This window comes from Frankia sp. EI5c (genome assembly GCF_001636565.1).
Classification (GTDB): Bacteria; Actinomycetota; Actinomycetes; order Frankiales; family Frankiaceae; genus Parafrankia.
This window is the reverse complement of record NZ_LRTK01000005.1, coordinates 57672-171740: the sequence shown is the minus strand read 5'-3', so window position 1 is coordinate 171740 and position 114069 is coordinate 57672. Positions and strand designations below refer to the sequence as shown.

At 73.3% G+C, this 114069-nt stretch carries 88 protein-coding genes, 1 tRNA gene, 1 other RNA gene and 31 pseudogenes (2 of these 121 running past the window's edge); 72 read left to right on the top strand and 49 right to left on the bottom strand.

What is annotated here, in order from left to right:
- Together UG55_RS02410 and UG55_RS02405 are read right to left on the bottom strand one after the other, a co-directional pair.
- A protein-coding gene (locus UG55_RS02410; RefSeq protein ID WP_066062104.1) for a hypothetical protein crosses the window boundary here: on the bottom strand, positions 1 to 1996 show its 5' portion. 254 nt of this gene lie to the left of the window's left edge; only the first 1996 of its 2250 coding nucleotides appear in the window; it begins with the start codon at positions 1994 to 1996; its stop codon lies beyond the left edge, outside the window.
- Positions 1997 to 2614: 618 nt separating this feature from the next.
- A complete protein-coding gene (locus tag UG55_RS02405) occupies positions 2615 to 2836 on the bottom strand; it encodes a hypothetical protein (RefSeq protein WP_066062101.1) in 222 nt (73 codons plus the stop codon).
- A gap of 163 nt (positions 2837 to 2999) precedes the next feature.
- Between UG55_RS02405 and UG55_RS02400 the strand changes: the two genes are divergently transcribed.
- The 3 genes from UG55_RS02400 (at position 3000) to UG55_RS02390 (ending at position 6063) form a co-directional block, all read left to right on the top strand.
- Positions 3000 to 3992 carry a Nif3-like dinuclear metal center hexameric protein gene (locus UG55_RS02400; protein WP_066062098.1) on the top strand — a complete coding sequence of 331 codons (993 nt, stop codon included), beginning with the start codon at positions 3000 to 3002 and terminating at the stop codon, positions 3990 to 3992.
- Between the two features lie 11 nt (positions 3993 to 4003).
- Positions 4004 to 4747 (top strand): zinc ribbon domain-containing protein, encoded by a 744-nt coding sequence (locus UG55_RS02395; RefSeq protein ID WP_066062095.1) that lies wholly within the window; start codon positions 4004 to 4006, stop codon positions 4745 to 4747.
- A 179-nt stretch (positions 4748 to 4926) separates the two neighbouring features.
- Complete coding sequence (locus UG55_RS02390) at positions 4927 to 6063, top strand: bifunctional RNase H/acid phosphatase (RefSeq protein WP_066062092.1); 1137 nt, start codon at positions 4927 to 4929, stop codon at positions 6061 to 6063.
- A gap of 1367 nt (positions 6064 to 7430) precedes the next feature.
- Here UG55_RS02390 and rnpB read toward each other — a convergent pair.
- Positions 7431 to 7844, bottom strand: an RNA gene (gene rnpB, locus UG55_RS02380) — RNase P RNA component class A.
- 214 nt (positions 7845 to 8058) lie between these two features.
- On the opposite strand from rnpB, the gene UG55_RS02375 reads away from it, so the two are divergent.
- Positions 8059 to 8559: a lipopolysaccharide assembly protein LapA domain-containing protein gene (locus UG55_RS02375; RefSeq protein ID WP_066062085.1), complete on the top strand. Its 501-nt coding sequence runs from the start codon at positions 8059 to 8061 to the stop codon at positions 8557 to 8559.
- A gap of 141 nt (positions 8560 to 8700) precedes the next feature.
- On the opposite strand, the gene UG55_RS02370 is transcribed toward UG55_RS02375, so the two are convergent.
- Positions 8701 to 9348: an MBL fold metallo-hydrolase gene (locus UG55_RS02370; protein ID WP_066062082.1), complete on the bottom strand. Its 648-nt coding sequence runs from the start codon at positions 9346 to 9348 to the stop codon at positions 8701 to 8703.
- A gap of 219 nt (positions 9349 to 9567) precedes the next feature.
- A complete protein-coding gene (locus UG55_RS02365) occupies positions 9568 to 10668 on the bottom strand; it encodes an S-(hydroxymethyl)mycothiol dehydrogenase (RefSeq protein ID WP_066062079.1) in 1101 nt (366 codons plus the stop codon).
- Positions 10669 to 11304: 636 nt separating this feature from the next.
- On the opposite strand from UG55_RS02365, the pseudogene UG55_RS31430 reads away from it, so the two are divergent.
- The 10 genes and pseudogenes from UG55_RS31430 to der form a co-directional block, all read left to right on the top strand.
- A pseudogene (locus tag UG55_RS31430) lies at positions 11305 to 11974 on the top strand (ParA family protein); the annotation flags it as partial.
- Positions 11975 to 12013: 39 nt separating this feature from the next.
- The coding region (locus UG55_RS31420; protein WP_396230777.1) for a ParA family protein at positions 12014 to 12285 on the top strand (272 nt) is incomplete at its 5' end.
- Between the two features lie 177 nt (positions 12286 to 12462).
- Complete coding sequence (locus UG55_RS02355; RefSeq protein WP_066062073.1) at positions 12463 to 13152, top strand: Zn-dependent membrane protease; 690 nt, start codon at positions 12463 to 12465, stop codon at positions 13150 to 13152.
- Positions 13153 to 13181: 29 nt separating this feature from the next.
- Positions 13182 to 14243 carry a ScpA family protein gene (locus tag UG55_RS02350; RefSeq protein ID WP_128422820.1) on the top strand — a complete coding sequence of 354 codons (1062 nt, stop codon included), beginning with the start codon at positions 13182 to 13184 and terminating at the stop codon, positions 14241 to 14243.
- Positions 14244 to 14260: 17 nt separating this feature from the next.
- A complete protein-coding gene (scpB, locus tag UG55_RS02345) occupies positions 14261 to 14869 on the top strand; it encodes an SMC-Scp complex subunit ScpB (protein WP_066062620.1) in 609 nt (202 codons plus the stop codon).
- Positions 14866 to 15702 carry a pseudouridine synthase gene (locus UG55_RS02340; RefSeq protein ID WP_083986316.1) on the top strand — a complete coding sequence of 279 codons (837 nt, stop codon included), beginning with the start codon at positions 14866 to 14868 and terminating at the stop codon, positions 15700 to 15702. Before scpB ends, UG55_RS02340 begins: the two co-directional genes overlap by 4 nt.
- Positions 15699 to 16871: a prephenate dehydrogenase gene (locus UG55_RS02335; protein ID WP_066062070.1), complete on the top strand. Its 1173-nt coding sequence runs from the start codon at positions 15699 to 15701 to the stop codon at positions 16869 to 16871. The genes UG55_RS02340 and UG55_RS02335 overlap by 4 nt, the downstream gene beginning before the upstream one ends.
- A gap of 286 nt (positions 16872 to 17157) precedes the next feature.
- A partial coding sequence (cmk, locus tag UG55_RS02330) for a (d)CMP kinase (RefSeq protein ID WP_313954574.1) occupies positions 17158 to 17865 on the top strand: 708 nt, incomplete at its 5' end.
- Complete coding sequence (locus UG55_RS02325; protein ID WP_066062064.1) at positions 17862 to 18836, top strand: 1-acyl-sn-glycerol-3-phosphate acyltransferase; 975 nt, start codon at positions 17862 to 17864, stop codon at positions 18834 to 18836. The genes cmk and UG55_RS02325, both read left to right, overlap by 4 nt.
- A 113-nt stretch (positions 18837 to 18949) precedes the next feature.
- Positions 18950 to 20344 (top strand): ribosome biogenesis GTPase Der, encoded by a 1395-nt coding sequence (gene der, locus UG55_RS02320; RefSeq protein WP_066062062.1) that lies wholly within the window; start codon positions 18950 to 18952, stop codon positions 20342 to 20344.
- Positions 20345 to 21145: 801 nt separating this feature from the next.
- Here the strand turns inward: der and UG55_RS02310 are convergent.
- Together UG55_RS02310 and UG55_RS02305 are read right to left on the bottom strand one after the other, a co-directional pair.
- Positions 21146 to 21219, bottom strand: a tRNA-Pro gene (locus UG55_RS02310).
- Between the two features lie 347 nt (positions 21220 to 21566).
- Complete coding sequence (locus UG55_RS02305) at positions 21567 to 22079, bottom strand: hypothetical protein (RefSeq protein WP_066062056.1); 513 nt, start codon at positions 22077 to 22079, stop codon at positions 21567 to 21569.
- Between the two features lie 365 nt (positions 22080 to 22444).
- On the opposite strand from UG55_RS02305, the gene UG55_RS26815 reads away from it, so the two are divergent.
- The 20 genes and pseudogenes from UG55_RS26815 (at position 22445) to UG55_RS02235 (ending at position 37137) form a co-directional block, all read left to right on the top strand.
- Positions 22445 to 23611 carry a class F sortase gene (locus UG55_RS26815; RefSeq protein ID WP_242423619.1) on the top strand — a complete coding sequence of 389 codons (1167 nt, stop codon included), beginning with the start codon at positions 22445 to 22447 and terminating at the stop codon, positions 23609 to 23611.
- A gap of 906 nt (positions 23612 to 24517) precedes the next feature.
- Complete coding sequence (locus UG55_RS02295; RefSeq protein WP_066062053.1) at positions 24518 to 25567, top strand: C40 family peptidase; 1050 nt, start codon at positions 24518 to 24520, stop codon at positions 25565 to 25567.
- 142 nt (positions 25568 to 25709) lie between these two features.
- A pseudogene (locus tag UG55_RS31415) lies at positions 25710 to 25920 on the top strand (CDP-alcohol phosphatidyltransferase family protein); the annotation flags it as partial.
- Position 25921: 1 nt separating this feature from the next.
- On the top strand, positions 25922 to 26333 hold a 412-nt coding region (locus UG55_RS02290; RefSeq protein WP_313954572.1), incomplete at its 5' end, for a CDP-alcohol phosphatidyltransferase family protein.
- A gap of 17 nt (positions 26334 to 26350) precedes the next feature.
- A pseudogene (locus UG55_RS31410) lies at positions 26351 to 27908 on the top strand (sugar phosphate nucleotidyltransferase); the annotation flags it as partial.
- A 1-nt stretch (position 27909) separates the two neighbouring features.
- Positions 27910 to 28861, top strand: a pseudogene (locus tag UG55_RS31405) (mannose-1-phosphate guanyltransferase); the annotation flags it as partial.
- Between the two features lie 111 nt (positions 28862 to 28972).
- Complete coding sequence (locus UG55_RS02280) at positions 28973 to 29863, top strand: DUF881 domain-containing protein (RefSeq protein ID WP_242423618.1); 891 nt, start codon at positions 28973 to 28975, stop codon at positions 29861 to 29863.
- Complete coding sequence (locus tag UG55_RS02275; RefSeq protein WP_066062044.1) at positions 29860 to 30210, top strand: small basic family protein; 351 nt, start codon at positions 29860 to 29862, stop codon at positions 30208 to 30210. The genes UG55_RS02280 and UG55_RS02275 overlap by 4 nt, the downstream gene beginning before the upstream one ends.
- A gap of 248 nt (positions 30211 to 30458) precedes the next feature.
- Positions 30459 to 30964 (top strand): annotated as a pseudogene (locus UG55_RS02270) (DUF881 domain-containing protein); the annotation flags it as partial.
- A gap of 1 nt (position 30965) precedes the next feature.
- Positions 30966 to 31133, top strand: a pseudogene (locus UG55_RS31400) (DUF881 domain-containing protein); the annotation flags it as partial.
- Positions 31134 to 31254: 121 nt separating this feature from the next.
- Positions 31255 to 31635: a glycine cleavage system protein GcvH gene (gene gcvH, locus UG55_RS02265; protein WP_066062041.1), complete on the top strand. Its 381-nt coding sequence runs from the start codon at positions 31255 to 31257 to the stop codon at positions 31633 to 31635.
- A gap of 598 nt (positions 31636 to 32233) precedes the next feature.
- Complete coding sequence (locus UG55_RS02260; protein WP_020572244.1) at positions 32234 to 32779, top strand: FHA domain-containing protein; 546 nt, start codon at positions 32234 to 32236, stop codon at positions 32777 to 32779.
- A 16-nt stretch (positions 32780 to 32795) separates the two neighbouring features.
- Positions 32796 to 33159: pseudogene (locus tag UG55_RS31395) on the top strand (MerR family transcriptional regulator); the annotation flags it as partial.
- A 1-nt stretch (position 33160) separates the two neighbouring features.
- Positions 33161 to 33608: pseudogene (locus UG55_RS31390) on the top strand (MerR family transcriptional regulator); the annotation flags it as partial.
- A gap of 159 nt (positions 33609 to 33767) precedes the next feature.
- Positions 33768 to 33986, top strand: a pseudogene (locus UG55_RS31385) (bifunctional nuclease family protein); the annotation flags it as partial.
- Position 33987: 1 nt separating this feature from the next.
- A partial coding sequence (locus UG55_RS31380; RefSeq protein WP_242423617.1) for a bifunctional nuclease domain-containing protein occupies positions 33988 to 34253 on the top strand: 266 nt, incomplete at its 5' end.
- A gap of 359 nt (positions 34254 to 34612) precedes the next feature.
- Positions 34613 to 34943: pseudogene (locus UG55_RS31375) on the top strand (MerR family transcriptional regulator); the annotation flags it as partial.
- Position 34944: 1 nt separating this feature from the next.
- Positions 34945 to 35239 (top strand): annotated as a pseudogene (locus tag UG55_RS31370) (MerR family transcriptional regulator); the annotation flags it as partial.
- Between the two features lie 57 nt (positions 35240 to 35296).
- Positions 35297 to 36328 (top strand): ATP-binding cassette domain-containing protein, encoded by a 1032-nt coding sequence (locus UG55_RS02240; protein ID WP_066062032.1) that lies wholly within the window; start codon positions 35297 to 35299, stop codon positions 36326 to 36328.
- Entirely contained in the window at positions 36325 to 37137 is an 813-nt protein-coding gene (locus tag UG55_RS02235) for an ABC transporter permease (protein ID WP_066062029.1), read from the top strand. Before UG55_RS02240 ends, UG55_RS02235 begins: the two co-directional genes overlap by 4 nt.
- Positions 37138 to 37208: 71 nt before the next feature.
- On the opposite strand, the gene UG55_RS02230 is transcribed toward UG55_RS02235, so the two are convergent.
- On the bottom strand, positions 37209 to 37847 hold the full coding sequence (locus UG55_RS02230) for a hypothetical protein (RefSeq protein WP_396230776.1): 639 nt from the start codon (positions 37845 to 37847) through the stop codon (positions 37209 to 37211).
- A gap of 300 nt (positions 37848 to 38147) precedes the next feature.
- Between UG55_RS02230 and UG55_RS31365 the strand changes: the two are divergent.
- From UG55_RS31365 to UG55_RS02205, 6 genes and pseudogenes are all read left to right on the top strand, one after another.
- Positions 38148 to 39537, top strand: a pseudogene (locus UG55_RS31365) (FtsK/SpoIIIE domain-containing protein); the annotation flags it as partial.
- Position 39538: 1 nt separating this feature from the next.
- Positions 39539 to 41090: pseudogene (locus UG55_RS31360) on the top strand (cell division protein FtsK); the annotation flags it as partial.
- Complete coding sequence (locus UG55_RS02220) at positions 41091 to 42404, top strand: hypothetical protein (RefSeq protein WP_242423616.1); 1314 nt, start codon at positions 41091 to 41093, stop codon at positions 42402 to 42404.
- Between the two features lie 163 nt (positions 42405 to 42567).
- A complete protein-coding gene (locus UG55_RS02215) occupies positions 42568 to 42831 on the top strand; it encodes a hypothetical protein (RefSeq protein WP_066062024.1) in 264 nt (87 codons plus the stop codon).
- A 499-nt stretch (positions 42832 to 43330) separates the two neighbouring features.
- Complete coding sequence (locus tag UG55_RS02210; RefSeq protein WP_066062021.1) at positions 43331 to 44851, top strand: trehalose-6-phosphate synthase; 1521 nt, start codon at positions 43331 to 43333, stop codon at positions 44849 to 44851.
- Between the two features lie 47 nt (positions 44852 to 44898).
- Positions 44899 to 45111: a hypothetical protein gene (locus UG55_RS02205; protein WP_066062598.1), complete on the top strand. Its 213-nt coding sequence runs from the start codon at positions 44899 to 44901 to the stop codon at positions 45109 to 45111.
- Between the two features lie 123 nt (positions 45112 to 45234).
- Here the strand turns inward: UG55_RS02205 and UG55_RS02200 are convergent.
- The 5 genes and pseudogenes from UG55_RS02200 to UG55_RS02185 form a co-directional block, all read right to left on the bottom strand.
- Positions 45235 to 45673, bottom strand: a pseudogene (locus tag UG55_RS02200) (SixA phosphatase family protein); the annotation flags it as partial.
- Position 45674: 1 nt separating this feature from the next.
- Positions 45675 to 45738 (bottom strand): hypothetical protein (locus tag UG55_RS46590; RefSeq protein WP_396230789.1); only part of this gene is annotated, 64 nt, incomplete at its 3' end.
- A 473-nt stretch (positions 45739 to 46211) separates the two neighbouring features.
- Positions 46212 to 46580: a WhiB family transcriptional regulator gene (locus UG55_RS02195; RefSeq protein WP_066062018.1), complete on the bottom strand. Its 369-nt coding sequence runs from the start codon at positions 46578 to 46580 to the stop codon at positions 46212 to 46214.
- An 802-nt stretch (positions 46581 to 47382) separates the two neighbouring features.
- Positions 47383 to 47769 (bottom strand): rhodanese-like domain-containing protein, encoded by a 387-nt coding sequence (locus UG55_RS02190; RefSeq protein ID WP_199865005.1) that lies wholly within the window; start codon positions 47767 to 47769, stop codon positions 47383 to 47385.
- On the bottom strand, positions 47766 to 48416 hold the full coding sequence (locus UG55_RS02185; RefSeq protein ID WP_066062015.1) for a cysteine dioxygenase family protein: 651 nt from the start codon (positions 48414 to 48416) through the stop codon (positions 47766 to 47768). Before UG55_RS02185 ends, UG55_RS02190 begins: the two co-directional genes overlap by 4 nt.
- Before the next feature lie 738 nt (positions 48417 to 49154).
- On the opposite strand from UG55_RS02185, the gene UG55_RS02180 reads away from it, so the two are divergent.
- The gene (locus UG55_RS02180) at positions 49155 to 51026 is read left to right on the top strand and encodes a GAF domain-containing protein (protein WP_066062014.1); all 1872 of its coding nucleotides are present in this window, start codon (positions 49155 to 49157) and stop codon (positions 51024 to 51026) included.
- Between the two features lie 132 nt (positions 51027 to 51158).
- Here UG55_RS02180 and UG55_RS02175 read toward each other — a convergent pair whose 3' ends face one another.
- The 7 genes and pseudogenes from UG55_RS02175 to UG55_RS02150 form a co-directional block, all read right to left on the bottom strand.
- Positions 51159 to 51854, bottom strand: a complete 696-nt coding sequence (locus UG55_RS02175; RefSeq protein ID WP_066062011.1) for a response regulator transcription factor — start codon at positions 51852 to 51854, stop codon at positions 51159 to 51161.
- A 177-nt stretch (positions 51855 to 52031) separates the two neighbouring features.
- Positions 52032 to 53252, bottom strand: coding sequence for an MFS transporter (locus UG55_RS02170; RefSeq protein ID WP_066062008.1), 1221 nt, complete (start codon positions 53250 to 53252; stop codon positions 52032 to 52034).
- 110 nt (positions 53253 to 53362) lie between these two features.
- A pseudogene (locus UG55_RS02165) lies at positions 53363 to 54033 on the bottom strand (rhomboid family intramembrane serine protease); the annotation flags it as partial.
- Between the two features lies 1 nt (position 54034).
- A pseudogene (locus UG55_RS31350) lies at positions 54035 to 54232 on the bottom strand (rhomboid family intramembrane serine protease); the annotation flags it as partial.
- Positions 54233 to 54404: 172 nt separating this feature from the next.
- Positions 54405 to 55685: a bifunctional cobalt-precorrin-7 (C(5))-methyltransferase/cobalt-precorrin-6B (C(15))-methyltransferase gene (locus UG55_RS02160; protein WP_066062002.1), complete on the bottom strand. Its 1281-nt coding sequence runs from the start codon at positions 55683 to 55685 to the stop codon at positions 54405 to 54407.
- 116 nt (positions 55686 to 55801) lie between these two features.
- The gene (locus UG55_RS02155; RefSeq protein WP_199865004.1) at positions 55802 to 56116 is read right to left on the bottom strand and encodes a zf-TFIIB domain-containing protein; all 315 of its coding nucleotides are present in this window, start codon (positions 56114 to 56116) and stop codon (positions 55802 to 55804) included.
- 111 nt (positions 56117 to 56227) lie between these two features.
- On the bottom strand, positions 56228 to 56698 hold the full coding sequence (locus UG55_RS02150) for an SDR family NAD(P)-dependent oxidoreductase (RefSeq protein WP_066061996.1): 471 nt from the start codon (positions 56696 to 56698) through the stop codon (positions 56228 to 56230).
- A gap of 418 nt (positions 56699 to 57116) precedes the next feature.
- Here UG55_RS02150 and UG55_RS31340 point away from each other — a divergent pair.
- The 4 pseudogenes from UG55_RS31340 to UG55_RS31330 form a co-directional block, all read left to right on the top strand.
- A pseudogene (locus tag UG55_RS31340) lies at positions 57117 to 57351 on the top strand (TetR/AcrR family transcriptional regulator); the annotation flags it as partial.
- Position 57352: 1 nt separating this feature from the next.
- A pseudogene (locus UG55_RS31335) lies at positions 57353 to 57968 on the top strand (helix-turn-helix domain-containing protein); the annotation flags it as partial.
- A gap of 1 nt (position 57969) precedes the next feature.
- A pseudogene (locus UG55_RS46585) lies at positions 57970 to 58195 on the top strand (TetR family transcriptional regulator); the annotation flags it as partial.
- Position 58196: 1 nt separating this feature from the next.
- A pseudogene (locus UG55_RS31330) lies at positions 58197 to 58406 on the top strand (hypothetical protein); the annotation flags it as partial.
- Between the two features lie 50 nt (positions 58407 to 58456).
- Here UG55_RS31330 and UG55_RS31325 read toward each other — a convergent pair.
- Both UG55_RS31325 and UG55_RS31315 read right to left on the bottom strand, forming a co-directional pair.
- Positions 58457 to 59135 (bottom strand): annotated as a pseudogene (locus UG55_RS31325) (ABC transporter substrate-binding protein); the annotation flags it as partial.
- A gap of 39 nt (positions 59136 to 59174) precedes the next feature.
- Positions 59175 to 59542: pseudogene (locus tag UG55_RS31315) on the bottom strand (ABC transporter substrate-binding protein); the annotation flags it as partial.
- 429 nt (positions 59543 to 59971) lie between these two features.
- Here UG55_RS31315 and UG55_RS02130 point away from each other — a divergent pair.
- Positions 59972 to 60499: pseudogene (locus tag UG55_RS02130) on the top strand (spirocyclase AveC family protein); the annotation flags it as partial.
- Positions 60500 to 60539: 40 nt separating this feature from the next.
- On the opposite strand, the gene UG55_RS02125 reads toward UG55_RS02130, so the two are convergent.
- A complete protein-coding gene (locus tag UG55_RS02125) occupies positions 60540 to 61610 on the bottom strand; it encodes a phosphotransferase family protein (protein WP_242423614.1) in 1071 nt (356 codons plus the stop codon).
- A 182-nt stretch (positions 61611 to 61792) separates the two neighbouring features.
- On the opposite strand from UG55_RS02125, the pseudogene UG55_RS31310 reads away from it, so the two are divergent.
- Both UG55_RS31310 and pepN read left to right on the top strand, forming a co-directional pair.
- Positions 61793 to 62013: pseudogene (locus UG55_RS31310) on the top strand (hypothetical protein); the annotation flags it as partial.
- Position 62014: 1 nt separating this feature from the next.
- On the top strand, positions 62015 to 64462 hold a 2448-nt coding region (gene pepN / locus UG55_RS02120), incomplete at its 5' end, for an aminopeptidase N (RefSeq protein WP_242423613.1).
- Here pepN and UG55_RS02115 read toward each other — a convergent pair.
- From UG55_RS02115 to UG55_RS02105, 3 genes are all read right to left on the bottom strand, one after another.
- Positions 64452 to 65273 carry an enoyl-CoA hydratase/isomerase family protein gene (locus tag UG55_RS02115; RefSeq protein ID WP_066061984.1) on the bottom strand — a complete coding sequence of 274 codons (822 nt, stop codon included), beginning with the start codon at positions 65271 to 65273 and terminating at the stop codon, positions 64452 to 64454. The two genes, pepN and UG55_RS02115, sit on opposite strands and share 11 nt — an antisense overlap.
- 166 nt (positions 65274 to 65439) lie before the next feature.
- Positions 65440 to 66474 carry a DUF308 domain-containing protein gene (locus UG55_RS02110; RefSeq protein WP_242423612.1) on the bottom strand — a complete coding sequence of 345 codons (1035 nt, stop codon included), beginning with the start codon at positions 66472 to 66474 and terminating at the stop codon, positions 65440 to 65442.
- A gap of 31 nt (positions 66475 to 66505) precedes the next feature.
- A complete protein-coding gene (locus UG55_RS02105; RefSeq protein ID WP_083986313.1) occupies positions 66506 to 66784 on the bottom strand; it encodes a hypothetical protein in 279 nt (92 codons plus the stop codon).
- Between the two features lie 236 nt (positions 66785 to 67020).
- Between UG55_RS02105 and UG55_RS02100 the strand changes: the two genes are divergently transcribed.
- From UG55_RS02100 to UG55_RS02080, 6 genes and pseudogenes are all read left to right on the top strand, one after another.
- Positions 67021 to 69180 carry a hypothetical protein gene (locus UG55_RS02100; protein WP_066062580.1) on the top strand — a complete coding sequence of 720 codons (2160 nt, stop codon included), beginning with the start codon at positions 67021 to 67023 and terminating at the stop codon, positions 69178 to 69180.
- A gap of 141 nt (positions 69181 to 69321) precedes the next feature.
- Positions 69322 to 69931: pseudogene (locus UG55_RS31305) on the top strand (BTAD domain-containing putative transcriptional regulator); the annotation flags it as partial.
- A gap of 1 nt (position 69932) precedes the next feature.
- The coding region (locus tag UG55_RS31300; RefSeq protein WP_304440376.1) for a BTAD domain-containing putative transcriptional regulator at positions 69933 to 70200 on the top strand (268 nt) is incomplete at its 5' end.
- A gap of 1 nt (position 70201) precedes the next feature.
- On the top strand, positions 70202 to 70456 hold the full coding sequence (locus UG55_RS02090) for a lasso peptide biosynthesis PqqD family chaperone (RefSeq protein WP_066061978.1): 255 nt from the start codon (positions 70202 to 70204) through the stop codon (positions 70454 to 70456).
- On the top strand, positions 70453 to 70953 hold the full coding sequence (locus tag UG55_RS02085) for a lasso peptide biosynthesis B2 protein (RefSeq protein ID WP_242423611.1): 501 nt from the start codon (positions 70453 to 70455) through the stop codon (positions 70951 to 70953). Before UG55_RS02090 ends, UG55_RS02085 begins: the two co-directional genes overlap by 4 nt.
- 230 nt (positions 70954 to 71183) lie before the next feature.
- Positions 71184 to 72986: an ABC transporter ATP-binding protein gene (locus UG55_RS02080; RefSeq protein WP_242423610.1), complete on the top strand. Its 1803-nt coding sequence runs from the start codon at positions 71184 to 71186 to the stop codon at positions 72984 to 72986.
- A gap of 89 nt (positions 72987 to 73075) precedes the next feature.
- Here UG55_RS02080 and UG55_RS26810 read toward each other — a convergent pair whose 3' ends face one another.
- Positions 73076 to 74797 (bottom strand): ABC transporter ATP-binding protein/permease, encoded by a 1722-nt coding sequence (locus tag UG55_RS26810; RefSeq protein WP_083986312.1) that lies wholly within the window; start codon positions 74795 to 74797, stop codon positions 73076 to 73078.
- Positions 74798 to 74857: 60 nt separating this feature from the next.
- On the opposite strand from UG55_RS26810, the gene UG55_RS02070 reads away from it, so the two are divergent.
- Positions 74858 to 75796: a DsbA family protein gene (locus UG55_RS02070; protein ID WP_313954571.1), complete on the top strand. Its 939-nt coding sequence runs from the start codon at positions 74858 to 74860 to the stop codon at positions 75794 to 75796.
- On the opposite strand, the gene nhaA is transcribed toward UG55_RS02070, so the two are convergent.
- Complete coding sequence (gene nhaA, locus UG55_RS02065; protein ID WP_066061971.1) at positions 75740 to 77137, bottom strand: Na+/H+ antiporter NhaA; 1398 nt, start codon at positions 77135 to 77137, stop codon at positions 75740 to 75742. The genes UG55_RS02070 and nhaA overlap by 57 nt on opposite strands.
- Positions 77138 to 77204: 67 nt before the next feature.
- A complete protein-coding gene (locus UG55_RS02060; RefSeq protein ID WP_066061968.1) occupies positions 77205 to 77975 on the bottom strand; it encodes a class I SAM-dependent methyltransferase in 771 nt (256 codons plus the stop codon).
- Positions 77976 to 78316: 341 nt separating this feature from the next.
- On the opposite strand from UG55_RS02060, the gene UG55_RS02055 reads away from it, so the two are divergent.
- Positions 78317 to 79360 carry a sigma-70 family RNA polymerase sigma factor gene (locus tag UG55_RS02055; RefSeq protein WP_066061966.1) on the top strand — a complete coding sequence of 348 codons (1044 nt, stop codon included), beginning with the start codon at positions 78317 to 78319 and terminating at the stop codon, positions 79358 to 79360.
- On the opposite strand, the gene UG55_RS02050 is transcribed toward UG55_RS02055, so the two are convergent.
- Positions 79343 to 79642: an STAS domain-containing protein gene (locus UG55_RS02050; protein WP_066061963.1), complete on the bottom strand. Its 300-nt coding sequence runs from the start codon at positions 79640 to 79642 to the stop codon at positions 79343 to 79345. The genes UG55_RS02055 and UG55_RS02050 overlap by 18 nt on opposite strands.
- A 191-nt stretch (positions 79643 to 79833) precedes the next feature.
- Positions 79834 to 80769 carry a sulfotransferase gene (locus UG55_RS02045; RefSeq protein ID WP_066061960.1) on the bottom strand — a complete coding sequence of 312 codons (936 nt, stop codon included), beginning with the start codon at positions 80767 to 80769 and terminating at the stop codon, positions 79834 to 79836.
- 198 nt (positions 80770 to 80967) lie between these two features.
- On the opposite strand from UG55_RS02045, the pseudogene UG55_RS46580 reads away from it, so the two are divergent.
- The 5 genes and pseudogenes from UG55_RS46580 to UG55_RS31275 form a co-directional block, all read left to right on the top strand.
- Positions 80968 to 81306 (top strand): annotated as a pseudogene (locus tag UG55_RS46580) (hypothetical protein); the annotation flags it as partial.
- Between the two features lie 65 nt (positions 81307 to 81371).
- A pseudogene (locus tag UG55_RS46575) lies at positions 81372 to 81975 on the top strand (hypothetical protein); the annotation flags it as partial.
- Positions 81976 to 82047: 72 nt separating this feature from the next.
- Positions 82048 to 83982, top strand: coding sequence for an amino acid transporter (locus UG55_RS31285; RefSeq protein ID WP_066061957.1), 1935 nt, complete (start codon positions 82048 to 82050; stop codon positions 83980 to 83982).
- A 42-nt stretch (positions 83983 to 84024) separates the two neighbouring features.
- A pseudogene (locus UG55_RS31280) lies at positions 84025 to 84362 on the top strand (VIT1/CCC1 transporter family protein); the annotation flags it as partial.
- A 1-nt stretch (position 84363) separates the two neighbouring features.
- Positions 84364 to 84741 (top strand): VIT1/CCC1 transporter family protein (locus UG55_RS31275; protein WP_242423609.1); only part of this gene is annotated, 378 nt, incomplete at its 5' end.
- A gap of 93 nt (positions 84742 to 84834) precedes the next feature.
- Here UG55_RS31275 and UG55_RS02025 read toward each other — a convergent pair.
- The 4 genes from UG55_RS02025 to UG55_RS02010 form a co-directional block, all read right to left on the bottom strand.
- Positions 84835 to 86331, bottom strand: coding sequence for a class I adenylate-forming enzyme family protein (locus tag UG55_RS02025; protein WP_066061951.1), 1497 nt, complete (start codon positions 86329 to 86331; stop codon positions 84835 to 84837).
- A gap of 14 nt (positions 86332 to 86345) precedes the next feature.
- Complete coding sequence (locus UG55_RS02020) at positions 86346 to 86660, bottom strand: hypothetical protein (protein ID WP_083986310.1); 315 nt, start codon at positions 86658 to 86660, stop codon at positions 86346 to 86348.
- A gap of 377 nt (positions 86661 to 87037) precedes the next feature.
- Positions 87038 to 88570: a TetR/AcrR family transcriptional regulator gene (locus tag UG55_RS02015; RefSeq protein ID WP_083986309.1), complete on the bottom strand. Its 1533-nt coding sequence runs from the start codon at positions 88568 to 88570 to the stop codon at positions 87038 to 87040.
- Positions 88571 to 88683: 113 nt separating this feature from the next.
- The gene (locus UG55_RS02010; RefSeq protein ID WP_066061949.1) at positions 88684 to 89607 is read right to left on the bottom strand and encodes an SAM-dependent methyltransferase; all 924 of its coding nucleotides are present in this window, start codon (positions 89605 to 89607) and stop codon (positions 88684 to 88686) included.
- Between the two features lie 315 nt (positions 89608 to 89922).
- Between UG55_RS02010 and UG55_RS02005 the strand changes: the two genes are divergently transcribed.
- Positions 89923 to 90447, top strand: a complete 525-nt coding sequence (locus UG55_RS02005) for a pyridoxamine 5'-phosphate oxidase family protein (protein WP_066061947.1) — start codon at positions 89923 to 89925, stop codon at positions 90445 to 90447.
- Positions 90448 to 90496: 49 nt separating this feature from the next.
- Here UG55_RS02005 and UG55_RS02000 read toward each other — a convergent pair.
- On the bottom strand, positions 90497 to 91097 hold a 601-nt coding region (locus UG55_RS02000), incomplete at its 3' end, for a neutral zinc metallopeptidase (protein WP_396230788.1).
- A gap of 560 nt (positions 91098 to 91657) precedes the next feature.
- Between UG55_RS02000 and UG55_RS01995 the strand changes: the two genes are divergently transcribed.
- On the top strand, positions 91658 to 93988 hold the full coding sequence (locus UG55_RS01995) for an ATP-dependent RecD-like DNA helicase (RefSeq protein ID WP_242423608.1): 2331 nt from the start codon (positions 91658 to 91660) through the stop codon (positions 93986 to 93988).
- Positions 93989 to 94046: 58 nt separating this feature from the next.
- Positions 94047 to 94832, top strand: a complete 786-nt coding sequence (locus UG55_RS46570; protein WP_242423607.1) for a helix-turn-helix transcriptional regulator — start codon at positions 94047 to 94049, stop codon at positions 94830 to 94832.
- Here UG55_RS46570 and UG55_RS01985 read toward each other — a convergent pair.
- The 3 genes from UG55_RS01985 to UG55_RS01975 all read right to left on the bottom strand — a co-directional run bounded on the left by UG55_RS01985 (position 94785) and on the right by UG55_RS01975 (position 96920).
- A complete protein-coding gene (locus UG55_RS01985; RefSeq protein ID WP_304440375.1) occupies positions 94785 to 95600 on the bottom strand; it encodes a ClpP family protease in 816 nt (271 codons plus the stop codon). The genes UG55_RS46570 and UG55_RS01985 overlap by 48 nt on opposite strands.
- Positions 95601 to 95786: 186 nt before the next feature.
- A complete protein-coding gene (locus tag UG55_RS01980) occupies positions 95787 to 96245 on the bottom strand; it encodes a MerR family transcriptional regulator (protein ID WP_066061945.1) in 459 nt (152 codons plus the stop codon).
- A 210-nt stretch (positions 96246 to 96455) separates the two neighbouring features.
- The gene (locus UG55_RS01975) at positions 96456 to 96920 is read right to left on the bottom strand and encodes a MerR family transcriptional regulator (protein WP_396230775.1); all 465 of its coding nucleotides are present in this window, start codon (positions 96918 to 96920) and stop codon (positions 96456 to 96458) included.
- Positions 96921 to 97289: 369 nt separating this feature from the next.
- Here UG55_RS01975 and UG55_RS01970 point away from each other — a divergent pair, with 369 nt between their 5' ends.
- A complete protein-coding gene (locus tag UG55_RS01970; RefSeq protein ID WP_066061940.1) occupies positions 97290 to 98225 on the top strand; it encodes an NUDIX domain-containing protein in 936 nt (311 codons plus the stop codon).
- Between the two features lie 198 nt (positions 98226 to 98423).
- Positions 98424 to 100214: a serine/threonine-protein kinase gene (locus UG55_RS01965; protein ID WP_242423606.1), complete on the top strand. Its 1791-nt coding sequence runs from the start codon at positions 98424 to 98426 to the stop codon at positions 100212 to 100214.
- Positions 100215 to 100301: 87 nt separating this feature from the next.
- On the opposite strand, the gene UG55_RS01960 is transcribed toward UG55_RS01965, so the two are convergent.
- Positions 100302 to 100847: a helix-turn-helix transcriptional regulator gene (locus UG55_RS01960; protein ID WP_066061934.1), complete on the bottom strand. Its 546-nt coding sequence runs from the start codon at positions 100845 to 100847 to the stop codon at positions 100302 to 100304.
- Between the two features lie 508 nt (positions 100848 to 101355).
- Between UG55_RS01960 and UG55_RS01955 the strand changes: the two genes are divergently transcribed.
- Positions 101356 to 102270 (top strand): DEDDh family exonuclease (locus UG55_RS01955; protein ID WP_242423605.1); only part of this gene is annotated, 915 nt, incomplete at its 5' end.
- A 63-nt stretch (positions 102271 to 102333) separates the two neighbouring features.
- Here the strand turns inward: UG55_RS01955 and UG55_RS01950 are convergent.
- On the bottom strand, positions 102334 to 102816 hold the full coding sequence (locus UG55_RS01950; protein ID WP_066061931.1) for a DUF309 domain-containing protein: 483 nt from the start codon (positions 102814 to 102816) through the stop codon (positions 102334 to 102336).
- A gap of 31 nt (positions 102817 to 102847) precedes the next feature.
- Positions 102848 to 104068 carry a serine/threonine-protein kinase gene (locus tag UG55_RS01945; protein WP_066061928.1) on the bottom strand — a complete coding sequence of 407 codons (1221 nt, stop codon included), beginning with the start codon at positions 104066 to 104068 and terminating at the stop codon, positions 102848 to 102850.
- 233 nt (positions 104069 to 104301) lie between these two features.
- Here UG55_RS01945 and UG55_RS01940 point away from each other — a divergent pair.
- From UG55_RS01940 to UG55_RS01935, 3 genes and pseudogenes are all read left to right on the top strand, one after another.
- Positions 104302 to 105791 (top strand): annotated as a pseudogene (locus tag UG55_RS01940) (ABC-F family ATP-binding cassette domain-containing protein); the annotation flags it as partial.
- Position 105792: 1 nt separating this feature from the next.
- A pseudogene (locus UG55_RS31270) lies at positions 105793 to 105957 on the top strand (ABC transporter ATP-binding protein); the annotation flags it as partial.
- Complete coding sequence (locus UG55_RS01935; protein ID WP_066061922.1) at positions 105957 to 106442, top strand: DUF456 domain-containing protein; 486 nt, start codon at positions 105957 to 105959, stop codon at positions 106440 to 106442. The pseudogene UG55_RS31270 and the gene UG55_RS01935, both read left to right, overlap by 1 nt.
- A gap of 123 nt (positions 106443 to 106565) precedes the next feature.
- On the opposite strand, the gene UG55_RS01930 is transcribed toward UG55_RS01935, so the two are convergent.
- The 4 genes from UG55_RS01930 to UG55_RS01915 all read right to left on the bottom strand — a co-directional run bounded on the left by UG55_RS01930 (position 106566) and on the right by UG55_RS01915 (position 109041).
- Complete coding sequence (locus UG55_RS01930) at positions 106566 to 106964, bottom strand: hypothetical protein (RefSeq protein ID WP_066061920.1); 399 nt, start codon at positions 106962 to 106964, stop codon at positions 106566 to 106568.
- Between the two features lie 287 nt (positions 106965 to 107251).
- Positions 107252 to 107725, bottom strand: coding sequence for a DUF2752 domain-containing protein (locus UG55_RS01925; RefSeq protein ID WP_066061917.1), 474 nt, complete (start codon positions 107723 to 107725; stop codon positions 107252 to 107254).
- Entirely contained in the window at positions 107703 to 108281 is a 579-nt protein-coding gene (locus UG55_RS01920; RefSeq protein ID WP_066061915.1) for a TM2 domain-containing protein, read from the bottom strand. Before UG55_RS01920 ends, UG55_RS01925 begins: the two co-directional genes overlap by 23 nt.
- 403 nt (positions 108282 to 108684) lie before the next feature.
- Positions 108685 to 109041: a hypothetical protein gene (locus tag UG55_RS01915; protein ID WP_066061912.1), complete on the bottom strand. Its 357-nt coding sequence runs from the start codon at positions 109039 to 109041 to the stop codon at positions 108685 to 108687.
- A gap of 134 nt (positions 109042 to 109175) precedes the next feature.
- Between UG55_RS01915 and UG55_RS01910 the strand changes: the two are divergent.
- A pseudogene (locus UG55_RS01910) lies at positions 109176 to 110466 on the top strand (M20/M25/M40 family metallo-hydrolase); the annotation flags it as partial.
- Position 110467: 1 nt separating this feature from the next.
- A partial coding sequence (locus UG55_RS31265) for a hypothetical protein (protein WP_242423662.1) occupies positions 110468 to 110570 on the top strand: 103 nt, incomplete at its 5' end.
- Between the two features lie 215 nt (positions 110571 to 110785).
- Here UG55_RS31265 and UG55_RS01905 read toward each other — a convergent pair.
- The 3 genes from UG55_RS01905 to UG55_RS01895 all read right to left on the bottom strand — a co-directional run.
- The coding region (locus UG55_RS01905) for an NAD(P)/FAD-dependent oxidoreductase (protein ID WP_242423604.1) at positions 110786 to 112160 on the bottom strand (1375 nt) is incomplete at its 3' end.
- A 209-nt stretch (positions 112161 to 112369) separates the two neighbouring features.
- Positions 112370 to 112573: a DUF5703 family protein gene (locus UG55_RS01900; RefSeq protein ID WP_066061905.1), complete on the bottom strand. Its 204-nt coding sequence runs from the start codon at positions 112571 to 112573 to the stop codon at positions 112370 to 112372.
- A gap of 199 nt (positions 112574 to 112772) precedes the next feature.
- Positions 112773 to 114069: the 3' portion of a mannosyltransferase family protein gene (locus tag UG55_RS01895; RefSeq protein WP_242423603.1), read on the bottom strand. 32 nt of this gene lie beyond the right edge of the window; 1297 of the gene's 1329 nt are visible here — the last part of the coding sequence; the start codon falls outside the window, past its right edge; the stop codon is at positions 112773 to 112775.

The following is a 114069-nucleotide window of genomic DNA, read 5'->3' as shown; positions in this document are numbered from 1 at the left end:
GGGCTCCCGGGTAGAGACTCTGGATCAGTACCGGGTTGCCCGAGACGCCTTCGGCGAAGACCCCGTTGGTGCGCCAGACAGCCGTGTGGTCACGGGTCAGGTGCACCAGCCGCGTGCCCACCAGCGCGACGGCCTCCAGCAGGCCCGCACCGCCGCCGAGGGTCCCGTGGACCAGGCTGACCGCATCCACCCGCCCGAGGTTCGCCGCGAACAGCTTCGGCGCGCTCCAGGGGTATCCGGGGACGTCGTGGTTGCGCCACATGTGCAGGATGCCGACATCCGCCGCGGGCGCCAGCAGCTCGAAGTTGCCCTTGCCGCCGAGGCGGCTCTGGACTATCGACGGAACGCCGCCGACGCCCTGCGTGAGCTGCACGGGGGGTCGCCACTGGAACGCGCCGGTGCTGTCCCGCCACATGAAGAACAGCCGCGGGCCGACGCGGACGACCACCTCCAGCGGTCCCGGGGTGGCGAGCGTGCTCTGCACCATCGTCACGGCGTCGATCCGGCCGAGTGCCTGCGCGGTCTGCCACGGGTCCCGCCAGGGCGCCCCGGTGGCGTCGTTGTCCCGCCAGACGTGGTTCAGCCCGGAGAAGGCGGAGGGCACGACGACGTCGAAGTTGCCGCGCACGCCGAGCCCGCGCGACTGGACGAGCACCGGGTTGCCGCCCACGCCGTGACCCCAGCCGAGATGGGAGGGGGTGTAGCGGCACAGGGCGAAGGTGTTGGCCCGCATCAGGCAGTCGGCCGGCGCCGGCGCGCAGGCGTCGCAGTTGCCGTTGGGCGTGCCGTACCGGCCCCAGCGCCCGCCGCAGTCACAGCCGGCACCCGCGTACTCGTCGGGTGCGCCGAAGATGTGGCCCGTCTCGTGGGCGAAGACCCGGTCGATGTTGTCGGGACCCCAGCCGTCGGCGTCGGCGGCGAGCACCAGCCGCGGACCGCCGACCGACGCGTAGGCGAAGTGGCGCAGCGGGTACTTGGTGACGAACGCGCAGTACGCCCACCGGGTTCCCAGGCGTTTGCGCAGCGCCTCCACATAGTCGTAGACCCCGTCGAAGTTCGGGGCGTAGCCGAGCCGGCGCATCGCCGGGTCGCGCCAGACGGACTCCAGATCGGCGGCCGTCGGGTTGGCGGGGGTCGGCAGCTGCACGATCTGGATGTCGTAGCTGAAGGTCAGCTCGGCGGCTGGGTTCTGGGTCGCGTACCAGGACAGGCCGTTCTGCACCTCGGCGACGATCTTCGTGCGCTCCGCGGCCGACATCCGCAGGGCGGGGGTCGGGCCCTCGACGAGGATCAGGCCGACCGCGACCGAGCCCTCCAGGTATCCGCTGAGTGCGCTGCTGGACGGCGAGCCGGCCTGCTGGGCGGGCACCGTACCGGTGCCGTCAGCCGTCGGCGCGCCCAGCAGCGAGCGAATCGGGATGGTGGCGGAGGCGCCCGCCCCGCGCGGCGGGGCGATGTCGGTGCACCGGTGGGCCATGTCCCACGGCGCGGCGTCCCGGGGGCGAGCCCGTTTGCGGCGGCGGTAGCCCTCGGTGGCGCGCAGCCGGAAGGCCTCCACCCCGAGTGACTCCGTCCGGCTCAGACCACCGGGGATGGCGAGGGTCGAGACGATCGTCCCGTCGGCCGGGGCGGGCAGTGCGCTGACGCCCCGCACTGTGGGCTCAACCGTGGTCTCCTGTGGCCGGCCGAGCACCCGTACCCGGCCATAGCGGTGCACGGTCCGCTCACCGTGCGGAGTGCCTGCCGCGGCCGCCGCGGCCGGCGCGGCCAGCCGGCGCACCCGGGCGCCCCACACCGGCATGTCGTCGGGGGACGGGTCGACGCCCTGGAGGTCGAGGGCGCCGCGGTCCGCTGCCGCCGTGGCGTCCGCGGAGCCGTCCGGGCCGCGGTCGGTCGCCAGTACCTGGTCCGGCAGGACGCGTTGGTTCCCCGCCTCGAGCCCGAGATCATCCAGGGTGATGAGGATCCGTTCGTCGGCCGGTACGTCCCCCGCCATGGGAAATCAGGTGTCCTTTCGTAGGGGATGCTTTGCGGAGTTGTATCGCGTTGCGCCGACGTTGTTGCCGGATTCCGCCTTATGGCCGGAATGGGGCGCGGCCCGCCGTCGGTCGGCGGCCAGCGCAGGCCACTGCCCGGAAGCGGCCGGGCCTCGCCGGTACCGCCACACCACGGGGGGCGGCTCCTGTGCGCGCGTCCGCCGCCCGCGTCCCGGCATCCGCGCGCCACGCGGGACGCCGGCCGTGCGCGCCGGCGCACGCCGCTCCAGGCAAGGTCCGGTGCGGCCGGCCACAGGCGTCCACCGACCACAGGCGTCCACCGAGCCGCCGGCCGGAGGAGGCCAGGTCAGGCCAGGCCGGTGGGCCGACCCGTGGCAGCCGGCTGAACAGACGGGGCGCGCCGATTGCCGGCAGCGCGGACGGGCCCGCGCGCCGCGGGTCGGTGCTGAGCCGGCGGTACCGGAGCCAGCGGTACCGGATCCGTCGGTGCTGAAGCCCGGCGGCGCGGCGGTCGGCGGTGCAGCGGGCTGGTGGCACAGGTGGCACAGGTGGCACAGCAGCTCGGCGGTACAGCGGGCCGGCAGCTCGCGCCGGGGCGCGGTGCGGGCCCGGTCGCCCTACTGCTGGAGGCGCTGGCCGGGGTTGAAGGCCGGCGGGGCCGGCGGGGGCGGGGTCCCCTGCTGCCACGAGTTGCCGACCGCGAGCCGGTCCGGTGCCGCCATGGCGTCGGCGACCTTGCCCATCAGCGCCTCCACCAGCCGCACGGCCTGCGGAGTCGCCAGGTTCAGGACGATCTCCGAATCCCCGGCGATCTGGAAACGCACCGATACGTCAGCCATGTTCCGAACCCCTTCTCGTCGGCGTGGTAACCCCGTTCGGACGTCCTACGCCAGAGGTGACGTTACGGGTCAGTCTGGTGCGAAGTGACGGCGCCTGGTCAGTTGGCGACCGGGTGGTCACCGATCAGACCCGTCCGGCCTGCATCCGGGTAAGGTCGCTGGGATGACCTCCGTTGGTGCGACGGTCCGTGACTGTGTCTCGGCGCTCGAATCCTGTTACCCGCCGGCGTGGGCGGAGCCGTGGGACGCGGTGGGGCTGTCGGTGGGGGATCCGGAGGCTCCGGTGCGCGAGGTTCTGTTCGCGGTGGATCCCACCCCCGCCGTCGCGGCCGAGGCCGCCGGCCGGGCCCAGCTCCTGGTGACACACCACCCGCTGTTCCTGCGCGGAGTGCACACCGTGGCCGAGACGACGACCGCGGGGCGAGTCGCCGCGACCCTGATCCGGGCCGGCGTGACGCTGTTCACAGTGCACACGAACGCCGACGTGGCCGAGCCGGGCGTCAGTGATGCCCTGGCCGCCTCGATCGGCCTGCGCGACGTCCAGCCGCTGGATCGGGCGGCCACCAGGGCCGAAGGCCGGGTGCGCACGCGCACCGGCGCCGGCACCGAGTGCCGCGGGCTCGGCCGGATCGGGCTGCTGCCCGCCCCCGAGCCGCTGGCGGTGTTCTGCCAGCGGGTCGCGCGGGCGCTGCCGGTGACCGCCGGCGGGGTGCGGGCGACCGGAACGCCGGGCATGCTGGTCCGCCGGGTCGCCGTGTGCGGCGGCGCCGGCGGGGAGCTCGCCGGCGCCGCCGCGGCGGCCGGCGCCGACGTTCTGGTGACCGCGGACGGCCGGCATCACCACACTCTCGACGCCGTCGCCGACCACGGGCTGGTCATCGTCGACGTGGCGCACTGGGCGAGCGAGTGGCCCTGGCTCGCCGGTGCCGCGGACCGGTTGCGCGCCGGGCTGGCGGCGCGGGGACGTACGGTGAACACCCTGGTTTCCACACTCGTGACGGATCCGTGGCGGCTGCACATGAGCGCCACGGGCACCGGGCCGGCCGTCGGGTCGGACAACGAGTCGGACAACGAGTTGAACATCGAGCCGGCGCAGGCCGACCAGTCGTCCATACCGCTCCACGCGCCCGCGGCGCGTTCCGAAGAAGGGTTCTAGGCGAGGAGTCCATGAAGGCCGACCCAGCAACGCAGCTCCGCCTCCTCGACCTCCAGGCGCTGGACACGGCGCTTGACCGGCTCACCGCGCGGCGCCGCGCCCTCCCGGAGCTCGCGGTCATCGCCGAGACGTCGGCGGCGCTGGAAAGCCTCGACGCGGACATGGTCCGGGTACGGACCGAGATCGCGGACATCGGGCGGGCCCAGCAGAAGCTGGAGAACGAGATCGAGCTGGTTCGCGGTCGTGCCGACCGCAACCGCGTCCGCGTCGAGTCCGGCCAGGTGACCAACTCCCGCGAGCTGGAGAACCTGCAGGCCGAGCTGGCGTCGCTGGCCCGCCGGCAGGGTGTGCTGGAGGACGAGGCGCTCGAGCGGATGGAAGCCGTCGAGGCGCTGCAGGAGAAGCTGACCGGCCTGGCCGCCGAGCACGAGCGGCTCGCGGCCGAGCTGGCGGACGCCGAGCGGCGCCGGGACGAGCAGTTCGGCGACATCGACACCGAAGCGACGAAGAAGCGCTCCGAGCGGGAGACGCTCGCGCCGGTCCTGCCCGCGCCGCTGGTCACCCTCTACGAGCGGATCCGCGGCTCCTCCGGCGGTGTCGGGGCGGCGGCCCTGGTGCGGCGGCGCTGCGAAGGGTGCCATCTGGAACTGTCCGGGGGTGACCTGCGCGCGGTCGCCGCCGCGCCCGCCGACGAGGTGGTCCGCTGCGAGGAGTGCCGCCGCATCCTGGTCAGGACGGCCGAATCCGGCCTCTAGGGGCGGCTTCCGTGACGCCTGCGCCCGTGACCGCCCGACCAGGCTCGACGGGTGGCAGACCGCGGCGGATCGTTTCCACTCGCCCACTGTCCACACCGCCGTACGGCCGGTAAAGTCTCCCCTCCCCCCGGTGGGGGCGGGAACCCCGCGGGAGCCGGACGAGCGAGGGGAGTGGCGGCATGAGCGCTCTGCGCAGGCTGGTCGTCGAGGCCGACGGAGGTTCCCGGGGCAACCCGGGCCCCGCCGGCTACGGAGCCCTGGTTCGGGACGCCGGCACCGGTGAGGTACTCGCGGAGCGGGCCGCCTCGATCGGGTCGGCCACCAACAACGTCGCCGAGTACGAGGGACTGCTCGCGGGCCTGCGCGCCGCCGCGGACGTCGACCCCGGTGCCGACGTCGAGGTCCGGATGGACTCGAAGCTCGTCGTCGAGCAGATGAGCGGGCGTTGGAAGATCAAGCACCCGTCGATGCGCCCGCTGGCCTCCGAGGCCTCCGGGCTGGCCGCGCGTTTCCCGAGCGTCCGGTTCGTCTGGGTACCGCGGGACCGCAACGGCGAGGCGGACCGGCTGGCGAACGAGGCGATGGACGCCGCCGCCGCCGGCCGGGTCTGGGCGCCCGCGGTTCCGCAGTCGCCGGATCCGGTGCCGCACCAGGCGCCGACGACCCACCGGCTGTCCGGCTGGATGGCCCCGCCCGCCCCGCCCACCGTCACGGTCCTCCTCCGGCACGGGCAGACGCCGATGTCGGTGGAGAAGCGGTTCAGCGGAAGCGTGGAGGCATCGCTCACCGACGTCGGGCTCCTGCAGGTCGCCGCCGCCGCGGACCGGCTGCGGGACGAGCCGTTCGACGCGGTCATCAGCTCGCCGCTCAAGCGGGCCCGGCAGACCGCGGACGCGCTCGGGCGCGACTACCTGATCGACGAGGACCTGCGGGAGACCGACTTCGGCGGCTGGGAGGGGCTCACCTTCGCCGAGGTGCGGGAGCGCTACCCGGACGAGCTGAACGCCTGGCTGGCGGATCCGGGGGTGCCGCCGCCCGGGGGTGAGAGCCTGCGCAGCACCGTCGCGCGGGTCGCCGCCGCGCGCGACCGGATCATGGCCCAGTACGCCGGCGGCCGGGTCCTCGTGGTCTCTCACGTGACCCCGATCAAGGGGCTCACCCAACTCGCGCTCGCGGCCGAGCCCACCGTCCTCTACCGGCTGCACCTCGACCTGGTGTCGATCACGACCGTCGACTGGTACTCGGACGGGCCCGCGGTGCTGCGCGGGTTCAACGACACCCACCACGTCGCGCACCTGGTCGTCGCGGGCGAGTAACCGCGACCGCGGGGCCGGCCGCCGGCTGCCGGAGCGGACACGTCCGCTCCGCGCCGGCCCGGGCAACCCGTGTCTGCCAGTGGCCCTGGAGGGTGACGGGCCGTCCCGGTGGCAGCAGGATCCGGGACATGCGCGGAGGCGGAGTGCGAGGACGGTCGACGTCGTCAGTCCCGAAGCGGTTGCCTTCCTCCGCTGTGCCACGCGGAGGACATGANGGATGGACGGAAGTACCCGGCGTCGGCTGCTGGCCGTCGGCACCCTGCTCCCGCTCGACCTGCTCGCCCTGGGCGGGCCGGGCGGCGGGGGTGGCGCGGGTGGCGGCGGCGTGAGCCCGTCCCCCGACCTGCTGGGGCATCTCGACGACCGGGTCACCCTGATCACCGCGGGCTACGAGCGGGCCCCGATCAGCGCGACCGCCGCGCAGGTGCGTCGCCACCTGCCCGTCGTGCGCTCGCTGCTGATGCGCGACTCCCTCCCGCAGGCCACCCGGACCCGGCTGCACCACGTGGTCGGGCGGCTGGGCGCGCTCAGGGCCACCACCCGCCACGACCTCGGGGACACGCCGGGCGCCACCGCCGCGTTCGGCGAGGCGTACGAGCACGCCGCGCTGGCCGACGACACGACGCTGCAGTGCTGGATCCGGCTGTGGCAGTCGTCCCTGGCACGCAAGGCCGGCCGGCCGGCCGACGCGGCCGCCCTCGCCGCCGCGGGCGCGGCGCTGGTCGAGCGCGGCTCACCGGCCGCGGCGCGCGCGGCCGCGATCGAAGCCCGGGCGCACGGCGCGCTCGGCGACCGGGCGGCGGTGCACGGGGCCGTCGGGCGGGCCTGGAACATCGCGGGCTCGCTGAGCGCCGACCAGCACGGCCGGCCCGGCTTCTCGATCGACACGCTGCACGTGCTGACCCTCTCCGAGCTGTCGGCAGCCGCCTACGTCGAACTCGGGATGCCGGGTGCGGCGAGCGTCTACACCGACGCCGCCATCCACCATCTGGACACGGCCGGCGCGACCGGCCTGCGTTCGATGGCCAGGATCGCCGCGGCCACCGCCGCCGCCAAGCGACGCGACCTCGACCAGGCGGTCGAACTCGTCGGCGAGGCCCTCACGATCTCCCACGACCGGCCCAGCTCCGTCATCGCCCGGCGGTCGCGGCGTTTCGTCAGCGAGGCCCGCGGCTACGTCGGCTGGCACGCGTCGCTGGACAACCTCGACGAGCGCGTTCGAGCCTGGCCCGCACACACGTCCTGAGCGGCCGGCTCCCGTCCTGACCGGTTCCGGTGGCGGCCTCGCGGGCGGCGCGGAACCGGGTGCCCGGGTCTCGCCGAAGCCGGGCCTTGACGGTCCGATCTCGGTGGAAGTCCTGGTGGGGCGGACGAGTTGGCCTGTACGCCGGGTTCTGTACCGGGTCGCCTCGCGGCTTGCCGGTGACGGTCATCCATCTAGGACCGCCGTTGCCGGCGGCCTCCAGCGGCCTACCCGCAGGCTCGGGCGGGCAGCCCTCGAACGCCTGCGCAGCCCGCGACCGTTTCCGGCCGGGCCTTTTGGCCTTGCTCCAGGTGGGGTTTACCGAGCCGCCCGGGTCACCCCGGGCGCTGGTGCGCTCTTACCGCACCGTTTCACCCTTACCGGCGCTGTGCGGTGCCGGCGGTCTGTTTTCTGTGGCACTGTCCCGCGGGTCACCCCGGGTGGGCGTTACCCACCACCCCGCCCTGTGGAGCCCGGACGTTCCTCGGCGGCCCCGGGGCCTGCGCCCCGATGCCGACGCGACCGTCCGGCCAACTCGTCCGCGCGGCTCAGCATATGGCACCAGCCGTCCTAGACTGCGTACACGGGTGTCCGTACCCGGCACATACCAGTGCCTGGCACCTCACGACCTGGTGACATCACCACCTGGCACATCACCACCTGGCACATCACCATCTGGAACATCAGTACCTGGCACATCAGACTCCGGCCGGCGGTGGCCGACCGGGGCGGACTACCGCAGGGGGCGTGCGATGACGGCACCACAGCAGCCGGGCGGCGGCCTGGAGAAGCCTGGCCCGGTGGCGGGTGGGGGAGCCCCGCCGGCCGTCACCGCGCCGTATCCGCCCACGGGGGCGGTTCCCGCCGCCCCGGCCCAACCGCGGCCCGGCACGCCCGGCCCCGCGGCGCCGGCACCCGGCCCGGCTGGATCGCCCGGTGCCGGCCCCGCGGGGGCGGCGGGTGCGAAGCCCGCGCGGCGGGGGGTCGCCTACTCGACCTACGCGATCACGGTGCTGGTCCTGCTCATCGCCATCGCGGTCATCGTGTTCGTGGTCAAGAACGATCAGCGGGTGAGCATCTGGGCGTTCGGTTCGACGCAGGTGATGTCCGTCGCCGGCGCGCTGGCCGCGGCCGCCGCGGCGGGTCTGGTCGTCGGGCTGCTCATCGGACTCCTCCCGCAGATCAGGCTGCGCCGCCAGCTGCGTCAGCTGCGCCGGGACAGCCGTGCGGGCCGGGACGACCGCGTGAGCTGACCGCGGTTCCGCGGAATCCGCACGGAAAGCGCATTGTGCGATCGGTATCCGGTCGGTCATCCTCGGCGAGGCGAGTGGGCGCGGTGCGCCCGCCGAGGCGTGGCCGTGATCTGTTGCCGTGGTCTGTCGCTCCGGCGTGTTTCAGTGCCCGCGGCGCACCCAGTCCTCGTAGTCGACGGCTTCCTCGCCGATCGTTGTGTCATCACCGTGGCCGGTGTGCACGGCGGTCTCCGCCGGCAGGGTGAGCAGTTTTCCGCGGATCGAGGCGAGAATTGTCGGGAAGTCGGAAAATGACCGGCCGGTGGCTCCCGGGCCGCCCCGGAACAACGTGTCGCCGCTGAAGAGCACCGGGTCGCCGTTGATGGCTCCGAAGAGGCAGACACCGCCGGGGGAGTGACCGGGGGTGTGGAGCACGCGCAGCGCGCCGCCGGCGATCGGGATGCTCTGGCCGTCACGCAGCGCCGAGTCCGGTGAGCGCTCCGGGTAAACCTGTCGCCACAGGGCGAGGTCGTCGGGGTGCAGCGCGATGGGCGCGCGGACCCGGTCCGCCAGCTCCGCCGCGGCGTTGATGTGGTCGTTGTGGCCGTGGGTGGCGACGATCAGTGAGACCTTCCGCCCGTCGACGGCGGCTTCGATCACGGAGGGATCGTGCGCGGCGTCGATGACGAGGACCGTGCGCTCGTCGCCGACGAGCCACACGTTGTTGTCCACCGTGAACGACTGCCCGTCGAGGGTGAAATCGCCACGGGTGATGACCCGGTCGATCCGTTGGCGACCGCTGACCGTCACGCGGAACTCCTCTCCGTGTCGGCCCCAGTCCCGGAACCAGCCGACCCCGACAGACCGTACCCGTCCGATCCGGCGGCGCGTCGCCGTGCCGGCCGGTCTCACCCGTCCGGCTTCACCGGAACGGCGGGGCGGGGCGCCGTGGCGGCGCCGGATCGGACGTGCCGCGGGCCGCGGGCCTGGCGGCTGGTCGCGGGCCCGCGGCTGCCCGGCTGCGATCGCTCAGATCAGGACGACGCTACGCAGCACCTCACCGCGGTGCATCCGCTCGAACGCGGCCTCGACGTCGCCGATGCCGACCGTCTCGGTGATGAAGGCGGAGAGGTCGAGCCGGCCCTGTCGGTGCAGGTCGACGATGATCGGGAAGTCCCGGGTCGGCAGGGCGTCGCCGTACCACGACGAGGCGAGTGAACCGCCGCGGCTGAAGATCTCGACCAGCGGCAGCTCGATGGTCATCGAGGGGTCGGGCACGCCGACGAGCACGAGCCGGCCGGCGAGGTCGCGGGAGAAGAACGCCTGCCGGTAGGTCTCGGGCCGGCCGACGGCCTCGATCACGACGTCCGCGCCGTTCCCGTCGGTCAGCGCCCGCACCGCCTCGACGGGATCCTGGGTGGTGGAGTTCACCACGTCGGTGGCGCCGAACTTCCTGGCCCACTCCAGCTTGCGGTCGCTCACGTCGACGGCGATGATCCGGCGGGCGCCCGCCACGGACGCGCCGGCGATGGCGGCGTCGCCGACGCCACCGCAGCCGAACACCGCCACGGTCTCGCCGCGGCCGACCCGCCCGGTGTTCACCGCGGCACCGAAGCCGGCCATCACACCACAGCCGATCAGGCCCGCGGCCTGCGGCGGCACCGCCGGGTCGACTTTCACGCACTGCCCGGCCGCGACCAGCGTCAGGGGCGCGAAGGCGCCGATGCCCAGGGCGGGGGAGAGCGGGGTGCCGTCCTGCAGGGTCATCGGGTTGACGGCGTTGCGGGAGTCGAAGCAGTACCAGGGCGCTCCGCGCAGGCAGGAGCGGCATGTCCCGCACGGCGCCCGCCAGGCGAGGACGACGTAGTCACCGGGAGCGACCGAGGTCACGCCCTCGCCCACCGCCTCCACGGTTCCCGCGGCCTCGTGCCCGAGCAGGAACGGGTAGTCGTCGTTGATGGCCCCTTCGCGGTAGTGGAGGTCGGTGTGGCACACGCCGCAGGCCTGGACCCGCACCCGGGCCTCGCCCGGGCCCGGAGCCGGCACGACGATCCTCGTCAGGGCAACCGGCGCGCCCTTCTCCACGGCGACGACCGCCTCGACGGTCACTGCCTGTGGGCCTTCGGTCATGGCACTCCCTTTCGCGTTCGCCGGTCCTGCCGGTGATTTCCGCCACCCGCCGAACGGTGTCCGGTGCGGCGGCGGTTCGGCGGCCGCTGTTCGGGGGCGGAACAGTCGTGGGAACGGCCGGTGTGCCGGCCGTCGGGATCCAGCCAACACCTGACTGTCACCCGGCCGCAATGTCGTCCGGGTAGGGGCCGCTCGGCCGGCCGGAGGTCTTCGAGTCACCTTGTTCCGCTCCGGCCGAAGCCTGCTCACCCGCCGGGTAACCAACGGTGTGAAGAGCTGCCGATATCCGTGAAACGCGCCGGGTGGGCACCGAAGTTCGAGTCGCACATGGGGCCTGGAACGCGACACGCCGTCTGGCGGGCCCCGAGGCGGCCGATACCGGGTCAGGGTCGGTACGCTCCTACCGGTCCGTTTCTGCTCGTCACAGGAGGAGATCTCCGCCGAAGGCGCAGTAACAGCCGACACACAGCGACCCCTGAAGCAGTAACCCGAGCAGTAACCCCGAACCCGTAACGTCAGGACGAGTAACAGCCGACGCGGACGTATCCGAAGCCCTGTGGCGGCGCCCGGCAGTGGCGCCGAGACGGGGGTATTGGCGCAGGGACTGTCCGAGCAGTCGTGAGGAGCAGGTACTTCGTGGTCCGTTCCGACTCCGCGGTCACCGGTCCGCCGGGCCGCCGCTACTACGGCGAGGTGACGGTCGGCGAGCCTCGCCTGTCCGAGGACGGCCGGCTGGAAGTCGGCGACACCGACGAGGGCGTCGGAAAACCGGGTCCCACCGGGCGTCCCATGCCCGCGTTCCCGGTTCCGGCTGCCCTGACCTCGCATGGGCCCGCCTGGGTCGTCGCCATGTGCAACCAGAAGGGCGGCGTGGGCAAGACCACCAGCACGATCAATCTCGGTGCCGCGCTCGCGGAGTACGGCCGGCGGGTTCTGCTAGTGGATTTCGACCCGCAGGGCGCGCTCTCCGTGGGCCTGGGGATCAACCCCATGCAGTTCGAGATGACCGTGCACGACCTCCTGCTCGGTGGCGATGCCGACATCGTGGACGTCATCGTGGAGACGCAGGTCGAGAACCTCGACCTGCTGCCCAGCAACATCGACCTCTCGGCCGCCGAGGTGCTGCTGGTCACCGAGGTGGGCCGTGAGCACAGCCTGGCGCGCACCCTCGCCCCCGTCATGGACGTCTACGACGTCATCCTGATCGACTGTCAGCCGTCGCTCGGCCTGCTCACGGTGAACGCGCTCACCGCGGCCGACGCCGTCATCGTCCCGCTGGAGTGCGAGTACTTCGCCCTGCGCGGGGNGGCNCTGCTGCTGCAGACCATCGACAAGGTGCGGGAGNGGCTCAACTCGCGCCTCGAGCTGGCCGGAATCCTGGCGACGATGTACGACGCGAGGACGCTGCACGCCCGTGAGGTACTCGCCCGTGTCGTGGAGCGTTTTCCCGACGAGGTCTTCCACACGGTGATCAACCGTACGGTCCGGTTCCCGGAGACCACCGTCGCCGGTGAGCCGATCACCACTTATGCCCCCACATCGGTCGGCGCGGCCGGATACCGTCGACTTGCCCGTGAGCTGATGGCCCGCTACGCGACGCCGCCGGTGGTCGGGTGACCCGGCCGCCCCGCGGGGCCGGCCGCGGCGCTCGGCGAGCCGGCCGCCCGCAACCGGGGCGGTCGGCGCGTGCGGTGCCGCGGGCGGCCCGGCTGGTGAACGGCGCGAGCGAAGGGGGACGGGGCCCGATCGGGGCTCTGGTCTAGGGACGACCGATCGGGGACGGAAGAAAACGCCGTGCTGTTCTACCTTGCCGAGCCAGCCGCGCTGCTCGGGATTCTGCTCGCCTTCGTCAGCGGCGTCGTCGTGCATGACGCCGCGCAGATCCTCGCCGCCCGCCTCGCCCGGGACCCGATGCCCCGGCGGTCCGGTCGGTTGACGGCAAGCCTGGGCGCCCAGCGGATCAGCCCGTTCAGCTGGGTCGGTGTCCTGCTGGGCGGAGCCGGCTGGGCCGAGCCGATCGCCATGAACGACGTGTGGCGCCGCCGCCGCTTCCACGTCACGGCCGCGCTGCTCGCCGGCCCGCTGGCCTACGCGCTGCTGGCGCTCGCCTCGCTGGGGGGTCTGCGGGCGCTCACCGGCCGGGTGCTGGTCGACGGCAGCGGCCGGGTGCCCGAGGTCATCGGCGGCACCTTCGCCATCGAGCTGCTGATGTCGATGGCCATCACCTTCTCCGCGCTCTGCGTGCTCAGCCTGGTTCCGGTCCCGCCGTCGGACGGCGGGCGCATCCTGTTCCTGCTCGGCCCGCAGTCCGAGGGCTGGCGGCGAACGCACCACCGGCTCACCGACGGCAACATCGGTGTCGCGATCCTCCTCGGTGTGATCATTCTACCGGTGCTGTTCTCGGGGTTCCCGTCCGTGCTGGGCCAGCTCAGCGTGCCCCTGGCCCGCGGCCTGGGCTCCCTGATCGGAATCGATCTGCCCTGAGCGCGGAGCTTGGGTCCCCGCCCGGGCCCGTGGCGCGGGCCGCCGGCGGGGCCGGGCCGGCCGGGCGGGGGCGGGCCACCCGAGCGGCGCAGGACGGGGGCGGGGCCGAGGACGCCGGTGCGGCGATCACCGCGCGCGGAGGGCGTACCGAGCCGTTCGTGGTCGAGCTGGACAACTTCTCGGGTCCGTTCGATCTGCTGCTCTCGCTCATCGCCAAGCACCGGATGGACGTCACCGAGGTGGCGCTGTCGAAGGTGACCGACGAGTTCGTCGCGCACATCCGGCGGCTCGGGGATCGGTTCGACCTGGGGCAGGCCACCGAGTTCCTGGTGATCGCGGCGACGCTGCTCGATCTGAAGGCCGCCCGGCTGCTGCCCGGCGCGATCTCCGACGACGAGGCCGAGGATCTTGCCCTGCTGGAGGCACGTGACCTGCTCTTCGCCCGCCTGCTGCAGTACAAGGCGTACAAGGAGGCATCGGCGATCTTCAGTGCGATGATGGCGCTGGAGTCCCGGTTCGTCGCCCGGGCGGTGCCGCTGGAGCCCCGGTACGCGGCCACGCTGCCCGAGGTGCAGATCAGCATCGGGCCGTCCGAGCTGGCCGAGCTCGCCGCCCGGCTGCGGGAGCCGCCGCTGCCACCCCAGGTCGCCACCGATCACGTGCACCTGCCCCGGGTCAGCGTCCGCGAGCACATGATCGCGGTGATCGGGATCCTGCGTGAGCTGGGTGCCGCGTCCTTCGGGGTGCTCTGTGTCGGCCTGCTGGAGACGATCGAGGTCGTGGCGCGCTTCCTGGCGCTGCTCGAGCTGTTCCGCGAGGGCCGGATCACCTTCGAGCAGGAACAGCCGCTGGGTGAGCTCATCGTCCGCTGGGTCGCGCGCGCCGAGGATGAGGACCGACCTGTCGGTGCCTCCCTCTACGCTGGCGATGACGCCGGCGGCGAGGCCGTGGTGGATACGGGCCTGCCCGAGATCACGTCCGCGGCGGCCGGTGAGTGGGAGCAGGACGAGCTGGCGGACCGGCGGAGAAGGCCGAGACGCCCGCGCCGAACGACCGTGGAGAACGGGGAGAACGGGGGAGCGACCGAGTGACCGGTGAGGCGACTTCGGTGGGGGGGACAACGGCCGGCCCGGCGACGGCCCGGCCTTCGGACACCCGGGCTTCGGACACCGCCCGGCCTTCGGACACCGCGCTCGTCGAGGCGGTGCTGATGGTCGCGGAACGACCGGTGGGCATCGCCGAGTTCGCCACCGCCCTGGACATCCCCGCCCGCCGGATCGAACGGCTGCTGCCCGAGCTCGCCGAGCGGTACGAGCGCGAGGGGCACGGCTTCCGGCTGCGCCACGTGGGCCGCGGCTGGCGGCTTTACACCGCGGACGAATGCGCCCCCTGGGTGGAGCGGTTCGTGCTCGCCGGGCAGTCCGCGCGGCTTTCGCAGGCCGCGCTGGAGACGCTCGCGATCGTGGCCTACCAGCAGCCGGTCAGCCGCGGGCGGATATCGGCGGTGCGCGGCGTCTCGGCCGACGGCGTCATCCGGACCCTCACCGCGCGCAACCTCGTCGAGGAGTGCGGGCACGACCACGAGTCGGGGGCCATCCTGTACCGGACCACCGACTACTTCCTGGAGCGGATGGGGCTGCGTGGGCTTGACGAGCTGCCCCCGCTGGCACCCCTGCTGCCCGGGGTGGCCGATGTCGATGACATCGTGGCGTCATGAACGGCACCGCATCCGACTCCTTCGACACCTCCGACTCCTTCGACAGCTCCGACGCCGCCGGTCCGACCGGGATCCCTACGCCCGCGCCTGCCCGGGAGGGCAGGTCATCCGAGGGCATCCGCCTGCAGAAGGTGCTGGCCGCGGCCGGTATCGGCTCGCGCCGGCACAACGAGGAGCTGATCGACTCCGGGCGGGTGCGGGTCGACGGCAAGGTCGTGCGGGAGCAGGGCCGCCGGGTGAATCCCGAGACAGCGCTGATCGAGGTCGACGGTGAGCGCGTCGTCACCCGCACCGGCCTGGTGCACCTGGCGCTGAACAAACCCCGTGGCGTGCTCTCGGCGATGTCCGACGACCGCGGCCGGCCGACCATCGCCGACCTGCTCACCGAGTTCGGGCCCGGGCTGTTCCACGTCGGGCGCCTGGACGGCGACAGCGAGGGCCTGCTGCTGGTGACCAACGACGGCGACCTCGCCCACCGGCTGACGCATCCCTCCTTCGGCGTGCCCAAGACCTATTTCGTCGAGATCAGCGGCCCCGTGCGCAAGGACCTGCCCCGGCGCCTGCGGGGAGGCGTGGAGCTCGGTGACGGCCCGGTGGCGGTCGACTCCGCCCGCATCGTCGACGTCGCCTCGTCCCGGGTGATGATGGAGATCGTCCTGCATGAGGGCCGCAAGCACGTGGTGCGTCGGCTGATGGAGAGCGTGGGGCACCCGGTGCACCGGCTCGTCCGCGTCTCGTTCGGCCCGGTGACGCTCGGCACCCTGCGCGCCGGTCGGGCCCGGCACCTCACCCGACACGAGGTCGGAGCGCTCTACAAGGCGGCAGGCCTGTGACGACCGGCAGGTCCTCCCCGCCGCCCGCGCGATCCGCCGCCGGCGGCGCCGGCGCCGCCGCCCCGCCCACCTGGGACGGCCGGCAGCTCCCCGAGCTGCGGCGGGTCGCCGTCGTCGGCTCCGGGCTGATCGGTACCAGCATCGGGCTCGCGCTGTCCGCGCGCGGCGTCGAGGTGTTCCTGCGGGACTCCGACTCCGAGCAGGTCAAGCTGGCCGAGGCGATGGGCGCCGGTCGGCCTTGGCAGGGGGAGCGGGTCGACCACGCGGTGATCGCCACCCCGCTGCCGACGGTTGCCTCCGAGCTGCGGGAACTACAGCGGGACGGCCTCGCCGCCACCGTCAGCGACGCCGGCAGTGTGAAGGCACGCCCGCTGGTGGAAGCCGTCCAGCTCGGCTGTGACCTCGGCACCTGGTGCCCGGCCCATCCCATCGCCGGCCGGGAGCGGCACGGCGCCGTGTCCGCCCGCGCCGACCTGTTCGCCGAGCGGGTGTGGGCCATCTGCCCGGTGCCGCACACCGGGTCGGCGGCGGTCACGGCCACCGCGGCGCTCGCCCTGACCTGTGGCGCGATACCGGTGCGCACGACGCCGGAGCGGCACGACGCGACGATGGCGGTGCTCTCCCACGTGCCGCAGCTCGTGGCCAGCGTCCTCGCCGGGACCCTGCTCGGTCTTGACTCCCACGACCTGCCGTTCGTCGGGCAGGGGTTCCGTGACACCACCCGGCTCGCCGACAGCGACGCGGTGCTGTGGGCGTCGATCATCGAGGGGAACCGCGGCCCCATCGCCGAGCGGGTGCGCCGCCTCGGGCGGGAGTTCACCCTGCTGGCCGACGTGCTCGCGGAGGGGACGCGGGACGAGGTCGTGGCCGCGGTCACGGGGGCGATGGGCCGCGGGCGCCAGGGCCGGGCACTGCTGCCCCGCAAGGCCGGTGCCCAGGCACTTCCGTGGGGCTGGGTCGGTGTGGTGCTCGACGACCGGCCGGGCCAGCTCGCCGCGCTGTTCGCGGTGATCGGCGAGTGGGAGGTGAACATCGAGGACGTCGGGCCGTTCGAGCACAGCCTGGACGCGCCGGCCGGCATCGTCGAGATCGCCGTCGACCCGGCGGGCGCAGACGGCCTGGTGGAGCGGTTGACAAGGGCCGGATGGACGGCATACCGGCGTTCGTGACAGACCAGCGAGTAGCCTGATCCGGGTCGGCCGCCTGGCAGGTGCTCTCGGGACCATCGGCGGAGCGGTCCGGGTCGTCGGCGCGCAGGTCCTGGCCCCGCCGGCCCGGTGTGAACACTGATACGTGCGAGTCGACAGACGCGCGTCCGGACGGAGGAGACGGGTGAGCCCCGACGACGGGTCCGCTACGCCGGGGGCTTCGGCCACCGGCAGCCACGACGATGCTTTCAGGACGGTGGAGCGGGAGACCAGTGGGTCTCCGGTGCCCGCGGCGCCGGCGGGGGGNGACCCCGTGAGGTTCGGGCCAGCCGGCCTCGTGGTCGCGGTGGACGGTCCCGGCGGTTCCGGGAAGAGCACCGTGTCCCGCGAGATCGCCCGCCAGCTGGGCCTGCGGTACCTGGACACCGGTGCCATGTACCGGGCGGTCACCCAGGTCGCGCTGGAGCGCCGGATCGACATCGAGGACCCGGCCGCGGTCGCCGAGATCTCCGAGCGCACGGTACTCACGGTCGGTACCGACCCTGACGCGCCGACCATCGCCGCTGACGGGGTCAACGTCGAGGAGCAGATCCGGACCCGGGCGGTCACCAACGCGGTGAGCGCGGTCGCCGCGGTTCCCGCGGTGCGTGAGCGGCTGGTCGCGCAGCAGCGGGAGATCATCGCGGAGTCCCTCGCCGCCGGCGGCATCGTGGTCGAGGGGCGCGACATCGGCTCGGTGGTCGCCCCGGACGCCCCGGTCAAGGTCTTCCTCACCGCGTCGACCGAGGTCCGCGCCCTGCGGCGGTCCAGGCAGCTCGGGGAGAAGGGCGTCGACGACGTCGCCCGCACCCTCGCCGAGCTGGGCCGGCGCGACGCGCTCGACAGCTCCCGGACGGTCGACCCGCTGTCGGTTCCGGAAGGCGCCATCGTGCTCGACTCCAGCGCGCTCTCGGTCACCGAGGTGGTGGAAGAGGTGATGCGCCGCAGCGAGCACCTGCTGGCGGCAACCTCATGACCACCTCCGAACACTCGCTTCGCCCGGCCGACCCGGGCTCGCCTGCGGCCGGACCCACTGCGGAAGGGGTCGCGGTGGAGCCAGCGGCGGCGGAAGTGATCGCGGTGGAAGTGGTCACCGCGGAAACAGCTGCGGCGGGAGTGCCCGTGGTGGAAGCGGCCGCGGCGGACGGGACGGCGACGGACGCGGCCACGGCGGTGCGCGTCGGTCCCGCCGACCTGCCCTCGCAGCCAGCCGCCACCGACCGGGCTACCGACCGGGCCGCCGCGCGGCCGGCGCCCGCGGCGCCCGCGCACCGCGGGGCCGCGTCCAAACCGTTCAACGACATCACCCACCGGGTACTCAAGCCGCCGGTGCGGCAGGTGCTGAACCACCTGATCATGAACGTCACCCACGAGGGCTGGGAGAACGTCCCGAAGGGCGAGCCCCTGATCTTCGCGGGCAACCACAGCAGCTGGATGGACGGCCCGCTGGTCGTCATCGAGGCACCCCGGACTGTGCGGTGCCTGGTGAAGTCCGAGATGTACAAGGGCTTCCTGGGGTGGCTGCTGCGGTTCGTCGGCCAGATCCCGGTGGACCGCGGCCGCCCGGACCGCGCTGCCCTGCACACCGCGTTGGACGAGCTCAGCCGGGGCGGTGCCATCGGCGTGTTCCCCGAGGGCACCCGGGGCAGCGGCGAGATGGCCGCCGTCCAGCACGGCATCGCGTACCTCGCCGTGCACGGCCGTTGCCGTGTGCTCCCGGTGGCCTGCATCAACACCGGCGACGCGCTCCCGCGGGGTGCGCGCTGGCCACGCCGCTCGGTGAAGGTGCGGGTGGTGTTCGGGGAGCCGTTCGAGGTGGAGGTGCCGGCGAACCCGCGTTCCCGGCGGGCGCTGGCGGCGGTCGCGGAGGACATCCGGGTGCGGCTTGCGGACCATCTGGCAACCGTCCGTGCCGGCGCCGCCGGGGATTCCGCAACGGCGGAGTAACGTTTTACCGGATCGCTGTTTGTTCCGGGTGCGCCGGGCGGGCTCTCCGTCCGCGGAAGGACAGCTCGTCGTCCACCCACCGAGATGTCCAGCCCAAGCGGAGTACAGCAGCAATGAACATCGAAGACCTCGCCGTGTCCGCCGCCCGCGATGACGCGGTGGGCGATGCCGTGTCGTCGGCGACCGGCGGGCAGCCGGTGCTCGCTGTCGTCGGGCGGCCCAACGTCGGCAAGTCGACCCTGGTCAACCGCATTCTCGGCCGCCGCGCGGCGGTGGTCGAGGACACTCCCGGCGTCACCCGTGACCGGGTCGCCTACGACGCGGTCTGGAACGGCCGCCGGTTCACCGTCGTCGACACCGGCGGCTGGGAGCCGGACGCCCGCGGCCTCGCCGGGCGGGTCGCCGAGCAGGCCAGGGCGGCCCTCGACACCGCCGACGGGGTGCTGTTCGTCATCGACACCACCGTGGGCGCGACCGACGCGGACGAGGCCGTCGCCCGGGTGCTGCACCGATCGGGCCGGCCGGTGATCCTCGCCGCGAACAAGGTGGACGACGCCCGGACCGAGGCCGACGCGGCCGCGCTGTGGAGCCTGGGCCTGGGCGAGCCGTACCCGGTCTCCGCGCTGCACGGCCGGGGCAGCGGTGACCTGCTCGACGCGGTGCTGGCCGTTCTGCCCGAGGCCCCCCGGGAGCGCTTCACCGAGGAGGACGGGCCGCGGCGGGTGGCCCTGATCGGCCGGCCCAACGTCGGCAAGTCGAGCCTGCTGAACAAGCTGGTCGGTTCCGAGCGCTCGCTGGTACACGACGTCGCGGGCACCACCCGCGACCCGGTGGACGAGCTGGTCACCGTCGGCGGTGAGACCTGGATGTTCATCGACACGGCCGGCCTGCGGCGGCGGGTGAAGGAGGCCTCCGGCGCCGAGTACTACTCGTCGCTGCGCACGGCGTCCGCGCTGGAGGCGGCCGAGGTCGCGATCGTGCTGCTCGCGGCCGACGAGCCGGTCACCGAGCAGGACCAGCGGATCATCAGCATGGTCACCGACGCCGGTCGGGCCTTGGTCCTCGCCTTCAACAAGTGGGACCTGCTCGACACCGAGCGCCGCCTCGACCTGGAGAAGGAGATCGTCCGGGATCTCGGCCGGGTCGCCTGGGCACCGCGGGTGAACGTCTCCGCCCGCACCGGCCGGGCCACCGACCGGCTCGCCCCGGCCCTGCGCACCTCCCTGGAGTCGTGGGGGACGCGCATCCCGACCGGGCGGCTCAACTCCTGGCTCGGCGAGGTCGTCGCGGCGACGCCGCCGCCGTCCCGCAGCGGCAAGGTTCCGCGGGTGCTGTTCGCGACCCAGGCCGGGGTGCGCCCGCCGCGTTTCGTCGTGTTCACCACCGGCTTCCTGGAGTCCGGCTACCGCCGCTTCCTGGAGCGCAGGCTGCGGGAGGACTTCGGCTTCGCCGGCACGCCGATCGAGATCTCGATCCGGGTGCGCGAGCGCCCCGACCGCAATCGCTGACCGCAATCGCTGACCGTGCGCGGTCCGACGCTCCGAAAAATCCGACGAATCCCCCGCATCCGCGTGAGCGGCCGCGAGCCTGAGTGGCCAGTCCCAGAGTTGCCGCGGCTGTTCCCACGGATGGTGTCACCATGACCGCATGCGTCTGGGCATCGCCGATCATCTCGGCTGGGCTGTGGTTGTCACGGCCCGGGCGGATCACCAGGTTGTGGACCGTCGGCGGATCGAGCTGATCGAATCAGGCCTGCCGGCGGCGCCGATCCACCATGCCGGTGGTCCTCACCAGCTCCACCGGCCGGGGGAGCCGCTCAGCGACACCGAACTCGCGGCCCTGGTGACCGAGGTCCGCGCCGCCGTGGTCCGGGCCGCTTCGGCGGCCGTGGCGGACCTGGCGGCAGCGTTGCCCGCAGCCATCAGCTCGCTCTCGCTGCGGACCTGGCCGGCTGGCTTCCNGGCCGAGATCGCCGTGCAACGACGCGTCCCGTACGAGAGCCGTGCCGACGCCATCATGTATCGGCAGGTGCTGGCCGACGAGGCGCGGAACCGCGGCTGGGCGATCCATCTCTACGACCCGAGAACCGTCGAGGCTGAAGCGGCCCGCCGGCTGGGTGAGCGCACGGATGAGGTGCTGCGCGGACCACGGGCGACGCTGGGGCCGCCCTGGGCGAAGGATCATCGGGTCGCCCTCGCGGCAACGATTGTGGCCGCGTGATCTCACCCCTGGCACCGGTGTGCGGCCCGGTCAGCTTCGCCATGCAAAAGCCCCCCTCGCCGATCCTGGCGAGAGGGGCTTTTCTCTTGTCGGGACGACAGGATTTGAACCTGCGACCCCCAGACCCCCAGTCTGGTGCGCTACCAAGCTGCGCCACGTCCCGTACTGACCAACGTCACCCTACCGGAAAACCGAGACCCCCTGGGCGCCCGGCCCGCCTTCCGGTGGAGTGCCGGGTGGCGGGGGTGCTGCCCGTGGAGCGGGGATAACGCCCGGATTGCTGTTGGGCGGGTCCGACCTTATCGCACCGGTGGGCGGGGGCTGTGGGCGGGGCGTGCGATGGCCGCGCCGCGTCGGTCCCCGGTGCGGCGCGGGTCCTCGATCACCCGGTTCGATCGCCGGCGCGGGGTGCGCCGGGTACGCGGGCTGCGCGGGGATGCGGGCGCGGGGTCGGTTGGCGCAGACCCGCACACCAACCGACCCCGGCCCTCATTGCTGGGGAGATCCGGCTCAGATGGAACCGTGCCCGCGCCGACGCATGCCCGCGCCGATCAGAAGGGCACCCAGACCGGCACCGGCGATCGGCAACAGCGGCGAGCTGTCTCCGCCGGACGCGCCACCGCCACCGGCACCGACACCGCCGGCAGGAGCGCCGCCGACCCCGACTCCGACCGCGCCGCCGGCGATGATGCCGCCGCCGACCGGGCAGTCCTTGCCCCGGTCCTTGTCCTTGTCGGCGAACCAGTCGTCGTCCTTGCGGTCCTTGTCGCCCCTGCCGTCCTTGTCGTCCTTGAAGCCGTCCTTGTCGCCGACGGCGGCCCGGGCCTCCTTGTGGTCCTTGTCCCGGTCCTTGTCGCCGAAGATGCCCCAGTCGTCCTTATCGTCCTTGTGCTCGGCGCACCTGCCCTTGTCGTCGAAGATGTCGGCGTGGGCGGCCGTCAGGCCCGGTCCGAAGGTGAGGATGACGGACGCCGCGCTCGACATGGCGAGAAGCGCGGCGCTCCGTCCCATTCCCTTCTTCATCTGGTCCCCTCTCTCACACATGGTGACAGCTCGATCACTGCGAGTGACACCATAACGAGTAGTGGTCCGGAAGGGGCGCAGCGAGACGGCGTGGTGCGACAGGTTCGAAGGGCAGCTGCCTCGGCCGCGGACGGTGTGGCATTCCATTGCGGGACTTCGGTTGAGCCGCGCCAGCTGTGCCCATCGCCCCCGCCTGGCCGATCTGGCTGGTGGGCCGGCCGCGCGCCGGCGCGACGCGGTGCGTGACTACGTATCGCAGCCATCAAGTGTCGATAGCATCACGTTGCGTGAGCATCGCTCCGGGAGATCGTCCCGGGAGCGGCCCGGAGGACGGAGAAGGCCCTGAGACGAGAGGGGACGGACCGATGCCGGCTCGTATGACGTTCTCCCGCCTCCTGCTGGTCGCGGGCGCGGTGCTGGTGGTCGGCAGCGGGTTCCGTCTCGCGGACGGCGGCTCGGAGCCGGTCTCGGACACCGAGCGGGTCGCGGTCGGCGACCTGGGCACCGAGGTCGGTCAGGTCGGCGCGCCGGCCGGCGCGGGCGGCGCGGCCGTGCCGATGCTGCCGCCGGTCGTCGTGACCGACCCGACCCGGGTGCGGATCCCGGCGATCGGGGTCGACGCGCCGATCATCCGGCTCGGCCTGAATGCCGACCGCTCGTTGGCGGTGCCGAAGAAGTGGGGAGAGGTCGGCTGGTACGACAAGGGTCCCGCGCCCGGCGCGGTCGGCCCGTCGGTGCTGGTCGGCCACTATGACTCGACCAGTGGTCCGGCGGTCTTCTACCGGCTGCGGGCGCTGCGGGCGGGCGACCAGATCGAGATCCTGTCGCCGACCGGCCTGCGGACGACCTTCACGGTCGACCGGACGGAGGACGTGACCAAGAAGGAGTTCCCGACCGAACGTGCCTACGGCCCGGTGAGCCGGCCGGAACTTCGCCTGATCACGTGCGCCGGCGCCTTCGACGAGAAAACCAAGCACTACCTCAGCAACCTGATCGTCTACGCGCACGCCAACAGCGTCCCCGCCGCGGCCGCCGGCGCCGCCGACGGGCCGGCTGCGGGTGGAGCCGCACCGCCAGGCGGCACGCCGAGTGCCGGTGCCCCGAGTGCCGGTGCCCCGAGTGCCGGGACGCCGGGTGCCGGGACGCCGGGTGCCGGGACGCCGAACGTCGGCGCGCCGGCCGCTGCTGCGCCGCCGGCCGGTGCTCCAGGGGTGGGCGGGCCGGGAGCAGGTGCACAGAAGGCGGATGCACAGAAGACGGATGCGTCGAACGCAGGGGTGCCGGCCGCTGGCGCCCCGGCCGCCGGTGCCCCGAGCGCGGGTGTGCCGCCCGCGGGAGCGGCGGCTGCCGGCGCGCCGCCGGCCGGTACCGGGCCGGCTGGCGGCGGGCCTTCTGACGCCGGCCCGGCGAACGCGGGAGCGCCGAGCGCGGGTGTGCCGAACACGGGTGCGCCGAACACGGGTGCGCCGGCCCAGGGGGGCCTCGCATCCACGGTGCTCGCCGTCGTCGGGGCGGCCCACCGGCTTCGATAACGGTCCGGCCGGGCGGTCGCCGACGGTGTGGATGAACCGTCGCTGAGGGCCGTCCGGCCGGGGCTTTGCTATCAGTGGTCCCGGTCTGGTCTTCCCGCGACTGGTGACGCTTCGCACCAGCCCGCTCCGTGGATGCGCCCGGCCGCGGGCGATTCGTGAGTACCCCGCAATGCGCCCGTCGGATGCCGCGCCGCCGCGACCCGTCGGCGGTCGCCCGGGTAGCTCACCCGGGTGCGTCCACGCGACGTCCCACCAAGGTTGGATTCGGGTCTTCGCCGGTCCTTTCCATTGAGTTTCCGGCGTATTGCCTGGTGGAAGTGCGGTGACGTTCCGGCGCCGGTCGCCCCCGGTGCGTCTGGCCGGCTCCGGGCGCTGGCCCGACGCCGTCCAGTGAGCCCGGAAACTCCGGGGGGTCCACCCCGGCCGCTGCCCGGCCCGCCCGAATCCCCATACCAGGCGGGAATCCCGGGCATTGCCCCGGGTCGGACGGGCACCGTTCGGGGCCGGCGCCGGCCGAGCTCGTCCCGACGGAAAGTAAGCATCTATTTCCGCATTGTGATCGAGTCCCGGGGTGGGCGATTGTTGTGCGGGGGGTGATTGTCGGACAAGCGCTGAAGTCCACTATCTTCAAGCACCGGCACATCTGTGCAGAGCTATTCGAGAGTGCCGTGCACCGCCCGATGTATGTAAAGCGTCAGGTCGACGCGCCGTGTCCCGCCCCGACCTGGCGACCCCTCCGAGACAGGTGGGGCGGGACGAAGTAGGCCGGCAGTCCGGCGTGCGGGCGCATCGCGCTCCGTCGCCAGGCAGCCGGGACTGGTCGCACCGGCTGCCCCGGCCGGTCCGACGGCGCGCTGCCGAGCGTGGCAGTGCGTCTCGCAGGCGCCGGAGAGAGAAGGACTCGCGTTGCCCCGTCGCGGAATTGCCTGGCTGCCCGAGGACTGGGACCAGTTCGTCAAGGGGCGGCAGCGCTCCTCGAACGTCCGATCCGGCACCAGCTCCCGGCGGGGCTCGTCCCATCCGCCGCGGCGGGCGGCCACGATCGCGGCCTTCACCACCGGCACGCTGGCAGCCTCCACCGCCGCGTTCGCCGCGACGGTGCCCTCGACGCCGGACACCTCCGCCTCGCTGGAACCGGGTTCGACCCAGGCGGCCTCGGTGCTCCCGGGGCAGGGCGGCTCCGACTCGCCGGAGGCCGTGGCCGCGGCGGTGGCCGCGCCGCTGGCCGGAGCGATCGCCTCGTCCGAACCGATGTTCACCAACATCGCGCTCACCGCGGACAACGGCACGGTCGCGCCGAACGCGCCGGTGGTCCTCACGGTGCGGGCCAGGGAGGCCAGCGGTACGCCGCTCGGCAACCAGCAGGTCCGCATCGTCGTGGTGAACGGGCCGAAGTGGCAGACCACGCGGGCGCTGACCACCGACGCCAACGGCCAGGCGCAGATCACCGCGCGGCTGCTGAGCACCACCACGATCACCGCGGTGTTCGACGGCACCAGCGCGCTGCGGCCCTCGGTCGCCACCGCCGCCACCATCACGATCAAGGCGCCGGAGGCACCCCGGTCGGCCGTCGGCCAGGTGATCCCGTCGGTGATCCCGGGCAGCTCCATCGGCGAGAAGGCCGTCTACCTGGCTTCGCTGCAGAAGGGCAAGCCGTACGTGTGGGGGGCGGCGGGGCCCTACTCGTTCGACTGTTCCGGGCTGGTCCAGTACGTCTTCAAGCAGCTCGGCCGCTCCCTGCCGCGGACGGCGCAGGGCCAGTACAACGTCTCGACGCGCGTCCCGCAGTCCGGGAAGAAGCCCGGTGACCTGATCTTCTACGGCACCGAGGGCAACATCTACCACGTGGGCATCTACGCGGGGAACGGCTACATGTGGGCCGCCCCGCAGACCGGCGGCGTCGTGTCGCTGCGGCCGATCTACAGCACCACCTACAAGGTCGGCCGGATTATGTGACGACGAGCCGTCCCGACCGGCACCCGATGACCCCGCCGGCGCTCATCCGCTAGCGTCAGGGCTGACGACCCGTGTCCGCCAGGTCGGCGCGCGCCGTCGGCGACGCCCCGTGCGTGGCCGGGTCGGGGAGGAGGGACTCGGCGTGACGGCGGCTACGCAGGCCTCCGACCGGATCTGGACCATTCCCAACCTGTTGTCCGGTCTGCGCCTGCTGGGCGTCCCGCTGTTCCTGTGGCTCGCGCTCGGGCCGGAGGCGGACGGCGCCGCGCTCGGGGTGCTGGCCTTCGCCGGAGTGAGTGACTATCTCGACGGCAAGCTCGCGCGGGTCCTGAACCAGACCAGCCGCCTCGGGGNGACCCTGGACCCGCTCGCGGACCGTCTCTACATCCTCGCCACGATCGTCGCGCTCACCCTGCGGGACATCGTCCCGCTGTGGTTCGCGGTGCTGCTCCTCGCCCGGGACGCCGTGCTGCTGCTGGTGCTGGTGCCGATCCTGCGCCGCCTCGGCGTCGGCACCGCGCTCCCGGTGCACTACCTGGGCAAGGCGGCCACCTTCAACCTCCTCTACGCCTTCCCCCTCCTGCTGCTGTCGGCCGGCGACTCCTGGCTGGCGACGGCGGCCCGCCCGGTCGGGTGGGCGTTCGCCATCTGGGGTATCGCCCTGTACTGGTGGTCCGGTCTCCTCTACTTCGAACAGGCCCGTCAGCTGGCTGTCGAGCGGGCGCGGTCGGTCGGTGTCCGGGAAGGTCGGGAGGTAAACCCTTGAGAGCCGTCGTCATGGCNGGCGGCGAGGGCACCAGGCTGCGGCCGCTGACCGCGAACCTGCCGAAACCGCTGCTGCCGGTGGTCAACCGCCCGATCATGGAACATGTCCTGCGGCTGCTCAAGCGGCACGGGTTCGACGAGACCGTCGTGACGGTGCAGTTCCTCGCGGCGATGATCCGCAACTACTTCGGTTCCGGCGACGAACTGGGCATGCATCTGTCCTACGCCACCGAGACCACGCCGCTGGGCACCGCGGGCAGTGTGAAGAACGCCGAGGACGCCCTGCGGCACGAGCAGTTCCTCGTCATCAGCGGGGACGCGCTGACCGACATCGACCTGAGCGACCTCGTCGCCTACCACCGGGCCCAGGGGGCGTTGGTCACCGTCGCGCTCAAGTCGGTGCCCGACCCGCTGGAGTTCGGCATCGTCATCACCGGGGAGGACGGGCGGATCTCCCGTTTCCTGGAGAAGCCGACCTGGGGGCAGGTGTTCTCGGACACGGTGAACACCGGCATCTACGTCATGGAGCCGGAGGTTCTCGAACACGTCCCGCCGGGCGAGGCGGTCGACTGGTCGGGTGATGTGTTCCCGCGGCTGGTGGCCGCCGGCGCGCCGGTCTTCGGCTACGTCGCCGCCGGCTACTGGGAGGACGTCGGCACCATCGCCAGCTTCCAGCGCGCCCAGGCCGACGTCCTGAACCGGCAGGTGGACGTCGAGATCGGCGGGTTCGAGGTCTCCCCGGGCGTGTGGATCGGCGAGGACGCGGACGTCCATCCCGACGCCATCCTCAAGGGGCCGCTGGTCGTCGGCGACTACAGCAAGGTCGAGGCCGGTGCGGAGCTGCGCGAGTTCACCGTGCTCGGCAGCAACGTGGTGGTGAAGCGGGGAGCCTTCCTGCACCGGGCGGTCGTCCAGGACAACGCGCTGATCGGCCCGCGGGCGAACCTGCGCGGGTGCGTGATCGGGAAGAGCACCGACGTGCTGCGCGCCGCCCGGGTCGAGGAGGGCGCGGTCATCGGGGACGAGTGCGTCATCCAGGAGGAGGCGTTCGTCTCCCACGGGGTCAAGGTCTACCCGTTCAAGACGATCGAGGCCGGCGCGGTGGTCAACACCAGCGTCATCTGGGAGTCGCGCGGGCAGCGTTCGCTGTTCGGGCCGCGCGGGGTCTCCGGGCTGGTCAACGCCGAGATCACACCCGAGCTGGTGGTCCGCCTGGCCAGCGCCTACGCGACGACGCTGAAGAAGGGCTCCACGGTCACGACCGCGCGGGACGGCTCGCGGGCCGCCCGGGCGCTCAAACGGGCCGTGATCAGCGCACTCACCGCGGGGGCGATCAACGTCCGGGACCTGGAGGTCGCCCCGCTGCCCGTCGCGCGGTTCGACGTGCGAACCTCGGACGCGGCCGGCGGCATCATGCTGCGTTCCAAGCCCGGTGACGCGGAGCGCATCGACATCGTCTTCCTCGACGCGGACGGGCACGACCTCTCGCCGGCCGCGCAGCGCAAGCTCGACCGGGTCTTCACCCGCCAGGAGTTCCGCCGGGCCTTCCCCGGGGAGATCGGCGACCTGCGCTTCCNCGCCCGCACCGCCGACGTCTACACCCAGGACCTGCTTGACCGGGTGGACACCAGCGGTCTCGCCGAGGCGGACCTGAAGGTGGTCGTCGACCCGTCCGGGGGAGCGGCGTCCCTGCTGCTGCCCACCCTGCTCGGCCGGCTCGGGGTCGACGTGCTGACTGTCAACGGCCGGCTGGACGAGACCTACCCCGAGCCCGGGGCCGCCGCGGACCGCCGGGCCCTCGACCGGCTCGGCGCGCTGGTGGCGAGCTCGCGCGCCGCCTTCGGGGTCCGCTTCGACCACATCGGCGAGCGGATCACCATCGTCGACGAGCGCGGAGACCTGATCAGCGACGAGCGGGCGCTGCTGGTCATGCTCGACCTCGTGGCGGCGGAGAACCGCGGGGCCACGGCTGTGGTGCCGGTCGCCACCACCCGGGTGGCCGACCAGGTCAGCCGGTTCCACGGGCTCACCGTGCGGCGGATGCCGATGTCCGGCGCGGAGCTGCCGAAGGTGGTCGCCGGCGAGCAGGTCGTGTTCGCCGCGGACGGGCGCGGTGGGTTCGTCGTGCCGGAGTTCGCGCCCGTGATCGACGGTCTCGCCGCGTTCGTGCGGCTGGTCGCGCTGGTGGCGCGCACCCGGCTGACGCTCAGCGCGATCGACGCGCGGATCCCTCCGGTCGCGATGGTGCGTGCCTCGGTGCCCACGCCGTGGGCGGAGAAGGGCATGGTCATGCGGCGGGTCGTCGAATCCGTCGACGTCGGCACGGGTGCGCGGGTGGACACCACGGACGGCGTCCGGATCGTGGACGCGGACGGATCCTGGGTGCTGGTGCTGCCCGACCCCTCCGAGGCCGTGACCCACCTGTGGGCCGAGGCGGCGGATCTGGGTGACGCGCAGCGGCTCATCCGCCGCTGGAGCGCGGTGGTCGAGACCGCCCCGCCGGTGGAGGCGCCCTCCGGTCAGCCGTGACCGCCCGTGAGCGGAGCCCGTCACCGAGGGTGGCTGGGGGGTTCGGTCGCCGAGCGCGGCGGGCGGGCTACGGCGCCGGTCCGGGCGTCGGCAAGAATGCCCGGTGTGCATGTGCCGACCCCGACAACGCTCGAGCAGGTGGTCGCGACGGCGCTGGACCCGGCCTACACCCGGCGGGCGGCCCGTTGCCGGGACCGCCCCGGCGCGGATGACCCCGGCGCGGATGACCCCGGTGGGGAACACCCTGGCCGGGAGCGGCGCCGGCACGGCCGGCTGCGCGGGGCGCGCATGCCGCTGGCGTTGCTGCTCATCGGGCTGCTGGTGGCCCTGACGGCCCGCCAGGCCGCCGAGTCCGCCCCGGCGCGAGAACGGTTGCGGGTGGCTCTCGGCGATGCCTACGAGACGCGTACGGCCGACCGGACGACCTTGGCCGGTGACGTGCGCGAGCTGGCGGCGGCCGTCGGGGGCCTGCGGGAGCGCCAGCGGGCCGCCGACGATCTCTGGGACACCGCGACCGCGCGGATCGCGGCCCTCGCCGTGCCGGCCGGCCTCGCCGCGGCCCGCGGGCCGGGTGTGCGGGTGACCCTCACCGACCCGCCGGGCGGCCCGTCCGCCGACGCGGGTAACCCGCGGCCGGCCGAGCGGGCCGCGGACAGCCGACTGGCCGACCACGACCTGGCCGACATGGTGAACCTGCTGTGGAGCGCCGGCGCCGAGGCGGTCGCCGTCAACGGAGTCCGACTCACCGGGCTCAGCGCCGTGCGCGCGGCGGGTGAGGTGATCCTGGTCGGCCTGAGCCCGGTGGAGGCCCCCTACGTCGTCGAGGCGATCGGCGACCCCGCCGGCCTCGTCGCCCGGGTGGCCTCCGCCGCGGCCACCATCCGGCTGCGTACCCGGGTCGGCGCGCCGCCGGACGCGGTGGTGATCGCCCGGGTTGACGAGGTCAGCCTGCCGGCGGGGCCGGACCCGAACCTCCGATACGCCCGAGGGAGTGGATCATGACCCGTCAAGGTGCGATCACCGGTCTGGTCGCGCTCGCGGTCGGGGTCGCCGCCGGGCTCCTGGCCGCGCCGCGGCCGCCGACCTGGCTCGATCCCTACCTCCCGGTGGCCGTGGTCGCCGCGGTCGACGCGGCCGTGGGTGGTGTGCGCGCCGCGCTGGAGCGGGTCTTCTCCGACCGGGTCTTCGTCGTGTCCTTCCTGGCGGATGTCGGGCTGGCGGTGGCGCTGGTCGCGCTGGGCGACGCGCTCGGCGTGGGCGGGGCGCTGTCGACGGCCGTGATCGTCGTGCTGGGAATCAGGATCTTCACCAACGCGAGTGCGGTCCGGCGATCGCTGTTGAAGCTGTGACGGCGGGAGGCGGCCCTGCGGCCGGCCGTCCCGGCTGCGGCGAGCCGGCCGCGGAGGGTTCGGGCCGAGAGACGCCCGCGCCGCCGGCGGCCGAAGTGACGGCGCCCGTCGAGCCGACCTTCCCGCCGGCCGAGCCGGGATCACCCGAGTTGGCCGAGCCGCGCCCGGCGGCGGCACCGGACGAGCAGCCGCCCGGCAGGCCTGTCGCGTCCCCGACTGTCGGCAAGGCGACCGAGGCCGGTGCGGGCATGCGGCTACTGCGAATGGTGACGATGCTGTTGCTTTGTGTGCTCGGGTTTGGAGTGGCGGTCGCGATCAGGGCGGCCGACCCCGCGGAGCGTCTCGGCCGGGCTCGTCCGGACGAACTCGCCACCGAGCTGGAGAACCTCGCCGCCGACGCCCGGCGCCTGCGCGCAGAGGCGACCGGACTGACCAGGACCCGCGAGGCGATCGCCGGCGATCTGCGGGGGCAGGCCGACCTCGACCGGGCGAGCGAGGAAGCCGACGCCCTGGCGGTGCTCGCCGGGACCGGGCCGGCCGTCGGCCCCGGTATCGCCCTCACGATCAGCGACCCCCGCGGGACCGTCGACGCCTGGATCCTCGTGGACGCACTCCAGGAACTGCGGGACGCCGGCGCCGAGGCCATCGAGCTGTCGGGTGTCCGTGTCGTGGCCTCGACCTACATCGTGGACGCGGCCGGCGGCGGGATGACCGTGGATGGCGAGCGGGTTTCGCCGCCCTACCAGCTCCGGGTNGTCGGAGACGCGCACACGCTTGCCCAGGCGATGCGGATCCCGGGCGGCGTGCTCGATACGGTAGCTACCCGGGACGGCGCGCAGACCGAGGTCACGAACTCGGACCGGATCGAGATCAGGGTGCTGCGCTCCGCTCCGAGCCCTCGTTTCGCTCGTCCGGCGGACTGATCGACGAACACGCCGGCGGGCACCCGCGCGGACGGGGCGGGGGTGTCGGCCGGCCGTCGGCCGACCACGTCCGCGCTCCCGGCGCCGGAGTCCGGCACCACGACCGCAGGAGGCGATTGCGCTGTATCCCGAGGACCTGAAATACACCCGGGAGCACGAGTGGGCCCGGGCCGACGGGAACACCGTACGTGTCGGTATCACCGCGTACGCCCAGGAAGCCCTCGGTGACATCGTCTTCGTCACGCTGCCCGAGGTGGGCGAGTCGGTCTCGGCGGGCGAGCCGTGCGGTGAGGTCGAGTCGACCAAGAGCGTCTCGGATATCTACGCGCCGGTCTCGGGCACGGTCGCCGCTCGCAACGAGGCGCTCGTGGCGGCCCCGGAGCTGGTGAACTCCGATCCGTACGGCGACGGCTGGCTGGTGGAGGTCACCGTGGCGGAGCCCGGTGTGCTCGACGATCTCCTCGACGCCGCCCAGTACACGGAGCATGTCAAGGAGCAGTAGGGGTCGGCGCGCCGCCGGGTGGAGGTGGCCGGCCGGCGTGGACGGTCGCGGGCCACGGCGCCGGCCCGCGCCGCCCGGGCCCAGGTGGTGCTGGGACCACCAAAGGACCACATCCGGGCTGATCGTGGGCCGGCCGGGTGGACAGGTGCCCGGTTCCGCCGGGCCGCGAGGGTCGGGCCGAAGGTCGTCCGAATGTCCGGGCGTTCGTACCGTCCGTACACGAACTGTGGCCGGATGGTCATTGCCCGGTCGAGCGGGACACGGGCGCGGCGCAAGGTTCGTCGGTGCTGTGCCCATTCGTCCGATATGCCAGGCCGCCTGACTGTCAAGTGAACGAGGCCCGGCGGCTGTGCCTGGTGACGCCACGCCGAACAATCACCCCACGCACCCTTTTCACGACGGTGCTCCTGATGCACTAGCCTCGGAGTGCGCCGTGACGGCATCGGCCGCGGCTACTGTCGCGTTCGGCCGTTTGCGTGGGGTGATCACCCAGGTACATCGGGCAACCCCTGTCGGCACCACTCCAGCCGCCGTGAGGGCGGCGGACCGAGCGGCCGGCCACCCGCGTGCGGGCGACCGGCAGGAAGCGGACGAGACTGTGTTCTGCACGAGGTGCGGCCAGCAGAACCCGTCCGACGCGCTGTACTGCGCGCGGTGCGGGTCGCCTCTGGTGCGTCCGGGCGAGCCCGTGGCGCCGGAGCGACCCGCGGAGCAGACATCGACGCTCAACCTCGCAGCGGCGCTCTCGGGAATCGAGGGCGACCACGTCGACGAGTCGACCGAGCGGGACGCGGTGGCCGCGGTCGACGCCCTTCCGCCCGGCTCCGCCCTGCTGGTGGTGAAGCGTGGCCCGAACGCCGGCAGCCGGTTCCTGCTCGACGCGGATCTCACCACCGTCGGGCGGCACCCGGAGAGCGACATCTTCCTCGACGACGTGACCGTCTCGCGCCGGCACGCCGAGTTCCACCGCTCGCCCTACACGAAGGGCTTCTCCGTCCGCGATGTGGGCAGCCTCAACGGCACCTACCTGAACCGGGAACGCATCGACTCGGCCGAGCTCACCGGTGGTGACGAGGTCCAGATCGGCAAGTTCCGGCTCGTCTTCCTGACGGGCGCGACCTATGGGGGGGTCGGCGTACGGTGAACGAGGGCACGGCGCGGTGAGCGGCGGCAGCAGCGCCGCGGCGGAGTTCGGGCACCCCTCCGGCCACCCGGAGGAGCCCAGGCCGGGAGTGGCCCGCCGGGGCACTCCCGCGCGGGCCGGGGACGCCGCGAAGACGCTGAACATCGGCGAGGTTCTGGACCGGCTGCGCGCCGAGTACCCCGACATCACCCTCTCGAAGATCCGCTACCTGGAGTCGGAGGGTCTGGTCGAACCGGCGCGTACCAGCTCGAACTACCGCAAGTACTCGGTCGACGACGTCCTGCGGCTTCGTCACGTCCTGCATGCTCAGCGTGAGCGGTACCTCCCGCTGCGGGTGATCAAGGAGGAGCTGGCCGCGCTGGACCGCGGCGACACTCCGCNGCCCCGCCCCGGGCCCCGGGCGGTCCCGGACCGCCCGACCGGCCGTGGGCTGGACGCCCTGCTCGGGGCGGAGCGGGTGCGGATGTCGCGCCGGGAGCTCGTGGCCGCCAGCGGCCTGGACGACGAGGCCCTCGCCGAGCTGGAGAGCAACGGGCTGGTCGGCCCGATCGCCGGTGGCGGGTACTACGACTCGGACGCGCTGCTGGTGGCCCGTACCGTCGCGCTGCTCGCCGCCCACGGCGTCCAGGCCCGGCACCTGCGGGCGGCCCGGGCCGCGGCGGACCGTGAGGCGGGTCTCATCGAGGCGGCGGTGGCTCCGCTGCGCTCGGGGCGCCTGGGTGAGTCCGACGGTCGGGCCGCGCAGACCGCCGACGAGCTTGCGACGCTGCTGGTACGCATGCATGCTGCGCTGCTGCGTACCCGACTTGCCGCGAGCCGTTCGGGGTAGCGGCGCGCGACTACCCAAATGGGTTCGATCTTCCACGGAAAGTGAGAACCGGCGGGCGCGCTGACGTGGGGCGGTAGCGGGGATACTGTCTCCTCGTGGGGTTTTCCGGCTCCGGTCACAGCGTCTCACCCTGCCCCACCTGCGCTAGGAGGTAGATCGGTGCATCGGCTGGACATCGTCGGCGTGCGTGTCGAGCTTCCGTCGAAGCAGCCGATCGTCCTGCTCAAGGAAGTGGGCGGCGAGCGGTACCTGCCGATCTGGATCGGGGCGGTCGAGGCGACGGCCATCGCCTTCGCCCAGGAGGGCATCACGACCGCGCGGCCGATGACCCATGACCTGATGCGGGACGTCCTGCGTGCCCTGCAGACGGAGCTGACCNAGGTCACCATCACCGACCTGCAGGACGGGGTGTTCTTCGCCACACTGGTCTTCGGTAACGGTGTCGAGGTCTCCGCCCGCCCGTCGGACGCGATCGCCCTGGCCATGCGGATGGGAGCGCCCGTCTACGGCGTGGAGGCGGTGCTGGCGGAGGCCGGCATCACCGTTCCCGAGGAGCAGGAGCAGGAGCAGGAGAGCGAGCTGGAGAAGTTCCGGGAGTTCCTGGACACCATCTCGCCGGAGGACTTCAACACGCCGGGCTCGTGACCCCGGGCCGGTCCGCCGCCGATTGCCGCCGCCACGGGCGGGAACGGCACCGGGCGGCGCCCGATCCGGGGTGTTTCGCCCGGGTGAACCGGGGCTTGTCCCGCTGACACCAGCATGTCCACTGGACGTCAGACACGTCGCCTTGGATCATTGTGGAGATGATGCCCCGCCCCCTACGGTCGGGCGAACCGGTCGCCAGCCCAGACCGGCGGGGGCGGTGGTCACCGCTTCGGGGGGAGCCAGCGGTCGTTCCGCCGTACGCCGGCGGTTGTCTCCGTGCTGGCGCGGCGGCGGTCAGGTGTGCGGCGTCGTCGGCGGGCGGGCCGAGAGGCTCCCGGACTGTCCGGAGGATGGGACTGGTGAAGAGTGGCACCTCGATCGGGTCGGTCGCGCAGGTGTCGCCGGATGACGCGGATCCCTTCTGGGGGGACGACGAGCGGGCGACGATGATCGAGCAGGGTCAGCTGTTCGGCGACGAGATCCCGCAGCCGCCGGGTGACGACGTCGGCTACCGGGGCCCCACCGCCTGCGCCGCCGCGGGCATCACCTACCGCCAGCTGGACTACTGGGCCCGGACCGGCCTGGTGGTGCCCAGCGTGCGGGGTGCCAGCGGGTCCGGCAGCCAGCGGCTCTACTCGTTCCGCGACGTGCTGGTCCTGCGGGTCGTGCGCAAGCTGCTGGAGGCGGGGGNGTCGCTCCAGAACATCCGGGCCGCCGTGGAGCACCTGCGTACCCGCGGTGTCGCCGATCTGGCTCACCTGACCCTGATCAGCGACGGCTCGACGGTCTACGAGTGCACCTCGGACGACGAGGTCATCGATCTGGTCCGGGGCGGCCAGGGCGTCTTCGCGATAGCGGTGGGCCGGGCCCTGGAGGACATGCGCGGCCAGCTCGCGGAACTGCCCTGCGAGCGGCCCGGTCAGCCGGCCGCCGCGCATCCGGGCGACGAGCTCGCCCACCGCCGTCGGCGGCGCAGCTCGGCCTGACGCGCGGGCGGGAAAAAGCGTTCGAGAACTGTCGGTGGTCTGGCGTACGGTCCCCGGGTGACCGACCAGACAGCGGTCCTCGTCGAGGGCCTTCGCAAGAGCTACGGCGGGCACACGGCGCTCGCCGGCCTCGACCTCGGTGTCCGGGCAGGCACGGTGCACGGCGTTCTCGGCCCCAACGGGGCCGGGAAGACGACCGCCGTCCGCATCCTGTCGACCCTGCTCACGGCCGACGGTGGGCGGGCCGAGGTGCTGGGTGTCGATGTTCTGGGCCATCCGGAGCGGGTGCGCCCGCTCATCGGGCTGGCCGGCCAGTACGCGGCCGTCGACGAGCGGCTCACCGGCCGCGAGAACCTGGAGATGTTCGGCCGGCTGTACCGCCTGCGGCCGCGGACGGCGCGTGCCCGGGCGGTCGAGCTGCTGGAGCGCTTCGACCTCGCCGAGGCCGCCGGGCGGCAGGCGAAGACCTACTCGGGCGGGATGCGCCGGCGGCTTGATCTCGCCGCGAGCCTCATCATGGCCCCGGCTGTGCTGTTCCTGGACGAGCCGACCACCGGCCTGGACCCCCGCAGCCGGCAGGCGATGTGGCGGGTGATCGCGGATCTCGTCCGCGACGGCACGACGGTGCTGCTCACCACGCAGTACCTGGAGGAGGCCGACCAGCTCGCGGACCGGATCTCCGTGATCGACGGCGGGCGGGTCATCGCGGAGGGCACCGCCGACGATCTCAAGCGCCAGATCGGTGGGGACCGCCTGGAGATCGTGTTCGCGGCCGGTGACGATCTGGCGGCGGCCGCCGCGGTCCTCACCCGGCTGGGAGCGGGCACGGCGACGGCGTCCGCCGAGGAGTGCAGGGTGTCCGTCCCGGTCTCCGGCGCGGAGGTACTCGCCGGAGTCGTGCGGTCCCTCGACGAGATCGGCGCCACGATCGTCGACGTAGGTCTGCACCGCCCGTCCCTCGACGACGTCTTCATGGCGCTGACCGGCCATGGCGCGGCCCCGGGCGGCGAGGGGGCGGGGCCGGCCCGGCAGGCCCCGCCAGAACCGCGCACCGGCAGCGACGACGATGTGGGACTGGTGAAGGCATGAGCACTCTCGACCTGACCCCGGTGGCCGGCAGGAGCCGCCTGCGCTGGGAGGTCGCCGACGCCTGGGTGATGTGCCGGCGCAACCTGATCCAGACCTGGCGGGTGCCGGAGCTGCTGGTTTTCGCGACCATCCAGCCCGTGCTGTTCGTCCTGCTGTTCACGTATGTCTTCGGTGGCGCGATCAACGTCGGTCCGGGCGTCGACTACGTCGACTACCTGATGCCGGGCGTCTTCGTGCAGACGGTGATCTTCGGCGCGATGCTCACCGGCATCGGCCTGGCGACCGACAAGGAGGCGGGCCTGATCGACCGCTTCCGGTCGCTGCCGATGAGCCGGTCGGCGCTGCTGACCGGCCGCACCCTCGCGGACCTGGTCCGCAACGCCTTCATCATCGGCGTCATGCTGGTGGTCGGCCTGGCCGTCGGCTTCCGCTTCGGCAACACGACGGTTCCCGCGGCCCTGGCGGGGTTCGGCCTCATGCTGGCCTTCGCCTACGTGTTCTCGTGGCTCTCGGCGGTCATCGGGATGTCGGTGGGCAGCGCGGAGGCCGCGCAGTCCGGCGGGATGATCTGGGTCTTCCCGTTCGTGTTCGCGAGCTCCGCGTTCGCCCCCGTCGAGACGATGCCGGGCTGGCTCCAGGCGTTCGCGCAGTACCAGCCGGTCACCACCACCGTCGACGCGGTGCGGGCACTGTTCCTCGGCGGGCCGGTCGCCGAGGACCTGCTGCTCTCGCTCGCCTGGTGCGCGGGAATCCTCGCGGTGTTCGGGCCGCTTGCCGTCCGGGCCTACCGGCGCGACACCGCCAGGTAGCTGGGCGGAGGCCGTGCCCGGCCTGCCCGGCCTGCCCGGCCTGCCCGGCCGAACCAGGCCGGGTCGGAGTGCTAGGTGCGTCCCTCGTCGTTCTGGGCGTTGCCCAGGGTCGGCTCGTAGGCGAGCCAGTCCGCGCGCAGGACGGGCCAGCCGTCGGCGCGGAGCAGCTCCACCACGGCCGGGTCGTCGTCGACCACCACGGCGACCCGGCGGTGCGCGCCGAGCCGCCGCAGCTCCGAGCGTTTGAAGATCCGGGCGGGTCTGCGGTCGGCGTCCGGGCGCATTCGCAGCTCGCGCAACGGCAGGCCCTGCTCGCGCAGCCAGCGCTCGGTCGTGGCCCGCGAGCGTTCCGGCCGGCCGGTCAGCCAGATCACGTCGTGGTCGCGGGCGAGCGAGCGCACGAGCTCCACCCCTTCGACGAGGGGCGGGTCGATGTCGGCGGCGGCGAAGAACGCCTCCCAGTCGCCGGGCAGGGCACGCAGGAACTTCAGCCGGTGCCGGACATCCGCCACCACGCCATCCACGTCGATGACGGCCAGCGGCCGCTCGTCCGGCGCCCGCTCGCCCGGCACCCGCTCGCTCGGTACCCACTGGCGCCCACCGGAGTCCGATGGCTCGCCGGCCACGGCCGGAAGCAGGGGGCCTGCTGGTCCGCCTGTCCCCACCACCGGCTCCGCGCTCCGGTCGGACATGCGCCCCGGATCCGCCACTTCTGCGCCTCCCGTACGGCATTCACCTCGATGGTCCTCCGCCGGGCCATTGAACACGCGCGGCACAGTGGATAATGCGCCGGTCTCCTGTCAGGCATCCGGTACGTTCCACTTCGTCGTCGGGGGGTTCGGCGTCGGTGACCGCCCGGTCGGGCGGATCCGCCCGGAGGTCACCGCCCCGGTGGTGCGGTGAAACGGCGCGAGGCGCCGGAATGGTCGCTAGCGTGAGTCCCGGGTGACCAGTCACGAGATGTTCCGCTGTCGGTCGCATGTCCCGCTGTCGGTCGCGAGGAGGTCGCGTTGTCGGGCTCTCGGCGCGCGCGCCTGCTCGTCTCCGGAATCTCCGAGGCCCTGGGGGCCGTGCTCGCGCTCGCCGACCGGCTGGACGAGCAGGCCGCCCGGATCGAGGCTGGTGACGTGCCGCCCTCCGCGCTGCTCCCGCGCGTCGCGAAGACGCTCGGCGAGAGCCCGGTCGGGGCGCAGGCTGATCTCGAGGGTGTGAGCCTCGCGCTGAGCGAGGCGGGAGCGCTCGCGCGCCGCCAGGCGCCCGCGTTCGCCGGTGCCGGCTGGGACGCACCGGAATGGGGCGAAGGCCTCGCCGCCGCCCCCACGATCGGGCCTGGCGGGCAGCCGGGGCTCTGGCGGCTCGGGCGCATCCTCGTGCCGCCGCTGGCCCCCGGGGGGCGGGCGGTCGAGGTGCCGCTGGCGGTGCCACTGCTGGACGCCGGAAACCTCCAGATCGAGACCACCCGGGCGCGCCGCGGCGAGGCGGTGGGCCTGGTCCGCAGCCTGCTCACCCGGATTCTGGCGAGTGTGCCCCCCGGGGGCGTCCGGGTCACCGTCTACGACCCGCACGAGCTTGGTGCCGGGCTGGCCGCCTTCGCGCCGCTGCGGGCCTCCGGGGTGGTCGGGCCGACCCTCACCTCGCGCGCCCGCCTGGAACTCGCCCTCGCGGAGCTGTCCGCCGAGGTGGGCCGGATCACCGTCGACCGGCTCGGTGGCCGGTTCGACTCACTGCGCGAGCGGGAGGACGCGGGTCTGCCCCGCTCCGAGCCGTGGCGGCTGCTGGTCCTGCTGGGCTGGCCGCCGCTGCCCGACGAGGCGGCCCGCGCGCTCGACGCGGTCGCCTCCCAGGGGCCGTCCTGCGGGGTACACGTCATCGCCGTCGTCGAGCCGGGCGGGGGAGCGGACGTCTCGGGCGGGCGCGGCGTCGGCCGGCTGCCGCGCTCCGAGACCATCGTCGCGTCCGAGCTGGCCGAACCCGACGAGTTCGGCGCGGTGGCACCGGGGGGCTGGCGGACGACGCTGTCCGGGGCGCTGGAATGCGCCCTCGACGACCCGCCACCGCCACCGGTGGTCGCGGAGATCACCACCCGTGTCTCCGTCGGTGTGGCCCGGGCCGCGGCGCGCGCGCCGGACCTGGGCGGCCTGCTGCCCAGCGGCCTGTGGGAGTACGAGAGCTCCGCCGGGATCTCCGTCCCGGTGGCGCACGGCGCCGACGGCGCGGTGGTGCTGACCTTCGACGACGACACGGTGCACTGCCTGGTCGGCGGCCAGGCCGGGGCCGGCAAGTCGACCCTGCTGCTCGACGTGGTCTACGGGCTCGCCGCGCGCTACGGCCCCGACCAGCTCCGCTTCCACCTCCTCGACTTCAAGGAGGGCCTGGAGTTCGCCCAGTTCGCGCAGCGCCNGGGCGACCCCTTCTTCCTGCCGCACGCGGACACCGTGGGTATCGAGAGCGACCGCGAGTTCGGCGTCGCGGTGCTGCGCGCGGCCCGGGACGAGATGCAGCGGCGGTCCGTCACCATGCGCGCGGTGGGCGCCCGGGACCTGCGCGGGCTGCGGTCCGCGGACCGCAGCTCGGCCTGGCCGCGGGTCATGATCGTGGTCGACGAGTTCCAGGTGATGCTCACCCCGCTCGACGCGGTCGCGCGGGAGGCGGTCTCGCTCCTGGAGGTACTCGCCCGGCAGGGCCGTGCGTACGGCATCCACCTGCTGCTGGCCAGCCAGACCCTCTCCGGTATCGACGCGCTGGACGCGACGGCGGGGAAGCGGGGATCGATCTTCGGCCAGTTCGCCCTGCGGGTCGCGTTGCGGACGTCCATCTCCGAATCGCGGGTGCTGCTGTCGACCGCGAACGAGGCGGCCGGCGCGCTGTCCGGGGTCGGTGAGGCGATCGTGAACCGGCGCAACGGCCACCCGATCGGCAACGAGCATGTCCGCGTCGCCTACCCCGATCCGAAGGTGATCGCCGGGCTGCGGGAGCGGATGAGCACCCTGGTGAGCCGGGCCGTGCCGGCGATGCGCCCGCCGTGGGTGTTCGTCGGTCACGCTCCGGCGGTGCTCGCCGAGAACCCGATGTTCCAGGCGTTGGCGGGTCGGCCGGCGCCGGTGGCGGGTGAACCGGGCGCGGTTGCCGGTGGCGGGCTGGCGGCGGCCGGCGCTGGCCTGGCGCCGGCCGACGACCACGCGGCGCCGGATCCGCTGGCCTTCGTCGGGGTTCCGCTGGATCTCGCCCCGGCGGCGGTCGGCGTGCGCCTGGGTCGTCTGCCCGGACGCCACCTGGCCGTGCTCGGCCCATTGCGCCGGGAGGCCATCGGCATGCTGCAGGCCGCCGCGGTGTCCATCGGCGCCCAGCTGCCGCCGGGGGCCCTGGCGGTTGATGTCGTGGCCGCCGACCCGGCGGCGGTGCCGGCCGCCGAGGTCACGGCGGACGCGCTGCGCCGGGCAGGCCACCCGACCCACGTCACGGATGTCACCGGCCTGCGGCGGGTGCTCGCGTCGGCCGCGGCGGAGATCCGGTCCCGGGAGGAGTCGGCCCTCGCCGGGCACGGCGGTGGCGCGGCGGCCACCCGCCTGGTGGTCGTCTTCGCGCTGGATGCCGGGCGAGCCGGTCTGGAGGCGCGTGCCGACGGCGCACGCCGGTCCGGCCTCGACGACCTCCGCACGCTGACCCGCCGCGGCCCGGCGGCCGGCGTCCACCTGCTCGGTTGGTGGCGTGCGCCGTCCCGCCTCATCGACGATCTCGGGCCCGGGCACCGGGACGACATCGCCGCCTGGGTCGCCACCGGCCTGCCCGGCGGTGACCTGTTCGGCCTGGCCGGGCACCGCCCGGTCACCGCCGGCACGACGCCGAACCGGGCAGTCCTGTTCGACCGGCACGTCCAGGCCGAACCACGCACGGTCGTCCCGTTCGCCCCACTCACGGCCGGGGTAGTCGTCGACAATGAGACGCTGATCTGAATGAGCGTGGTGGGGGGTGACAGCGTGGCGGGATACGGCGGTGGGCCTGAGTACGGCGGTGGGCCTGAGTACGGCGGTGTGTCTGAGTACGGCGGTGGGTCCGAGTACGGCGGTGGGCACCCGAACGACGGCGGGCGCGACGCACCCGAGCTGGTGGCCGGTGAGATGACCGGCTCCGGTCTCGCCGAGCTGCCGGGTGGGCACCTCGCTTCGTCGCTGTCCGCCGGTCTCCCGGAGCCGCCCGGCTCGCCGGGCCCCTCGGGCCTGTCCGGCGTGTCCGGCCCAGCTGGCCTGTCCGGTCCGCCTGGATCCGCGGTGGGGGTTCGTCCCGGGGCGTTCCCGTCACCCGCCGCGGAACATCCGCTGGTCGCGGCGAACCGGTTCCGGGAGCTGATGGGGGCGTCGGACGCGGTGCGTGCCCGGCACGCCGCCCAGCTCGCCGCTCGCCAGGAAGGCCACGACGTGGTCGCCCGGCGGCACCGGGCCGCGGCCGAGGACATCCGTTCCCGGGTCGGGGTGGTGTGGTCCCAGATCGGGGGCTCCCTGGAGGCGCACGGCCTGGACGGGCTCGACCAGCTGCGTCCCCGCGAGGGCTGGTCGCCGGACATCGAGGCTGTCTACGAGCGGTACGCGGACGATCTGGACGGCCTCGACCGGGGCGGCCGCGGGAGCCGTCGGGCCGTCGCCCTCCCCGGTGAGCGGCCGATCGACGCGAAGGGGGCCGACGCGCAGGCCGATGCGAGGCGGTCCGCCGGGCGGCGGTCGGGGGAGCGTGCCACGACCGGCCCACGCGGGCGCGCCGCGCGCGGGCGCGCCCCGGCCCCCGCCGGCTCGCTGGTCGGCACGGACGGCCTGGTCGACCCGGAGCGCGCGAAGAAGCTTGCCTACCGGCTGTGCCTGGAGGTGATGACGCGCTCCGCGGAACTGCGCGCGGTGACGAAGGGCGCCTCCTCGCTGTCCAGCGGACTGATCACAGCCGCGGTCTGCGCGCTGGCCGGAGCACTCACCGTCCTCGCCCGGGTGTTCGCGGAGGCGCCGGCGCTGCCGTGCCTGGCCGCCGCCGGCGGGGTCGGGGCGGTGGCCATCGTCGCCGGCGCGGACGCGTCGGCCACCGCCGCCGTGCGCTCCGCCCTGCTCGCGGCAGCCTCGGCAGCGGCGGCTGTGCTCGCGACGTTCCGTTTCGTTCCGATCGAACCGGCCGGCACCGTCGCGTCGTTGGCCTGCCTGGCACTGGCCCTGCGCTTCGGGCTCGGATTCGGTGCGGATGCCAGCTCCTCGGGGCCTGCCAAGGCGGGCGGATCCGGGCGCCGGTGAAGAGCGGTCGCCGCCAGGGAGCGGTCGCCGTCAGGGAGCGGTCGCCGTCAAGGCGGGGGCGCCATGGAGGAGCGGGCGGTGCTGGGTGGTGGGCGGGCTGAGAGGTGGGCCTGGCGTGAGCTGGCTGGACAGTCAGCGTCGCTGACGGAAACGGAGTGCACGAGTGGCAGGGACGATCGCCGACGTCAAGGCACAGCTCGACGAGGCGTTCCGGCGGACCGAGGACGTCACCGGCCAGCTTGAGGGCGCCCTCAACATGATCGAGGAGGCGCAGGCGATGGTGGTCGCGGCCACCGACGGCAGCGAGCACCTCGCCATCGAACAGCTCACCAGCGCCCTGGTCGAAACCCGCGACAGCCTCGAGAACGCGCTTGCCGCGCTCGGCTCGGCCGTCGAGGAGGTCAAGGTCTACCGGGACAGCCTCTGACCCGTGACCGGCCGCCGGCCGCTGGTCGCAGCCCGCTGGTCGCCGGTCACCTGGCCGCCGCGGGAGAGGTGAAACCCGGCGACGGGAAGCGGGCGCCGTGGCGCGAGGCGGGCCGATCGTGGTGTGGAACACATCGTGGCGTCCGGCACATCCCGGGCGCCGGCCACTCGCGGGGAGACGTGGCACCCCCGCGGTCGGGTAGCACCCCGCCCAGGCCCCTGACCAGGTGTCGCGCCGGGTTCCGTCAGAGCGGACCGGCGGGGNGCGCCACGATCGGTTCCGGCACGGGCTGTGCGGGGCTGGTGACCAGCTGAACTTCGGGGTAACACCCCTTCTGCCACGTAGCAACGCGGTGCATCCGGTAGCGAGGCTCACTACAGTCCGGATTGTTCCGTGCGCCCGACCGTGCCGCGGTGCCAGGCCGGCCCGCCCCATGGGCCGGCCCCGCATTCCGCGGGCGGCGCCGGGCACCATGACGACCAGGAGGGCTCCTTCCGCCGTGTCGGACATCGACCTGCTCGATCTTCCGCTGGTTCTGCTGTCCAACCGAGGTCCAGTCAGGTTCGATCGCGACGCGTCCGGTCGAACAGTCAACCGAGGCGCCGGTGGGCTGGTGTCCGCACTGTCCGGCCTGGCGGAGCACCTGGATGACGCCGTGTGGGTCTGCGGGGCCGCGACCACCGAGGACGCCGCCGTCGCCGGGGAGAACGACGGCGGCTCGATCCTGGTGCAGACCCAGCCGTTCCCGCACGTGGCCGACGGGAGCCCGGCCGGCCCGTCGATCCGGGTGCGCCTCGTGGTGACGGACCCGTCCGCCTACGCCGACTTCTACAGTGTCTGGTCGAACCCGATCCTCTGGTTCATCCAGCATGGTCTTTACGGGCGGTCGCTGGCGCCGGTGCTGACCCAGGCCGAGCATGACGCGTTCGAGAACGGCTACGCGGCGGTCAACCGCGCCTACGCCGACGCCGTGGCGGACGAGGTCCGCTCCCGCGGCGGCAAGGCGCTGGTGCTGCTGCAGGACTACCACTTCTACCTGGTGGCCGAACATGTCCGTGAGCAGTGCCCGGATGTGGTGCTCACCCACTTCGTGCACATTCCGTGGCCGGCGCCGGACGAGTGGCGGGTGCTGCCGGCGGATATCCGCGAGCGTCTCCTGCGCGGCCTCCTCGGCAGCGATGTCGTCGGCTTCCACACCCGCCGCTACGCCCGGAACTTCGTGCTGTGCGCGGGTGAGCTGCTCGGGCTGCCCATCAACCTCGACGAGCTCACCGTCCAGGTGAACAACCGGACGGTGCAGGCGCGCTACTACCCGATCTCGGTCGACCCGGCGGCCCTGGACGCCACCCTCGCCAGTGAGGAGGTGGCCGCGCACATGGCGATGCTGCGGTACGTCTTCCTCGACGAGGACCGCCAGCTCGTGCTCCGTGTCGACCGGACCGACCCGAGCAAGAACGTGGTCCGGGGCTTCCTCGCCTTCGGCACCCTGCTCGACCAGCATCCCGAGCTGGTCGGGAAGGTGAGCTTCCTGGCGCTGCTGCAGCCCAGCCGGACCGATGTCCCGGAGTACGCCGACTACATCGCACTGATCGGCGCGGTCGTCGCGGAGATCAACGCCAGGCACACCAAGGAGGGGCGCCAGCCCATCGACCTTCGCATGGTCGAGGACTTCTCGCTCGCGGTGGCCGCCTATTCGATCTGCGACGTCCTGATGGTCAACGCGATCGCGGACGGGATGAACCTGGTGGCCAAGGAGGTCGCGGTCGTCAACCGGCGCGGCGGGGTCCTGGCCCTGTCGGAGATGGCCGGCGCGCACGAGGAACTGGGCGAGTTCGCTGTGACGCTGCACCCGTTCGACGTCCAGCAGATGGCGGACGCGCTGTACACGGCGCTCACGATGCCGATGGACGAACGGCACCGCAGGCTGGCCGCCGCCGCCGAGCAGGTCCGCACCCATGACGTCCGGCGCTGGCTCACCGATCAGGTGGCGGATCTGCGTCACCTCGCCGGCTTCTCCTGAGCCGTGCCCCGGCGGGTACGCTCGGCGGGAGGTCGGGCGTGTTTACCATGGTCGAGACAGGAGTGGACGTGTCGGATACCGGTCATGTAAAGGCCAACATGGGGTCCTGGGCCGCGGTGTACATCGTCATCGCGGGCTTTGTCCTGGGGACGCTCGCGCTGATCCTCGGCTCGGTGCCGCTGTGGATCGGGACGGCTGTGGCGCTGGTTCTCGGTGCCGGCCTGGCCCTGGCCTCGAACATCATGGAGCAGGCGTACTAGACCCCGCGAGACGTCCCGCCCGGCAGGCACGTGCTGCGCGGTCGGGCGAGGGGTGGTTCGTGCGCGGCCGGCGTCCCGGGGGAGTCAGCTCCCCTTCGGCGCCGGCCGGTCGCCGTTGGTGGCTCAGGTGTCGGTTGCCTGCTCCGGGGTGCCGGCGGCCTCCCGCAGGGTGCGCGGGGTGACGAAGTCGACCAGCCGGGTTGTCGCCGGCGCCAGCTCACTCCAGCGCGACACCGTGAGGTCATGGACGGCCAGCGCGGCTGTCGGGAACGTCGGCACACGATGCCGCTCCGACGGTCCCAGCAGGCCGAGGGCGAGCTCGTGCAGACCTGGGTTGTGGCCCACCACCAGCACCGAGGGAACGCCGTCATCGACCTGGCGCAGGCGGGTCAGCAGGCCGTTCGCCTCCGCGAGATAGAGCTGGTCCTCCACCAGTACCGGCACGCCGGGCGGTAGCGCGTTCGCGAGATGCGCCACCGTCTCGCGGGTGCGCACCGCGGACGAGCAGAGCACCAGGTAGGGCTCAAGACCCGACGCCACCAGATGGCGTGCGACCACCGCGNTGCTGTCGCGCCCCTTCGGGGCCAGCGGGCGGTCCCGGTCGCGCGTTCCCGGATCGGCCGGCACGTCGGCCTTCGCGTGCCGCAACAGCAGCAGTCGGGGGGAAGGCCTCACCGCCTGCCCCCGGCGCGGGCGTTCCGGGTCGGAGCNGGCGGGTACTCCCTGCCTCCTGGGCACTGCCCGCATCCAACGAGCGCGGGCGCGGTGTCTGTACCGGGCACGTCGGGCTTCCCGTCCTTGCTTGTCGGTGTGTCGCCACTCGTCGGGCGTCGTCGCATGCGCGACGACTCGCAGACTGCCGACAGCGGGAGGTCCTCGTCAATGCCTTCGAGGTGTCACCACTGCCCGGGGTGTGCCCGGGGGTGTACCTGGTGGGGTGTCCGGTGCCCCGCCAGGTGATTCCGCTCGGTGCTGTTCCGCTCGGTGCTCCGGGTGGGGGTGCCCGGTGGCTCCGTCCCGAGCGGGTGGGGGACCGACGGCCGCGGCCCGATCATCGTCACGTACGATGATCGGGCCGCGGGGTGCGTCGAGGGGGCCGCTCAGCTGGCGACGGAGATCGACAGCAGCAGCCGGTCGGCCGCGGCGAGTGCGTCGTCGGCGTTGAGCCTGCCCCGGGGAACGAGGGTGGCGCGCTGGTCCGAGGTCAGCCCGCCCCAGACGCCGTGCTCCTCCTGGCGGAAGATGGCGGTGGCCAGGCAGGCGCGCTGCACGGGACAGTCGGAGCAGATCTTGCGGGCGCGGGTCTCGGCGGCGGCCCGGGCCTTGGTGTTGCGGCCGTCCGGCGGGAAGAAGGCATCCGGGTCGCCGTCGCGGCAGGCCGCGTCCTGCCGCCAGTAGACCGGCCAGCCTTCGCCGAACGGCTGCGGCGGGAGGTCGCGGCCGGGAAGTACCGGTACGCCAGCGCTCATCGGGCTCCTCCCGCATGGATGGATTCGGACGGCGACAGGGACATGGGTTCGGCGGGGCTACCGACCGGTAGCATGCCGGGCTGACTGGGCATACCGTCTCCTGCTGACGTTGCAAAGGCGGACAGGTGCGCTAACGGACAGGCGATGTCCGGCGTTGTGCCACACGCCGGATCGGTCGGCCTACCAACTACGAGTCGAGAGCCCCCAGGGTTTCCTGGCGGTGCGGCCCGCGGGTGCTGGCGCCCCACTCGGAAACGATCCCGTCTCGTCTCGTTAACCGAGGAACGTAGACGTCTCTCGACCGGATAGCAAGGGTTCCGAAACGCCTACGTCCGAATCTCTTCCCGGGTTTGTTGGTCGCCGCTGCGCGGGCCGGGGATCTCACCCTTCCAGCTCCTCGGCAACCATGGAACTGGTTTGCGGCGCCGTGTGCGCAAGGTCTCGTAGAGGGCGAATGTGCCTGTCAGGCAGGCGTTTCGGGCCGGATCGAAGATCAGTTCAGGGGGGTCCGGCCGGTAGGTCGGGGCGGGTTGAGGTGCCTGATCCGCACGGTCGGACGGCGCGGCGCGGCCCGGTTGCCGGCAGGTAAAGACCGATCGAACCCGGTGTCCCGGCCCAGGGCGGCGCCGCGCGGGGGCTGAAATGTGCCGAGGACCACACAGGGGTACGCGCCTCGCTGGACGTCGGCCTTCGCGCGACATCCGTACCTGCGGGTCGGTCAGCGCCCGGCGAGCGTCGGACCTGGGCGGACGCGCACTCTCGGTGGGCGTCAGGCCCAGGCGGGCGGGTGCTGTCGGCGGCGTCAGGCCCGGGCGGTCGGCAGGCCTGCGGCGGCCCAGGCCTGGTACCCGCCGATCACGTCGGTGGCCGCGGCCAGACCGAGGTCCTGGAGCGCGGCGGCGGCGAGGCTGGACGTGTAGCCCTCCGAACAGATGATCACAGGAAGGATGTCGTCACCGGTCGCGAACGGCGCGCGGGCGTCACTGGTCGGGTCGAGCCGCCATTCGAGAACATTGCGTTCGATGATCACCGCGGCCGGGATCGTGCCCTCGGCGGCGCGCTGCGCAGCGGGCCGGATGTCGATGAGGATCGCGCCCGCCGCGGCGGCCGCCGCGGCCTGCACGGGCGTGAGCCGGTTCAGCCGGGCGCGGCTGGCGGCCAGCATCGCGTCGATGCGACTGCCGCTCATGCCGGCAGCCCGGACGGCAGGGCCGCCTGCGCGCGCGGCCGGGGGCGCGGTGCCGCGGCGGCCGCGGTGGCCGGTGCGAGCTCCCGCAGGGCGTCCAGCGGGCCGCTGCCCGCCTGTGCGCGCGGGCGTGGGGCGTAGCGCAGCGGCAGCTCCGGCGGCGAGTAGGCGTGGACCGTGGTCGCGCACCGGGCCCCGCGGTTCACGACCCGGTGGACGTGGTCCGCCCCGAAGCCCGCGAGTGCCCCGGCGGCGTGCCGCCGGGTGCGGGTGACCACCCAGTCCGTCCCGCACTCGTCCTCCTCCACGACCCCCTCCGCGACGGCCAGCGCCCCGAGCGCGCCGCCGTGGTCGTGGACCTCCGTCTGCTGGCCCGGGTACCAGCCGATGAGCCACACCTCGACCGCGCCGGACAGGACCAGCCGGGTGTACCAGCGGCGCTGCGGGTCGTGGCGTACCAGCGGGCGCCAGACATCCGCCGCCGCGGCGATCCGGCCCGCCAGCCCGCGCAGGTCGGTCAGGCTCAGCTCGTGCCGCTCGTCGGTGAGGAAGCGGCTCGGGACGAGCGGGTCGGCCTGGTGGCCCGAACCGCCGTCGGCACCCGCCGCGGACACGGCCGGAAGGAACAGGGCTGGGTGGATCAAGGGCATCGAAGCTCCTTCGGACAGGGTCGCCTCGGCAACGGATCACTGGAGGACATCGCGAGGGGTTACGTCGCGTGCGGGCGTGGGGCGGCACGCCGCGGGACGGGCGGGGCAGGGCGCCGACGGTGGGAGCCTGGACCGCGGTGCCGAGCCCTGCCGCCCCGGCTGGTCGTGGACCGTGCCCTCAACCCCGTTGCCGCCCGGCGAGCCCGGGCCGCGGCGGCCATCGCCCGGCCCCGTACCGGCCGGGGCGGCCGCCCGCGGTGGGTCGGGCGGACCTTGCTCTGGATGACGGCGAGCCGACCCGGCGACCGCGTCAGCCCGGCTGTGCGGGCGCGGGTCAGCTCAGCGGTGCGGGTGGTGGGGCCGTGCGGAGGACCTCAGCCGGCTGACGACGTCGCCGGCGTGGCGACCGGGCGGGGTGGACGCGGGCCGCCGCGGCCGAAGCTGGCTGAGACCTCCGGGCGCGGTCGTGGCGCGCCGAAACCGGACCTGAGGGCGGGCGGGCGGTGCGAACACGGCCCGCGAGCGGTCAGGCCCGGGTCGTACAGGCCGCGGTGACGACCCGGCTCAGGTCGGTGACGCGGTCGCTGTGCAAGAGGAAGCCAGAGGCGGCCATGGACGAACTCTACGCCAGCGGCGGCCACTCGTGGCAGGGCGGAGTTCGCCGGATACGCCTGGCAGTTCCCCGAACGCCCGCGGGCTGGCTATCGTCACGTAAGGCGTACGGACGGGAGGTGCGGGATGGTCCAGACCGGCCCACTCGCCCAGCCCTGCGCGCCGCCGGGGGCTCCGGAGATCAGCGCGGTGCAGAGCAGGATGCGCGGGCTGCTGGACGCGGTCGTCGACGTGGCCCGGGAGCTGAGCCTGCCGGTGACCCTGCGCCGGATCGCGCAGGCCGCCCGCTCGCTGGTGGACTGCGAGCTCGGAGTGCTGGGAGTACTGGGGCCGGAGGGCCGCATCACCGAGCTGATCGGCGGCCAGCCCGATCAGGAGGTTCCCCGCGACATCGTCCGGATGCCGCGGGGGCGGGGCCTGATCGGCGAGGCGGTCCCGGGCGAGCCGCCGGCGGGGCGGCACGCCGTCAGGGTGCCCGCCGCGCTCCTCGGTTTCCCGTCCGGCGAGCGCGGCTTCCGCACGTTCCTGCGGGTGCCCATCACCGTGCGCGGGGAGGCGTTCGGCAACCTGTACCTCGCCGGTAAGCACGGGCCCGAGTTCACCCAGGAGGACGAGGACCTCGTTGGCGCGCTGGCCGCCGCGGTCGGCTTCGCCATCGAGAACGCCCGCCTCTACGAGGCCACCAAGCGGCGCCAGGCGTGGCTCACCGCGAGCGCCGAGATCACCACCGCCCTGCTGTCGGTCGCGGATCCGGTCGAGGCGCTGGGTCTGGTGGCCCGCCGCGCCCGCCAGATCACCTCCGCGCTGCTGGCCGGCATCCTGCTGCCCGTGCCCGGCCCCCGCGGGGGCGGGAACACGCCTCCGGTCGGCCCGCCACCTTCCGTGAGTACCACCGTGCCCGCCTCGCTCCCGGCCTCGCTGCCCGCCGTGAGCGCCGCCGCGCCGCCCGGGCAGCGGCCGGCCCCGGCGAGCCACCTGGAGATCGCCGTCGTCGACGGCGCCGGCGCCGAACGGCTGCGCGGGCGGGTCCTGCCCGGTCAGCCGCGGCTGCTGGACCTGATGCGCTCCGGGCGGGCTACGATCATCCCGCCGGAGCGGGCCGGCCCGGCCGCGCGCCGGCAGCTGGGTGAGGCTGTCGACGGGCTCGAGATCGGTGCCGTCATGGTCGTCCCCCTGCTGGCCGCGGGCCGTCCGCTGGGGGTGCTGCTGCTCGCCGCCGTGCCGGGGGTGGTGACGTTCGAACACCTCGACCTGGAGATGGCGGCGGCGTTCGCCGGCCACGCGGCGCTCGCGCTGGAGTTCAGCCGGGTGCAGCGGGAGCGGGAACGTCTCGCGGTGTTCGAGGAACGTGACCGGATCGCCCGGGATCTGCACGATGTGGTGATCCAGCGCCTGTTCGCCACCGGTCTGCAGCTGCAGGGGATGTCGCGGATGATCGACGAGGCCGCGGCGGCTCGGCTGAACGCAGCGGTCCGCGAGCTGGACCAGACGATCACCGACATCCGTCAGACGATCTTCTCGCTGACGGCGGCAGCCGGGGCGGTCGACCTGCGAGCGGAGATCGCCGCGATCGCGTCCCAGGCGGAACAGGCGCTCTCGATCCGCCCGACCGTCCGCATCGACGGCCCGGTCGACCGCGGGATTCCGGCGGTGATCCATCCACATCTGCTCGCGGCGATCCGAGAGGCGCTGTCGAACATCGCCCGGCATGCGCGGGCCACCCGGATCCAGGTGCTGGTGCGCGTCACCAACACCGATGTGGCGGTGCAGGTCCGGGACAACGGCTGCGGCCCGGGTGGCGCGTCCCGCAGCAGTGGCCTGTCGAACCTGCGGCGCCGCGCGCTCGATCTCGGCGGGCGGATGGAGTTCGGGCCCGGCGAGGGCGGGATCGGGACGACGGTGACCTGGCGCGTCCCGCTGGTCCAGCCGGTGCCGGAGCCACGGGTGCCGCCGCGGCACGGAAGCGTCGTCGAGAGCGTGGGCGACACGGGGCCGTGAGACGGCCCGGCGCCGCGCAGGCGCCGCCCGGCACCCGGACCAGGCCGTGCCACCCCCGGCATCTGGAGCAGGCCGCCCCCGGCACCTGGAGCAGGGCTAAAAGGTCGACCAGGACGACAGCCCGGTGCCGACTCAGGACGACAGTTTGGTGGCGAACACAGCGGCCTGCGTGCGGCTTTCCATCCCGAGCTTGGAAAGCATGCTCGACACGTAGTTCTTGACGGTCTTCTCCGCGAGGAACATGCGCGCGGCGATCTGGCGGTTCGTCAGCCCCTCCGCGATCAGTGACAGGATGCGCCGCTCCTGGTCGGTGAGGCCCGCGAGCCGCTCGTCCTCCGCCGGCCCCTCCCGCAGCCGGTAGAGCACGCGGGAGGTGACCGCGGGGTCGAGCAGGGACTGGCCCGCCGCGACCTGGCGCACCGCGTCGACGAGCGCGTTGCCGCGGATCTGCTTGAGGACGTATCCCGCGGCGCCGGCCATGATGGCGGTGAACAGCGCGTCCTCGTCGTCGAACGAGGTGAGGATCAGGCAGGCGATCTGCGGGTCGTGGGACCGGACCTGCCGGCAGACCTCGATGCCGCTGCCCTCCTGCAGGCGCGCGTCGAGTACGGCGACGTCCGGGCGAAGCATGATGATGTCCGAGATCGCCTCGTCGGCGCGCCCCGCCTCACCCACCACGATGATGTCGGCCTCGTCGGACAGCAGGTCACGCAGCCCGCGGCGCACGACCTCGTGGTCGTCGAGGAGGAAGACCCGGATCGACTCCGACGGCGACGCCTGGTCGGGCGCCGGGCCGGGCTTGGACGTGCCTGTCGAAACCTCTGCCACCGTTGACTCCGCCCGACCCCGCTGTCGTTGAAGACCGTCGCTGTATGTCACGTGCAGCATGCAGATTATAACCCTGGCGATCGGTCGCTCCGGCGGGTTCGGATCTCGGAGGCGTAACGGCCTCCGCCCGGGCCGCCGGGGCACGGGGGCCCGGGCGGGTGGACGGGCCGCCGCGGGTCAGCCCGTCACGGCCCGGGAGGCGGGGCTTCCCGGGCCGCGCCCGCATCCCACCGCCCGGCCTCCCACCACCGCCGAGAGACCGATGAACACCCCCGAGGCCGCGGTCACCAGCAGCCCCCGGTGCGAGCCGCCGGCGTCGACGAGCGCGCCGGCCACGGGGGTACCGACCGCGATCCCGCTCACGACGGCCATGGTGAGCCAGGTGAAGCCCTCGGTCCGCGCCCCGGCGCCGACCATCCGCTCCACCAGCGCGTTTCCGGTGATCAGAGTGGGTGACGAGGTCGCTCCGGCCAGCAGTGCGAGCGGGATCATCAGGGGTACGGCCAGGCCCGCCAGCGGTAGCGCCATCCCGACGGCCATGAGGCTCGCGGCGCGCCGGAAGCGGTCGGGCAGCGGCCGGGAGTGCTCCCGCGCGCCGTAGATCAGTCCCGAGACGGCGGAGCCGGTGGCGAACATGCCGAGCAGCAGGCCCCCCACCGCGGCCAGCCCCTCCTCGCGGGCGAAGGCGACCATCGAGACGTCGACCCCGCCGAACGCGATTCCTATGCAGAAGAAGACCACAAGAAGGGTGCGGGTTCCGTGATTGCGCAGCATGTGGGGCCGGGCTGTGGTCTCTTCGTCGCGTGGCCCTGGGTCGCTGTCCCGCAGTGACACCAGCGCGGACGTCCCGACGGTCAGGAAGGCCATCGCGGCCACCAGCCCGGCGACCGGCGCCACGAGTACGGCGAGCAGCGTGACCAGCACCGGCCCGAGGACGAAGACCAGCTCGTCGAGTGCAGCCTCAAGTGCCAGCGCGGTGCCGAGCAACTCGTCGCCGCCCAGCCGCGCGCTCCACCGGGCGCGTGAACAGGCGGCGACCGGCGGCAGCGAACCGCCGGCGACGGCCGCGGCGGCGAACCAGACCGGCCGGGGCGCGCCCGCGGCGACGGCCACGGTCAGTGTCGCCATCGCCGCCAGATGGCAGCACAGGCAGACGAGGAGCACCCGAGCCTGCCCGAACCGGTCGAGAGCGCGTCCGAGGCGGGGAGCCAGCAGCGCCTCGCCGACCGCGCCGGCGGCCGCCACCGCCCCACCGATCCCGTAAGAGCCGGTCTCGGCGTGGACGAACAGGACGGTCCCCACCGAGACCATGGCGATGGGGAGCCGCCCCAGGAAGGCGGCGGGTACGAAGCGGACGGCCCCGGGGGTGGCCAGGGCGCGGTGGTATGCGGTTGTCATAGCGGTGCCCACAGTGCCGCATCGGCAGCCCCTGTGACCAGCGGTTATGCGTCACCCTGGGGGGATTGCCCGCCAGCGGCGGTGGCGCGGGTCAGCCGCGGTGGCGCGGGTCAGCCGCGGTGGCGTGGCTCGCGGCGCTGGCCGAACGCGGGTGGCTGCCGGACCCAGTCCGCATGGGGCTGATGGCGAGGAGCGGGCCCCGCGGCCCTGAGACGCTGGACGAACGGAGCCACCAGCACGGCGCCCACGACGAAGCCGACCACATGGGCGCCGTAGGCGACACTTCCGCCGTCCGCCATGCCGATGCCGGTGAAATACAGGTACTGCAGGATGAACCAGAACCCCAGCACGATCCAGGCCGGCAGCCAGAACGGCAGGAAGAACAGCACCGAGACCAGGCCGATCACCCGTGCCCGGGGGAACAGGACCAGATAGGCGCCGAGAACCCCGGCCACCGCGCCGGACGCGCCGATCAGCGTGTCGGTGGTCTGGCCTTCGAACATCGCGAACCCGTAGGCGGCCGCGAACCCGCAGACCAGGTAGAAGAGCAGGTAGAGCAGCCGGCCCAGGCGGTCCTCGATGTTGTTGCCGAACACCGCGAGGAAGAGCATGTTGCCGATGAGGTGCAGCCAGCTCCCGTGCAGGAACATCGAGGTGACGACGGACAGGATCGGCGACTTGTCAAAGGTCGGGGGCGATTCCTGCAGGCAGCCGACCCGGCCCCGGGCGTCCAGCGCGAGCCGGCCGGAGCTCGCCACCGGCAGCTGCTTGCCGGTGAGCANCTCCTTGGGTATGGCGCCCCATTCCTGGAAGAACCGCTGCTGTTCGCACGCGTTCTGCGGCTGGGAGGTCTGTATGCCCGCGACCGAGCTGACGACAGGCGTCAGAAACACGAAGACCACGACGTTGGTAGCGATCAGTAGCCAGGTAATCACTGGTCTACGTCGCAGTGGATTGATGTCGTGAATCGGAATGACCACGAGGTCATCCTGCCGTAGGCCACCCCGGTCGGGGTGAGGCCGGTCCCCGGCGGGGGCCGGATCCGGGAGGACGGTTCCGCGGCGCCCCAGGTCCCCAGTGCTCCACCGGCCTTCGGCGTTCGGCTGACCTTCGGTGTTCGTGCTGACCTTCGGTGTTCGGCTGACCTCAGTGTCAGGCCGGTCGGGTCGCCGACCACTGGGTGACGGGCATCATCGGCCGCCAGCCGGCGAACCCGCCGACGGCCGTCGCCCGGCTGACGGCCAGCCGCGCCAGCTCGCCGCCGTACTCGGCCCGGCACCGCGCCAGCACGACCTCGGACTCGATCGTCACCGCGTTCGCGACGATCCGCCCGCCGGGCCGCAGCGCCTCCCAGCAGCGCTCGATCGTTCCGGGTGCGGTCAGGCCGCCGCCGACGAACACCGCGTCCGGCGCACCGCACTCGGCGGTCAGATCCGCCAGCGCGCCCGGGGCGGCCGCGGCGACGACCCGCAGCCCCGGCACCCCGAGCGCCGCCGCGTTGCGGACGATGCGTTCGACCCGGTCCGCACGCGGCTCCAGCGCGACCGCGCGGCAGGACGGGTGCGTCCGCATCCACTCGATGCCGACGCTGCCGCAGCCGGCACCGACATCCCAGAGCAGCTCGCCCGGCGCCGGCGCGAGGAACGCGAGGGTGACCGCGCGGATCTCCCGCTTGGTGAGCTGGCCGTCGTGCTCGAAGACGTCGTCCGGCAGCCCGGGGAGGCGGGGGAGATGCCGCGCATCCGGATCCGCGACCAGCTGGAGGGCGAGGAGGTTCAGATCGGCGAGGCCGTCGGCTCCCAGGCCCGGGTCGGCGAGGTCGCGGGCGCGGAACTCCCGCCGGCGTTCGGCCGGCCCGCCCAGGTGCTCGAACAGTGTGACCGGGCTGTCCCCGAAACCGCGCCGGGTGACCAGCCGGCACAGGTCCGGGGGCGTCCGGCGGTCGGCGCTCAGGACGAGCAGCCGCCGCCCGGTGGTCAGTGCGGGGTGCACCGTCGCCAGCGGGCGGCCCACCAGGCTGACGATCTCCGTGGCGTCGACGGCCCAGCCCAGGCGCGCGCACGCCAGCGAGACCGAGGACGGGTGGGGAAGCACCCGCACCCGCTCCGCGCCGAGAACCCGCACGAGCGTGCTGCCCAGGCCGAAGAACATCGGGTCGCCGCTGGCGAGCGCGCACAGGCGGGCCCCGGCCTGCCTCTCTATCAGCTCCCCGAGCCCGGGGACCAGCGGCGAGGGCCAGCACACCCGCCGGGCCGCGACGTCCGCGGGCAGCAGCCCGAGCTGCCGGGTGGCGCCCAGGACGACCTCGGCCCGCAGGAGCTCGTCCCGTGAGGCCGGGGGCAGGCCCGCCCAGCCGTCGTCGCCGATCCCGACGACGACGACCTGACCGGCGCCTGCCGGCCGGCTGATCGCGGCACTGCCGGGTTCAGCCATCGGATCCACCGGTCACGGCCGAGACGGTAGCCCGCGCGGGGCCCAGCCGCGGTGCCCGGAACGCGGGGCGCCCCCGGCACGGGGGCCAGGGGCGGTGCTCAGGAGGAGAACGGTGTTCAGGAGGAGAACAGCAGCCGGGTGAAGCGCTTGTGCCCGTGACCATACCCGTACCCGTGCCCGTGGCTTGGGCCGTGTGATCCCCAGGCGGGCTGGGTGTAGTGCCCGCCGGGCGGCATCGGCGCGGGCGGTGGCGGGGGAGCCGGCTGCGACCACTGGGCCTCAAGCCGGGTGAGTGCCTCCAGCTCGCCGTAGTCGAGGAAGATCCCGCGGCAGTTGTCACACTGCTCGATCTGGACTCCGCTGCGGTTGTAGGTCCGCATGGCCCCGTGGCACTTGGGACACACCAAGTTATGCCCCGCAGAGTAGTTCATCCCCGCCCCTTCCGCGCGCACAGTCCTGCCATGGAGCAGAAGCTACGCTACTGCCGCCACCTGTGGATCTCCATGGGCGGATCCACAGCGTGCGTGGCCCTCGGAATCCGGTCACGTACCGCCCGGATAGGCGGTGCCGCGTAGTTCTCCGGGGCCGGGAATGCGCGTCACCACTCGACCGAGCCGGTGGAGCGTCCTGTCCGGCAGCAGCCGCCTGGTGAGGAGAAGCAGGCGGGCATCCCGGCCAATCGCCCGCCGTGAGTACGGAGCGGTGTCGCCGAGTGCCCGCGCCAGGCCGCGCGCGAACCGCTCCGGCGGCAGTGCCAGCCGGTGCACGTTCGCCGCCATCGATCCGACGGCGATCTGGAAGGGCCGGTAGGCGCTGTCGGGCCGCTCGTGGAACACGGTGCGCACGAGGATGTCGGTGTCGAAGGTGCCCGTGACGACGACGGTGACGCCGAGGCCGAAGGGAGCGATCTCGTGGGCCAGTGCCTCCGCCCAGCGCTCGGCTGCCGCCTTGGACGCTCCGTAGGCGCCCGCGGTCGCCATTCCGCGCACCCCGGCCTGGCTTGACACCAGCACGACGCGTCCCCTCCCGGCTCTTCGCATGAGGCCAGACGCCCCAGCGCGTCGTCGACCGATCGCACGGCCGCGACCACGTGCCACCCTTCGCGGTACAGGTGCACGGCCGAGGCGAAGCCGAGACCGCGCCCCGCGCCGGTGATCACCACCGATCGCGGCGAGGCCATGGCGGTCTTCCTCTCGTCACCGGAGCGCGGACCGTGGGCGGGTCGGTGGCGGGTCGCGAGCGCCGCCGACCCGCCGTCCTGGTCCTGGTGAAACAAAGGTTAGGTTCACACTGGTCGTCGGCCGGGCGCAACGGTCCGGCTCCGCAGCCGGGCGACCAGGCCCGCCGCTGCGTCCACACCCGCGGCGGCGGGTGACGACGTGCCCGTTCAGTACCGTCGTCGCAAGGGGAGCGGCTGAAGGGGTGGACCCGGTGTCGAACGACGGGGCTCGGAGAACGCAGATCCTCGACGCCGCCGCGGCGTTGTTCGCCAGTGCCGGCGTCCGGACAACGCTCAAGAACATCGCCGACGCCAGCGGCATCCTCACCGGCAGCCTCTACCACCACTTCGAGTCCAGGGAAGCGATCATCGTCGAGCTGGTGCGGCGCTACCAGGACGAGCTCGACCAGGTCGCGCACGCCGCCGAGGAGGAACTGGCCCGGCCGANCCCCCGCCCTCCCGCCGAGATCATCACGGCTCTGGGTGAGGCGATCGCCGCCTGCGCCGTACGGCACCGCGCCGCTCTGCTGCTCACCTTCTACGAGCCTCCCGCCGGCTCCAGCGACGAGTTGGTGCGACTGGCCGCGCGGACCCCGACCGCGATCGAGGCCGCGATGCTCCGGGCCCTGCGCGCGGGACTCGCCTGCGGTTACATCCGGCCCGGCATCGATCTGGCGCTGCTCGCCGACCGCATCTGCCAGAGCATGCTCCACGTCGGCATCGGTGTGTCCCACCGTGCCCCCGGCGGTGATCGCATCGCCGGAACCAAATGCCGGATCCTGCTAGACGGCATCGCGGCGGCCTCGCCGCGGGACGAGGCCCTGGAGCGGGCTCCCGCCTTCCGCGCCGCGAGCGGAGTCGTCGAGACCTGGGCGCGGGAGAAGGAGTCGAGGGCGGACGTCCACGACCGGAAGTCCCTGATCGTCGCGACCGCCCGTGCCGAGTTCGGGCGCCGCGGCTATGACACCACCACCATCCGGGACATCGCGGCGGCGGCCAACCTCAGCGCCGGCAGTGTCCACCGGGTCGTCGAGTCCAAGGAGCGCCTGCTCGTCTCGATCATGNCCTCCTTCGTCGCGAACGTGACCGCCGGCTGGAGCGCGGTGCTCCGCTCGCCCTCGACCGCCGTCGAGAAGCTCGACGCCCTCATGTGGCTCGACATCAACCTCATGGACCAGTTCGCGGACGAGTTCAGGATCCAGTTCTCCATGTTCCGGCAGACACCGCCCGACAGCCCCGACCTCGCCTGGACGTTCCCGACGCAGCTGCGCCAGGTCAGGTCGCTGGTGACNGGCGGGATCCGGTCCGGAGACCTCCGCCTCGAAGGTGCCTCCGCGGACCTGCGGGCACGGTGCCTGTTCAGTCTGATCTGGATGCCGCAGAACATCGTGCGCAGCGCCGGCCCCCGACCAGCTCTCGGCCTGTCCCGGGACACGGTGCTTCGTGGCGCGAGCGACACCTCGCCGGCAGGCCGTGAGTCACTCAGCGGGGCAGGCGCCTGAGACCGCCGGCCGAGGCCTCGGCCGGCGGCGCCGGGAGGTGCGGCACCGCGTCAGCCGAAGCGATCGACGAGGTGCGAGTTGACGCCGTCCGGGTCCAGACGTCGGGCCACCAGGTAGCCGGCGCCCATCCAGCCCCGCCGGGTCCACTTGCCGAACGACAGCCGGGTTCCCGGGGCGCCGGCGGCGGCGGGGAGCATCTTCACGCGCTCGAGCGCGTCCCGCACGCCGCGCGGGCTCAGCGGGTGGGCGTCGGCGAAGGCGTGCACCAGGACGGTGGCGAGATCGCGGTTCACCACGGGTACGCACCACTCCGGCCGCCGTCCGTAAACGGCGTTGTACCGGTCGAGGAACCGCTGGCCGACGAGGTTCCCCTCGTCGTACTGGTCGATGCCGGTCCAGCCCAGAATCGCCTTCCACATCACCTCGTTGATCCAGGCGTTCTGGAAGGCGGTGCCCATGAAGCGGGGCGGGTCCCAGCCGAGCGCTTCCAGTGCCGGATTGACGTGCACGACCCCGAAACCGAACCCGCAGTGCACGAGGGCCGAGGCATTGGCCTCGTGCAGGGCGCGGACGGCGGCGCCGACATCCTGCGCGGTCTGGGCGATCCACTCCTCGGCCACGATCCGGATGCCCTGCGCCGCACACGCCTTCCGGAAGTGTCTGATGTAGGTCTCACCGACGAGTGACTGCTCGATCAGGCAGCCCACGTCCGGGTGGCCGCCCTTCGCCNGCAGCTGGGCCCAGAAGATCGGCTCATCGGTCAGCGANCCCTGCGGGAGCGAGAACGTCCACTCCCCGAGCCAGTCGTCCGTGCCGGTGACGCTGATCGCCGGGACTCGGAACCGCTCCTCGATCGCCTCCCGCGTGGGCACGCAGTTGTCGGTGATGGCCGGCCCGAAGACGGCGAGGCAGCCGTCGTCCACCAGCTCGCCATAGGCGTCGATCACCGCCTTGACGGAGCCTTTCGGGAGACCCTCCACCTCACGGAACACGATCTCCACCGGGCGATCGATCAGGCCGTCGCGATGAGCGTCTTCGAAGACGAGCTCGAACGGCCGGGTGAGGTCGTCCCGCAGCTCCTGCGGATAGCCGTCCGGAAGCCGGAAGTCCAGGAGGTAACCGAATCTGATCGGCTCNGCACTGCTCTCGTAAGACAACGACTTTCCTCCTCGTCGGACTCCACAGCCGCCCCGCCGCGGGTCATCGAATCTGGCCGGATGTGTTCGCGCCCAGGCCGGGCCCCCGGCCGCTCAGCCCTCGATGGGGGACGACCCCAGGATTCGGTAGGAGCCGGGAACGCCCTCGTCGTTCAACGTCGCGACCAGACCACCACGGACACACACCGCCGGATACTTCGGGTTGGCCTTTCCGTTGCTGGGCGTCCATCCACGGCCGTGTGGCCGATGGCGACGGCGACGACGTCTTCTTCGATCATCCTGTTGCCGTAGTCCGTGCCGGTGCCGGGATCGCCCTTCGCCTCGCAGGTCACCAGCTCGATCGGACGGCCACCGATGCCGGAACCGTGCTCGTTCAGCCAGGTGGCGGTGGCCCTGGCGACGTCCAGCTCGATCGTTGTGTCTCCGGCGCTCATCGGCGTCGCGCTCGAGCGGCGGCTGCGGGCGAGGTTCGGGTGGCGGCGGCCGATCGGTCTCCTCACCGTGGGGCTCGCCGTCGGCTACGTCTGGGCCCTGCTCTTCAACGGGGTCTTCGGCGTGCGGGCCGGCGTCTTCTACTACGGCCGCGTCATCCCCGGACTCGCGATGTCCGAGGGGACCAAACACCAGTACCCCCTGTACGACGCCCTCGCGATGGGCGTACAGATGATGGTCTTCACGTATCTCCTCGGACGGACCGACGCCGAGGGCCGCACGGTCATCGGCGCCTGGGCCGAGCGGAGGACGAAGAGCGGCGCTGGTGCGGCGGCGCTGTCCGTCGTCTCCGTTGTCCTGCTCGGCAACCTGTTGTACGGGGCGGTGTTCACCCCCCACCTCGTCACGAAGCTGAACGGCGATGTGACCGAGGGACCCGCGACCGAGCTTTTCCCCGGCGTGCCGAACCAGCCCCTGCACGGCGGCGCTGGAGGCGGGCGGTGACGATCAACACGCGCACGAACACGCCGCTCGCGGCTCACCGTCACCGGGCCAGCCGCCGGGCGCAGGCCAGGAAGGCGTGGGCACCGTCGTCGAACGGGGTGCCGCGCAGCAGGTACTCGGTGACGGCTCCCGCCGCGTACTGCACCGTCACCGCCCGGGCCGGTCCGTCCAGGGTGTCCCAGGGATCCGGGCCCGTGCCGAGTGCCACCCCGCCGGCCGCGCGGTAGGTGTCGGCGAAGCGTGCCCAGACCGCGGGCGGCAGCACGCCCGCGGCGAACCAGGCGGCCGGGCGCGCCAGGTCCCAGGCGGGGTCACCCCAGCCGAGATCGTCGATGTCGATGATGCGCCACTGTGGGTCCGCCGCGGCCTCCGGCGTCCCGGCCGGGCCAGGCGTGCCGGCCGGGCCAGGCGTGCCGGCCGGGCCAGGCGTGCCGGCCGGGCCAGGCGTGCCGGCGGTGCTGACGACCTGGCCGAGGTGCCAGTCGCCGTGGATCAGCGCCACCGGGCCACCGGGCCGAGCCGGGGTCCGCTCCAGCCAGGCCGGAAGCCCGGCCCGCGCCCGCCGGATGTCGTCCGCGAGGCGGGTGATCTCGGCGCTTCGGGGCGCCGCGGCGAGTGCGTCCTCCAGTTGTTCCATGGCTCGCCGCAGCCGGGCGCAGACCCCGGCGGGCGGTACGGCGTCCGGTGGGAAGGCGGCGAGATCCGTGCCGTGCAGGCGGGCGAGCAGCTTGGCGGCGGCCGTCCAGGGGGCGGCTTCGACGTGCCGCTCGACGTCCTGGAGCCGCAGCGCCCTGGCCGCCGGCCAGGCGCTGACGAGGCGGCCGTCGACCGATGCCAGCAGGTCGTCGTCACCGCCCTGGAGGCGCAGCGGAGCCAGGAGCAGCCCGGCCAGCCGCGGGTCCGCGGCGAGGCGCAGCCGGGCGAGCAGCGGGCGCGCGGCGTCCTGCGCCAGGTGGGTCTTGACGACGAGGTAGCCGTGCCGGACGACGAGCCGGCCCTTGCGGTCGGTGAGGATCTCCCCGCCCGTCCGGGTCAGATCGCTCATGGTCACGACCGGCGGGCGGGTGGTGTCCGCCTCCTCGCGGCCGGGGACAACGGCGCGGTTCGTCACCAGCTCTCCCGGAGATGGGCTGGCCTTCGGGCCGAAGGCGCTGTAGGAGTCGGAACTCCCCTGTGTTCCACGCGGGGGAGGACGTCGATCAGTGAACCAGTTCTCCGGCCCGTCCGGTGCGGCCCGCCCGGGGCAGGTCACCCGGCCGGCCGGCGGGGCCGTCCGCCCACTACCGTCGGCTGATGCAGCCGCTTAGCCAGGCCGAGGCCGTGGCCCGAGCCATGCTGGTCCGGGTTCGCTCCTACCAGGTCGATCTCGACCTGACCGGGACGCCGGAGGGCCCGCGGTTCACCTCCACCAGCACCGTGTCGTTCACCTGCGGCGAGCCGGGAGCCAGCACGTTCGTCGACCTGCGGGCGATCTCGGTGGAGTCGGCCCAGCTCAACGGCCGGGAGCTGGATCCNGGCTGGTGGCAGGGCGACCGGGGGGTCCTGACCGGTCTGGAGGCGGTGAACACCCTGGTCGTCCGGGCGACCATGGCGTGCACGAACACCGGCGAAGGGCTGCACCGGTTCACCGACACCGAGGACGGCGAGGTCTATCTCTACGCCCAGTCGTTCCTCGACGACGCCCCCCGGATCTTCGCCTGTTTCGACCAGCCCGACCTCAAGGCGCCGCTGAGCCTGGCGGTCGCCGCGCCCGAGTCGTGGGAGGTGCGGGCCAACGGTGCCGGCACCCGGGTGGCGCCGGGTCGCTGGGAGTTCGCGCGGACCGCGCCGCTGGCCACCTATGTGGTCTCCCTGGTGGCCGGGCCGTACCAGGTGTGGAGCAGAACCCACGACGGTGTCCCGCTGGGGCTGCTGTGCCGCCGCTCCCTCGCGCCCCACCTGGACGACCAGACGGCGGAGATCTTCCGGATCACCACCGCCTGCCTGGATCACTACCACGCGCTGTTCGGAGTTCGTTACCCCTTCGGGAAGTACGACCAGGCCTTCGTGCCGGAGTTCAACATGGGCGCGATGGAGAACCCCGGCCTGGTGGTCTTCCGGGACGAACTGGTGTTCCGCTCGGCGGTGACCGAGGCCGAGCGGGAGCGGCGGGCCGTCGTGATCGCGCACGAGATGGCCCACATGTGGTTCGGCGACCTCGTCACCATGCGGTGGTGGGACGACCTGTGGCTCAACGAGTCGTTCGCCGAGTACATGGGCACCCGGGTAACGGCAGCCGTCACGGAGCACTCCGAGGCCTGGACGAGCTTCGCGGTGGGCCGCAAGAGCTGGGGCTATGCGGCGGACCAGCGGCCGTCCACCCATCCGGTGGCGCCGGCCGCCGTCGAGGACACGGCGGCCGCCCTGCTCAACTTCGACGGTATCTCCTACGCCAAGGGCGCCTCGGCGCTGCGCCAGCTCGTCGAATGGATGGGGGACGAGGCGTTCCTGGCGGGCCTGCGGGCCTACTTCGACGCGCACGCCTTCGGTAACGCCACGCTCGCCGACCTGCTGGCGGCCCTGGCCCGGGCGAGTGGGAAGGACCTGGCGGCGTGGGCCGAGGCCTGGCTCCGCCGCGCCGGGACCGACACCCTGCGGCCGCGGGTGCGCCTGGACGGGCGGGGCGCGTACGCGGCCGTCGAGGTGGTGCGGACCGACCCGGCCGAGCCGCCGGCGGAGCTGCCGGCGGGCTTGTCGGAGGAGCCGCCGGCCGCGCGGCCGCACCGGATCGGTGTCGGGGTGTACGACGCCGACCCGCGCGGGGGGCCGCTGCGGCTGCTGCGCCGCGTCCAGGTCGATCTGGACCAGGTGGCGCCCGGGGGCGGAGCGGCGGTGCCGGAGCTGGTGGGTACCCGGCCCGGACGTCTGCTGTTGGTCAACGACGGCGACCTCACGTTCGCCAGGGTGCGTTTCGCGGCGGTGGACCTGGCCCGGCTCGATGTGGTCCTCGCGGACCTGGCCGATCCGCTGGCACGGGCCCTCGTGTGGTCCGCCGCCGCCGACATGACCCGGGACGCCGAGTGGCCGGCGGGTGACTACCTGCGGCTGGCCGCGCGGGCGTTGCGCACCGAGCGCTCGGTCGCCGTCCTGGAGGACGCGCTGGGTTTCGCCGCCGGCGCGGTCGTGGACCGTTTCCTGCCCGGGTCGGACCGGCCGGTCGCGCGGGGCGCGCTGGTGAGCGCCTGCCAGGTGGTGATCGACGGCGCCGCACCGGGCCGGGAGCCGGCCGCCGGGGCGGACGGGAGCGGACTGCTGCTGGCGGCGGCCCGTGGCCTGATCGCCTGCGCCGCGCCGCCGGAGGTGGGACGGCTGCGTGGCTGGCTCCAGGGCCGGGGGGTGCCGCCGGGTCTGGTCGTCGACCCGGATCTGCGCTGGCGCCTGCTGGACCGGCTGGTGGTGCTGGGCGCGGCCGGCGAGCGGGAGATCGCGGCCGAGCTGGGCCGCGACCGCAGCACCCGGGGCGCCGAGCTGGCGGCCCGGATCCGGGCCGCGGCCGGGGACCCGGCGGCCAAGTCCCGGGCCTGGAAGGTCATCACCGCCGACCTGGAGACCTCGGCGCGGTTGGTCGCCGCGACCGCCCAGGGCTTCTGGCAGCCGGAGCAGCAGGATCTGACAGATCCCTACGTCGACCGGTACTTCGCCGAGATGCCCCGGCTGGCCAGGACCAGGTCACCCCATGCCCTGCGGCAGATCGCGGCCGCGGCCTTCCCCCGGTACGCGGTGCGGGCCGAGACTCTCGCGGCGGCGCGGCACCTGCTCGGCGCCGCGGCGACCGGACCGGTGCTCGCCCGGGTGGTCGTCGACGCCGCCGACGACCTGCGCCGGGCGGTGGCCGCCCGCGAACTGCACCGCCACGCCTACCCGGCCGGCTGGCCCGGCCCGGAAGCGGCCGGGGGGCCGGCCGGGCAGCCGGTCAGCGGTTGACGAACGTCGGGGCGCGGCGCTCGCCGAACGCCGACCGGGCCTCGGCGTAGTCCTCGGTGGACTGCACGATCGCCATGTGTGACGCGATGAGGTCCAGGTTCGTCCGCAGGTCCAGGTTCTGGGACTGGTAGACCGCCCTTTTGATCATGCCGGCGGAGATGGGTGACATCGCCGCGATGCGCCGCGCGAACGCATAGGTCTCGTCGAGGAGAACGGCCTCCTCGTAGACGCGGTTCACCATGCCGATCCGCTCCGCCTCCACCCCGTCCACGGTGTCGCCGCTGAGGAGCAGCTCCAGCGCCTTGGCTGGCCCCACCAGGCGGGGGAGCAGGTAGGTCCCGCCGTCCCCGGGCACCAGCCCGATTTTGATGTAGCCCTCGGAGAGCCGCGCGGAGCGGGCGGCGAACCGCAGGTCGCACATCAGCGCCATGTCCAGCCCGGCACCGACCGCCACACCGCTGATGGCCGCGATCAGGGGCTTGTTGAGATCCAGCACCGCCCGGGCGACCTTGTGGACGCCGTCGGTGAGCATCCGGCGCCGCGCGATCGGGGTGGGTTCGATGCCGCTGAGCACCGCCAGGTCGATCCCGGAGCAGAAGGCCCCGCCGGCACCGGTCACGACCACGACCCGGACAGCCGGGTCGGCCTCGGCCTCGCGCAGGGCCGCCGCCCACCGGTCGATCATGGTCAGCGTGAAGGCGTTCCTGACCTGGGGTCGGTTGAGTGTGATCGTGGCGATCGCGTCCTGGACCGAATAGAGCAGCTCGTCGGGTGCCGGCTCGGCCGCCGCGGTCGTGTTCTCGTCGCTCATCTGGCTGTTCCTACCAGGGTGCCGGACTGGAGGCGCCCGCACGTGGGCGACGTGGCATCGCCGCCGCCCGGCGCGCCGGGCGGTGCCGGCCCGCCGGCGTGGCGGACCGCCCCGCCCGGACGGCCGGGCGCGGTTGGCGACCGAGGGTTCGGCGCCGGCAGAGCGGTCAGTGCCCGCGCTCCCACCAGTGGTGACGCGGTGAGCGCGTGCCCGAACCGGCTCCGACGGGATGATCGGACCCACGGTCGTAGGCACCGCGATCAACGGCACCGCGGTCGTCGACGCCGCGGTCGTACGTGCCGCGGTCGAGAGCGCCGCGGTCATCGGCGCCGCGGTCCAGAGCGCCGCGGTCGTCAGCTCCGCGGTCGTAGGCACCGCGCTCGCCAGTGCCGCCCTGGTCGTAGGTGCCGTGGTCGACGGACGCACGTCGGTCCGAGTGCCCGTTGTGGGACCGCCTGGGCTCGTCGGGGTAGACCGAGGAGTCATCGGCCCCCGGCGCGGGGTACCGCTCCGAGCCGGCGGCCGCCCGCTCCCGGCCGGCCTCCGTTCCACGGGCCCGGTGCCTGCCCGGCCCGGCCTGCTCGTACTCCTCGTCGCGGTCGGCCCGCGCCCCGCCCACGGCGGCGCGGTCCCGGCCGGTGCCTTCCGCGTGCCGGCCGTGACCGCGCAGGTGCCAGCCGGCCTCGGGGGCACCGAGACGGCGGCTGCGCGCGACCGCGACGTCACGCACTCCGACCACACTGAACCGGCCCAACGCGCTGGAGCCGAGGAACAGGATCAGCGCACCCAGCCCGTAGAAGAAACTGATCATTACCAGTGCCTGGGTGACCTTGCCGCCCAGCGGCATCCCGAGCGCGCCGGGGTTCCAGATCTGCGACAGCGGCGGCCCGACGATGAACCAGACGCCAGCCACGACCGCGAGGGCCGCGCCGAACGCCGCGGCGGCCCGGTTGCGGCTGAACATCAGGATCAGGCCGGCGACGATCGCCACGATGCCGGGCAGGATCGACAACCAGAACTGGGTCGCGGTCCAGGACCACGCATCGTTGGTGAAGCCGAAGTCGAAGTACGGTCCCACGAGGGGGATCAGCGCCCCCCAGATGCCCGCGGCCAGGATCAGGATGCCGCTGAGCGCGCCCTTCGTGCGCGGGACCTGCAGCATGTCCCGGCGGCGCGGCTGATCGATTGCCATTGTGTCCATGTTTCTTCCTCCCGTCGGACCAGCCGGGATTTCACCGCGGCCCGCGATCGGTCGCCGACTCGGTGGTGATGACGTGGGACATCACCCCCGCCGGCAACAGTGCGAGGGCCGCGAGCGCGGCCGCGGCCGCGGCCAGGCCGAGCAGCAGCCAGGCGTTCAGGATCATCCCGACCAGGGCGAGGATCACCCCCACCACCACAACCGCGGTCAGCGACCAGATCAGGGCGCCTCGCCCACGTTCCTGGGCCTGCCGTCCGCGTGGCGGGCCGGTGAGCGGGCGTTCGCGTGGCGGGCTTGTGTGCACGGCCATCGGGCACCTCGGTTCGTCGGCGGCCCCGGTCTCGCGCGGGTCCGTTCCGTGTGGGCCTACCCCGTCTGGGTGTTCCCAGCGGCGCGTCTTTCCACCAAACGTGGGATGACCTCGGCTTTCGTGCCGGGCTCCGGTCGGCGGCCTGGGTAGCCTGGCGTCCCATGGGCCGGCCGTACCGTCCCCGGTGGACAGGCCTGTCGGCACGGCGCCGATCCACCCGCGGGACCTGCCTGGCGGTGCTGGCCGCGGCAGTCTTCGCCCCGGCCGGCATCGCCGTGCTCACGGTCCACCAGACCGCGCAGAACAGCGACTTCTACCGCGCCGCGCTGGCGGAGGCACAGGTCCACGAGCGGATCAGCGACGAGGTCCTGACGGATCCGGTGCTGGCGGAGGTGACCGGGGACCTGCTGGCGGACCTGCCCGTCGACCCGGATCTGGTGGTCGACAACCTGCTGCTCGTCGTCCCGCCGTCCGCGCTGCGCGGAATGACCGACGGCGTCGCGGACAGTGTGGCCGCGTACCTGGACGGGAGCCGGGCGGAGTTCGTCGTGGCCGCCGACCTACGCCCGATTCTCGACAACATAGGTCGGCTCGCCTCCGTCTACCTGGCCGGGCAGGTGTCCGGCGCCCCCCGCTACCGGACCGAGGACGTCGCGGCGGCGCTGCGCGACGTGCTGGACGGGGTGGACCGGGTGAGCCAGGGCCGTCCACCCGCCTCCGTCCCCGAGATCGACCTCACCGACGGCCAGATCACCTGGGTGGCCGACCTGCTGCTGAGCCGGGTGCCGGAACCGAAGCGCCCGGGGGCACGCGAGCAGGTGCAGGTGGCACTGCGCTCCGGTGACCTCGGGGAGGCCCTGGCGGTTGTCGGCCCGATGCTCTTCTCGGGGGACGTCTCGGCGGTCGCGGACCTGCGCGCGCGGCTGGCCGGCGGCACGGTGCTGGACCTGGGACGCCCGCTCTCGGCCGGCCGGGCGGGCCCCGCCGGAGCTGTGCTGCGCGCGATCCACGGAGTCGGCGGGACGGGCATGGTCACGCTGGCCGTGCTCTGTTTCGCCGTGCCCGCGGTGGCGCTGGCGCGGGCGGCCGTGCTGGTGCGCACGGCGAGCCGCGGGCCGATGCCGCCGGCCGCTCGGGCCGGGCCCGCGGTGCTGGCGCGGACGGTGACGGCCGCGTTCGTGGCCGCCGGGGCGACCGCGACCGTCATGGCGTTGGTCGTGACCGCCGTGGCTGGCGATCCGCTGGCCCCGCTGCGCGGCCCCGGCTCGCCGTTGCCGCCGGCCGGGCAGCGGCTGGTGTCCGACGTCGGTCGGGTGCTCGTCCACAACGCCCGGTCGACGTGGCTCGCGATGGCGGCCGTGCCGCTGGTGACCGGGCTCGGCCTCGGGACCGTGGCGGCGGCCGTCCCCCGCCTCTACCGCGCGCAGGGACGTGCCAGGCGCCTGGTGGCCGTCACCGCTGTGTCCTCGGTGTTCGTCGCGGCGTCCTGGGCGGTGAACCCGGGCCGGGCCGGGACCGGTACCGCCTTCTGCAACGGCGGGGTCGACCTGTGCTCCCGGCGGTACTCCGACGTCCTCTACCCGACGACCCACAACGGCATGGCGTCGGTGCGCGCCGGTTTCCTCGGTGCCGTGCAGGACCCGGACCTGGTCGGCCAGCTCGACAGCGGCGTCCGCGCACTGATGATCGATGTGCACCACTGGACGACCCCCGCCGAGGTCGAGACGTTCCTGGACGGGCTGCGGCCGCGGGCCCGCGCGGCCCTCGCCCCGTTCGCCACCGGCGCCCGCTCGCAGCGGCCCGGGCTCTGGCTCTGTCACGGCATCTGCCAGCTCGGCGCGACGCCGCTGGACGACGCGCTGGCGGGCGTCGCCGGCTGGCTCGCGCGCAACCCGGCGGAGGTCATCACGCTGATCCTGCAGGATGAGGTCCCGCCCGAACCGGTCATGGCGGCGTTCCGGGCCGCCGGGCTCGGCCAGTACCTGGCCCGCCCGCCGGGAGCGGGCCGGCCGTGGCCGACGCTGGGCCAGATGATCGATCGCGGCCGCCGCCTCGTGGTGTTCGCCGAGAACGGCGACGTCCCCGGGACCTGGTACCGCAACTTCTTCCGCTCGAACGCGGACACACCGTTCGACGTGCGGATTCCCGGGGGTTTCACCTGCCGCCTGGGCCGGGGGGCCCCGCGGCCGCAGATGCTCCTGATCAACCACTGGCTCACCGACCACGGCGCCACCCGGATGGACGCCGCCCTGGTGAACACCGAGTCGTCGCTGGCCGCGCACGCCGAGCAGTGCGCGGCGCGGGGGCTGCGGCCCACTTTCCTCGCGGTGAACTTCGCGACGGTAGGTGATCTGGTCGCCACGGTCGCCGCCTACAACCGGCGCCCGGTGCGCTGACTCAGCCCGGCCGCGTGCGCTGGCCCGCCGGTTCGGCGCGGCTGCGGACCTTTCCGTCGCGGCGGCACGGACCGGGCATCGGGACGTCTCGGCGGGACGCGCTCCGTTCAGGGCCCTCGCCGGCGGGGGAGAACAGGGGCTATGGAACCGCGGCGGCACCTGCCCTTTCGGATCCTGGGCCCGCTGGAAGTGTACGCAGCCGACGGCAGCGCCGTGCCGATCGCCCAGCCGAAGAAGCGACGACTGCTCTCCCTGCTGCTCCTGGGCCGCGGCCGGTGGATGAGCACCGAGCACCTGCGCGCGGTGCTCTGGGACGCCGATCCGCCGCCGTCGGCCATCGGCAACATCAAGACCTACGTCTCGGATCTGCGCCAGATCCTGCCGCCCGGGGAGACGGCGGGCCTCGGCCGCATCCAGAGCCGCCCGGGCGCGTACCGGCTCAACGCCGCCGCGCCCGAGGTCGACGTCTGGCTCTTCGAGGAGCTCGCCCGCCAGGGGCAGGACGCCCGGTGGAGCGGGGACGACGGCCGCGCCGCGGAGCTGCTCGGTGAGGCGCTGGGCATGTGGCGGGGCGAACCATACGAGGACCTTCCGGAGGAGGTCGCGCACACCGAGGGAGCCCGGCTGGGGGAGCTGCGGGCCGTCGTCCACGAGGATCTCGTCGACGCGCTGCTCGGCCGCGGCCAGTACGACCGGGTCCTGCCGATGCTGCGGGCGCTGACGATGCAGTACCCGCTGCGGGAGCGGCTGTNGGGGCAGTTCCTGGTCGCGGCCAGCCGCAGTGGGCACCGAGCCGACGCGCTCGCCGCCTACCGCACCGCCTACCAGCTGCTGTCCCGGGAGCTGGGGGTGGAACCGAGCGCCGAACTGCGGCAGATCCATGCCCAGGTGCTCGCGGGGGAGCTGGTGGGGACCGCCGGCCCGCGAGCGGCGGGGCCCGGCGCGGGCTCCGGCGCGGGCCGCGGCTCCGGGAGGGCGCGTGCCGCCGGGCACGCCGGAGGAGGAGAGGACGGGCACTGACGTGACGACCCAGCTGCTCGAGCACGTTGTGCGCACCCGTACCGAGTACGGTGCCGTCCTGCTGGACGAGCGGACCGGCCGGTACTTCACGCTGAACCCGACGGCGGATCTCGCCGTCGGCATCCTGATGGACGGCGGCACCGCCGCTCAGGCCGCGCGGGCGGTCACCGAGGCGTACGAGGTGGACGGCACGACCGCGCTCGCCGACATCGAGGCGCTGACGCGGGCCCTGCGCGCCGCGGGGCTGGTCCGTTGACCGCCCATGGCGGGCAGCTCGCGCTCGCCACCGGTGCGGACCGGGTGGACCGGTCGCGCTGGTCACCCTGGTCGCGCCGGTGGCGGCGGGCTGCCCGCGTCGCGGTTGCCCCTCCCGTCGTGACGATCGCCCGCGGGCTGACCCGGCTCCCTCCCGGCCAGCTGCGGCGGGTGATGGAAGCGTTGGCGGCCGGCACCCGGCCGGCCGGATACCAGCAGACGCTGGCCGCGCTGGAAACGGTGACGGCAGTGAGCCGCACCTGCCGGGACCCGGCCGGGTGCCTGCCGCGCGCGGTCGCGACCGCGCTGCTCTGCCGCGTCTCGGGGAGGTGGCCGACATGGCGGACGGGAGTCCGCGCCGCGGGTTCGTTCGCGGCGCACGCCTGGGTGGAAGCCGACGGGCTGACGGTCGGCGAGTCGTTTCCCCCCGGCACATACCAGCCGGTGATCACGGTCAGGTCGCGGCCGCGACCGCGAGTGCCGGCGCGTTCCGCGTGACCGCGCCACCACCGGAGTACGCCGGCCCCCCGCCCCCCGGCGTACCTCCCGCCCCGGGCGGACCTCCTGGTCTGCCCGGTGGCCCGCCGCCCCCCGGCGTGCCCGGTGGCCCGCCGCCGTTCGGGCCGCGACTGCGCGGTCTGCGGCCGGGGCGTCTCGGGCCGCCGCGGCCGCCGGGGCCCCGGCCCGGTTTCGGGGACCTCTGGCGGCTGCTCCGTGGGCACGGTCGGTTGATCACCTTCGCCACCACCCTCACCGCGATCGGGTCGGTGATCGGTCTGGCCCAGCCACTGCTGGTCCGGGCGGTGATCGACGCCGCGAGCTCCGGCGGGCTCCCCCCGCTGCTGGTCGTGGTCCTCATCGCGGTGTTCCTGCTGGAAGCGGCGCTGGACACCTGCGGGCACTACCTGCTGGACCGCACCGGCCAGCGGGTTCTGCTCCGGCTGCGCCGCCGGTTGATCGGACATCTGCTGCGGCTGCGCATCCGGGTGTTCGACGCCGAGCGCATCGGAGACCTGCTGTCGCGGTCCAACGCGGACACCATGGTGGTGCGCGACGCGGTCGCCTACAGCCTCACCACGGTCGTGACCAGCACCATCGGGGTGCTCGCGGCGATCGGGCTGATGGTGTGGCTCAGCCCGGTCCTGTTCGGGCTGGTGGTCGCCGCGGTGGTGGTCGCCGGCTGCATCGTGCTGACGGCGCTGTCCCGAGTGCGGTCGGTCTCCGAGCAGGGGCAGGCGAGCGTCGGGCGGATGTCCGCCGACCTCGAGCGGGCGCTGACGGCGATCCGCACCGTCCGCGCGAGCAACGCCGAGGAGCGGGAGAGCGAGCGCATCGGTCGGCATGCCGACGACGCCTACCAGGCCGGACTGCGCATGGCGCGGCTCAGCGCGGTGATCGCGCCCGCGACCCAGCTCGCCGTCCAGGGCTCGGTGCTGGTCGTGCTGCTCGTCGGCGGGGTGCTCGTCGCCCGGGGCACCACCTCGCTGGGCGACCTGGTGGCCTTCCTGCTGTACGCCACCTATCTGGTGATGCCGCTGTCGCAGCTGATCGAGTCGGCGCAGACGATCCAGCGTGGGCTGGGCGCGCTGACCCGGGTGAACGTCGTCTTCACGATGCCGCTGGAGGAGACGGAACCGCTGGAGGAGGCGAGGCAGCTGGAGGAGACGGAACCGCTGGAGGAGACGGAACCGCGGGAAGGGCCGGACAGCCCGGACCGCCGGATCGACCCGGGGGACGGGCGGAAACCGGCAGCGGACCGGGAGCGGTGGCCGCGGTCGCCCTCCGGCCTCGGCGCACCGGCGTTGGAGTTCCGCGACGTGTGGTTCTCCTACGGAACACGTCCGGTGCTGCGGGGTGTGTCCTTCACCGTGCCCGCCCGCGGACAGGTGGCGCTGGTCGGGCCGTCCGGTGCCGGGAAGTCGACCATCCTCGGCCTCATCGAGCGGTTCTACGAGCCGGACGCCGGCGAGATCCTGCTCGACGGGATACCGCTGGCGAAGTCGGCCCGGGCCCGGACGCGCCGGCAGGTCAACCTGGTCGAGCAGGACGCCCCGGTGCTCTGTGGCTCGCTGCGTGACAACATCGTGTACGCCCGCCCGGAGGCGACCGAGGCGGAGGTCGCCGAGGTTGTCGACGTTGCGCGGCTCACCTCGCTGGTCCGCCGGCTGCCCGCCGGCCTGGACACCGATGTGGGTGACCACGGGGTGCTGCTCTCCGGCGGGGAGCGGCAGCGGGTGGCCGTCGCCCGAGCACTGCTCGCCGCCCCCGGCCTGCTGCTGCTCGACGAGCCGACATCCCAGATGGACGCGGTCAACGAGCGTGCCCTGACCAGAGCGATGGCGGACATCGCCGCGCGCCGGGCGCTGCTCGTCATCGCCCACCGCATCTCGACGGTGCGGGCCTCGGACCTGATCCTCGTTCTGGACGAGGGGGTGCTGGTTGCCGCCGGCCGGCACGAGGACCTGTTGGGCCGCTCCCCGCACTACGCCCGGCTGGCCGCCGGTGCCGGCGGCCTCGACCGCACGGCCTGACAGCCGGTACGTGGGTTCGTGGTTCGTGGGGTCCCGACCTGATCACCGGCCGGCGTGGTGGGGATCGTTGATCAGGTCGGCCGGTGGGGTCAGGGGCTCTGTCTGCGCAGCGTCGCGGCCGCGAGGGTGAGCGCCACCAACGTGCACGCCGCGATGACGAGCGCGTCCCGGACCACCAGCATCGACACCCCGGGGGTGGTGCTGATGCGGTTGAGCGCGTCCACGACATAGGTCATCGGCATCAGCATGCTGAGGGTGTCGAGGACGGAGTTCATCTGGTCGGGCGGGACGAGGATGCCGCACAGCAGGAACTGCGGCAGCAGGACCGGCGGGAGGAACTGCACGGCCTGGAACTCGGAGTTCGCGAAGGCGCTGGTGAGCAGGCCGAGAGCGGTGCCGAACAGGGCGGCGAGCACGGCGAGCAGGCCCAGCATCAGCAGCGGCCCGGCGATCCGCAGGTGCAACAGGGCCACGGCGGTCGTCGTCGTGATGGCGGCCTGCGCGACGGCGAGCAGCCCGAAGGCCACGCCGTAGCCGGTGAGCAGGTCGCCCCGTCCGATCGGCGTGGTCATCAGCCGTTCCAGGGTGCCGGAGCGGCGTTCGCGCAGCATCGCCACCGAGGTCAGGAAGAACATCGTCATCAGCGGGAAAACGCCGAGCAGGCCCGCGCCGGCCCGGTCGAACGCGGTCGGGCTGTTTGCGAAGATCGCCTGGAGCAGCACGAGCAGTGCCGGCGGGAGCGCGAGGACGAGCAGGATGGTCCGCGGGTCGCGCCGCATCTGGCGGATCACCCGCAGCGCGGTGGCGGTGGTCCTCGGCAGGTTCAGGGGCACGCGCCGGCCCTCACCCCGATGCCGCCGGTCGGGCCGGTCGGGCCGGGCCGGCCGGCCGCCCGGCGGTGGGGCGGGGTCGCTGACCGCCGGTGCGCCCGGGTTCGTCGCGTGCGCCGTGCCGCCGCCGTCAGCGCCGGGCAGCGGGTGCGGCCCGTCGGCCGGCGCCGCCGCCTGGCGGGGGGCCGGCCTGGGCTCGACGAGTCGGAGGAACGCCCGGTCGAGGTCGCCGGCGCCGGTGAGGCGGAGCAGGGCATCGGGAGTCTCGTCCGCGATCAGCTGGCCCTCGCGCAGCAACAGCAGCCGGTCGCAGCGGGCCGCCTCGTCCATCACATGGGAGCTGATGAGCAGGGTGAGGCCGCGGTCGGCCATCTGGTGGAATCCGTCCCACAGTTCGCGCCGCAGGACCGGGTCGAGGCCCACGGTCGGTTCGTCGAGCACGAGAAGCTCCCGGCCGCCGATGAACGCGGCGGCCAGCGAGACGCGGCCCCGCTGACCGCCGGAGAGCCGGCCGACCTGCGTTCGGGACTCGGGTGCGAGGCCGACCGAGGCGGTGACGTGCTCCGCCCCCCGGATGATCTCCAGTGGGCTGGGTGTGCCCTGGGTGGCGAGAGTCATGAAATAGCGCAGATTCTCGGCCACGGTCAGGTCGTGGTAGACCGAGGCGGACTGGGTGGCATAGCCGACCCGCCGGTTCAGATCGGCGGTGCAGGCTTCCTGGCCGAGCACGCGCAGCTCGCCGGTCACGCCCCGCTGAATTCCCACGATCGCGCGCATGAGTGTGGTCTTTCCGCATCCGCTGGGGCCGATGAGGCCGGTGACCGTGCCCCGCCGGACCTCGAAGGAAACACCGTGGACGATTTCCCGGCCGCCGCGCCCACCCCAGGCGGTCCCACGCCGGATTCGGACGTCCACCGCTCTGATCGCCAGCGTGTCGTCGGGACTGCGGATGCGTCGATCCGACGTTTTCGGCTCGGCCACGGCGCTCAGCCTAGTGCAGGGTGGTTGCCGCGCCGGCGAGCGCGGCGGCCGCTGGCTACAATGGGTGCTATGGGCGATGCCGCCGCGAAGGAAGGCCTGACGGGCGATTTCGGGGAGAACGGCACCGGAATGAACGGCGCCGACCCGGAAGACGCCGGGGTGAATGATTCCGGCAAGGGAGTTGCCAGGTCGGCCGAGCTGGTCGACGGGGGCGGCGCCCCGGCGGAGTGCATGGCTCCGTCCGCCGCCCGAGGCGCGGCCGGCGCGGGCCGCACGGGAACGGTGAAGGGAAGTGGCCCGGCCCGGCGCCTGATTCCCGTGCGCGCGGGGGTGACGGCCGAAACGGTGGCCGGTGACGGCGCCCGGCGCCCCGAGAGGCGCGGCCGGGATCGATCGAACCGCGCGGCGAACAGGCGCCCTCCCGTCGACCCCTGGAGAAATTCCCGGGGTACTCCGGATGCGCCCGTGGTAATTGTCGAGTACGCCGACTTCGAATGCCCATACTGTGCCCGGGCGGCCGGAATCCTCCGCGAGCTGGTCGATTCTTCCGACGGTCAGGTCCGGCACGTTTTCCGCCATTTCCCGGTGTTCGACCTGCATCCCCATGCGCTGACTGCCGCGCTGGCCGCCGAGGCGGCCGGGGCGCACGGCCGGTTCTGGGAGATGCACGACCTGCTGTTCGCGAACCAGGACCGGCTGGCCGACAGATACCTCATGGGCTTCGCGCGGGCCGTGGGAGTGGAGGCCGATCTCGTCGTGGGTGATCCGGCCCAGCCCTATGGCGATGCGGTCGAGGCCGACTATGCCGACGCCGCCCAGCGGCGGGTCCGCGGCACACCGGCGATCTTCGTGGACGGGGAGCGGTACCGCGGGCGGCTGGAGCTCGGTCCGCTGCGGGCCGCGGTCGGGCGGGCCGCCGCGGGCCGGTCAGCCGCGGGCCGCTCAGCGGACGACCGCGCCGGGCGGTGGCTCCGGCGCGCGCCACGGCCGGGGCGGTAGCGCGGGGACGGACTCGTCCGTGCCGGGCGAGCACAGCGACCAGCGCTCCCCGACATAGCGCAGGACGAGCGTGCCGAGCAGGGCGGAGACGAAGGAACCGGCGAGAATCCCGATCTTGGCCTGTTCGGCGAGCGCCGGGTCGGTGAACGCCAGCTCGGTGACGAACAGGGAGATCGTGAAGCCGATGCCGGCGAGGACGGCCGCGCCGGCCAGGTGCCCGTAACGGACCCCGCCCGGCAGCACCCCGAGCCCGGTGCGGATCGCCAGCGCCGAAGTCGCGGTGATGCCGATCCCGTTACCTGCCAGCAGCGCCAGAGCCACCCCGAGGGTCACCGGCGAGGACACGGCGGTGGACAGGGTGTGACCGTCGAGGCGCACCCCCGCGTTGGCCAGGCCGAAGATCGGAACGATCACATAGGCGCTGATCGGGTGCAGGCTGTACTGGAGGCGCTCGCTCGTGGCGACGGTGGCCTTCGCCGCCGACACGGCGAGCGCGGCCCGCGCGGCCGTGGAGTCCTCCCGCAGCGCGCGGACGTAGATCGGCACGTTTTCGATCTGCTCGCGCCGCGGCGCCGCGGCCGGCAGCATGAGGCCGACGAACACCCCCGCGAGGGTCCCGTGCACTCCCGAGGAGTAGATCGTCACCCAGAGCGCGACCGCGGCGACCACGTACGGGGGCAGGCGCCAGACCCCCATCCAGCGCATGGTCGCGATCACGCCCAGCAGGACCGCGGCGGCACCGAGCCAGCCTGCCTCGACCCGCTCGGTGTAGAAGACGGCGACCACGGCGATCGCCCCGATGTCGTCCACGATGGCCAGCGTGAGCAGGAACAGCCGCAGCCGGTCCGGGCAGCGCGGCCCGAACAGCGCGAGGATCCCGAGCACGAACGCGGTGTCGGTCGACATGGGGATTCCCCAGCCGCGGGCGGCGGGGCCGGACGGGTTGAACAACAGGTAGATCAGGGCCGGCAGGCACAGCCCGCCGATCGCGGCGAGGGCGGGGACGGCGACCGTCCGCCGGTCCCTGAGCTCTCCGGTGGTGAACTCCCGGTTGATCTCCAGGCCCACGACGGCGAAGAAGATCGCCATGGCGCCGTCGTTGACCCAGTGGTGCAGCGACATCGACAGCGCCGCGTCCCCCACGCCGATCCCGGCCGTGGTCTCCCACAGATCGTGATAGCTGCCCGCGGCGGGACTGTTCGCCCAGACCAGCGCGACCGCCGCGGCGATGACGAGCAGTACGGCGCCGCCCGCCTCCGTGGCGAGGAACTCCCGCACGGACGGCGCGACCTGGGGAAACCGGACACGCAGCTCGGGACCGGGCCTGGGCGGAGCGAACATGCCGGTCACGTGCGCTGATCCTAGTGCCGCGGACGGGTGGGTGGGGCGTCGCGCCGTGGCCGGGCGGTCAGGCCCGCCGCAGCTTCCAGATGCACTCCGACGGCCACCGGCGGGCCCAGGCCTCCTCGGCGCTGTCGCGGTGCGAGGGCTCCAGGCCGTTGCCGGGCCGCGGCTCGACGAGGTCCTCGACGATCAGTCCGCAGTCGCGGAACAGCCGGATCCACGCCCCGTACGGGAGGTTCGCGCTGACCAGGCCGTCGGTGTCGGAGATGAGGCGCAGGCCGAAGTAGTCGCCGACGAGCCGGTCGCCGGCGGCCTCGGCACCGTCCGGAATGCTGATCTCGTAGATCGGGCTCACGTGCCCGAACGCGAGCACCCCGCCGGGGCGCAGGATCCGCGCGGCCTCCGGGACGGCCCGGTACGGGTCGGCGAAGGAGAAGGCGCCGTGGTCGGCGAACACGATGTCGAAGGTGGCGTCGGCGAACGGCACGTCCTCGGCGCTCGCCTGGACGAGCGGGAACTCCAGCCCGGTCTCACGCTGTAGTTCCCGGCTGTGGTGCAGCTGCCGCTCGGACAGGTCCAGCCCCACCGGCCGGGCGCCGCGGCGGGCCAGGGCGGTCGACCACTGGCTGCCGCCGCACCCCATCTCCAGCACGTCGAGGCCGACGACATGGCCGAGAATGTTCAGCTGCGACTCGGGGACGCCCCAGACGCCCCAGGTGATGTCGCCGGTGAATGCCTGCCCCCGGATCTGCGGGGCGTTGAACCGCTGGTAGTCGTCGGAGATCTCGTTCCACCGGGTGCGGTTGTTCCGCACGTGGGCGTCGTTGCCGATCATCCTTTCGTCCGCTCCTCGTTGAACGTCGTCGCCGCCACGCTGACGTGACGCGGGCTGGTGGGAACGGATGCCTGCGCTGGACGTCGATGCCGGGTACCGGCTGTCCCGCCCTCGGCGTGGGCGGCCGCCGGATGAACGGCGGACGCGCGGCATCCGCCGGGTTCCGTGACTGTATGAGACTCCGACAAATAGTCCGAACGGGGGGTGCGCTCGGTCCGACCTGGTCAAGCGCTTCCGAGGGGCGCCCCACGGGGCGGTCGCGTTTTCTGTCGTACCCGGCAGCCACACTGGGCCGGAATCGCGAACCCGGCGGCCCGGGCGCCCGATCGAGAGGATGTCTGATGAGTGAGGTTCTTCCGGACACGCGGGCCGGTGCGCCCGCCGGGAACGGTGAGCTCGCCGAACAGGGCGTACCGGGGGAGACCACGACCCTGCTGGAGCCGTTCCGGCCGGAGCTGACCGGTTACTGCTACCGGATGCTCGGCTCCCCCTTCGACGCGCAGGACGCCGTGCAGGAGACGATGATCCGGGCGTGGCGCGGGCTCGACCGCTTCGAGGGGCGCGCGGCGCTGCGGTCGTGGCTCTACCGCATCGCGACCAACGTGTGCCTCACCATGCTGAGCTCCGGCCAGCGCCGGGCCCGCCCGATGGACCTCACCGGCCCGTCCACCGCGGCCACGCCGCTGCGGGCACCGCTGCCGGAGGCGAGCTGGATCGTCCCCGCCCCCGACGGGCGGGTGCTCACCGGCGGCGCCGACACCGCCGACCCGGCGGATCTCGCCGACCGCCGGGAGAGCGTCCGGCTCGCGTTCGTCGTCGCGCTCCAGCACCTGCCGGCCCGGCAGCGCGCGGTGCTCATCCTGCGTGAGGTGTTCGCCTGGTCGGCGAGCGAGACCGCGCAGCTGCTGGACACCACGGTCGCCTCCGTCAACAGCGCCCTGCAGCGGGCGCGGGCCACGATCGCCTCGATCGACGTCGGGGCGGCCGAGCCGCTGCGGCCGGCCGACGCGGGGCAGCGGGCGCTGCTCGCCCGCTACGTGGAGGCATTCGAGCGGTACGACATCGAGGCCCTGGTCGCGCTGATGCACGAGGACGTGACGCTGTCGATGCCGCCGCTGGACCTGTGGCTGCGTGGGCAGGACGACGTCCGGGCCTGGCTGACGGGTACCGGGCGCGGCTGCCGCGGCTCACGTCTGCTGCCGACGACCGCGAACGGCCATCCCGCCTTCGGCCAGTACCGCCCGAGCGAGACCGGTGCCGGGCACGATCCCTGGGGGCTGATCGTGCTGGAGATCGAGGGCGGCCGCGTCCAGGGCGTGAACACGTTCCTCGACGTCGAGCGGCTGTTCCCACTGTTCGGCCTGCCGTCACGGCTGCCGGGGTAACGCCGGGTCCGGTGGCGGGCGGTCGACCAGCCCGGCGAGGCCCGCGAGTGCCAGCAGGTCACGCAGCCGCGCGGGCGCGTCCACCCGCGGCGCGCGGTCGTAGCGCCTGGCCAGGAGGGCGAGCCGGGCGACGGCCTCGACGGCGACCAGGTCGACCCGGGTGACCGCGGTGGCGTCGATGAGCACAGCGGTTCCGGGCCGGCCGCCGAGGAGCTTCTCCCAGCGGCCGCACAGGCCGGAGATGTCGTCGCGGCGCAGCGTCGCCGGCAGCCGGAGAACCACACCGCCCTCGTCGGCGGAGTCTGGCNTGGTTGGCTCCCGTCCGTCAGTGCGAACGCGTGGCCGTTCGCCCACGGATGCAGACCACCGGCACCAGGCGAACTCATCGGGCCGGGTGGCCAACCCATCGGGCCGGGTGGCCTCCCACGGCCGGTCCGCACGGCTGGCCCCGGCGGCTGCCCGCCCGCCGGTGCTCAGTCGATGACGTCGGTGTCCTGGCCCACGGTGAGCCAGTCGGCGTAGCTGTGGCCGGTGACCTGTTCGAGCCGGGCGATGTCCTCGACGAAGTACGGCAGGACGGCGGCCCGCTGCGCCGGGGTGATCGTCGGCCGCCCGCCCCGCTCGCGTTGCAGGCCACGCAGCAGCGGGCCGCGGACGGCGACCCGCACCCGGGGTGGGAAACGGTGGCCGATGCGCCCGCCGGTGCGCAGCACGGCCCGCAGCGCGCTGTTGACGGCCGTGTCGGCGACGTACGGTGTCACGTTCTCGGACGGGACCGCGTCCAGCAGCCCGGGCTGCACGCCCAGGAACTCGCACACCCGGTCCAGGGTCGGCACGGGTGCGTCCCGCAGGTCGCGGTAGCGCAGCAGGAGGATCTGGTCACGGTCGAACAGGGTGAACAGGTGCTCCAGCTGCCGGCCGTACAGGCCCTGCCCCACGTAGTGCCAGAAGTGGGCCCAGCCGGCCGCGCGGCGGCGTTCCTCCAGCGCGCAGGCCTGGACGAAGTCGCGTTCCGGTTCGAGCCCGGCCGCCCACAGGTGCGTCCAGTTGGAGTGCGCGCGGTCGACCGGATTGCGCAGCAGGACGAGGAGCCGCGCCTTCGGGAGCAGTCGGCGGATGCGGTTCTGCGCGTCCAGGTCGTACAGGTAGAAGGGGGTCGCCTCGCCGCGCAGGGCGCCGGCGGGGGCGGCGTCGAACAGCGCCTCGTAGTCCGCCCGGCGCCACACGTGCTCCTGGTAGGTCTGCGCGTCACCCGGCCCGCCCTGCGCGGGCGGCGGGCCATCCGAGAGGAAGAACTTCGGTTCCTTGACCCGGGAGAGGAAGAGCTCGGGATGCCGGCTCAGCGCGGCGTGCATCGCCGTCGTGCCGGCCTTGGGCACACCGATCACAAGGAAGTCGGGCAGGGACATCGACTGGACGCTCCAGTGGCCGGACGCGGTTGCGCTTGACGGTTTCCTATGGTCGGAGCAGCATAAAACACTTTTTCGATCGGAAGTGGTGAAAAACCCTTATCCCGTGGCGGTGTCACCGGTCGCTTCCGCGACCCGCCACAACGGCGCTCGACGCGGATTGACGTCCTTGTCCATCAGCTAAGTAGGATTCGGCGCGTGGTGACGTACGAGGCCGAGCGGACAGCGCCGGACATGCCCCTTCCCGTACCGGACCGGGCGGTGACCGTGGTGCCGCCGCCGGAGGACGGCCCGGGCTACTGGGCCGGGGCGCCGAGTGCCGTCTACGCCGACGGCGCCTTCTACCTGGCGTATCGCCTGCGGCGCCCGGTCGGGCACGGCCGCGGGTACGCCATCGTGATCGCTCGCTCGATCGACGGCGAGCGGTTCACCCCGATCCAGCGGATCGACCGGGACGCCTTCCCGGCGGAGTCGCTGGAACGGCCGGCGCTGGTGGCGACCCCGTGGGGGACCTGGCGGCTCTACGTGAGCTGCGCCNCGCCGGGCAGCCCGCACTGGTGGGTCGACGTCCTGGAGGCGGACACCCCGGACACCTTCGACCNGGCCACCCGGCGGACCGTCCTGCCCGGTGACGAGCACACGGCCGTCAAGGATCCCGTCGTCGTCTGGCATGACGGGCAGTGGCATCTGTGGGCCTCCTGCCACCTGCTGGACGATCCCGCCGCCACCGACCGCATGGACAGTCGTTACGCGACCAGCGCCGACGGGCTCTCCTGGACCTGGCGCAGCACCGCGCTCGCACCCCGCCACGGAGCCTGGGACGAGCGTGGCGTCCGCATCGCGTCCGTCGTGATCCGCACGGATGCCGCTGCGGGTACGGATGCCGCTGCGGGTACGGGTGCCGCTGCGGGTACGGGTGCCGCCGGCGCGGATGCCGTCGCCGGTGGCGGACCGAAGGCGGTGGCGTACTACGACGGCCGGGCGAGCGCCGCGGAGAACTGGTCCGAGCGCACCGGGCTGGCGGTGGGCACGTTCACGCGGTTCGAGCCGGTGGGCGACCGGCCGGCAGCGGTGTCACCGCACGGCGGGGCGCTACGGTACGTGAGTATCGTGGCACTGCCCGCGGGCGGGTACCGGCTCTACTACGAGCGGGCTCGTTCCGACGGCTCCCACGAGCTGTGCACCGAGGTGTTCCCAGCGCGCTGATCAGGGCGCCCGCGACGGACCGGAGACCCCCGAGATGGTCCGACCGCCTGCCGGAACCGGCCGNGGCGGTTGATGGCTGGCCCGCGCGCGGGGGTTCGCGAGTGGCTGCTCGCCGGCTCCGAGCAGGCCCGCAGGCACTCCGCGCCGCATGCTCAGCCCGAGCCGGGGCACCAGCGGCATCACTGGCTGCGGATCATGTGCCTGACCGGGGTGGACTACTTCTCCACTCTCGGCTACCAGCCCGGTATCGCGCTGCTCGCGGCCGGCGCGGTCAGCCCGATCGCCACCGCCGTCCTGGTCGGGGTGACCCTTTTCGGTGCCCTGCCGGTCTACCGACGGGTGGCGGGGGAGAGCCCGCACGGCGAGGGTTCCATCGCGATGCTGGAGAAGCACCTTTCCTGGTGGAAGGGAAAGGTGCTGGTCCTGGTGCTGCTCGGATTCGCCTGCACCGACTTCCTGATCACGATCACGCTGTCGGCCGCCGACGCGACCGCGCACCTGATCGAGAACCCGTACGCGCCGGACGCCCTCGCCGGCCACCAGGTGGCGATCACCCTGGTGCTGCTCGCGTTGCTCGGCGCGGTCTTCCTGTGTGGCTTCACGGGGGCGGTCGGTATCGCGGTGGGGCTGGTCACCGTGTACCTGACGCTGAGTGTGATCGTGATCGCGGCGTCGTTGTACACGGTCGCGACCCACCCGTCCGTGCTCGGGGACTGGCACTCACTGCTCGTCCTGGAGCACCCGAACCCGGTGCTCCTCGCCGGGGTCGCCCTGATCGTCTTCCCGAAGCTCGCGCTCGGGCTGTCGGGTTTCGAGACGGGGGTCGCGGTGATGCCGCTGATCCGCGGCGACCCGGCGGACACCGAGACCAGTCCCGCCGGGCGGGTCCGCGGCGCGCGTCGGCTGCTCACCACCGCCGCGTTCATCATGGCGGTGCTGCTGCTGTCGAGCAGCCTGGCGACCACGGTCCTCATCCCGCGGCAGCTGGCCGAACCGGGCGGCCCGGCCAACGGGCGGGCGCTGGCCTACCTCGCCCACCAGGAGCTGGGGAACGCCTTCGGCACCGCCTACGACCTCAGCACGATCGCGATCCTCTGGTTCGCCGGTGCCTCGGCGATGGCGGGCCTGCTCAATCTGGTGCCCCGCTACCTGCCCCGGTACGGCATGGCACCGCACTGGGCCCGCGCGCTGCGCCCGCTCGTGCTGGTGTTCAGCCTGGTCGGATTCGCGGTCACCCTGGTGTTCGACGCGAGTGTCGACAAGCAGGGCGGCGCCTACGCCACCGGCGTGCTCGTCCTGATCACATCGGCCTCGGTGGCCGTCACCGTCGCCGTGGCCCGCACCGGCGGCCGGCCGGCCACAGCCGCCTTCGGCGCGATCAGCGCCGTCTTCGTCTACACCACCGTGGCGAACATCATCGAGCGGCCGGACGGGCTGGTCATCGGGTCGATCTTCATCGTCACGATCCTGCTGGTGTCCTTCGTGTCCAGGGCCGTGCGATCGTTCGAGCTGCGGGTCACCGGGGTTCGGCTCGATCCGGTGGCGAGCCGGTGGGTCACCGAGGCGTCCCGCAGCGGTGCGCTGCACCTGATCGCCCACGAGTTCGGCACCGGGGCGGCCGCCGAGTACGCGGACAAGGCCAGGCAGGCCCGTGAGCTGCTACGCGTCCCGCGGGCCCAGCATCTGCTGTTCCTGGAGGTGGAGGTCCCGGACTCCTCGGAGTTCGAAAGCGAGCTCGTCGTCCGTGGCCAGCAGCGGTGCGGCTACCGGATCCTGCGGCTCACCAGCACCTCCGTCCCGAACGCGATCGCCGCCCTGCTGCTGTACCTGCGGGACACGACCGGGGCCAGACCGCACGTGTACTTCGAGTGGGCCGAGGGCAACCCCCTGCAGAACCTGGCCCGGTTCGTCTTCTTCGGGGTGGGGGAGGTCGCCTCGACGACCCGCGAGATCCTGCGGGAGGCCGAGCGGGATCCGCGGCGGCGTCCCTTCGTGCATGTGGGCTGAAGACATCCGCTGCCGGTCGGTCCCGGGCCGTAACCTCACCTTGTGGAACCTGACCGAAACGTGCCGACCAGCCACGGGGAGCGGGGCCACTCGACCGGCGCGGGCTGGCTGCGTCCAGCGGTCTTCGGCGCGATGGACGGGCTGGTCAGCAACATCGCCCTGATCAGCGGCTTCGCCGGCGGGGCCGCGGACCGGTCGGCGGTCATCCTCGCGGGTCTCGCCGGGCTGGCCTCCGGCGCGTTCTCGATGGCGACCGGGGAGTACACCTCGGTCCGGTCGCAGAACGAGGCGATGCGGGCGCAGATCGAGGTGGAACGCCGCGAGCTGGAGATGTTCCCGGTGGCCGAGCAGGCCGAGCTGGCGGCCTTCTTCCGCGGCCANGGGGTCGACGCGCCGACCGCGCAGGCGGTGGCCCGGCAGCTGGGCAGCAGCCCGGAGAACGCGCTGCGGGCACACGCCCGCGCCGAGCTCGGGCTGGATCCCGACGACCTGCCCTCGGCGACGAGGGCGGCGGCGGCGTCCTTCGGGGCGTTCGCGCTCGGCGCGCTGATCCCGGTGGCGCCCTACCTGCTCGGGTTCACGTCGTTCCCGATCGCCGCCGTGCTGGCGGGGCTCGCGCTGTTCCTGCTCGGCGTCGCGGTCAGCCGCTTCACCGGCCGCTCCGCGGTCTACAGCGGGGCGCGCCAGCTGCTGCTCGGCCTGGTGGCCGCGTCGGCCACCTACGGCATCGGGGTGATCGTCAACACGTCGGTGGGATGAGCCGCCCGCTTCGCGGGGGCTGCCGGCCGGCGGCTACGGGCCGGCGGGCGGGTGCCGGCCGGCAGGTGATCGCCGGCCGGCACCCGTGCGCCGTCAGTTGAACGCCTGCTCCAGCTCGGTGCGCAGCACCCGGCGCAGCAGCTTTCCGTTCTCGTTGAACGGCAGCTCGGCCCGGAACTGGATGCGCTCCGGGGTGCGGCTGGAACGCAGCTGGGCCCGCACATGGCTGCGCAGCTCGTCCTCGGTCACGTCACCCGAGGTGACGACGGCCGCGACGACCTGCTCGCCCCAGTCCCGGTGCGGGATGCCGACGACGGCGGCCTCCTCGACAGCCGGGTGGGTGATCAGGACGGCTTCGATCTCGCCCGGCGACATGTTCTCCCCGCCGCGCACGATGACGTCGTCCAGCCGGCCGTGCACGTACAGGTAGCCGCCGGAGTCCAGGTGGCCCTCGTCCCGGGTCGGGAACCAGCCGTCGTTCTCGATCCGGCCGATCCCGAGGTACTCGCCGGAGACCTGCCCGCCGCGAACCCAGATCTCGCCGTGCTCACCGGTGGGCACCTCGACGCCCGCGGGGTCCCGGATGGAGACCTCCAGGCTGGGCAGCGGCCGGCCGACCGAGCCCAGCCGGGCCCGGACCTCGGGGTCGTCGCTGCTGATCGCGGCCTGGTGGTCGTCCGGGCCGAGCACCGCGATCGTGCTGGACGTCTCGGTGAGCCCGTAGGCGTTCACGAAGCCCACGTGCGGGAGCATCGTGACCGCGCGCTCGATCACCGGCAGCGGCATCGGCCCGCCGCCGTAGGAGATGGAGCGCAGCGAGGGCAGCCCCAGCCCGTCGGCCTCGACGACGTCGAGGATCCGGCCGAGCATGGTGGGCACCACCATCGCGTGCGTGACCGACTCCGCCCGGACCAGGTCGACCCAGGCCCGCGGCTCGAAGCTTTCGAGCTGGACCGTCCGGCGGCCCGAGTAGGTCGACGAGCAGGCGGCCGACACACCGGCGATGTGGTACGGCGGCACGCTGACGATCGAGGCCTCGTCCTCGGCGGAGCCCGCGAACTCGACCGTGGTGATCACGTACTCGGTCAGGTTGCGATGCCGCAGGACGGCCGCCTTGGGCTCGCCGGTGGTGCCGCTGGTGAACAGCAGGACGGCGATGTCGTCGGGGTCGCCGCCCCAGCCGTCGGCCTCCTTGCCCGCCTGGTCCGCGGCGGTGGCGAGCAGCTCGTCCCGGGTGACCAGGTGGATGCCGTCGATCTCACCGAGACGCTCGGCGACGCCGGCCCCGACCACGACCGTGGCGGGCGCGGTCCGCGCGACGATCGCGCGCAGCTGCTCGTCCGCCAGTCGGTAGTTGATCGGCACGAACGGCTTGCCCGCGATGGCCGACCCGAACAGGGCCAGCGGCACGGCGGGGGAGTTCAGGTCGATCAGGCCGACCCGGTCGCCGGGCAGGGCCTGCAGGGCGGCGCCGACGCGGCGTGCCCGATGCGCGAACTCGGCGAAGGAGAGTCCGCCCTCGCGGGGTCCGAGCGCGACGCGGTCGGCCAGGCCGTCCGCGGCCATCTCCAGCAGCATCCCGAGGTGCATGTGCTTCTCGCCCGTCAGTCAGAGGAGGGGAGCGGCTTGGCGTCCTTCAGCGGGAGCGGGACCTCGCCGATCGACAGCGAGCCGGCGCCGGCCTTGGTGGCCAGCAGCTCCAGCCCGGACTCGGGGTCGGCGAACCGCTTGCCCAGCGGGGTGCCGCCGCTGAAGGCCGGGTCGAGGGCGAGCCCGGTGGGCGCCTCCGCCCCGACCTCGACCACGGGATGCCCGCCGCACCGCAGATCAATGGCGGCGGACGCCGGCTTGACTATGATCACCTCGGTGTCGCACACCGTGGACTTGTAACGCGTACCCGGCTTGACCAGGGTGCTCACCCGTGTGACCTCCTCGTTCGGGCATCCCGCGGGATGTGCGCGGGAGGGCCGTTCTCGTCCCAGACTTCCAGAGTCGCCGCTGAGATGCTCCGCTGCCAGTGCGTTACCGGGCGCGGTCGCACGCTCCCACCAGTCCGCGGGGGCATGACCGGTGCGGCGGGAGGCGCCGGGCGGGGCTGGCGACCGAACCCGGGACCAGTGCTGCCGGGCATCACAGTTCACCAGGTTATTCGTGTTGCGTGCACCGTGCCGCAAATTGCGCACCGCGACCGAGGCGGTCGCCTGGCGTGACGGTCTGCCCTGGTGGGATCAAGGGACGGGAGCGTCGGTGAGCCCTGGTGGGGCCAGGACGGGGGCGTCGGTGAGCCCTGGTGGGGTCAGGAGGGGAGCGCCGGCGGGCCGCCGTGGGTCCCTGAACCCGCTCCGTGGCCCGAGCCGGCCGGCGGCCGACCAAGGGGCCCGGCCGGTGGGCACAGCCGGGTGCGCGCGAGGGCCGTGGCCACGAGGTCGGTGATCTGCTCGGCCGGGCGGCCGGGCGCGGCGTCCGCCAGCGCCTCGGGAAGCCGTTCCAGCAGGCTGAAGAACGCGATGCTCGCGACCCGCGGGTCGACCGGGTGCGGCCACCGGGCGGAGCCGACGAGATCGGGGTACCCGCTGTGTAGCCGGTCGGCCAGGAGCTCCCGGGCCGCGTCGAGGCGGGGATGGCGCGGCTGCTGGTCGAGCCAGACCCGGGTGACTCCGGTGTGCCGGAGTTGGAAGGCGGTGACGTCGCCGAGCCAGCGGCGCAGGTCGCCCGGATCACCGGTGGCGGTCGTGTTGATTCGGCGGAGACGATCGTCGAGTTCGAGGATCGTGCGCAGTGCGCGGTCGCTCAGCGCCACCAGCAGATCGAGTTTTTCGTCGAAATACTTGTAGAAAGTTCCACGGGCGTAACCGGCCGTCGAAACGATGTCATCCACCGAACATTGGTGGTAACCCTTTTCGGTAAAGCACTGGACACCGGCGTCGAGCAGCCGGCCGACGGTGGCGGCGGCCCGGCTGCTGAGCCGCGTGAACCGCTCGTCGGGCGGCATCGGGGGAACCGGTGCGGGAAGCGACGCGGGAACCACGGTGGGAACCGGCGGGCGAACCGGCGCCGACGGGATCGCCGGCCCGGACCACAGCCGCTCACCCGTGCTCGGCGGCCGGGGTGTCGGAATCTCGCGGCCGAGCTGGGCGAAAACCGCGGCCGGCGTCTGCGGGAAGAGCAGGAGCTGGATCAGGACGGCCAGACTGTCGGTGAGCTGTTCGGCGCCGAGCGCGGTCGCCGCCGTGGCCGCCCGGGTGCCGAGTGGGCCGGGGCCGCGCCCCGCGGAGCCGACGTGCCTGGTGTAGTTGCTGGCGTTCACCAGTGTGGTCAGCACGACCGCCGCGTCGACGGGGTCGATGCCGGCCACCGAGCAGGCCACGAGCCGGCGCGCGATCCGCTCGTGGTAGTCGGCCAGGAATCGGCGGGCCATCTCCGGGATGGACGTGCCGGGCGAACTGATGTTCGTCCACTGGACGAACATCGTCGCGTACCGGTCGTAGACCCAGGCCCACTCGCCGAGCCACCAGTGCAGATTGTCGAAGCCGAGCTCGGTGGGCTCCAGCGGGCCGATCCGGCGGACCACCCGCAGCAGCGCGGTGCCGCATTCCTGCAGCAGTTCGACGAAGATCTGTTCCTTGCTCTCGAAATACTGATAGAGCGTGGCGCGGGAGACGCCGGCGGCCCGGGCGATGTCGTCCACGGAGGTGCCGTGGAAGCCCTCGGTCTCGAATAGGCCCAGGGCGGTGTCCACGACCCGCGCGCGGGTGCGGGAACCCCGGGCCCCCACCACTGGACTGGTGGGCCCGTAGCTTGCTCGCCGGAGGATCTCGTTCTCGGACATCCATGTCAGAGTATGCGAAGGGGCGGCGCCGCATTCCGTTCCGCGCGTCGAAGGGCCCGCGTTCGCCGAAAGGTGGAATTCCGCCGGGCGCGGGCCGGGCCGGGCGCGCGGCGCTACCGCCGCCTGGCCCCGTGCCCGGCGAGGTCTGCCACGGCGGCCGCGGGGACGCCGGTACGGGTGACGCCCGCCTCCTTCTGGTGCGCGACCCTGCGGACCGTGACGAAGGAGGCCTCGATGGGCATCGGCCCGGCCACGGTCCGTCCCAGCCCGGCCGCGACCCGGCGGAAGTCGCTCTCGCGGCCGAGCCAGCCGTGATCTCCGAGCCAGGCCGCCGTCTCCCCTTCCAGGCCGCCCTTCCAGAGCCCGGCGAACTCGCCCATCGGTGGCCCCAGCGTGGACCGGTCGAGCAGTGCCCGCGACAGGCCCCTCGCGTCCTCCAGCGCGAACCGGCTGGCCGGCGCCGACAGGTCGGTGATCCCGGCCAGCAGCCGCTCGGCCTCGGTCGCGCTGAGATAGGCGAGGATGCCCTCGGCCAGCCAGGCGGCGGGCCGGGTGGGATCGAAGCCGGCCGCCAGCAGCCGGTCGGCCCAGTCCTCGGTCAGGTCCGCGATCACCGGGCGGCGCTCGCATCGCGGCCGGGCGGCGGTCGTGGCGAGCACTCGCTCCTTGAAGGTCAGCATGTCGTCGCGGTCGACCTCGAACAGGATGGTGTCGTCGGGCCAGGGGAGGCGGAAGGCCCGGCTGTCGAGCCCGGCCGCCAGCAGCACCAGCTGTCGGCATCCGGCGGCGGCGGCCGCGGTCAGCTCGTCGTCGAAGAACCGGGTGCGCACGAGCATGTAGGTGGTGACCGTTTCGGCCAGCGGACCGAGCTCGTCGAGCAGCGCGGGGGAGACGAACGGCACCGCGCCGGGTGCGGCGTCCACGAAGGTCTGCGCGAGCCAGTCATCGAACAGACGGTCCGGCTGGCGGCTTGCCTCGGCGCGCATCCAGGCGGTGGCGAGCGCCGTTCGTCCCACGCCCTGGGGAACCTCGTCCATGAGCCGAAGGTAGTCGCATGCCTTCGGAACGTGTTGCCGCCTGGTGTCTTAGGCCTGGGATGTGCTCTTTGTCGTGGTTCAACCCGCAACGGCGGCTGTGGTGCCGCCCGGGACGGTCGGTGGTCCTCGGTCCCGGCCCCGGGCGTCCGGATGTCGGACGGCCGGCGGGCACACCGAACCGTCCGAACGCGGCGACCGACACTGCCCGCGCCGGGTTCGCCGGGCCTACGGTGGCCACGCAACCGATCCACACCGCCGCCCGGCGCTCCGTCCAGCGCCCAGCGCCCGGCGGCGACCACGACCACGGAGGCCGTCATGACCCGGACCAACGCTCCTGCTCCGGCACCCGTCGGTGCTCCGGCCGCCACCGGCGCGGCTGCCGGCCCGGTCGGCATCCCCGGGCAGGACATCCCGCGTGACCACGCGGGTTTCGGTGTCCTGACCTTCGACATCTGCCTGCGGCTGGTCGGTGGGGAGAGCCTCGGCCGGGTCGCGTTCGCCGCCGACGGCGAGGTCCTCATCCTGCCGGTCAACTACATCGTGGACGGCAACACCATCGCGTTCCGCTCCCGGGTGGGGTCGAAGCTGTCGGCCGCCACCAACCACAGCGTGGTCGCGTTCGAGGTGGACGGCTACGACCCCACCGCCCGGGTCGGCTGGAGCGTGCTGATGAACGGGTACGCCGAGGCCGTCCGCGACGACGCCGAGGTGGCGCGGCTGGAGGCCCGCGGCCTCGCGCCGTGGGCGGCGAACCTGGAGCGGCCGACCTGGGTCCGCATCCACTGGGACTCGCTGTCCGGGCGCACCACCACCCCCGGCTCCTCGGCCGGGCGCTGCTGACCGCCGCTCGCCGTTGGCCGCGGTCGCCGCCGGCCGGGTCAGATCACCNGGATGCTGCCGTTCGGGGACTGGCCGATGCGGCGGCAGGTGTCGATGCTCTGCTGGTATCCGAGCGAGAACGCCTGTGCGCGCTGGGTGGGTGTGCCGTGGGCGTCCGGCGCGGTCGAGCCCTCCTGGTCGAACCAGCCGCCGCGGGTGTCGCCGAGGCTGTAGAAGAGCATCGCGCCGTTCATGGCCTCGTTCGAGGTGAGCCGGCCGGCCTCGACGGCGTGGTGGGCCTGGTTGCCGGCGAGGCAGTCGGCCTGGTTCTCCTCGGCCCGGGAGACCACGCCGAGGGTGCCGCCGAGCTTGTCGGCGCGGTGACCCAGCTCGTGCATGATCACGAAGGCCGGGTAGGACGGGCCGCCGGTCTGGCTGAGCTCGGCCATGAAGTCCATGCTGTACGCCACGGTGTCATCCAGTGTGCAGTACAGCGCGTTGTCGGCGAACGCCCGTGGGTCGGTGACCCCGTCCGCGCAGGCGATCTTCGGAATCTCGCCGTTGCGGTACGGCACGTAGTGCGGTGCGGTCCAGATGGCGCCGAGCTGGCCACGCCAGTAGCCGTTGACCGAGCCCGGGCAGTCGGCCGACTCGGTGATCAGGGTGGTCACGTCCTCGTTGTTCTGGATCCGGCCCCCGCAGGCGGGCCCGGCCGGCTCCGCCCATGCCGCGGTCGTTCCCGGGGAAAGGCCGGGCCAGCCCGTGAGCAGCAGGATCGACAGCACGAATATGGCCGCAAAGGACCTTCTGGCGCGCACGACGGCAACCGTAAAGGGCGAAGTGCGGCTTTTGATGTGCCTGTCGGCCTTTGTGGATTACCGCGCCCGGGGGTATGGCCTTTCCGGGCCCGCCTGAATGCGGCGGGCCGGTGCCCTGTCCAGCGCCTCAGCGCTCGCGGGACCTCCGTCGTGGTGATGGGCGGACCGGTGTGACGGTCATCCCGCGGCCGCGTCGGACGGCACCGAAAGGTCATTCGCGCACCGCCGCGGCGGGAGTTCCCACGCCGCTTCCGGCGCGTTCCAGACCGCCGGGTGTTTGCTGGCGAGAATGACCGGCCCGCGCCGCGGGATGTGCTCGGCCGCGGCCTGCTCACCGGATCGCCGGCCGGGTCGGTGGGCGTGCCCGGCCGCCCACCGACCCGAGACGGGCCGGCGTTCGCGGGTGAGCGAGGATGGCAGCTGATCCCGATGTCACCGGCGGCCCCAGCGGCCAGGCCGGCCGCGCCCCGCGGAGAGCAGCCGTTTCCAGCACCGAGTCCCGCCCGCCCGCCTCGACCGTCCCCGGCCGGCCGCCGTTCCAGCTCGCCGTCCTGGAAGCGGTACTGGAACGGATCACCTACGCCAACGAGGAGACCGGGTACACGGTCGCCCGGGTGGACCAGGGGCGCGGTGGCGACCTGCTGACGGTCGTGGGCGCGCTGCTCGGCGCCCAGCCCGGCGAGTCGCTGCGGATGCGCGGCCGCTGGGGATCGCACCCCCAGTACGGCCGCCAGTTCCAGGTCGAGGACTACACGACCGTCCTGCCGGCCAACATCCAGGGCATCCAGCGCTACCTGGGCTCCGGGCTCGTGAAGGGCATCGGGCCGCGGTTCGCCGAGCGGATCGTCGATCACTTCGGCCTGGCCGCGCTGGACGTCATCGAGAACGAGCCGGAACGGCTCATCGAGGTGCCGGGACTCGGCCCCAAGCGGACGAAGGCCATCGCGGCCGCCTGGGAGGAACAGAAGGCCATCAAGGAGGTGATGGTCTTCCTGCAGGGAGTCGGGGTCTCGACCTCGCTCGCCGTCAAGATCTACAAGCAGTACGGCGACACCTCGATCGACGTCGTGCGCACCGAGCCGTACCGGCTGGCCGCCGACGTCTGGGGCATCGGGTTCCGCACCGCGGACGTCATCGCGCAGGCCGTCGGCATCCCGCACGACAGCCCGCAGCGGATCAAGGCCGGGCTGCTGTTCACCCTGTCGGAGGCGACCGACGGGGGCCACTGCTTCCTGCCGGAGAACCGGCTGATCAGCGAGGCGGTGCGCATCCTCGGGGTGGACACCGGAGCGGTGATCGAAAGCCTGGGCGAGCTGGTCGCCGAGGAGGGCGTGACCCGGGAGGAGGTCCCCGGCGAGGACCCCGAGCAGCCGGTGGCCGCGGTGTACCTCGTCCCGTTCCATCGCGCCGAGGTCTCCGTCGCCAGCCAGCTGCTGCGGCTGCTGCGGGCCGACTCCGACCGCCTCGCGGCCTTCGCGGACGTCGACTGGGAGCGGGCGCTGGGCTGGCTGCGGGAACGCACCGGCGCCGAGCTCGCCGAGGCCCAGCGGGCGGCGGTCACGCTCGCGCTGACCTCGCGGGTGGCCGTCCTCACCGGTGGGCCCGGCTGCGGGAAGAGCTTCACCGTCCGCTCCGTCGTCGAGCTCGCCCGTGCCCGCCGCGCCCGGGTCGTGCTCACCGCGCCGACCGGGCGGGCCGCGAAACGGCTCGCCGAGCTGACCGGCCACGAGGCGTCGACCGTGCACCGCCTGCTGGAGCTGCGGCCGGGCGGCGACGCCGCCTACGACCGGGATCGTCCCCTGGAGGCCGATCTCATCGTGGTGGACGAGGCGTCCATGGTCGACCTGCTGCTGGCGAACAAACTGATCAAGGCGGTCGCGCCGGGCGCGCATCTGCTGCTGGTCGGCGATGTCGACCAGCTTCCCTCGGTCGGCGCCGGCCAGGTGCTGCGCGACCTGCTCGCCCCGGGCACCCCCGTGCCGCATGTGCGGTTGACGCAGGTGTTCCGGCAGGCGAGCGAGTCGGGCGTGGTGACGAACGCGCACCGCATCAACCGCGGCGAGCAGCCACTGACCCGCGGACTCGACGACTTCTTCCTCTTCGTCGCCGAGGACGCCGAGGAGGCGGCGCGCCTCACCGCCGACGTGGTCGCCCGCCGGATCCCGGCGAAGTTCGGCCTCGACCCGCGGCGGGACATCCAGGTGCTGGCCCCGATGCACCGCGGTCCGGCCGGCGCGGGCGCGCTCAACACCGCGTTGCAGGAGGCCCTGACCCCCAGCCGGCCGAACCGGCCCGAGCGCCGCTTCGGCGGGCGGGTCTTCCGGGTCGGCGACAAGGTCACCCAGGTGCGCAACAACTACGACAAGGGCGCGAACGGGGTGTTCAACGGCACGCTGGGCGTGGTCACCGGGCTGGATGAGGACAACCAGACGCTGACGGTGCGCACCGAGGAGGACGAGGACGTCGAGTACGCCTTCACCGAGCTCGACGAACTCGTGCACGCCTACGCGGTGACGATCCACCGGTCGCAGGGCAGCGAGTATCCGGCGGTGGTCATCCCGCTGACGACGAGCGCCTGGATGATGCTCCAGCGCAACCTGCTCTACACGGCGGTCACCCGCGCGCGCAAGCTCGTGGTGCTCGTCGGCTCCCGGCGCGCGATCGGTCAGGCGGTCCGGTCGGCCGGCCACGGGCAGCGGCACACCGCCCTCGCCCATCGGCTCCGCTCCGCGGCGGGCACCTGAGCCGACCGGAGCGGGGCGGGACGCCCGGGCCGGGCATCGGTGGGAGAGGATGGCGGTCGTGACGACGGCGGGCGCGGCGATGACGGACGGATCAGGGGCGGTCGCGGGCGGCGGGACGCCGGCGCGGCCCGGGCACCTCACCCCGGACGACAGGCCGACCCATGTCGCCGCCACGCCGCCGCTGCGTGACCTGTACGGGGCCGCGCTGCGCCGGCTTCGCCGCGAGCAGGGCCGAACGCTGCGGGAGGTCGCCGATGCCGCCCGGGTGTCGATGCCGTACCTCTCGGAGGTGGAACGCGGGCGCAAGGAGGCATCCTCGGAGGTGCTCGCGGCGATCTGCCGAGCGCTGGGGATCAGGATCGTCGACCTGGTCGTCCAGGTGCTGGGTGACCTGGTCAGGTACGAGCCGTTGCCCGCCCGGCGCGGCGGCCCGGTCGCTCCCGAGCCGGCCCGCGAGCCGGCCCGCGAGCCGGCCCGGCCAGCGGCACCCGCGGCACCCGCCCGGCCCGCGGTGCCCGTGAGATCGGCGGAGGCGCGGGTACCGGGGCCCGTCGACGGCACCGTCGCCGCCGTCGACGGCGCTGCCGGGGTGATCGCGGACAGCCCGGAGGCAGCCGACCTCGGGCTGATCGCGTCACACGAGATCGTCTCCGGTGGATCCGCCGTTCCGCACGCGGTGTCGGGCCGCCGGTTGGCCCGCCGCGTCCCCGGCCACCGCGGGCGGCCCCGCGGTGTTGTGTTCCCGGTGGCTCACCGCGCCGCCGGTACCCGCCCGTCACCCGGCACGCGGGGTCGGTCAGGCGGTGGGCGGTCCGAGGCGCGACGCGCCGCCGCGCGCTGGTGAGCCGGCCTCGATCCGACCGGCCTGGCCGATCCGACCGGCCTGGCCGATCCGACCCGCCTGGCCCGAGTGGCTGAGCACGTGGTCGACCAGGCCGTAGTCGCGGGCCTGCTCGGCGGTGAACCACCGGTCGCGGTCGGCGTCCGCCTCGATCCGGTCGACCGGCTGGCCCGAGTGCAGGGAGATCAGTTCCTGGATGACACGCTTGGCGGTCAGGAGCTGCTCCGCCTGGATCGCGATGTCCGAGGTGCCGCCGCCGATTCCGCCGGAAGGCTGGTGCATGAGGACCCGGGAATGCGGCAGGGCGTACCGCTTGCCGGGCGCCCCGGAGGTGAGCAGGACCTGCGCCATGGAGCCGGACAGCCCCAGCGCGACGGTCGCGACGTCGTTCGCGATGTACTGCATCGTGTCGTAGATGGCCATTCCCGCGCTCACGGAGCCACCCGGTGAATTGATGTAGAGAAAGATGTCCGCGGTCGGGTCATCGGCGGCGAGGAGAAGCAGCCGGGCGCAGATCGCGTTGGCCATCGCGTCCTCGACCGGCGACCCCAGAAAGACGATCCGGTTCGCCAGCAGACGTTGGAAGACCTGCTCGTCGAACGGCCCCGCCGGGGACTGCGAGGCGTTCGCCCGCGCGCCGGGGTGGCTTCCCGGCGGAATCCCGAGCGCCCGGGCCGGGAACATCTCCGCCGGTGCCGCTCGGTACGCCGAGGCGGTGCCAGGCGCGGGGGCGGTGCCGTTTTCGGCGACGACGTCGAACGGTGCGTGCATGGTGCGCAACCTCCCGCCGGCCCGCCGGGGTGGGAGTCACTGCATGGGCCGGCCCTGCCAGCCTCGCCGAGCGGGATGCCGGCCGGCGGGCGGTCTGCCGGTGGCAGATCTGCCCACGGCAGACCACGCGGGCCGCCGGACGAGGGCGCCGCCGTCAGCGGGTCAGGAGGTTACGAGGCCACCAGGTCAGGAGGCGCCGGGATCGATGTCGAAGCGCAGGCGCGCGCGTGCGGTGTCGTCATGCAGGGTCACCATGAAATCCTCGGCGACGCGGACCTGCTCCTGCAGGGACGCCAGCTTCTCCTCGGCGAGGCTCACCCAGGTCTCCAGCCGTCCGCGCAGCTCCTCGCGCCGCTCCCGGGGAAGCCCGTCCCGCTCGATCTCCTCACGCAGGCCGACCAGGGCGCGCATCTCGTCAAGCGTGAAACCGAGCGGCTTCATCTTCTTGATGAGCAGGAAACGGTCGAGCGCGTCGTCGTCGTACAGCGGACCGCCGCCGGCGGCCTGTCCCACGGCGACGAGCAGCCCGGCCTCCTCGTAGAAGCGGACAGTCCGCAGGGACAGCCCGACCAGGGTGGCGACCTCGCCGATCTCGTAGATGCCGCGGTGGGCTGAGGAAGGGGTGATGTTGCCTGTCGTGGACAATTCGACCCTTACGTCGGTATCGCGGGCAGTGACGGTGGGGTTGGCGTGACCGCGCCGGCTGGAACGACTGGCGGGAACGGATCCGGGTGCCGCGTCCGGGCCGGCAGGGCAGAACCCAGCATATTGGGGAGCCGCCGACAGGTGCGGACGGTGGTTACGATCGCGACGGCCGCACGAGGCACCCGCGCGAACGCCGTTCACGGCGGGGCGTCACCCGTTCCGGTGGTCGTCCCCGGGCCCGGTCCGCGAACGTTCGACGTCCCCGTGCAGGCCGACGACGAAGTCCTCGGCGACACCGGCCTGTTCACGCAGTGTGGCGAGTTTCTGCTCGGCCAGCACCGCCCACGTCCGCAGCCGCTCCCGCAGCTGCTCGCGCCGTTCGGGATCCAGCTCGGGATCGGCCAGTTCGTCGCGCACGGCCAGCAACGAACGCATCTCGTCCAGGGTGAAACCCAGCGGCTTCATTCGGCGGATCAGACGTAGCCGGTCGACGGCGTCTTCGTCATAAAGACGAAAGCCGCCGGGAGTGCGGCCGGTCGGCACGAGAAGGCCGGCTTCCTCGTAGTAGCGCACTGTTCGCAGTGACAATCCCACCTGCTCGGCGACCTCCCCGATCTGGAGCGTGTCGCGTTGGATCAGGCCGGGGAGGGATTCGTCCCTGCGCATCGTCGACAAAGCTACCCTTACGTCAGGGTCGGGAACCGTGTGCCGTGGCGCGGACAGGTGGCCGAACGGGGTGACTCCCGAACACGTCTGTACAGACTGTGCCATTGGTACCGAGCACTGTACGACGTCGCGAAGCACGGCGAAAACCGGCCTGAGGCGACATCCTGGACTTGTGAGTTGGCGGGTCGGGCGCGCGGGGGCGCGGGCGCGGTGGTGGCAGGGGCTGTACGCGGGAGCGGCGGGTGGCGGGTGACGGGTGACGGGTGACGGGTGGGTGAGCGTGGGCGTGCGCCCGGGCAAGGTGGAGTCGGGGGCGGAAGCGGGCAGGGCGCACCGGGCTCCGGACCGGGAACGGGAACGGGAAGGAGCGTCGGCGCGGTGAGCATCACCAACGAGGCGGTCGGGCGGGCCGTGCGGGCCTTCATCGCTCGTCACCCCGGCGACGCCAGGAGGCTGGGGCCGTTGCTGCGGGCGGTCGGGGACACCGCCGGCTCCGCGCGACTGACCTCCCGCCGGACGATGCCCGGTCACGTGACCTGCTCGATGCTGGCGTTGGACGGCCGGAGCCCGGATGGGCACGGCCGGGTGCTGCAGAACGGCCGGGTGCTGCAGATCCGTGACGGGGCCACCGGCCGGTGGCTGCCGCCGTCCGGTCATGTCGAGGACCGCGACTACTCGCTGCACGGTGCGGCCCTGCGTGAGCTGGCCGAGGAGACCGGCGTCGGGCGCCGGGGAGTCCGCCTGCTCACGCAACACCCGGTCGACATCGGCATCGACTGGGTGGATGCGGACGCGCTGGCTCGTGGCCCCGAGCATCTGCACTACGACTTCCGCTTCGTGGCCGTCATCCTCGCGGTCGGCTTCGCGCCCCCCACGGCCGCCGTGCCCCTCGCGCCCCTCGTGCCCTCCGCGCCCGTTGCCGCCGGGCCGCCGCCCGCCGCCCGTCGGGTTCCGCCGGCTCCGGCGAGTGCCACTTCCGTGTTCGGACGGTCACCCGCCGACGGGGGCGCCGGTACGCCGGGCGGCGGACCGCCGCCCGGCGGGTTCCCGGTCGGGAGTTCGGGCGCCGCGCCGGGTGCCCGGTCCGCCGCCACGCTGGCCGGCGGACCGGGCAGCGGCGCGTCCGGCGGCCAGGGACACCCCTCCGACCTCGCGGTATGGACCGCGGACGATGCCCGCGGCCTGCGCTGGGCCGCGCTCGCGGACGTGGAGCCCCGGCTGGCCGAGCGGGTCGCGGCGGCGGGGCGCGCCAGGTGGGACCGTCCCCGAACGAGGCTCGGCACCGGGTCGGCCGGCCGTCCCGAACGGGTGTAAGGGCAGGCACGGTCCGGTCCGAAGGTCCGCCGCACCCCCTTGGCCGGAGCACGATTTTTGTGGGCGCTCGTCGGCCCCGTCCCGGTGTGACGGGGCTCCGGGGGGTGGCCGCCACGCGCGACGTCGCCACCCGACGTCGGCAGGCCCGGCCCCGGACGGCAGCGCCCCACGCCAGTCAGAACGGGGGGAGTCCGGCGGATGGAGATTCCGAGGAGGTTGGGGCCGTTCCTGCTCACCCGCCGCATCGGGACCGGCGGAATGGGGACGGTCTACTACGGGACGATGGGCGGCCCGGATGGTCCGCCCGCGGCAGTGAAGGTGATCCGGACGGAGTTCGCCGACGATCCGGAGTTCCGGGCGCGCTTCCGGCGCGAGATCGAGGTCGTCCGCCGGGTGGCGGGTGCGTGTACGGCCCGCGTGCTGGCCGCTGACCCGGACGGCGATCCGCCGTACCTGGCCACCGAGTACCTGGCCGGGCCCAGCCTGGCCGAGTACGTGCGCGGCAACGGGCCGCTGACCGGTGAGCCGCTGCGCACGCTCGCCGTCGGCCTGGCCGAGGCCCTGGTCGCGATCCACCAGGCCGGTGTCGTCCACCGTGACCTCAAGCCGTCCAACGTGCTGCTTACCGGGGACGGTCCCCGGGTCGTCGACTTCGGGATCGCCCAGACCGCCGACACGGTGTCGCTGACGGGCGCCGGTTTCTCCGTGGGCAGCCCCGCCTACATGAGCCCCGAGCAGATCAGTGGGCGCTTCAGCGATCCGGCAATGGATGTGTTCGCCTGGGGCTGCACGGTCGCGTACGCGGCGACCGGGCGGTCCCCCTTCGGCGGCGGATCCGCCGACGCGGTGCTCTTCCGGGTCCGGCACGATCCCGCGAACCTCGACGGTGTGCCCGGCCGGCTGTACGTTCTGCTCGCCCGCGCGCTGGCCAAGAACGCCCGGGCCCGGCCGGACATCCGCACCGTGCTCCGCGAGATCCTCGCGATGTCGGACGTGGGCACGGCGGTCCGCAGTGACTCTCCGGATTCGGACCTGACCGCGCTGGTGAACCAGGTGATCGCCGAGGGGTGGCTGTCGACCGCGCACCTGGACGCCCGCATTCTCGACCTCGACACCCGGGACGTCGAGCTGCTGCCGGTCGTCCGCGCCCCGACCCCGCCCAGCGCCGCCGACCCACGGACCGCGGCCGGCCGGGGCGCCGGGGAGAGGCCCGCGGCCGCGACGACGGCCGGGGCCGGGGCCGGGGCCGGTACCACCGGACGCATCATGCCCACGCCGCCGAGGCCACCGGCGGGTCGCCCCACCGGCACAGGGCGGGCCTCGGCCGAAGGCCCGGCACGCTACGCGGTGCCGCAGCAGCGGACGGAGGACCAGCGCCCCGGGTCCGCCGACACGACGGCACCCAGGTTCGCCGTCCCGACCGATCCGCCCGCCGTGGGGCGGCGGGTGGCAGGCGGGACGCCAGCCGGCGGCCCCAGCCCCACCTCGGGCCCGAAGCCGGCGGGCACCGCAAGGCCCGCAGGCACCCCGAGGCCCGCCGGCACCGCGAGCGCAGCGGATCCACTCCGCGTATCGGCCCCGCGCCGCGGATCGGATCTGCTCCGCGCGGCGGCGCACCGGGGGGCGGAAGCCCTGTCCGGGCCGACGCCCTCGCGCGCGGCGACGACGCCCCGCGGACCGGAAGCTTCCGCTCGCCGGGGCGGTCGCCGGCGGCACCGGCGAGCGGGGGGCGCCCATTCGACCAGGGCCTGGAAGCGGGCGGCCCGCGGGCAGGCGCTCGGCGGCACTGCCGCCGCCGTCGCCGTGGTGGCCGGCGGGGCTCGGCTGTCCCGCCGCGAACGGCGGGAAATGCAGCGGGCGCTGCGTCGGCGGGCGCGGTTCGCATGGGCCGGCGGTCCGCTCCGGATCGGCGCCCTGAGCCTGGCGGCGTCGCTGGCCGGGTCGCTGGCCGTGGTGCTGGCCGTGGTGCTCTTCGCGGCGATCCGCTGAGAGTTCGGAGCCGGGCCGGCCGCCGGGGTACGGCGGCCGGCCCGGCCCGCGTCGGGCGCCGGCGGGCTCAGGCGCGCCCGCGGGTGCTCAGGAGCATCGCCGGGCGGCGCGTGCCTGGGGCCGAGGTTGCCGCGCCCCGGGCACGATCACACTGCGCACCGCGGAACTGCGCAGCAGGGCGGTGTTCAGCACCATCTCGTCGACCGGGACAGCCAGGCCCTCCTCGACCAGAGCCGACGCCGTGACGCTGTCACCGGCTCGCAGCACATCCCGAATCTGTTCCAGCACGCCGCGCAGGGTGGCGATCTGCTGGGCGCAGGTGGGAGTGCCGAGCGCTGGCAGCCACTCCGGCCACGGGTGGGCATGCACCTCCTGGTCGGACACACCCAGCTCGCGGGCGAGGGCGAGCTGTGATATGCGGTCCGGGATCACTCCGCGGTTCTCCCAGCGCCAGATCTTCTGGCGCTGCGCCGCCATGCTCGCCACGCCGAGTTCACGCGCTCGGATGGCGACGATGCGTGCCACGGTTTCATAGGACCAGCCGTGGAGTGCCCGCAGCCTGCGCAGCGGATGGCTCGGCCGCGTCGCGGACTCCGTGAGGCGAAGGGGATGCTCGGGCTGTACGACGAACATTCATCTCACCTTTTCTGTCGCGCCCCTGCCCTCCGATCGCTCGCGCACATGCGGACACATTCCAGCGATCTCCGCCCGTGGCACAACGTCGTGCCGAACGCACCCGGATGACGTCAGGTCGACGGCGTCCGGGTGATGTCTCCGCGGGGGAGAGCTTTACCTGACCGTCCCCGACAACGGCAGGTGTGACGGTGCGGAACCCCTGGGCGCCCAGGATCCCGGCACGACGATGTACCCGACACGTTCCACCGCACCGCACCGCACCGCTCGGACGGCGGGCTTCTCTATACCTGAGAAGGCCCGCGGGCCAGCAATGGAAGAACAATACCATCTGTTCTCGCGGCGAGATTGCCTGTTTCTCTCGTGATGCACTCCGCGCGATCCCGGATCGCGCTGCCGGCGCACTGCTTCGCGCCGGGCCGCACTCTTGTGTCGGACGTCTGCGCCATCATCTCCGGCTGTGAGTGCTGAGGTTGTTGACCCGCTCGGCTTCGCCGCCCGGTTCCCNCGCCCGTACGCGGTGGTGGACGTCGAGACAACAGGCCTGTCCCCGACCCGGGACAGGGTCCTGTCCGTGGCCGTGGTGCTGACGGCTCCCGACGGAACCGTGCAGCGCCGCTGGTCCACCCTTCTCGACCCCGGCTGTGATCCCGGGCCGGTGCACATTCATGGTCTGACCCGGCAGCGCCTGGCCGGCAGCCCCACGTTCGCCGCCATCGCGGACGAGCTGGCCGATCTGCTCGCCGGCCGGATTCTCGTGGCGCACAACGCGGCGTTCGACTGGAAAATGCTCGCCGGCGAGGCGCTGCGGATCGGGCAGACGCTCCCGGTGGAATGGCGGCTGTGCACGTTGACGCTGGCCAGCAGGCTCGGCCTGGAGCTGGCCAGCCTGCGCCTGGCCGCGCTGGCGGCCCACTGGGGCGTCGTCCAGCGCCGGGCGCACGATGCCCAGGACGACGCGGATGTGCTCGCGGCACTCCTCCCGCGCATTCTCGAGCGGGCAGCCGACCAGTATCTGGAGCTGCCACTGGTCCGGTGCGGCGTCGAGCGCGACGGGATAGTGGTGTATCCGCCGCGTCGTTCGACGGCCGGGCGGCCCGCGCCGTGCGGGTACCGCAATCCCGGCCCGCTGGCCCCCGGAGCCGCGATCGTCCAGGGAATGCGGATCGCCTTCACCGGGCCCACCCGCACGGAGCGGGGCACGCTCATCGACCGGGCGATCGCGGCCGGTTTACAGGTGACGGCCGGCGTGAGCCGCCGGACGAGCGTTCTGGTGACCAACGATCCCGGCGGCTCCACACGCAAGGCGCAGACCGCCGCCCGCCTCGGGATCCCCGTACGCGACGAGGAGGAGTTCCTGACGCTGCTGGCGGCCGTGCTGCCCGGAGCACCCGTCGCGCCGCTCGCGTCGGCGCCGTCCTGAGAGGCCGTCGGGGCGCCGCCCTTCCAGGGGGCACCCCGGTCCGGGGGGGGGCACCGCGTGCCGTCAGCGGGTGAGGAGCCGGGGCGGGTCGGGGCACCCGTTGGATGGCTCGTCCGACTCCAGCCGGGCGAGCAGGTCGCGGGCCCAGCGGGTGACGCCCGGTAGATCGACCGGGATCGTGTGGGCAGTGCTCCCCGGCGTGGTCCCGTCGCTCTCCAGCGGGTAGGAGGCGAGTTCGCCCAGCCCGCGCCGCAGCAGGCGCGCCGCGCCCCGGTGGTTGCCCCGGGCGGTGTGGACCAGACCCACCACGATCTGCGTGAGACCACGCCAGAGGCCACGTTCGGTGGTCGGAGCGGCCTTCCAGGCGCCTTCAAGCAGCTCATGCGCCTGGAAGTACAGCCCCGTGTCCAGCAGCTCCTGCGTGGCCCGCAGAACTGCCCGGGGCGAGCCCGGGAGGCCCTCCGGCAGTGGCGGCACTCCTGCCGAGCCGTACGGCAGGGGCCTGCCGAGGCGGTCGCGCGGACGTTGCGCCGGCCGGTCCGTCATGTCGGCGGCCCGGACCGCATGATCGCCACCACTATCCCGGCGGCGTGGGCCGCGAGCGTGCCCGCCACGGCCACTTCCACCCCCAACTCGAACTCCACCGCCACCACCGGCCCCACCGCTGTCCACGGGCCGGCCTCGGCTCCGTGCATGGTGCGGCCTCCTGGGGGTCGCCAGCCGATGGCGGGGCCGCGTCCGGCGGAACGGACGCGCTGTCGGCCATCTCGGCATCGTCCAGGATGCGCTCCAGCGCGTCGTCGTGCCCGCCCGGCGGCGTGGCCGATTCCGGCCCGGCGGTGGCCCGCCGCGGATGCCGGCTGGCCGCGGCCTCCCGGACGTCCTCATCCAGGAACACCGGGACTCCCGACCGGGCAAGCCAGTCGGCGCCCCGGGCGTGCGCCATGGCCCGCGCCAGGGCGAGGGAGAACTCGCGTGCCTCGGCCGGGCGGCGGGCCGGATCCTTGTTCAGCGCCCACTCGACGATCCGGGCGATCGACTCGGGAACGCCGGTGAGCGGGCGCGGGTCGACGGTGAGGTGATGGCGGGCCCATTCCAGCTGGGTCGGCGGCCGCACGTGGAACAGCGGCCGGCGGGCCAACAGCTCGTACAGCATGGTCCCGAGTCCGTACAGGTCGGTCGCCGGACCCAGCTCGCCCAGCCGGAACTGCTCCGGCGCCATGTAGCGGGGAGTGCCCACCGCGGGCGGGGTCAGGACGCGTCCGCCCGGTCCCGGTCCGTGCGCGTGCGCGATGCCGAAGTCGGTCAGCTTCGGGACGCCGTCCGCGGTGAACAGGATGTTGGCCGGTTTGACGTCTCGATGCAGGACTCCGCGGGAGTGCGCGTGCCCGAGCGCCGCGGCGGTGACGAGCGCGATGGCGCAGGCGGCCTCCACGGACAGCCCGGTGCTGGCCCGGTGCTGGAGGCTGCCCCCGTCGAGCAGTTCCATGACGATCAGCGCGAGATCGCCGTGGACGGCGTGGTGGATGACCTTCACCAGATGCGGGTGCTCCAGCCCGGACAACAGGCGGGCCTCAGCCTCGCCGTCCGGTCCGGCCGTCGTGGTGACCACCCGGGGCGCACCGGTGACGCCGAACGCCGGGCGCTCCTCGGCGTCCAGGGGAACGACCTTGATCGCGACCTGTCGGCCGGTCTCGTCCCGGCCGGCGAGGACGATGCCGGACGCCCCCCGGCCGAGTTCGGCCCCGAGGTCGTACCCGGGCAGCCCCGCGGCGACGAGGGGCCGGTCGATGATCATGAAGGTGTGCCCTGGCGTGCGCCGCCGGCGGCCGGCGGCGGGAGAGCTGGGGCAGCCGAAATTCCGGAGTCGGCTGATGGGGAGCAACCGGTCGGCGGGGGACAACCTGGAATGCAGCGCATGGTTGCCCCATTGTGGGTGTTTCCGGTGGGCGGTGCCGGGCGGGGCGCCGCCAGCACCGGCCCGTGGCACCAGGCTGATCGGACGAGCCCACCACCGGCGACACTGGACTCATGTCCGCCACTCTTGTCGCCTCCGATCTGACCGTCCTGCGCGGTGGCGCCGTCGTCCTGGCGGGGGTTTCGCTCACCGTCGCGCCCGGCGACCGTCTCGGTGTGGTCGGGCCCAACGGGGTCGGCAAGTCCACCCTGCTGCGCGCGCTGGCGGGTCTGGTCCCACCGGACGGGGGCCGGGTCGATCTCTCGCCGCCCAACGCGGTGGTCGGCCTGCTGCCCCAGGAGCCTGACCGTCGCCACGACGAGACCCTGCGGCAGTTCCTGGGCCGCCGGACCGGGGTCACCGCGGCGCAACGGGCGCTCGACCAGGCCACCGCGGACCTCACCGAGGGGGTGGCGGGCGCGGACGACCGGTACAGCCAGGCGCTCGACCGATGGCTGGCGATCGGCGCCGCGGACCTGGACCACCGGGCCGAGCAGGTCGTCGCCGAGCTCGGCCTGCCGGCGGGGTCGCTCGACCAGCCGACCGCCGTACTGTCCGGCGGCCAGGCGGCGCGGGGGTCGCTGGCGAGCGTGCTGCTCTCCCGCTTCGACATCACGCTGCTGGACGAACCGACCAACGACCTGGACTTCGACGGTCTGGAGCGACTTGAGCAGTACGTCGCGCAGATGCCCGGCGCGCTGGTCGTGGTCAGCCACGACCGGGAGTTCCTCGACCGCTCGATCGACGCCGTCGCCGAGATCGACCGGCACGAGCACACCGTCGCCCGCTACGCCGGCGGCTGGGATGCCTACCTGGAGACCCGCGGTCTCGTCCGCAGCCAGGCCCGCGAGCGTTACGAGCGATTCGCCGACCGGCGGGCCGACCTGATCGCGCAGGTGCAGCGCCAGCGCGAGCAGTCGGTGCGGGGCGCGGTGCGGGCGAAGCGCCGCGCCCCGGACGCGGACCGATCCGCCCGCGGCGCGCGGATCGAGGCGGCGACCAAGAGCGCGGGCCGGGTCCGCTCGCTGCAGACGCAGCTTGACCGGCTGGAGAGCGGCGAGGGAGCGGTCGCCGAGCCGCGCAAGGAATGGCAGCTGCGGATGTCGATCGCCACCGCCGCCCGCTCTGGTGATGTGGTGGCGACATTGAGCGGCGCCGTCGTCGAGCGCCCGGGCTTCCGGCTCGGGCCGGTGGACCTCACGGTCGCCTGGGCCGACCGGATTGTCGTCACCGGGCCGAACGGCAGCGGGAAGAGCACCCTGCTCGCCGCGTTGCTCGGCCGCCAGCCGTTGAGCGCGGGGCGCCATTCGCTCGGCTCGGGCGTTCAGCTCGGCGAGATCGACCAGGCCCGGTCCCGGTTCCGCGGCGAGGACACCGCGGCCGAGGTCGCCGAGGAGGCGACCGGCGCGTCGGCCGCCGACGTCCGGACCCTGTTCGCCAAGTTCGGGCTCGGCGCGGACCAGATGACCCGGCCGGCGTCGTCGCTGTCGCCAGGGGAGCGCACCCGGGCCGCGCTGGCGCTGCTGCAGGGCGTCGGAGTGAACTGCCTGGTGCTCGACGAGCCNACGAACCACCTCGACCTGCCCGCGATCGAGCAGCTTGAGCAGGCCGTCGAGGGGTTCGGCGGGACCCTGCTGCTGGTCACCCATGACCGCCGCCTGCTCGACGCCGTGCGGGTGACCCGGCGCCTCACCGTCGACGCCGGCCAGGTCACCGAGGCCGGTACCTGATGAGTGGGGTCGAGCTTTTCGCGGTCGCCCTGCTGATGGCCCTCGGCCTCGTGGGTGTCCTCGTTCCCGTCCTGCCCGGGCTCGTGGTGGTCTGGGGTGCCGGGGTGTGGTGGACGATCGCCGACGGCGGCGGGGCCGCGCGCTGGTGCGTGCTGGCGGTGCTGAGCGCGCTGTTCGTTGCCGGATCCCTCGCGAAGTACGTGCTGCCGGGGCGGGCCGCGGCCGCGAGCGGTGCGCCGTTCGGGACGATGATCGTCGGTGCGGTGTGCGCCGTCATCGGTTTCTTCCTGGTGCCGGTGGTGGGGTTGCTGCTCGGTGGGCTCGCCGGGATCTACCTGGCGGAGCTCGCCCGCCTGCGCGACCCGGCGGCGGCTGCGGCGTCGACCTGGGCGGCGACGGTCGCCTTCGGCGTCGGCGTGCTGGTGGAGATCTGTGCGGGGCTCGCAATGGTGCTGACCTGGGGTGTCGGCGAGCTGATCACCTGACGCCGACACGCCGGGCGCGGGAGCCGATCGTCGACCGGCTCCCGCGCCCGGCACTTTCCGGCACTACCGTCCGGCTGGCCCGTGTGGATCGACCGCTGGCAGCGGGCTCGCCGGGCGCTCAGGTCACCAGTCCCAGTCCCAGTCCCACTCCCAGTCGTCCTTGCCGTGGTCCTTGTAGGCCCGGCTCTCCCGGCCCCAGCCGTCCTTGCCCGGGCCGTCCTTTGCCCAGCCGTCCTTGTGCCATCTGTCCCCGTTCCAGTCGTCCTTTGCCCAGCCGTCCTTTCCCCAGTTGTCCTTTGCCCAGCCGTCCTTTGCCCAGCCGTCCTTTGCCCAGCCGTCCCGGAAGCACGGCCCGGCCTTGTCTCCCCGCCAGTCGTCCTTGCCGTGCTGGAACTCGGCCTGGCATCCCTTGTCATCCCAGAAAGCCTGCGCGGACACCGCGCCCGGACCCAGACCGAACGCGGCGGCGGCGGCACCCGTTGCGGCGAAGGCGAGGATCTTTCGTGGTGCGGACTTTCTCATCGTTCCCCCATCGCTGAATTGGCGTGCGGCGGCCCCGCACCGCCAGTGGACCTGCCACCCGGAATTGCTCCGCAAACAAAGAATCTTCCGGCCGCGGGAATGTCGGTATTTTGCGGCGCGGTAATTCTGGGTCGCGGAATGTTTCGGGTCCGCCACCGACATGCGGCCCTTGTCGCCCGGACGCGCATTCCGCGGGCAGCCGGGAATGTCGGGCTCCGCTCGGGTGTGCCGGCCTTCGCGCGGATGTGCCGGGCCTTCGCGGTCGGCGGGGCGAAGTGGGCCGGAGCTCAGCCCGAGGCCGGCCTGAGCGGCCACCAGGGCAGGTTGCGCACCACCGTCCACAGCAGCGCCGCGGCGGCCAGTCCGTACGCGAGGCGGCGCGGGACGGGTGCCCGTCCGCCGCGTTCGAAGGCACGCGCCTGCCGCAGTGCGAGCCCGACCAGGAGCGGGGCGCAGACCAGCAGGAACAGGTTGTCCCGGGCGGCCGCGGCGGGCAGGCCGCGCAGCAGGTCATGGGTCAGGCGAAGGCCACCACAGGCAGGGCAGTCGAGTCCCGTCACCGCCCTGACCGGGCACAACGGCATCACCGCGGCGGGGTCGTGCGGGTCGACGACGGCGAGGTAGCCGATGCCGGCGAGCAGGCAGGAGCCACCCGCCGCCAGCAGCGCCCGCCGCTGCCGGCGGGTGCCGCGGGCGGGTCCGCGCCGCGGCTGGGCACCCGCCGGCGCCGCCGCCTGATCAGTCCCGCAGTGGGCGCCCATATTTGTCCCGGACGTTGCCCGTCAGTATCAGCACTCCGTCGATCAGTGCCCAGATGCCCAGGCCGCCGCAGGTGAACAACTGCGCCAGCGCGATGCCCGTGTCGCCGAGATACCAGCGGCCGGCGCCGAAACCACCGAGGAAGAGCTGTAGCAGCCCCGCGACGATCTTCTGTTTGTCGGAGTACGGCTCGCCGGTCATCAGGTGCCGGCCGTAGGGTGCGGACGGATCGACCTGGCCGTAGCCGAAGGGGCCGGGGCCGTAACCCGGGGGAGGGTACCCCGGGCCCGGGGCGTAGCCGGGGGCGGGCCCGTAGCCCTGGGGCGGGCCGTAGGCGGGATCGTAGCCGGGCGGGTAGGCACCGGCTGGCGGTGCGTAGCCCGGGTCGTAGCCGGGTGCCTGGGCGCCCGGCTGCTGCTGCCCGTAGCCGGGATCGTAGCCGGGCGGGTAGGCGCCGGGAGATTGCGCGTAGCCGGGGCCCGGCGGGGGCGGGCCAGGCTGGTGGCCCTGGCCCGGGTAGCCATCACCGGAGCTTGGTGGCGGTCCTGGCGTGGTCATGCGGGCATCTCCGTCCGGGCGCGTTCCGCTGGTGTCCGGAGCGCTGTCGTGGAATCCGGAAGATACCGCCTGGTCGCGTAACGCCATCAGACGGGCCTGCGCGGCGCCGCTGGTTGGCGGGCGTCGACACGCGCCGTCTCCGCGGGGAGTTCCCGGCTCCCCGCGGAGACGGCGGTGACGGCGGGCCCTGGCGGAGCAGCCGGTGCCCGGTGACCGTACGCGCCGCACCGGCCGAGCACCCGGCGCGGTGAGCCGCGGCCCCGGTGGACTGGGCGCATCGCCAGTGTGCCGCGGGGACGCCCGCGGGTGAACCAGTCGACGGTGCGGCCGGCTGTGGACCAAAGCCCCGCCGGGATCGGTGCGGCCGGCTCCGGCGGGTGTCGGTGGCTACGGGTGTCGGTGGCTACCCGTGGCCGCGTCGACCGCGCTCCCCGGCGGAGCGACCGCCGGCGGCGGCGAGCTTCCCCTTCCCGGCCGGGCGCCTGCCGACAGGGGTCGCTTCACCGCCCTTCATCCGGCGGGCGTGCTCCTGGCGGGCCCTGGCGGTCGTGGGGGTGCCGGCGCCACCTTCGAGCCCGTCGGGGACCCGCCGCGCCGGCTTCGGCCCGACCGGCAGTGTGGTCGTCCTGGCCAGGCTGGAGGTGAACCGCTCCAGCCGCCCGTAGTGATGTTCCTGATGCAGGTGGAAGTCGAGATCGCCCGAGGTCGGGAAGGTCGCCCGGCAGCCCAGGTCGGAGCGCGGGCACTGGTACAACGTCATGGCGGGTCCTCCTACCGGACGGCGGGTCTACCCGATCACCGGTCGTTCACGGCACTGAAACCGCTGTGGAACACCTACCCCGACGCTACGTGCCTGCCCCGATGAACGCCGGACCGGACGGGCAGACTGGGGGCATGGCAAACGCGTCCCACGATCCCCATGACGCCCCCGCCGCCGCGGCCGACGACCGGCCGCCGGCTGCCGTGGTGCGCCCGGCCGCGCCCGGCCGGGAACTGTCGGCCGAGTCCGAGGTTGTGGACCTGTGTCGGGACCTGCTGCGGTTCGAGTCGGTCAACCGGGGGAACGGCGACGGCAACGAACGGCCCATCGCCGAGTACGTGGCCGCCAGGCTCGCCGAGGTCGGGCTCGAGCCGGTCCTGCTGGAGTCCGCCCCGGGCCGCACCAGTGTCGTGACCCGGATCGAGGGGGCGGACCCCGCCCGCTCCCCCCTGCTGATCCACGGCCACCTGGACGTCGTGCCGGCGGACCCGTCCGACTGGCGGGTGCACCCCTTCGCCGGCGAGGAGGTCGACGGATGTCTGTGGGGGCGCGGTGCGATCGACATGAAGGACATGGACGCGATGACCCTCGCGGTCGTGCGGGACCTGGCCCGCTCGGGCCGCCGGCCGCCGCGTGATCTGGTCGTCGCGTTCGTGGCCGACGAGGAGGCCGGCGGCACCCTGGGCGCGCGGTGGCTGGTGGAGAACCATCCCGAGTATTTCGCCGACTGCACGGAGGCGATCAGCGAGGTCGGCGGCTTCTCCTACACGGTCTCCGACGACCTGCGGCTCTATCTGATCGAGACCGCGGAGAAGGGCATCGCCTGGATGAAGCTGACCGTGGCCGGCCGCGCCGGCCACGGCTCCATGATCAACGAGGACAACGCGGTGACGAAGCTGTGCGAGGCGGTCACCCGTCTCGGCCGGCACCAGTTCCCGATCGTCGTCACCCCGACCGTGCGGGTGTTCCTCGACTCCATCGGCGAGGCACTGGGCATCGAGCTCGACGCGGACGACCTCGAGAGCACGATCGCGAAGCTGGGCCCGATCGCCCGGATGGTCGGCGCCACGATCCGCAACACCGTCAACCCGACCCAGCTGGCGGCCGGGCACAAGGTGAACGTGATCCCCGGCGAGGCGACGGCGTACGTCGACGGGCGGTATCTGCCCGGGCAGGAAGAGGAGTTCCTGCGCCAGGTGGACGAGCTCATCGGGCCGGAGGTCCGGCGCGAGTGGGTGGTCAACGACCAGGCGCTGGAGACCGGTTTCGACGGGCCGCTGGTGGATGCGATGGCCTCCGCGCTGCGGGCGGAGGACCCGGCCGCACGCGCGGTGCCGTACATGCTCTCCGGCGGAACCGACGCCAAGTCGTTCTCCCGGCTGGGTATTCGGTGCTTCGGCTTCTCGCCGCTGCTGCTGCCGCCCGNCCTGGACTTCGCGGGGATGTTCCACGGAGTCGACGAGCGGGTGCCCGTCGACGCGCTGCGCTTCGGCGTCCGGGTGCTGGATCGCTTCCTCGCGTCGTCCTGACCGCCGGGTGTGATGAGGTCGTCCGGAATGCGATGAGCCCGGCGCAGCCACGGGGGCTGGGCCGGGCTCATCGGTCCGTCAGGCGGTACCGCCGGCGCCGGCGGTACCGGCGGCCGGGCCCTCCGGGGCGAGCCGGGACGACTCCGCCGTCGCCTTGCGCGCCTTGGGAACCGCACCCGGCTGCGCCGCCGGGCGGGTCACCGCGGACGGCCCGNGGGAGGCCCAGTCGTCCGGAAGCGTGGGCATGAAACCCTCGCCGAGGCGCTGGAGCGCCGACCGGGCGAAGATCTGCTGCTGGGTCACCGTGCGCTCGGAGCGACCGCGGCCGACGAAGCTCACCGTCCAGTGCAGCAGCGTCGTGACCCGGTGCTTGAACCCGATGATGTAGACGAGGTGCACGGCGAGCCACATCAGCCAGGCCAGGAACCCGCTGAGCTGCACGCCCTTGATGCTGGCCACCGCGCTGAAGCGCGAGATCGTGGCCATGCTGCCCTTGTCCTTGTACTCGAAGTTGCGCATGGGCGGCCCGCCCCGCAACCGGGTGGCGATCGTCTTCGCGGCGTACTTGCCGCCCTGGATGGCGACCTGGGCCACACCAGGAAGCCGGTCAAGAGCGGCCATGTCGCCGACGACGAAGACCTCCGGATGGCCGGGCAGCGTCAGGTCGGGCTGGACCTGGACCCGTCCGGCCCGGTCCAGGACCGCGCCGGACTGCTCGGCGAGTTGCTTGCCCAGCGGGCTGGCGGCGACGCCGGCGGCCCAGATCTTGCAGACCGACTCGATCCGCCGGCGGGTGCCGTCGGAGTCCTCGACGTCGATGCCACGGGAGTCGACGTTGACGACCCGGGCGCCGAGCTGGATCTCCACACCGAGCTTCTGCAGCTTGGCGCTCGCCTTGGCGGCCAGCTTCTCCCCGAAGGTACCGAGCACGGTGGGCGCGGCGTCGAGCAGGATGATCCGCGCCTTGGTCGTGTCGATCCGCCGGAAGTCGTGCCGCAGGGTGCGGTGCGCCATCTCGGCGATCTGGCCGGCCATCTCCACACCGGTGGGTCCGGCGCCGACCACCACGAACGTCATGTAGCGCGCGACGTCCGCCGGGTCGGGGGTGGTCTCGGCCACCTCGAACGCGCCGAAGATCCGTCCGCGCAGCTCCAGGGCGTCATCGATGCTCTTCATGCCCGGCGCGTGCTCGGCGAAATGATCGTTGCCGAAATAGGACTGGCCGGCACCGGCCGCCACAATCAGGCTGTCGTAGTGCTGAACGTCCGCACGCCCCAGCAGGTTGGACGTCACGGTCTTCGAGGCGAGGTCGATGGAGGTGACGTCGCCGAGAACCACCTTCGTGTTCTGCTGGCGGCGCAGGACCTCGCGGGTCGCCGGGGCGATCTCGCCCTCGGACAGGATGCCCGTCGCGACCTGGTAGAGCAGGGGCTGGAACAGGTGATGTGTGGTCTTTGCGACGACAGTCACCTCGACGGGCTCCCGGCGCAGTGCCTGGGCGGCGAACAACCCGCCGAAACCCGAGCCGATGATCACGACCCGGTGCTTTTGGTGTCCGTCGCTCGTAGCGGTCACAATCGCTCCCCACATGCCGATGGGTGTCTGACGGAGTGGTTCACGGTCCGTCCGCCTCACCATCTTCCGCCGGGAAGCCGTTGGGGGATCGTGGGGATACTCACGTCACGGCGCGCGGCGTTCACCCGGGGGAGTGGTGCATGGTTTCGATCGTGTTGTGTTTTTCCGGCCCGGGCAGGTAACGGCGGGCGCGGGCGCGGCGTCGGGGTGATGGCCCGCGCCGCTCAGGTGGGGAGATACCCCGGCAGACCTCCCGGTCGCCGCCGCCGGCGTAGCACCACCCGGCGGGTCCCATCGGGGTAGAGCCGGGAGCGGTCGAGCTCCCAGTCGCCGAACTCGGCGTGCAGCGTGAGTATCGCCACGGCGGTTCGGCGGTCGGTTCCGGGGGGCATGGTCAGCTTCTGGTACTCGAGTTCCCTGTCAGCCAAGGCGCGCGCACCTCCGTTTCACCCGCCCGCCGGCGCCCGGTGGGCCTCCGCGCGCCGGGGCCGGCCGGTCGCCGCGGATTGTGCCGGCCCGCGACCGTGCCCCGGGTACTTCCTGAACGCCCGGTGTCCTGAAGTGAAACCTTGGCGTAGCGGCCGATCGAGTACAAGTCCCGGCGCGTGGGCCGGGTGCGGGACGCCGTCAGGGAACGTAGGCGAGCGTGAATGCCAGCGTCGCGTACACGGTCATCGCCGCCGCGGAGACAGTGATCACGAACGTCCAGAGCTCGCGGCGCGCGGTGACGGCGGCGGCCACCAGCAGAAAGGGGAACGCGCCGTAGAGGTAGCGCTCGGAGGAGTCGAGATTGCTGCCGGTCAACACGGCCGCGAAAACCAGGGTGGACCACAGCGCGTAGGACACCGGCAGTGTGCGGAACATGACCACCAGGGCGACCGCGGCGAGCAGCAGCCAGGGCACATGCAGGGCGGTCCCGACTTCGCCGTGCACCGCTCCGCGGGCCGCGTCGAGGACGGTGCTGAGCGGGTTCGCGGTGCTTCCGTGCCGGGCCGCGTCCCGCTGCATGGTCAGCGGGGCGAGGCCGTCGCCGTGCGCGGACGCCGACCACGCCAGATAGCTTCCGGCGCCGAGCACGGGGGCGAGTACCGCTCCCAGCCGGCCCAGCAGATCCCGGGCCCCGCCGGGGCCCACCGGCGGCCGGGCCCCGAGGCCGGGTGCTCCCGCCGCACCGAGCCGCTGCCGGATCACCGGCAGGGGCAGGCCGCGGGCCGCCTCGATCGCGACCGGCACGACCAGCAGCAGGCCCAGCGGTCGGCACAGGCCGCCGAGCAGTCCCGCGGCCGCCGCGATCTCCCAGCGGCGGGTTCGCGCGCCGAGCAGGGCGGCCGCGGCCAGCAGGCCCGCCAGCGCTTCCGCATAGCCCATGACGAGGACGAAGGCGGGCGGCGCCAGTGCGGAGATCCAGATCAGTCGTCGGATCGTGTCCTCGTCGAACCCCTCCGCCCGGGCGACGCCGACGAGAACCAGTGCGAAAGCCAGCGCGAGGACGTTCACCAGCGTCAGCAGCACCGCTCCGCTGTGGCCGGCCAGCCCGGGCAGCGAGAGGAGGCGGACCAGCATCGGCAGCAGCGGGAAGAAACGCCGGCTTTCGTCCCCGGCCGCGTCGTAGCCGTGGTCGGCGATCGTGAGGTACCAGCCGGCGTCCCAGCCGAGCAGGTCGGTGGTGTCGAGGGTGACCGCGTTGTCCTCGCGGACGCTGTCCGCGAGGAACCGGGTCAGTGCCAGGGCCGCGGCGACGACCACGCGGGCGGCGACCCAGGCGACGAGGACCTCTCGGAGGTACCAGCGCCGGGCCCGGGCACCGGCGCGACGGCCGGCGCCGGCACTGCCGTGCCGCCCCGTCCCACCCCGCCTCCTGCCGGCCGGGCGGGGTGGGCGGGGTGGGCGGGGTGGGCGGCCCGGCGCCCCGCCCGCGGCCCGA

What these genes read in the sequence shown, in the direction of transcription:
- UG55_RS02405 (WP_066062101.1), bottom strand. Translation starts at nt 2,836, where the DNA reads ATGGCTGACGTATCGGTGCGTTTCCAGATCGCCGGGGATTCGGAGATC.
- UG55_RS02400 (WP_066062098.1), top strand. Translation starts at nt 3,000, where the DNA reads ATGACCTCCGTTGGTGCGACGGTCCGTGACTGTGTCTCGGCGCTCGAA.
- UG55_RS02395 (WP_066062095.1), top strand. Translation starts at nt 4,004, where the DNA reads ATGAAGGCCGACCCAGCAACGCAGCTCCGCCTCCTCGACCTCCAGGCG.
- UG55_RS02390 (WP_066062092.1), top strand. Translation starts at nt 4,927, where the DNA reads ATGAGCGCTCTGCGCAGGCTGGTCGTCGAGGCCGACGGAGGTTCCCGG.
- UG55_RS02375 (WP_066062085.1), top strand. Translation starts at nt 8,059, where the DNA reads ATGACGGCACCACAGCAGCCGGGCGGCGGCCTGGAGAAGCCTGGCCCG.
- UG55_RS02365 (WP_066062079.1), bottom strand. Translation starts at nt 10,668, where the DNA reads ATGACCGAAGGCCCACAGGCAGTGACCGTCGAGGCGGTCGTCGCCGTG.
- UG55_RS02340 (WP_083986316.1), top strand. Translation starts at nt 14,866, where the DNA reads ATGAACGGCACCGCATCCGACTCCTTCGACACCTCCGACTCCTTCGAC.
- UG55_RS02325 (WP_066062064.1), top strand. Translation starts at nt 17,862, where the DNA reads ATGACCACCTCCGAACACTCGCTTCGCCCGGCCGACCCGGGCTCGCCT.
- der (WP_066062062.1), top strand. Translation starts at nt 18,950, where the DNA reads ATGAACATCGAAGACCTCGCCGTGTCCGCCGCCCGCGATGACGCGGTG.
- UG55_RS02305 (WP_066062056.1), bottom strand. Translation starts at nt 22,079, where the DNA reads ATGAAGAAGGGAATGGGACGGAGCGCCGCGCTTCTCGCCATGTCGAGC.
- UG55_RS26815 (WP_242423619.1), top strand. Translation starts at nt 22,445, where the DNA reads ATGCCGGCTCGTATGACGTTCTCCCGCCTCCTGCTGGTCGCGGGCGCG.
- UG55_RS02275 (WP_066062044.1), top strand. Translation starts at nt 29,860, where the DNA reads ATGACCCGTCAAGGTGCGATCACCGGTCTGGTCGCGCTCGCGGTCGGG.
- UG55_RS02235 (WP_066062029.1), top strand. Translation starts at nt 36,325, where the DNA reads ATGAGCACTCTCGACCTGACCCCGGTGGCCGGCAGGAGCCGCCTGCGC.
- UG55_RS02220 (WP_242423616.1), top strand. Translation starts at nt 41,091, where the DNA reads ATGAGCGTGGTGGGGGGTGACAGCGTGGCGGGATACGGCGGTGGGCCT.
- UG55_RS02205 (WP_066062598.1), top strand. Translation starts at nt 44,899, where the DNA reads ATGGTCGAGACAGGAGTGGACGTGTCGGATACCGGTCATGTAAAGGCC.
- UG55_RS02195 (WP_066062018.1), bottom strand. Translation starts at nt 46,580, where the DNA reads ATGAGCGCTGGCGTACCGGTACTTCCCGGCCGCGACCTCCCGCCGCAG.
- UG55_RS02190 (WP_199865005.1), bottom strand. Translation starts at nt 47,769, where the DNA reads ATGAGCGGCAGTCGCATCGACGCGATGCTGGCCGCCAGCCGCGCCCGG.
- UG55_RS02185 (WP_066062015.1), bottom strand. Translation starts at nt 48,416, where the DNA reads ATGCCCTTGATCCACCCAGCCCTGTTCCTTCCGGCCGTGTCCGCGGCG.
- UG55_RS02180 (WP_066062014.1), top strand. Translation starts at nt 49,155, where the DNA reads ATGGTCCAGACCGGCCCACTCGCCCAGCCCTGCGCGCCGCCGGGGGCT.
- UG55_RS02170 (WP_066062008.1), bottom strand. Translation starts at nt 53,252, where the DNA reads ATGACAACCGCATACCACCGCGCCCTGGCCACCCCCGGGGCCGTCCGC.
- UG55_RS02160 (WP_066062002.1), bottom strand. Translation starts at nt 55,685, where the DNA reads ATGGCTGAACCCGGCAGTGCCGCGATCAGCCGGCCGGCAGGCGCCGGT.
- UG55_RS02155 (WP_199865004.1), bottom strand. Translation starts at nt 56,116, where the DNA reads ATGAACTACTCTGCGGGGCATAACTTGGTGTGTCCCAAGTGCCACGGG.
- UG55_RS02115 (WP_066061984.1), bottom strand. Translation starts at nt 65,273, where the DNA reads ATGAGCGACGAGAACACGACCGCGGCGGCCGAGCCGGCACCCGACGAG.
- UG55_RS02110 (WP_242423612.1), bottom strand. Translation starts at nt 66,474, where the DNA reads ATGGACACAATGGCAATCGATCAGCCGCGCCGCCGGGACATGCTGCAG.
- UG55_RS02105 (WP_083986313.1), bottom strand. Translation starts at nt 66,784, where the DNA reads ATGGCCGTGCACACAAGCCCGCCACGCGAACGCCCGCTCACCGGCCCG.
- UG55_RS02070 (WP_313954571.1), top strand. Translation starts at nt 74,858, where the DNA reads ATGGGTGCTATGGGCGATGCCGCCGCGAAGGAAGGCCTGACGGGCGAT.
- nhaA (WP_066061971.1), bottom strand. Translation starts at nt 77,137, where the DNA reads ATGTTCGCTCCGCCCAGGCCCGGTCCCGAGCTGCGTGTCCGGTTTCCC.
- UG55_RS02060 (WP_066061968.1), bottom strand. Translation starts at nt 77,975, where the DNA reads ATGATCGGCAACGACGCCCACGTGCGGAACAACCGCACCCGGTGGAAC.
- UG55_RS02055 (WP_066061966.1), top strand. Translation starts at nt 78,317, where the DNA reads ATGAGTGAGGTTCTTCCGGACACGCGGGCCGGTGCGCCCGCCGGGAAC.
- UG55_RS02045 (WP_066061960.1), bottom strand. Translation starts at nt 80,769, where the DNA reads ATGTCCCTGCCCGACTTCCTTGTGATCGGTGTGCCCAAGGCCGGCACG.
- UG55_RS31285 (WP_066061957.1), top strand. Translation starts at nt 82,048, where the DNA reads ATGGCTGGCCCGCGCGCGGGGGTTCGCGAGTGGCTGCTCGCCGGCTCC.
- UG55_RS02025 (WP_066061951.1), bottom strand. Translation starts at nt 86,331, where the DNA reads ATGCACCTCGGGATGCTGCTGGAGATGGCCGCGGACGGCCTGGCCGAC.
- UG55_RS02015 (WP_083986309.1), bottom strand. Translation starts at nt 88,570, where the DNA reads ATGTCCGAGAACGAGATCCTCCGGCGAGCAAGCTACGGGCCCACCAGT.
- UG55_RS02010 (WP_066061949.1), bottom strand. Translation starts at nt 89,607, where the DNA reads ATGGACGAGGTTCCCCAGGGCGTGGGACGAACGGCGCTCGCCACCGCC.
- UG55_RS02005 (WP_066061947.1), top strand. Translation starts at nt 89,923, where the DNA reads ATGACCCGGACCAACGCTCCTGCTCCGGCACCCGTCGGTGCTCCGGCC.
- UG55_RS01995 (WP_242423608.1), top strand. Translation starts at nt 91,658, where the DNA reads ATGGCAGCTGATCCCGATGTCACCGGCGGCCCCAGCGGCCAGGCCGGC.
- UG55_RS01985 (WP_304440375.1), bottom strand. Translation starts at nt 95,600, where the DNA reads ATGCACGCACCGTTCGACGTCGTCGCCGAAAACGGCACCGCCCCCGCG.
- UG55_RS01965 (WP_242423606.1), top strand. Translation starts at nt 98,424, where the DNA reads ATGGAGATTCCGAGGAGGTTGGGGCCGTTCCTGCTCACCCGCCGCATC.
- UG55_RS01960 (WP_066061934.1), bottom strand. Translation starts at nt 100,847, where the DNA reads ATGTTCGTCGTACAGCCCGAGCATCCCCTTCGCCTCACGGAGTCCGCG.
- UG55_RS01950 (WP_066061931.1), bottom strand. Translation starts at nt 102,816, where the DNA reads ATGACGGACCGGCCGGCGCAACGTCCGCGCGACCGCCTCGGCAGGCCC.
- UG55_RS01945 (WP_066061928.1), bottom strand. Translation starts at nt 104,068, where the DNA reads ATGATCATCGACCGGCCCCTCGTCGCCGCGGGGCTGCCCGGGTACGAC.
- UG55_RS01935 (WP_066061922.1), top strand. Translation starts at nt 105,957, where the DNA reads ATGAGTGGGGTCGAGCTTTTCGCGGTCGCCCTGCTGATGGCCCTCGGC.
- UG55_RS01930 (WP_066061920.1), bottom strand. Translation starts at nt 106,964, where the DNA reads ATGAGAAAGTCCGCACCACGAAAGATCCTCGCCTTCGCCGCAACGGGT.
- UG55_RS01925 (WP_066061917.1), bottom strand. Translation starts at nt 107,725, where the DNA reads ATGGGCGCCCACTGCGGGACTGATCAGGCGGCGGCGCCGGCGGGTGCC.
- UG55_RS01920 (WP_066061915.1), bottom strand. Translation starts at nt 108,281, where the DNA reads ATGACCACGCCAGGACCGCCACCAAGCTCCGGTGATGGCTACCCGGGC.
- UG55_RS01915 (WP_066061912.1), bottom strand. Translation starts at nt 109,041, where the DNA reads ATGACGTTGTACCAGTGCCCGCGCTCCGACCTGGGCTGCCGGGCGACC.